Source organism: Parathalassolituus penaei (assembly GCF_026626885.1).
Taxonomy (GTDB): Bacteria; Pseudomonadota; Gammaproteobacteria; order Pseudomonadales; family Oceanobacteraceae; genus Oceanobacter; species Oceanobacter penaei.
Genome location: NZ_JAPNOA010000039.1, coordinates 56,687 through 172,029 on the forward strand (window position 1 = coordinate 56,687; position 115,343 = coordinate 172,029).

Sequence of the window (115,343 nt, forward strand, 5' to 3'; positions counted from 1 at the left end):
TTTCCATATCCCGGAATGCCAGTTTCAGGCGTTCCGCATTAGGCAGATAGATCATACGACCGCCGAAGTGGTTGGCCTGGCGAGCCACCAGGCGGCGGGCCATTGTCAGTGCGGTTTCTTCGGCTTCGCCCATGCGCTTCAGTTCGCTTGCCAACACGTCAACCAGTTCAATCAGGAGTTTTGGCCATGCCAGCCGGACGGCTTCGTCGTCCTGGGGTAGCTGATCCAGACGTGACAACGCCTGATCCAGCATGTCGTGGTCATCTTCAAACAGATCGTGATTATTCATTATCCGTTCACCTTTCCAGCGGAATAAATTGAATGCCTTATGCTTCCAACTGCGGCTGACTCAAGCGGTTCAGAACAGAAACAACGAAGCTCGTTCCAGATTAACGATTCGTGGCCTTGCTGGCTTGTAAAGGGATTTATGAAATCATGGGGAGGGATGGCGCACTGATAGGGTCAGTGCGTGGGGAATGATTTACAGAAGGCTTTGCTGTTTTCTTCCGGCTTCTGTCTCCAGTTGCTGTTTTACGCGGCGGATAATGGCATAAATCCAAACTCGGGTTACGCCATGCTTGCGGGCTAATGCCTGGGCCGTATTACCGGTGGTAAATTCCTGATAAATCGCCATGTCCCGGCGGCTGATGTTCATATGGGTGCCCTTGCCTATATAAACGCTCAGGCCGCCCCACTCCTTTGCCACTGAGTCCGTGCAGGCGTCGGCAATGGCATCGGCCTGTTCCGGGTCACACCCTTGCTGGCGCGCTACCTGCGCCACTATCTGAAACAGATCTGCCAGGAATTCCGGGGCATTCAGCTTGCGGTTTGAATCCATATCCATTCCTACCAATCGTTATCCAGTAGCTGGTCCAACGTTGCACGCCCGGTAACCTGGGCTGCACTGTGGTTACTTGCTGGCAGGCTGTTTGCCACGGGGAGCGTGGCGCTGGCCACTATGGTTTTCAAAACCGCTTTCAAATAGTTGTGGTTCGTCAGCGGTTTTACATCCTGTTGCTGGCGTTTGGCGCGGATGGCTTCGACGGTGTGCTGCAATGCTGGCACCAGAAACTGCACCGACTCCAGTGCCAGGGTTTCCTGTGCCAGTTTCAGTGCCCGGTCGTTGGCCAGGTCACGGCTGTGGCTGCGAAACAGCCCCAGGTAACTGGCCAGAGCGGCCCGTGTGGGCACGTCCTGGCGAAACAGCAACTCGGTCAGTTCTCGCCCGGCGTCGTCCTGAATGATGTGTTCCAGGCTAAGGCGGGTTTTGCAGTTGGGGCAGCGGCCTATTTGCATTGTGTTGCCTCCGGCCGCACTTGCTCGCGTACGCGCTTGTTCCAGGCTTTCAGCTGTTCCAATACGGTGTTGGCCATGCTGGTCTGTTCCAGCCATTCAAGGGCATCAATCTGGCCGTCTTTGGCGGCGGTTTGTTTGCGTACCCAAGCCATTAGCGCGGCTTCGCTGCCATCGCTGATAAAGCCGTCGCGGTGCATCTGTATCCAGATCGCCCGGATCTTGTCGATACGGGTTTTGCTTGTGCGTTGCCGCGATGCGGTTGATTGACGGCGCTCTTCCATGGTTTTGCCTTTGCGTGGCTGCCAGCCTTTGCTGATCAGTTCATTCAGCACGCTGTCGATCTGTTTGATGGTCAGCTCGCGGGCGCTGGGGCTTGCTGCCGGTGCGCCGTGGCGCACCAGCAGGGCCTTATAGGCGTCGTCGTCCATGGCCAGCTCTTTTTTGGCTATGTGCAGCTTTGCCAGGGCTGCACCGCGTTGGGCGGGTGTGTTCATGCGGCCTCCTGAACTGGCTGGCCATTGATACTAACCAGCGTTAGTCCTTGCAGGCGCTTGAACTGCCGCACCAGACTCGCGGCGGTGTTGAAGGTGGGATCAAACCATTCAATGGTTTTATCCAGCTTGCTGAACACCTGGCGAGCACCGCGTTTACCCAGCTCTTTCTCCAGCTGTTTGATCTTGGCGGGGCCATACAGGGCTTTGCTGCGCTTACGCCATACCTTTTCTGTCAGGCTGCTGAAGTGATCTGAGTCTGGCCAGCCGCTGCCAATACGGATACTGCCGTTAATAAACACACACAACGCGGTTCTGTTTTCTGTCATATGCCGCCGTTCAATGGTCAGGCGGTTGCCGTCCAGCTCCAGCGTTACTACTACGTGGGAACTGGCCAGCTGCTGTTGCAGCTGGCTCCATTGTTCTTTGGTGATCATGCCGGTGGTGATCTTTTCGGTGGTGAGCATGTTCACAGATCCTGTGTTGCCAGTTGGTAGGCGTATTCCAGTGCCCGGATCAGGTCGGGGATGCGAACGACATCCACGTCGATCAGATCTTCGTTAACCTCTACCTGGACGGTGTCACAGTCTTCAAAGCCGCTGTAACAGGGGCTGATCAGTAACCAGTGATCTACTGCGATTGCGCCATTTTCGGTGTTCATTGGGGTCATGGTGGCACCTCACACGCTGGCCAGATCAAGAGTGATCTGGCGGTATTGGTCGGTATCCGGGATGCGTTGGTAAACCCGGACGTATACGGTTGAGCCTTCGACTTTGATGCTGTCTTGCAGGGCCTGGCAGGCGGTTTGCCATTCGGCGTCGTCAATCTCCAGTTGCAGCAACCCCAACAGTTCGGCGGTTTTGATCTGGCCATTGCGACCTACCCGGAATGCGCGGTCTACCAGGGCGCGGATATTGACGCTGGCATCGGCGGTCCAGCGATCCAGGCAACGGCCAAACAGCTCCTTTGCGGCTTCCAGCTCTTCGGTGAAGGTGATGCGGTCGGCGTATACGCGTTGGATTTTGTATTGGCCGCTGTAGCTGGTGAGGCTGATGTTGCCCTTCTTGCCGCCCAGTTCCACTTCGTAGCGGTCGGCGGCAATCTGGATCAGGTCTTTGATGTCGGCCAGGGCTTTGCGTTTGAAGGCGCTCAAACGCTCATGAATGGCCTGTGCGTCTTTGGCCAGCTCGGTGACGATCTGGTCACGCAGTTTGTCTTGTTCTTTTACCTGAACCTCGGGCACCAGGCGGCCACGGCTGTCCATCAGGTATCCGGCGGGAATATCCATTGTGTTGCTCATTTGCAGGTCTCCAGGTGTTGCAGGGCGTTTTGGTACTGGGCGGCCAGGGCATTCAATGCCCGGCCTTTTGCGGTATTACGGCCAAAGGCATCGGGGGTGCCGACGTTGTCCAGGACACGCTGCATGGCGTTGGCCATGTTGCTGATCAGGATGCGCTCATGGCTGTTAATGGCCTCACCGGCAACGGCCTCGGCCAGCAGTTTGGGCACGGCGGACACCAGCACGGCACGGGTGGTGCTGCCGTTGTCGAAGCGGTCGAGGTCGGCATTCACTTCGCCTTCGGTCCAGATCCCGGCGCGTTCGAGGTCGTGGGTTACTGAGCCGTCACGGGTGAAGAACACCAGCCCGGCGGTTTCGGCGCGCACGCTGGCGCACACATTGACAATCACGTACTGATTCATCGTTGGCTCCTGTTGGGTTGGGTGGTTGTGTGCATGGCTCAGGTTCATGGTGACTGCCCTCGGTATGCCTGTTGAATCGGGGTTACGCGGCCAGCGGTTGGGTCAGGCTCCAACGGTTGGCCGTGGATTTTTTTCGGGGTGTAGCTCCAATCGGGTTGCTGTCGATGGATTCCGGGGCCAGCCCGGAATGACGTTGATCAGGCAGCGGTGCAAAGACGGTACGAGTGGTGAGAATGACCAGGGCCTGGATCAGCAGCAGGCCCATGGCGGTCATGGCGATGGGTACCAGTGCGGTCAGATCGGCACCGGTTTGCATGCCGGTCAGTTGGGCTTGCAGGCGGTTGCGGTCGGCTTCGGCGGTTTGAATCTGGGTTTCTGTTTGTTCAATCAGTTTTGCCCAGCCGTCGCGCTTCACAGAGTTCTGCTGGTAGGTGGTGCCTTTGGCTTCCAGGCGGGTTATGGCCTGTTGTTGCTGATCAATCTGCTGCTGCACCAAAAGGGTCTGCTGTTGGGTTTGCTGCCAGTCGGCATAAACCGGCTGGCCCAACTGGTACAGCGGTGCTGACAGGGCCAGCACGCTGGCGACCAATGCCAGGGCGTTTTTGCCCAGGCTACGGGCGGCCCATAACCACATTGCGGCACCTTCGATCATCAGGCTCCACAGCAGGCCGGTTTGGCCTGCGTGTTGTGTCCAATAGTCGCTGGCGTGCAGTTGCAGCAGGGTTATGCCACCGACCAGCAGCAGGGCTGCGGGCAGGCGGTTGATCAATGTGCGGGTCATGGGCGCACCTCCCATTCCACAACACAGCGGGCCAGTTGGCCGCGCATCAGATCGATGCGCTGGCCGCGTTCCAGCTTGCGTGCGAAACACCAGGCACTGGCCAGCTTGTGCAGCCCCTTTGTCGGTTGCACACGCAACACCGGGATGGCGTTGTGCAGGTCTACATCCAGCACCGGCACCGCCAGTTTGTTCAGCTCTGTCAGGCAGGTGGCAGCGGCCAGCAGCTTGTTTTCAATCAACTGATTCATTCGTTCCATCACTGTTTCTCCTGTGCGTGTTCACAGTGTTTGCAGGCGCGGTACAGCTGAACCCGCAGCGGGTTATGGGTGGCTCCGGCCTGGCGCTGGTAACGCTGGCAGTTATCCAGCTCCAGCTCGCCCAGGACTGGGCACAGTACGGTGTCGCCCAGGTATTGGCCGCGCACCAGCTTTTCGATCCGGTGCAAATCGCCGGGATACTTGCCTTTCAGTACCTGGCTGATCAGCGCGCCGGACACCTCCAGCTCGCGGGCAACCTGTGCCTGTGAGCGGGCGGCGCATTGGTGGCGCAGTTCGGTGAGCCAGCGGGGTTCAGTGGTGGTTAACAGGATCGCGTCCATCAGTTGGCCTCCTGCTCGTCCGCAGACCAGACGATCTGCTGGGTGTTGGCATCAAACACCTGCTCAATGGTTTGGATGATGGGCGGCAACGGCCCGGTGTAACGGCTTTGCACAAACCGATAGACGGTGAGTGCCTTTGCGTGAACCGGAGGCTGGGCAACAACCAGGTACCCGGCGCGTTCCAGGTAACGGCAAAAGCGCTTGGCTTCAGACTCGCGGACCACCACATCACTTGTGCATGCAGTGAGTGCCAGGTCGCGGTAGTTGAACGTTCCCAGGGTGCGCATGGATCGCCACAGATTTTCCCGCGCACGCCCCAGCTTGCTGGGCTGACCAGTGCTGGTCAGGCGGGGGGCCTCGCGGCCGGTGTTGCGCACCAGCTGAAAGCGGTTGCGAACGTGTCCATGTTTGAGCTTTTCAACCGCGACAGTCTCAACGTATTCGCCCAGCTTCAGCTTGTTCAGATAGGCATGAACACTGTCATCAGGCACGGTTTGACCCGCTCGTTTACTGGCCTGAATGATCAGGTCGGCTTCGGTGAACTCACGCAGTTCACGCACGGTGTCCCAGATCACCTGTTGCACCCGGATCGCTTTGGCGTGTGCAAAGGTGTTCATGAACGCCCCCGTGGTGCTTTGCCGGTGAAGATGGCGTGGCGGTAGTTTTCGAGCGTCACGCGCTCAACACCGTTATCGGCAGCCCAGTTGCGGATGTTCTCAAGGTTAACGCAGATCCTGCGAGTGACACCGTGGGTGTCGTCCAGCACTTTCAGCAGCAGGTCTTCGGTGATGTCGATTCCCCGAGCGTAAATATCGGCCAGCTGCAGCACGTCGCGCATTTGGCAGGGTTCAGCAGCGACCCAGGTAAGGATGCGGTTGTGGATCTTTTCGTAATGAGCCAGCTTGGCGGGCAGCCGTTCTTCGCCAATCAGAAGAATGGACGCTTGTGAGCCTTCGTAGAGATCCATGGCCAGCATGACGTGGCTCTTGCTGTCGGCCAGCCAATCCGCTTCGTCGATGATCAGCGGGCGGCCAGACTGCATCAGCTCTTCACAGGCCTGTTCGTTCATGTCGGCCAGGTTCTTGGCGGGCATGATGCCCATTTCCTTGAGGATGGCTTCGAGGAACTTCTTGCGTGTCCAGGTGCTTTTGCACTGGATATAAAACGCGCGGTGAGCGTTAGCGGCGTAGCTGGCAGCAAAGGATTTGCCATAGCCACTGGGGCCATGCAGAACGCCCAGACCTGGCAGGCTTGGGCTGCGGTCTTGCAGGTGCATCATGGCCTGATTGGTCAGTGCCACATTGTTGATTCCGGCGATGTTCGTCATTGATTCTTACTCCGTGTCTTGCGTGTTTAATTCGCGTTAATCGGCGCTTAGCGAGCGCTCAAAGGCATTTTTTTATGGGTGCGCATTTCGTGAAGATCTTTCCCGGCTACAAAGGCTTTGCTGGTCTTGAAGCGTTTGGCCCAGGCGGCTTCGGCGTCGCTGGCGTTTCCGGCTTTGGCCCGTTGCTCAATGTCCAGCGCCAACAGGTAGCGCTCTTCAAAGTCTTCTGGTGGCTGGAATGCAGGGGCGGCAAATTCAGGGCGGATCACCTGCGCGGCAGGCCGTTTGAGCGGCGGCAGCGCTGGCAGCTCAATAACAGGCTGTTGCTGGGCTTCCAAAGCAGCGCGGGCGGCTTCAATTCCAGCGCTGGTGTGTTGCTCTTGCGGCCGTGGAAAATGGCGGACTTTCTCGGCACGGGATTCGGCAGCACGGTGGTCCAGGATCTGCTGAGCAACATCGCGTTTGGTGACACTCTTCGCTGCCTTCTTCAGTTCACGGCGAGTCTCTTCGATGGCTTCTTTCTGAAGCGCCTTGGCTTTGGTTGCGACTTCTTCACGGCTGATGCCGGTAATGGCCGGATCTTCGGCAGTGCAGATGTATTCACCATTCAGGTCGTACACGTACACGCGGCCCATGTCGGCTTCGTCATAAAACAGGTTGACCTGCTCGCCAGTGTGGGCTGCCAGTTCGGCGTGGATGTAGTTGCCGCCATCCAGCTTGATGCCGGTTTTGGTAATGGTGCGGGTGCCTGCGGGTTCGCTCAGCAGCACATCCAGCAGGCGTTCATCCTGAATGGTGCGGATGGTGCCGGGCCAACTGGCGACACGGGCCGCCGGAGATTCGCCCAGGCTGCTGTGGCGGCGGGCGTGGTATTCGTGTTCAAGCCAGTCGTTACAGAACTGCTGCAATTCGGTGGACGACATACGCACTTCGATCAGTTCGTCTTTTTTGAACAGGCGGTCGCTGAAGCTATTGCGAGCTTCAATGGCTTTACGTTCAGCCACGTTGTGGCCAATAAATCCGGGCAGCAGCTCGGCTATGTCGTGGCTGAAGGTTTTGAATACGCGCTCGATGTGCGGCTTCTTCCAGCCCTGGAACGGCGGGCAGAATTCCTGCTCGACACCCAATGCTCGGAACACGTTTTGGATGTACTTGGATTTGTAGTCGGCACCGTTGTCGGTTTTGGCGGTATCCGGTACGCCCCAGCTCAGCAGGCAACGACGGATCACCTGGGCAACGCCCTTGCTGTTGGAGGTCGGCATCACCACAAACAGGGTACGGCGTGACCAGACATCAATAGCGCCCAGGATCGAATGACGGCCATCGGTGAGCATCAGATCTGCGGGGGTTGAGTCGAATTCCCATAGCTGATTCAGGCCGGCAACGTGCTCAGAGGCGCTGCCCTGGGCGTCCATGTATTTGTTCTTCCAGGCGTCCGGGTTGGTAACGGCGGTGTAGACCTGAATGTTGTCGGCCTTCCACTGACTGACCCAATCGGCCAGACGGCGCTCTGACGGCAGGCTCACGTCTTGTCCGGCAAATTCAGCGCGCAGGGCTTTGGCCAGCGTGGTGATTTTGATGTGCGGATGACCAACGACCATACCGACGATGTAGTCACGCAACGCAGGCTGACTATCGACAATGCCAGAGCCGCGACGACCCTTTCCGGTATCACCGGCCAGTGCATCAATGCCGTGTTCCTTGATTTTCTTTTCCCACAGGTACAGGGATGGGCGGCTGCAGCGTGGTTCTATTGCACGTACCCAGGCTTCAACCGCTATTTCCTGCTTCTTATAGAGGTCGCTGAATTCGGTGTAGGCCTTGCCCTTCGGCAGGCCGCTGGCTTTGTGGAACTGCTCGGCGGCGGCCAATACGGCCAAAATGGCGTCTACCTTGCTTTTCTGGTTGGCAGACAGCTTTTTGTAACGGTTCAGCGCTTGCTCGCGGGTTTGCTGACGCGCCAGCACCTGGGCTTCTTCATCCGCCAGCACCGGGTTGGCCTTCACACGGGCAGCGGCTTTTTTAGCCAGGCTGATGCGCAAGGCGCGCTGGGATTCAGCGGGCAGGCTACTGATGTGGTATTCAAAACCACCACCACGGCCAGAGCGTGGACGCGATTGCCAGCCTTCGGTTGTGGCCTTCTTCAGCAAGCCCGGCACGGTACCCGGCAAACCGGCTACCCCGGCAAGATCCTGAGTGCAAAACCAGTCGGTCATTGGGCACCTGCCTGTTGCCGTGGCTGGCCGTTTACATCGGTTTCTACCTGGTAAAAACCGATCAGGTCTTCGTCATAAGCGATGGCGTTGCCATCAAAACCTGGCATGACCCATTCCGCACTGAACAGGCGACTCACTGCAGGCTTACGCTTGCCCGTCCGTTCACGGCTGACAAACTGCACGCGGGTTTCGTGGTCAGTTCCGGCATCACGGATTAACCATGTGCCGGGCTTCAGGCTGGCTGGGTTAATTGGCGTGTTCATTCTTCGCCTCCAAAAAGCTCTAATTCAGGTTCATCCATGCGTTCGACGCGGGCGTGGTGGCTGGCAACATCGGCCATGTGACGCACCAGTTCGGCCTTGGCTGCGTCGGCGTCTTCGTTGCCCAGGTAAAACGCCGCCAATACAGAGACGGCCTTGCCGAATGAGGCTTGCAGGGCCATCAGGTCGGTGTCTTTGGCAGGCCGGGCTTTAGGCATTGGCACCAGCAGTTGATGATCACTGGCGGCCAGGTATTGGGTGACATAGGAAACGCCGCAGGCGTGCTCAAACGGACGGATCATCAGCGCAGGCATGCGCGCCTCATCAATCCATTTGTAAAGGGTGTAATGGCTGGCGATTCCCATCAGGTCCGCAATGCGCTCGACTGAGAGATTCTTAACGTCCTTGGCATAGTCCACACACAGCTCCATGCCATGTTTGAGTGAGCGGGGATGGACCCCTTTCCAATTTCGTTTAGCCATTGTTGTTACCCGCGTTTGACCACTGCTAATCAAAAATCCGTTATGCCTCTGTGCACCGGTGTCGGTGCAGCCTAAGCTGATTCCATCAATCGGAACCAAAAACGGCGGATGTTATGAGACATTTCGGTATACTTGCGGGCTGGACTGGTAGCGGCTTGGCCAGATATCGGCTGGCTGTTTACCCAGGAACTTTGCGACGATCTTCTCCACCTTCGGGTACGGAGCCTTGAACACGTTGTAAAAGGTGGTTGGGTTTTCATAACCGTTCTGGCGCGCCAATTCGGCGACAGAAATACCGCGCATACGAATCGCGGCGATCACTTCCTGACGGTGCCAGTCCTGCACTGGGTAACTCTGTGAGTTGCTCATTTTTTTGCCCTGTTGTTGACCAGTTTGCGTAAAGCCGTTGGGTGACTGCTTTAGGTAAACATTATCGGTTAGTTAGCCGAATTACAACAGATAAAATCGGTTAAAAGTTCTCTTTTGCGGTTTTCTTGCCGGATGTTTTAGAAAACCTTGTAAAAACAACGAGTTATGGAACATTAAACTCGGCGATTAAAACGAGACAAAAGTTAAAGGTTACGAGCTATGAACTTTGAACTGTTCTCTGATCGTATTTCGCACTTGGTTGACTCGTTTAAAAATACGAGTGCATTCGCCAGAGAAGTCGGAGTTTCTGAAAGTGTTGTACGAAGATGGCGAGATGGAACCTCGGAGCCATCGCGCAAGAACCTGGAAGCAATCGCCAAAGCATCGGGTGTGAACATCGAATGGCTGGTACTGGGCACAGGCTCTATGACTGGCGCAGAAGCCCCTCAGGCCGCCCAGGATGAAGCAGAAAGCATCCACGACGAATACGCCTTTATCCCTGGCTACAACATCCAGGTGAGCGCTGGACATGGCACATTGGCGGGGTCTGAAGAGGTTTCAAGGAAGCTGGCATTTCGCCGCAAGTGGCTGAAATTCAAGGGATTGAATGAGAAAGACCTGGTGGTTGTGTTTGCTAAAGGCGATTCAATGGAGCCAACCATCAGCGACAACAACACCATCATGGTGGATACCAGCGATAAGAGCCCTCAGGATGGCCGCATGTATGTAATCCGCGTCGATGGCCACCTGGTGGTAAAGCGGACGTCGCTCGTTCCAGGACAGGGCGTGCTGCTCATCAGCGACAATAAGGATTACCCTCCGCACTTGGTGAAGTTCGATGGCAGTAATCCCGATCTGGAAGTCGTTGGGCGTGTAGTGTGGGTAGGCAAAGACTACTGATGGCGGCATCTTTTTAGACAGCGGCATTTTGTCTAGCATCATGCAGCCAAAACGAAAACGCCGGGCGAAATAGCCCGGCGCTTGTTCTTGGACAGGTTCGCTTCAATTCAGTTGAAATCGGCTTACAAGCCCCATTAATGCTGGCTTTTCCCAACCAATCCCATCCATTCCCGGTTAATCCCGGTATCTAACCTGATGTGTCTCGTTACACGTTTTTGACGTAGCCCCCCTGGAGTTATGCAAGAGGGCCATCAAACCGGCTTCGTGATTCATCGCCATCCCGATAAGCCAGAGCGGGCACCGAGTTATTCAGAGGGTCCCTAGAGGCGCTCACCTGTGATCGGCCAGCCGGAGGTTCCCGACTCATGTCCCTTGCCAGCCATGTGCGCCTGATGGCGCACTACAACCAGTGGATGAATTGTCGTCTTTATGACGCTTGTCAGTCGCTATCGCACGAGCAGCTGACAGCGGATCAGGGCGCGTTTTTTGGCTCCATTCTTGGCACTCTCAATCACCTGGTGGTGGCTGATACCGTCTGGCTGAAACGTTTCGCTATGGCGGCGGATGCCAGTCCGGTGTTGGCACCCATGCAGAATTGCCCGATGCCCACAGCTCTGAATAGTTTGTTATACCCGGACTTTGACGCGTTGCGGCAGCGACGTGAAGAGCTGGACCAGTTGCTGTTGCAACTGGCAGAGACTCTGGATGATGTGGCTTTGCAACGTGGATTGGCGTACCGGAACTTCGCCGGGCTGCCTTTCGAAAAAAGCTTCTTCAGCTTGCTGATGCATCTGTTCAATCACCAGACCCACCACCGTGGACAGGCTACCACGCTGCTGTCACAAGCCGGGGTGGATATGGGCGTGACGGATCTGGTGGCAATGACGCCGGAATGGCCAGTATAACCGTGGCGGCTATGTAGAATCCGCCCGACTCTCTTCTGTGCACTATCCGGATACTGGCGTGCAGAATCCGGATAGTGCCTGTTGCTTACCGCTGTGTAGCCTTGCGCTATTCCCGAGCAATCATCTCGGTTTTTCTCTGCTGTATAACAATAACAAGCGAGTTTTTCTGATGACTAAACCCGTAATTGTCGTGCCAAAGGGCATGGAGTTTATCCGTGATGAGATTGGCTACGCTCCGGCGGTTCTGGCCAATGGCACGCTGTATATTGCCGGTCAGATCGGCCGCGATGACAGCCGTCAGCTGGTGACCGACAAAGAGGCCCAATTTGTACAGGTGTTCGAGAATATGAAGCGGGTGCTGGCAAAAGCCGGTGGCGACTTTGACAATCTGGTCGAGATGACCAGTTATCATACTGATATGCGCGATCTGCCGTTGTTTATGCAGGTGCGAGACCGCTACATGAAAGGGGTGCTGGTGGCCTGGACCGCGATTGGCGCGGCCCAGTTGTGTGGTGCACCAGGATATTTTCTGGAGGTCAAGGCCGTGGCTCGGATTGACTGATCTGTTCACTTGCAACCGGGGGCTGCCAATGCACCGGGATTTATCATTATCCGCACTGGTAGCAGGCCTGATGGCGGTACTGGTGTCCTATTCAGGGCCAATGGCGATATTTTTTCAAGCAGCCCAGAGTGCAGATGTATCCAGTGAGATGATGGCGTCCTGGTTATGGGCCGTATCCATCGGCGCAGCCATTACCAGCATCGGTTTGAGTACCTGGCTGAAGATTCCGGTAGTAACGGCATGGTCAGCGCCCGGCACGGTTCTGCTGGTGACCCTGTTTCCGGAGTTAAGCCTGAACGAAGCCGTTGGCGCCTATATCACCGCTGCGCTGATTCTGTTGTTGATCGGTATAACCGGATTATTGGATCTGGTAGTACGCCTGATTCCTCGCAATGTTGCTGCTGCGATGATGGCAGGCATCCTGTTCAGCTTTGGTCTCAAAGCATTCCATTCATTGCAAGAAACACCACTGGTCACGGTGCTGATGGTGTTGGGCTGGGTATTGTTCAAACACCTGAGCCGGGGCTATTTTCTGGTAATGATGACGGTACTGGGATTTGTGCTGTCATTGACCTTGATGGATGCCAATCTCAATCAGATGCGGTTGGAATTGGCAACGCCGCAGTGGATCACCCCGGCCTGGAGCTGGAGTTCGACTCTGAGCCTGGCGTTACCGCTGGTAATCGTAAGCCTTACCGGCCAGTTTCTGCCAGGCTTTGCGATTCTGAAAACGGCAGGCTATCAATTTCCGAGCAGACCGATTGTGTGCGTGTTATCGCTGGTATCCGTGCCAATGGCATTTTTTGGCGGCATCACCACCGTGATTGCAGCCATTACTGCATCCATTTGCACCAGTGAAGATGCCCATCCCGATCCGGACAAACGTTATATAGCCGGCGTCGCTAATGGCTTTTTCTATCTGGTCGGAGGCATTTTCGCAGGCTCGATTGTGCTGTTCTTTCACAGCTTTCCCGCCACCATGATCGCGATCATGGCCGGACTTGCCTTGTTGGGAGCCATCAGTACCAGCCTCACAACTGCGCTGGCAGACAAACAGCATCTGGATGCTGCGCTAGTGACGTTTATGACCACCACTTCGGGCCTCACACTATGGGGTATCGGATCAGCTTTTTGGGGTGTGGTCATGGGAACGGCAGTTTATGCCCTTTCAAACTATCTGCACCAGCACAATCCCCATACCCCAAAAACATAGCTCCTCGCAGCCAATCTCAACGGCTGTCAGCAGGATTGACCTGCACTGAAAGCCAATGATGCCTTGTAAAACACAGCTCCCCCGATGTTGTCCAAGGCCGTCCCCTACCCCGAAATTCATCAGCCAAAAGCCTGCATCCAACGGATAGAGTGCTGCAGTAATTGGCTATTGGTGCAGTTCAAGACCCCTTTTAATGGAGAGACCAACGACCTCACTCAGAGCAGAATCATGAATAACAATAAAAGTATTCTCCGTCGTCTGGCCACTGTCGTGGCTATTACATCCATTGGTATCAGCAGCCTTGTACAGTCGGCTGTTCAAGAGCCTGTCAAAGTGGGCATCATGATGCCCTTCAGCGGTGTGTATGCCGCTCTTGGTGATGCAGGTCGCAACGGTCTGAAATTGGCATTGGAGGAACATGCAGCTTTTTTACATGGCCGCACCATTGAATACATCGAACTCGATACCGAAGCACGCCCGGAACGCGCACCAGAGCAAGCCTCATCGTTATTAAGCCAACAAAAAGCCGACTTTGTGATTGGCCCGGTTCACTCCGGAGTTGCCATGGGCATGCTCAAGGTGCTGAGCAACCAGAAGCCGATCATGATTATCCCCAACGCTGGTGCCAACGCGGCCACTGGCCCGCTGTGTGCGCCGAACGTCTTCCGTACCTCGTTCTCGGCCTGGCAGCCGTCCTATCCGATGGGGGATGTGGCGCTGAAATCCGGCTACAAGAAAGTGGTGACCATGAGCTGGAACTACGGTATGGGACAAGAAAGTCTGGATGCATTCCGTGAGTCCTTCACCAAGGGCGGTGGCCAGGTTGTCAAAGAGATTCTGGTGCCGTTCCCGAAAACCGAATTCCAGTCCTACATCACTGACATTGCCGCCATGAAGCCGGATGCCGTGTTTGTGTTCTTCGCTGGCGGCGGTGCCGTCAAGTTCGTCAAGGATTACGATGCCATGGGTCTGAAGGGCAAGATCCCGCTGCTGGGTTCCGGCTTCCTGACCGAAGGCACGCTGGCCGCCCAGGGCGCTGCTGCGGAAGGGATTGTTACTGGTCTGCATTATGCAGATAGCCTCGATAACCCGGCCAATATTGCGTTCCGTCAGTTGTACCAGCAGCAGTTTGGCAAGGAGGCTGATATTTATGGCGTTCAGGGTTACGACGCCGGTCTGCTGATTGCCCAGGCTCTGAATGCCACCAACGGCAACACCGCGGATCAGGGTGCTCTGATCAAGGCCATGGAAAGTGCTGTCATCGACAGCCCGCGCGGCAAGTTCCACTTCTCCCGCTCCCACAATCCGATCCAGAACATCTACCTGCGTACCGTTGAAAACGGTGTCAACAAGGTCACGGGGCTGGCTGCCGAAGCGCTCGAAGATCCGGCGCGCGGCTGCAAACTCTGATCCTTGTTCTGGTCTGCGGCTGTTAATCACAGCCGCGTTTACTTGATTTGATAGCGGACTGGATTTTATGGATCTGGCAATTTTTCTGGTGCAGTTGCTCAACGGCCTGCAATACGGCCTGCTGCTGTTTCTGATCGCCTCCGGCCTGACGCTGGTGTTCGGGGTGATGGGCATTCTCAATCTGGCGCACGGTTCCATGTACATGGTGGGCGCCTATCTGGCCTGGTACTTCTTCCAGGGAACGGAGAGTTTTCTGTTCAGCGCGGTGATCTCGGCAGTGATCGCGCTGATGCTGGGGGTACTGATCGAACGTACCCTGATCTGCCGTATGTACAAACGTAATCACCTGGATCAGGTGCTGCTGACCATCGGCATGATCTTTGTGTTCAACGCCTTGCAAAGCCTGTTGTGGGGGAACGACCCACTGGGTGTTGATGTTCCGGATGCTTTGTCTGGCTCATTGCACCTGACCGGCGTGGTGGAGTATCCGGTTTACCGGATTTTTGTGGCGTTGTTCTGTGTTGCCATTGCAGCGGCACTCTATTTCGTCATCAACCGCACCCGTCTGGGCATGTTAATCCGGGCCGGCGAATCCAACCGTGAAATGGTGGAGTGCCTGGGGGTGGATATCAGCCGCCTCTACACCATCGTGTTTGGTGCGGGGGTGATGCTGGCCACCATCGCCGGTGTTGTCGCGGCGCCGATGGCCTCGATCGTGCCGGGTATGGGGGAACATGTGCTGATCTCCTGCTTTGTGGTGGTGGTGATCGGCGGCATGGGCTCTATCAAGGGAGCGCTGGTGGGGGCATTGCTGGTGGGCGTGGTGGACACCTTTGCATCGGTAGTGGTGCCGGATGTGGCCAGCATGATTGTTTACATCCTGATGGCGGTGATCCTGTTGATCAAGCCACAGGGCCTGTTCTCGAACTGAAGGCGGGGAGCGCGATATGTTTTTGACCAACAAGACCGAAGCCTGGTTTTTCTGGGTGTTTTTCCCGCTGGCACTGCTGGCGCCGCTGTTTCTTGAACAAAATGAGTTCTATGTCAGCAAGATCACTACCGTGGTGATTCTGGCGATCTTTGTGATGTCTCTGGATTACCTGATTGGCCGTTGTGGCATGGTAACGCTGGGTCATTCGATGTTTTATGGCCTCGGTGGTTATCTGTTTGTGATGCTGGCACCGGAATACGAAACCGTTAACTTCTGGGTTTATACCTTTTATATCTGTGTGATTGCGGCAGCCATCGCCCTGATTGTGGGGGTTGTGGTACTGCGTACCAGCGGTATTTATATGATCATGATTACCCTTGCCATTGCCCAGATGTGTTTTTATTTCTTTTCCGACTCCATTCACTGGGGCGGTAATGACGGCCTGTTTATTTATATAAAACCGGAGACCAGTATATTCGGATTGAGTTTTTTCGATCTTGATAACGTTACCCACTTCTATTATTTCTGCTTGCTGTCGCTGTTTAACTGTCTGGTGTTTTTCCGCATGGTATTGCGCTCGCGTTTCGGGCGTGTGATGGATGCCATTCGTGAAAACCCGCAGCGTACCACCGCGCTGGGTTACAACATCTTTCTGTTCCGTCTTGCCAGTTATGCCATGGCATCGGCGCTGGGCGCCTACGCCGGTTATCTGTTTGCCCTGCAGTACGGCTACGTGAATCCGTCAATGCTGTCGTGGCAGCTGTCCGGCACTGCTCTGGTGATGTCGATCCTCGGCGGTATGGGCACGATTTACGGCGCCATTATGGGCACGCTGGTGTATGAAGGTCTGCATTACAGCCTCGAACATCTGACCGAACACTGGTTGTTGCTGATGGGGATTTTCATCATCGCCCTGGTCATGCTGTTCAAGTCCGGTATTGCCGGGTTCCTGGAGTCGTTGCTGGAGAAGCGTTCATGAGCCATGACATCGTTCTCGAAACCGAGGCACTGTGCAAATACTGGGGGGGGATCAAGGCCCTCGACAATATGAACCTGGCGTTCCGGGCCAACAGTCTGCATGGCATTGTTGGCCCCAATGGCGCCGGTAAAAGCACGCTGCTGAACCTCTTGTGTGGCACTTATGAACCCACTTCCGGGCGGATTCTGCACAACGGCGAAGCCATTGATTCCATCAAGCCCTACGAGTTTGCCCGTCGGGGGATTGGCCGGGGTTTTCAGAAAACCAATATCTATCCCTCCGCGACCTGTCTGGAAAACTGCTGCATTGCGGCCCAGCGTCGTATTGGCGGCAACTTCAATATCTTCCGCTGGCGTCATAACGACCAGCTGCTGAAAGAGATTGCCGACGAAGCCCTGCAGCGGGTCGGGCTGGGATCGCGGCGTGATACGGTGGCCGCCAAAATCAGTTATGGCGAACAGCGGCAGCTGGAAATCGCCATGGTACTGGCGACGGCGCCATCGGTATTGCTGCTCGATGAACCCATGGCCGGGATGGGCCATGAAGAGTCACAACTGATTATCGACCTGCTCAAGAACCTCAAATCCGACTACTGCATCGTGCTGGTCGAGCACGATATGGACGCGGTGTTTGAACTCTCCGACCAGCTCACGGTGATGGTGAACGGCCAGCATCTGGTCACGGGCACGGTGGACGAAGTTCGTGATGATGTACGGGTGAAGGAAGCCTATCTGGGCCAGGGCGACGAGGTATTCTGATGAGCACACATCTGCTGGAAGTACGTGGACTGCACACCCTTTATGGGGCCAGTCATATTCTGCATGGCGTTGATCTGTGCATCGAACCGGGGCAGGCGGTGAGCCTGATGGGCCGTAACGGCATGGGCAAAACCACCACCCTGAAATCCCTGCTGGGGGTGGTGACGCCGCGCAGTGGCGAGGTCAGTTTCAAGGGCCAGCGTCTGGATGCGCTGCCAACCTGGCAACGCATGCGTCGAGGTATTGCCTATGTGCCGGAAGGACGCGGCATGTTCCACAACCTGACGGTGCGGGAACATCTGCAAATGGCCAATCGCCCCAACGACCGTGGTGAAACCCAGTGGGATTACGACCGGGTGCTGGCCTTGTTCCCGCGTCTGGGCGAACGTCTTGATAACCTCGGCACCCAGCTTTCCGGTGGAGAGCAGCAGATGCTGGCCATTGGCCGGGCGCTGCTGACCAATCCGGATCTGCTGATTCTCGACGAAGCCACCGAAGGTTTGGCACCGCTGATTCGTAAGGAGATCTGGGACGTGATCCGGCTGATCAAGCAGAGTGGTATCTCGACCCTGATTGTCGATAAAAACATCCAGGTACTGAAAACCCTGTGTGACCAGCACGTGGTGCTGGTCAAGGGACGCGTAGCCTTCAGCGGTAACAGCCAGCAGCTGCTGGAAAATATGTCAGAAGTGGAAAGTTATCTGAGCGTATAAAGCTCAGGCTCTGCTGCAGGCAGCTGCCTGCATCAGAGCCTGGCATATCAATCACGTCCCTCGCGACGTTTGAGCGTGTCTGATGGCAATTCACCAAACACCTTGCGGTAATCGGATGAGAAACGCCCAAGATGCGTAAATGAATATTCCAGTGCCGCCTCAGTTACGTTACGAATAGACGGATTCGACGACAGATCACGATGAATGGCATTCAGCTTGCGCTGTTTGATCAGCAATTTGGGCGTAGTCGCAAAATAGCGGGTGAACAGATAATACAATTTGCGAACGCTGATGCCGGAGACCTGTGCCAGCTCCTCAACGGTCAGATCTTCCTTGATGTTGTGATCAATGTGCCTCAACACACGCTCAAGGGTTTTATCCTTGATGCTCGCTGGCTGGTCAAAGTCCAGCACATTGCTGTGAAAGGTATTCAACAGCTTGCGCAACAACAGATCCCGATAATGTCGGGACAAGCCACCCAGACACATATCACTGTCTTCCGCAGCCTCATGTAACACCGCTTCAATAAACGACAACAACGCTCGTGATTGGCTAACATCCACCACCTGACGATCGAACCTCACACCAGAACGCGGCACCGCCCCCAGATGCTCCATACAGGTCGAGCTCAATACCGGTTCCGGTACCCGGATGATCAGCTTTTCACAATCAGCGGAATAGATCAGATCCATCTTTTCACCAGGGTTCATCATCAACGCCTGACCGCCAAACAACACCACACGACTGTCGTTGAACTGCCATTGGCATTCACCACTCAGCACTACCTGCAGATGATAAACATTTTCCAAATCCGGACAGCTGACTCTCAACCGATTACCATAGGATATTCTGGAAAGTCCAATATCCGAGAATTCACAGAAAGACAGCCTGGATGTTTCCGTGGGAGTTGATAACAACGATATATTATGATTTCCCACATGCCGATTCACATAGGCAGACACTTCATCTGGCGTTGTATTGAAACAAACTCTTGCGTGGTTCAGAAACTCTGACAGCATGATATATCCGTTATTTTTATTGTTTCAAATATAGTAGCTCGAAGTATTCATTTGGTCGATTCAGACATAACAGATTCCGCATGGATTTACGTTCATTTCCGGGAGTTTGATATGTGAAAATGGGCTTTGGCCCATTCCGACGCATTTAACCCCTGCAAGGTCGCTTCCAGATCAGCGCACCTTCTGGTTTTGTGTGATAACCAGACCACAATCCGGACTCCCCCTGTGCCGGCTGCTGTATGAAAGGAACATAACCATGATGATTGCTGATCTGATTGATCTGGAAGATTTCGCTCAGTCTCTGCGCGAACTGGGTGTGGTGATTGCCGCCGATGCTGATGCGGTGCAAGTGCGCGCAGCCCTCGACTCCTGGCTCACAACGGACGAACAAAGTGCCGCCTGGCACCAGCTCAAGGCCCGCCTGCAAACCGAATTTACCGGCCGAATGTTGCCAGATGTCGAGCGTCTGCTGGCAGACTGATGACCTCTGGAGTAAACCCTGCTGTTGACTGATGGATCAGTCACTCTCGCCCCATAAAAACTCATCTATCTCCCGCATCAGGTATGGGTTTGAGCCTATATTACGGGCGACGTCACGGGCTTCTTCTGCGCTGTGGCTATGCAGGGTAAAACTGGTGACTCCGGCCGCAGCGCCGTCGTACATCAAGCGGATACGCAACAGCCAGTTACCGGTGGTATTACTGTTTTCTGGATCAGGTATCAGCTCAACAGCAGCCTGTAGCCGACCTTCCAGCAAGGTGATAAAAAACTCGGCAGCACTCATGGTTGTGGCTCCGTTCTGCCGGTTAATGGGATCAGCAAGGTGTCCATAATGATCTCACAGCAGTAAATTCAGTGTTTGCTGTTGTCGGGCTGCAAAACCCGCTCCACTTGCGACATCCAGGGGCCATGCAGGTTGGTATCGGCCTGATCAGGATATATTTGCAGCAATTCAGCCATGAGTAGTGGTTTTTGGCCGACATGCGACAAATACAACGGCCCTTCTGCATAACTCGGTGCCCGCTCTGACTTATGGGGATGGCGATGAATCACGGAGCCGATTTGATGGCATAACGGGCTAAGTCAAAAACCAGCGACACCCGGTTGCCCCCTCCCGAAAGCCACGAATGGCGTTGACTACAGCACTCGCGCATTGTTGTGCAGAGTTATTCAAAATGTCTTTAACACGCCATCAACGTTGACAAAATGCAGCTGGAATAGCTGAAGACATCACTCACCTCATGCTGGTAATACTGCTGGTTGCCGTTACCCACGCTATCAGAAAGTACCGTTATCGCGCGCAGCCGCCAATTGCTGCAACACCTGTTCGAAAAGATCAAGACGATGCAGATCCGGCCCGGACACAATCGTTTCATCCACGCCAGCACACAGAAACAAACCACCACTGAGCAGAATACCGCCTTCAATCATGAGGTTGTCGTGCAGGCCAAACTCCTCGATCGCCAGGCCGTCACGGTCGCGCACGGAACCGGGAGTAAACGGCTGTTGTGGGTCTCCACATTGTTCCCAGCTGCGTTGCGTGTACAGCCGTGGATCATGGCTGTAACCGGCAATCCGTTTGCCCAATCCGCGCGCCAGACCCAGTTCATAAACGGTTCCCACATCGGCACTGGGACCACGAAAGGGCGTCAGGTTGGCAACCACGATGTCGGCCTCACGAATCAGGGCTTCGTTGGCAGCACTGATGGCAAAGCCCAGACTTTGCGGGCTGCTGCCCTGTACTTCATTGTCGAGAGGATACAAACCGGCAAAGCCGTATTGGTGGCAGAGCGCCCGTTTGGCATCACCAATCGCTACGGCGTCGGGCAGGAATACTTCCGGACCAGCGAGGTATATGGACAGTGGTTTGGTGAGTTGATTCATGGCGCGATCCTGGCGGGTTGAAACGGCAAAAAATTCCTGCGAGTTGCCTATTATGCGCGGCCTGCGGCCATCAGCAACCTTCGTGCTGTGACTGTCATGGCTCCTGTGCTAGCGTTGCCACCGGACTTATCTTCGCCAGCACAGGCTATCTCATGGAAACCAAAACCACAGGACTGAAACGTTTTTATTACGCCTCGCGTTATTCATGGCAGGGGCTGCGCGCCGCCTACCGTAATGAACCGGCGTTCCGCTACGAAATCTGGGCAGTAGCGGCCTTGTTCCCTCTCAGTCTGATCGTTGCTGATACCCTGATGGAATGGGTGATGCTGATCTGTTCCTGCCTGTTTGTATTGGCAATGGAACTGGTGAATACCGCCATTGAAGCGGTGGTGGATCGTGGCGGTACGGAATATAACCCGATGGCTGGTCTGGCCAAGGATCTTGGTTCAGCGGTGGTGAGCGTCGCGCTGTTGATGTGTGCACTGGTGTGGATCGCGGTGCTGTTCAGCTGATAACGGTGAATATCTGGCCCCGGCCAGATGTTCGCAATACACCATTCAAGTGGGTGGCGCGACGGTCACTGCCATGACCGTCGGCCCGAATCCGGCTCACCCTGATGAACCAGACCCGCTGCAGTATAAATCCCCACTACCCGGAAAGGGCATCGATTCCCTTGCGACCACACAAGTTTCAGCCCCTAACGATTGTTCGGGGCTGCCATACTGGCCGATTACTCAAACGGTTTTAACGCCTTGACGTCCATTTCGTAGGCCGACTGCCCCAGCTCGGTGGTGGTATTGCCAGCGCTCAGGGAACCTTCCAGCCATACCGGGTCATACAGCGACTCCAGCTTCACCGGCTTGTTCAGACGCACATGAATAATCTGGTTCGGTGGCGGTGGTGGCACATGGATACAGGCACCAAAAAACGGCACCAGGAACAGCTCGGTGATCCGCTGTTTGTCGTCGTATTCCAGCGGCACCACAAAACCCGGCACCTTCACTGGCTGGTTAAGCACATCGTTGCGGGTCTGGGCAGATTGCAGAGCGGCCTGATAACGCTGCAAATGGGCCATTTCCTTGGCGCTGAGTTTGCCTTTCTGGCTTTCCATCAACGAACTGATGCTGGCGGCATCGGTACCGGAACCTTCCTCGATGGTATCGAGAATCTCCGGTCGATCTTCCAGCGAGGCCAGATCATCCGCAGGCAGCAGATCAACCCAGTCCAGCTCGCGGTAGGCACTTTTGGCTTCAGCCTGGGCCGGTAACAGCCAGCCGCTGCCAATGCCGGTTAACGCCAATAACAACAGGCCAATACGGCCACTCGATTTCATCATCTGACACCTGCAGTATTTACAGATCAATTACGTTATAGTGTAACAAAATCAGAGCACCAGCCACGAGGTAATGATGCTGGCTATCAACATTCAACAACTGCGCTTTGCCTATGGGTCTGCCGCTGTTCCGACACTGGCCATTGCCGATTGGCAGGTGCCCGCCGGCCGCCGTACGTTTTTGCATGGCCGCTCAGGCAGTGGCAAAACGACGTTGCTACGCCTGCTCAGCGGCCAGATGCTGCCACAATCCGGCACACTCGAAGTGCTGGGCCAGAACATGGCCAGTCTGTCCGCCAGTGCCCGCGACCGTTTTCGGGCCGCCAATATAGGCCTGATCGCCCAGCAGTTACATCTGCTGCCGTATTTATCGGTCGCCGACAATATTCGTCTGGCAGCGCATCTGGCTGGCAAACAGACCAGCGATACAGACCAGCAAATTCGCCAGCTGTTGCAACGCCTGGATATGCCCGACCAACTGTTTGAACAAATGGCATCACACCTGAGCCTTGGCCAGCAGCAGCGGGTTGCCATCGCCCGAGCCCTGATCAATCGCCCGGCACTGATTCTGGCGGATGAACCCACCTCGGCGCTCGACGAGGAATCTGCCACCGCCTTTATGCAGCTGTTGCTCGACAGCCTTGATGATCACACCAGCCTGGTGCTGATCAGCCACGACCGCCGTCTGGCCCGTCACTTCGATCAGGATGTGGCCATTTCCGATCTGACCCGTAAGGAGCCATAACATGTTGTGGCGTATTGCTCGCCAGAGTCTCTGGCACCGCCGAACCACCACCAGTCTGGTGATTCTGGCCCTCACGCTGGCGTTTGCGGTGTTGCTCACCGTTGAGCATATCCGTCACGAGGTACGGGCGACCTTTAATGGCACCGTATCCGGGGTCGATCTGATTGTTGGAGCCCGTACCGGCTCGACCAACCTGCTGTTGTATTCCCTGTTTGGCATCGGCAGCCCATCGCGCAATATCAGCCTCGACAGCCTGGAGACCATTCGCCAGCAAAAAGGCGTGGAATGGGTGGTGCCGCTGTCGATGGGCGACTCCCACAAGGGCTACCGGGTACTGGCGACCAACGCCGGTTTTCTTGAGCACTTCCACTATGGCCAGCAACACCCATTGGAAATAAGCAGTGGTCACTGGTTCAGTGCTGAAACTGACGTGGTGCTGGGCGCCGATGTGGCCCGCCAACTGGGTTACCAGACGGGCGACAAGGTGGTGCTGGCGCACGGTCAGGGCCATACCAGTTTCAGCCATCACGATGATCACCCGTTTATTGTCAGTGGCATTCTGAAGCCCACCGGCACTCCTGTGGATCAGACCCTGCTGATTGATCTGGAAGGCATGGAACACATGCACGAACACATGGCTGGCGCTCATCACGATGAAGTCAGTGCCGCCCTGGTGGGGCTGACGCAACGACCACTGGCGTTCAAGGTGCAGCGTTTTATCAACGAATATCCAGATGAAGCCCTGCTGGCGATTCTGCCCGGACTGGAGCTGGGCCTGCTGTGGGAAAACCTCGGCTGGATCGAAAGCAGCCTGAGGGCCATTGCCCTGCTGGTGCTGGCATCGTCGGTACTGGGGATGACTACCCTGCTGTTGCTGTCGACTCGCCAGCGTCAGACCGAACTGGCCACCTTGCGCTCACTGGGTGCCAGCCCGTTTACCCTGTTTATGCTGATTGAAATGGAAGTGTTGCTGATCAGTGGTCTGGCCTTGCTGGCAGCGATTGCTGCCAGTGCCGGAGGGCTGGCGCTGGCTGCCAACTGGTTAAGCGGCGTTACCGGGATTGGTCTGGCCCCCCTGCTGGCCAATGCGCAAATCCTGCCGTTAATGTGCATGATGTTGCTGGTGTGTCTGCTGGTTGCCGCCATACCGGCCTGGCAAGCCAGTCGTACCGGGCTGTTTACGCAATTGCACAGCGACCATATCTGACGGCATCCGGTCGCCCGGCAGATGCCACTGCGGGGGATTTCCTCCGCAGTGGCAGAGCCGGTAAGAAGAGAATGGCTGCGGATCAATCGTTGCCATTGATTCAACAATTCACCCAGCCAGACCGGAACTGCCAACATGGATATTAATAGACGATTTTATCTGCTGATTTGCACAATCACAGAGCACTTGTGAAGCAATAACAGGATCAATAAAACAAATTCTCGCACCAGTTCAATTCCTGATGGCAGATTATGCACCATAAAGAGCCATAAAACAGGCCATCACTTAACCAGTAACGACCTTGTCACCAATACCGACCAGACTCTCAATGTCTTCTTTGCCGACCTGATAAAACGGCATTTGATTTGTATCAATTAATGCCACTCTGACCAATGCCCGCCGCTACGCGGTGACATCCTTTGAATTCCATCACATTTCGGCAAAGACCAACCTGCCAATATAGCTAAAAATAACAGCATCAATTGCGAATTATTATCAAATAAATTCATAATGGTATCTCACTTGCAGTTTTAAACCGCAACTGGCATATGTGATGCAATATAAATCAGGACAATCCTACAAAGAGGCAATCAGCAATGAAGCCTATCGTCTCAACTTCTGTGTCGGAAGGTCAGTATTCTCGCGAACGTTTTGTAGAACAGATTGAACAGGCTCACCGCAGCCGCCACTGCCTGAAACTCCACGCAGGTGGTTCAACGGTATTCCTCGACTTTGTTAATGAACTCTGGATTGACCCCGACCGTATCCTGCCAGGCTTGCTGCAACCTGACCTCCATGGAGGCTTGTTAATGATTGAAGACGTGCCAGCCCAAACTATCCGCGACCAACTGGCCGTACATGGTCGACCACTGGCCGAGTTCTGGTGGGAACTGGTTTACAACTGTTTTGATGCCAACTCAGCCGCCCGTTTTAACCTGTTTTATGGCTGCCGTCGTGATGATGTGGTGCACCTGTCACGCTGGCCCAATTTCAGTCGGGTCACCGTGAATCCGGCCGCACTGCGTATGGCAGCACTTTTTACTGCGCGTCCAACCTCGGTCTTTCTGGCCAGCAAGATTCTCGAAGTCCCGATGCTGGAAGTAGAGCGTTTTTATGCCGCTTCGGTGGCATCCGGTTTTGTTGAACGGGTGAATCGCCAGGCCCAGGCAGAACCACAGGCACCACGAGTTCATCGCCAGCAAGGGCTGATCAAGTCTCTGATGAATCACCTGTCACGGGCTTACAGCGCCCGTTCAGCCTGAGGTCTTGCGACTCTGACGCCGCCGCCGTGGAGCCGCTTTGGTGGTATCCCCAGTGGCCGTTTCACCCTCGGCGACCGCCGTTTTATTCCCCGAACGTTTGAACCCACTACGTCCACCGCCACTCTTGCGTGTTGATCGGCCTTTGAATTTACCAGCGTTTTCACCACCGCCTGCACCCGACGTCGCCGATGCTCCCAATCCGGCAAAACGGCTGATATCCAACCGGCAGGCTTCTGCCACCAGCTGTTGCAGCTGTTGCTGTAACGGTTGCATAAATCCGTCGTAACCCAGCTGCCGCTCACTGATGTCGGCCAGCTGACGTTCCCAGTGGGCGGTCATGTCTGGCACGGTGGTACTGGTCGGCAGCGCGTTGATCAGTGCGGCTCCCAGGGCGGTGGCATGAATCGCCTTGCCCTGGCGCTGTAAAAACCGGCGTTTGAACAATAACTCGATGATACTGGCGCGGGTCGCTTCAGTGCCGAGGCCATCGGTATCACGCAGAATCTTGCGCAGACTGTTGTCCTGTACAAAACGACCAATCCCCGTCATCGCCGCCAGCAAGGTGGCATCGGTGAAATGCGCCGGTGGCTGGGTATGTTTTTCGTCCACCAGTGGTTCACCGCTCCATAACGTCTGCCCTGCTTGCAGCTTCGGCAAGGGCAAACGGCTGTTGTTACTGTCTTCTCCGGAGTCCTGCTCGGCCTGCCGCAAACCACCCGGCATCGCGGCTTTCCAGCCCGCTTCCAGCGGCTGACGCTGACTGGCCACAAACCGACCGCCGGCAATCAATAACTCGATACGACGGTCGCAATAACGGAACGGTGGATAAAACTGCAGCAGATACTGACGCGCCAACATGCCATACAGCTGTTTTTCGGCCAGCCCGAGGCTCGCCAGCGACGCCCGTTTTTCGGTAGGAATAATGGCGTGGTGTGCTTCTACCTTGCTGTTATTCCAGCATTTGCTGCGCAGGCTCAGATCCGCGCCCTGCAGCACACTGCTGAAGTCCGGCAGGTTATGGCCAATGGCGCTGTATACCGCCTGCCGCCGCTCAAAGTGGTCTTCTGGCAGATAACGGCAATCGGAGCGCGGGTACGTAATCAGCTGATGTTTTTCATACAGACTCTGACAGGCGTCCAGAACCTGTTGGGCGCTGAGGCCAAATGCCTTGGCAGCATCGATTTGCAGTGCCGACAGGTTATAAGGCAACGGTGCCGCTTGCTGGCCATTACGGTCGGAGGCTTCGGTTACCTGCGCCGGTTGCTGGCGAATACGGCTGGCGACGTTCTGGGCCAGTTTCGGATTTAACACCCGCCCGTCTTCATCCTGATGAGCCGCACAGGCTTCGCTCGGTTGCCATACGGCATAAAATGCCAGCGGCTGTTCAGCACTCATATGAATGGCGGCGCGCACTTCGTAAAACGGCCGGGTCACAAAGTCGCGGATTTCCTGATCCCGGCGCACCACCAGCCCCAGTACCGGGGTTTGCACCCGCCCCACCGACAACACCTGTTGCACACCGCCCTGACGACCGCGCACGGTCGAGGCACGGGTCAGATTGATGCCGTACAACCAGTCGGCCCGGCTGCGAGCCAGTGCCGAAATCGACAAGGCGGCAAAATCACGGTTGGGCCGCAGCTGTCCTAACGCTCGCTTCACGGCTTCCGGATTCAGGTCGCTGATCAGCAAACGCTGCATGGCCTGGCGTTTGGAGGCTGGCACCTTGAGATAACTGACCACCTCGTCCACCAGCAACTGGCCTTCACGGTCGGGGTCTCCGGCGTGCACCAGTTCACTGGCTTCTTTTACCAGCCCCCGTAATACCGTCAGCTGTTTGCGAGTCTGGGTTTTGGGTTGTAACAGCCATTGCTCCGGCACAATCGGCAGATGATCCAGCCGCCATTGTTTGAACAAGGGGTTGTAGGCATCCGGCTCGGCCTGCTCCAGCAAATGGCCAATACACCAGCTCACCACGTCGCCGTTTCCACAACGAACAAAGCCATCCCCCTTCTGATGGGGTTTGGGCAAAACGTCGGCGATGGCGCGTCCAAGGGACGGCTTTTCAGCAATAAACAGGCGCATAAACCGGTGCAGCTCAACCATTAACTGTTTTTTTATACAGTACAGCAAAAGCCGGGATGACTGAATCCCCTCCGTTCAGTGGTTGTTCACAATCCTGGTTTGGGTAGCGCGAATATCACCAGACACTGTCCAGAATCTGGACAACCCGGCTGAACACTGAACAGCCGTAACGTCCAGTTGCTGAACAGGTCGCAACGCCAGAAGCCGCGTCAAGCCTGCCAAACCGGCGTTTTGATGGCTGGCACAGCACTTGCGATAGTCCCGTTGAGAGGCAGATGTCTCAATCGTCACCGTACGCGGCGCCCGGCGGTGACCTCAGCGAGGATTACACAATGAACAAAAATATCCGGCTACTGGCTCCCGAAATCTGGGAACGTCGATTATTTACCGGCCATTGGCAAACCAGCGGAGCATCGGTAACCCGCATTCAGGCTCCAGCCACCGGTGCCACTCTCGGGGAACTGGCGTTGGCCGCCCCGGAACAGATCCGCAGCTCGGCCGCCGCCGCGCGCAGCCAACAGCCTGCCTGGGCAGCACAGTCCTACGATGAGCGGGCCGCGGTTCTACGCAAGGCCGCCGTACTGGCCGAACAGTTCCAGGATGAAATCGTCGACTGGCTGATTCGTGAAAGTGGTTCCACCCGCCTGAAAGCCAGCTTCGAAGTGGGCATCACCATCAAGGCTCTGCAGGAAAGTGCCGCTCTGCCTTCCCGCAGCATGGGTGAAGTATTGCCGTCTGGCGCTGGTCGCCTGAGTCTGGCCCGCCGCAAACCGTTGGGTGTGGTGGGTGTGATTTCGCCGTTCAACTTTCCTTTGTATCTGGCCATGCGTGCGGTTGCACCGGCGCTGGCACTGGGCAACGCTGTGGTGCTGAAGCCCGACCCACGGACATCGGTGTGTGGTGGTTTCAGTATCGCCCGCCTGTTCGAGCTGGCCGGTTTGCCCGCCGGGGTTCTGCACGTATTACCGGGTGATGGTGCCGCCGGTGCAGCCCTGACCGCCGATCCCGACATCGCCATGATCCAGTTCACCGGCTCCACCGGTGCCGGTCGCAAGGTGGGTGAAGCCGCTGGCCGTCACCTCAAGAAGGTATCGCTGGAACTCGGCGGCAAAAACTCCCTGATTATTCTCGACGATGCCGATCTCGAACTGGCGCTGGCCAACGCCGCATGGGGTAGCTGGTTACACCAGGGGCAAATCTGTATGTCCACTGGCCGTATTCTGGTGCAACGGTCGTTATACGAAACCTTCCTGAGCCGTCTGGCTGAAAAAGCCAAATCCCTGCCGGTGGGTGATCCCGCTACCAGCGATGTGGCACTGGGGCCGCTGATCGACAGCAAACAGCGTGACCATGTGGTGCAGGTGATTACGGCCGCTCGTGAAGCCGGTGCCCGTTTGTTGGCCGGTGGCAGCTGTGATCGCCTGTTCTGCCTGCCCACCGTGCTGGCCGATGTCACCCCGGACAACCCGGCATTCCATGAAGAAATCTTTGGCCCGGTGGCCATTGTGATTCCGTTTGATACCGACGCCGAAGCCATCGAACTGGCCAACAACACCGAATACGGGCTGTCGGCCGCCATTGTGTCGAGCAACGTTGGCCGCGCCATGGCGCTGGGAGAACAGCTGCGCACCGGCCTTCTGCATATCAACGATCAGACCGTCAACGACGAAGTGATCAACCCCTTTGGTGGTGTTGGCGCTTCCGGCAATGGCACCAGCATCGGTGGCCCGGCCAACTGGGAGGAATTTACCCAGTGGCAGTGGCTGACCATCAAGGGCGAAGCCCCGCGTTACCCGCTGTGAGCCAACCGCAACCCGAATCAGGAGAAATGTTATGAGTGCAGTTCAGTATCGCGACATTACCGCCGCCGTCACCCGCAGCAAGGGTGCACCGTTTGTGCTGGAAAAAGCCCGTATTCGTGAGCCTCACGGAGCCGAAGTGCTGGTGCGTATTGTCGCCACCGGCATGTGCCACACCGACATGATTGTCCGTGATCAATATTACCCGGTGCCGCTGCCTGCGGTGTTGGGCCACGAAGGTGCCGGTGTGGTGGAAGCGGTGGGTCCACAGGTGCAGAACCTCAAGGTGGGTGACCATGTGGTGCTCACTTACGGTTACTGCGGCCACTGTGTGTCGTGCGACAGCGGCCACGCTTCCTACTGTGCCGAGTTTTATCCACGTAACTTCAGTGGTGCCGATGCCCACGGCCATCACGCTCTGATGGACAAGGACAACCAGCCGCTGAACGACCACTTCTTCGCCCAGTCATCGTTTGCGACCTACGCCATCAGCCAGGAAAACAACGCCATCCGGGTGCCGAAAGAAGCACCACTGGAACTGCTGGGGCCACTCGGTTGTGGCATCCAGACCGGTGCCGGTGCCGTGATCAATTCGCTGAAAGCCACTCCCGGCAGCAGCTTTGTGGCCTTTGGTGCCGGAGCGGTCGGCCTGTCGGCGGTACTCGCGGCCCGCGTCGCCGGTTGCAGCACCATTGTCGCCGTGGATCTGGTGGAATCGCGTCTGGCGCTGGCGAAAGAACTGGGGGCGACTCACACCGTCAATGGTCGTGATGCCGACGTCATTGCCCAGCTCAAGGCAATCACCGGAGGTGGTGCCAACTTCGCACTGGAGTCCACCGGCAACCGCCATGTGTTGCGCAACGCCATCGATTCCCTTGGCAACCTCGGCACAGTGGGTGTGGTAGGCGCGCCACCACTGGGAACCACCGCCGAGTTCGACATCAACGACCTGCTGCTGGGTGGCAAGAAGATCCAGGGCATTGTGGAAGGTGACAGCGTACCGCAGAAGTTTATTCCGCAGCTGGTCACCCTCTACCTGCAAGGCCGCTTCCCGTTCGACAAGCTGGTGAAGCTGTACGATTTCAAGGACATCAACCAGGCCGCTGCCGACAGCGAAAAAGGTATCACCCTGAAACCTGTGATTCGCATCGGTATGTAATCCCGCCAGTTCGTCCTCGGTGTTTAACCGGCTGCGTCTGATCCCGCGGCTGGTTAACCCGCCCACCGTCAGGAACTGGCCGACGGTGGGCACCTTTTGTTTGTCCTGCGGCAATCCGCCCGAATCACCCTGATGCCGATCAGTGAATCGGCATCAGGGCAGTCCTGCGTTTTATTCCTTCTCGCTGCGATAACCTCATCCCCAGATAGCCGAAATAGATAGCCGAAGTTGCCCAGCTCAGCTGGCTGCTCAATGCCCATCTGGGCGAGCCGGTGTTCACCGCAACGGCCGACCCGGCCGGGGCATGGATGCCCCGCAAGGCCCGTTGGCACAGGGATGTGCCATCGGGCCGGGGTCGAACTGCCGTTGTCGGTGAAAACCGGAGACACGAGCCCAGTCGGGCAAAAGCAGGGGGAGGCCCGCCCGGCCGGGGGACAAGGTCCCCCAAGAGGGCATACAGCGGTGCCAATTAACAAGCCGCGTAGATAGTACAGCCAGTGACTTGGGGCACATTCAGCATTCGATGATCAGGCTACTGAAACAGTCTGTTTAGCCCCCTTCCAACCACCCTCTCTGGAACAGATTGACCTTGCACGGCATCAGACCCTCAACGTCATAATGACGCCCTTGCCTATTTCGGCCCGGTTTCTGACAGAGGGTAAACAAGATGTGGTCAGCGCTGGTTGAGTCACGTAATGCCGCTACCGCCAGTTATCAGCAGCGTTTACGACAGGCGCGCGAGCAGTTTGCCGAGGGTGGCGCATTACCCTCGGGGCTGTTGCCAGACAACGTGCTGCGTTCGTGGCAACGCAGTCGTCACAGTGGTTTACGCCCGTGGCAAAGCCGTCTGGCCAGCCAGCGCGGTTTGTATCCCCTCGCCGAGGCCGAACAGCAGCTGGCCAGTATTACTCGCCCACATCTGGAACGCCTGTGGCCGCTGTTGGGTGGTGTCGGCTGGAGCCTGTTTTGTGTTAACCGTCACGGCATCATTCTGTGTTCGCGCAGCTCTGGCCCCCATGATCCTCTCAGCGCCCTGCAGCCGGGTCTGCGTATTCAGGAACAGGACATCGGCACCACCGCGCCCATGTGTACCCTCGCCGACCAACAACCGCTGGTATTAACCGGCAGCCAGCATTATCTGTCTGAATTCGATGATTTTTTCTGCACCTCGGTGCCGCTGTTTGCTCCCGATGGCGAACTGCTCGGCGTACTCGACCTGACCGGCATTGGCAAACGCCAGCCTGTGCGCACGCTGGCCTTACTTGAACAGGCAGCCTTGCAGATTCAGGCCGAGCTGTTTGCCCGCCTGAACGGCTGCCAGCTGCTGAGTGTGCATACCCACCAGCATGACCACGAAGCCACTGAACCAGTGCCCGCCTTGCTGGCGCTGGATGACCATGGACGGTTGCAGGCCGCCAACTCACCTGCCCGCCAGTTGCTGGCTCTGCCCGATGATTACCAACAGCAACGTCTGAGTGAACTGTTCGACAGCCGTGATTGCCAGCGCTTGCTGGAGTTACAACCGGCGTCTGCGCCGCTGCTGGCGCGTTTGCCGGATGGTTCGGCGTTGTATATCCGCTCGGCCCGTACCAGCAAGCCTGGAGAAGCACGGATTGCTGCACGATCAGCGGCTTTATCCGCTGCGCAGGCTTTGTCAGAAAAACCTCTGGCCGTGGAACGCCAAAACCCTCATCCATTGGGCAACGACCCACACCTGAACCAGCAGTTTGAGCTGGGCTGTCGGGCGTTTGCCGCCGGTGTGCCGATTCTGCTGCAGGGTGAAACCGGCACCGGCAAGGAAGTGTTTGCCCGTGCCCTGCACCAGCACTGGAATGCTCACGCACCGTTTGTGGCCATTAACTGCGCCGCCATTCCGGAGAGCCTGCTGGAAGCGGAACTGTTCGGGTATGCCGATGGCGCCTTCACCGGAGGCCGTAAAGGGGGAGCAGCAGGACGCCTGGAAGCAGCCCATGGTGGCACCTTGCTGCTGGATGAAATCGGCGACATGCCACTGGCCTTCCAGACCCGGCTGTTACGGGTACTGCAGGAACGTTCTATTCGCCGCCTGGGCTCGGATATCAGTCGCCCGCTGGATATCCGTCTGGTCAGCGCCAGCCTGCGACCACTGGCACAAGCGGTAAACCAGCAGCAGTTCCGGGAAGACCTGTATTACCGCCTTAATGGTTTCACCATCACCTTGCCAGCCTTGCGCCAGCGTCAGGACTTCGATGAGCTGTTGTTACGCCTGATGGCTGACTCCGGCTGTGAGCTGACGGCGGACGCGCGCCAGCGACTGCTTCAACAAGACTGGCCCGGCAATATCCGCCAGCTGGAACAGACCCTGAAGCTGGCCACGGCATTGGCCGGGGCTGGCAATCCTGTCGAGCTGGTGCATTTGCCGCAGCTGCAAAACATTGCGCCTCTGTCCCCGGCGGCTGAATCGAATCTGACAGGTGTTCAGGACAACCGCCAGCAAACACCTTGCGAACCCACGCTCGAACAGGCGACCCGCCAGCTGATTGAAGCCACGCTGGCGGCGAATCAGGGCAATATCAGCCGCACTGCGCGCCAGCTCGGTTGTTCGCGTACGACTCTTTATAAAAAACTCGGACTTGCAAGCGCCTGACCAGGCCACGCGGTGGGCGCAGGCCTACACTGGAAACGTGGTAATCGCAGCGGTAGCCTGAACAGTCCGTTGTGATAACCCCCGTCCGATATACCGGGCAACCTGGTTAACATATTCAGAATCATGAACTGAATGTATTCCACAAAGCCCGGCCGTTACCCTGTAGAGGACCTGATATGCACACTCCCAATATTCTGATTGCCGGTGCCTCGCGAGGCATCGGGCTGGGTCTGGTCGAGACCTGGTTAATAAAAGGCGCGAGGGTACGCGCTCTGATTCGTTCACCCAATGCCACCCTGCTACAGCTGCACGATCGTTTCCACACCCAGCTGAGCCTGATTGAAGCGGATATGACCGCCGATGACTGTATCCACAAGGTGTTGGCCGATCTTGGTGATGAACAGCTGGATATGCTGGTGTTAAACGCCGGTCAGTATGGCCCGGCGGCGCAGGATGTTCTGACCACCAGTAGCACCGAAGTCGCCGACCTGTTTATGACCAACGCCATTGCGCCTATGCGGCTGGCGCGAGCACTGCAAGACCGGGTACTGTCCTCCGGGGTGATTGCGTTTATGAGTTCACAGATGGCCAGTGTCGAGCTGGCGCTGGCGCGTGATATGCCGCTGTACGGGGCCAGCAAGGCCGCATTAAACAGCCTGATTCGCAGCTGGAGTCACTCCGCTGATGCGCCCAAAGCCAGTCTGCTGGCGTTACATCCGGGCTGGGTCAAAACCGATATGGGTGGGGAGCAGGCGCCAGTGGAAATCGCCGACAGTGTGAATGGCCTGATTCAGGTAATGGAAAAACAGGCCGGTCGCGGCGGCTGTTATTTCCGCAGTTACGACCAGCAGGTGCTGGCCTGGTAGGCTCGCCTGGTCAGCTGGTTACATACATCGTTACATACATCGTTACATACATCGTTACATACATCGTTACATGCCTCAGACAGTGCCACGCCGGTATTCATCCGGCGTGACGCCCATACGACTGCGGAACATCACAATAAAGGCCGAAGCGCTGCTGTAACCCAGCTCCAGCGCAATCGACTCCACCTTGTCGCCCCTGTCCAGCCGCTCCAGCGCCCGTAATACCCGCAAACGCTGTTTCCATTCCACCAGCGTCATGCCCAGTTTTTGCTGGCAATGACGGGTCAGGGTGCGCTCGTTGCAATGCAGTTGCGCCGCCCATTCTGCCAGCGAACGATTGTCGTCCGGGTGTTGCTGCAAGTGCTGCAACAGCGGTTGTAACAACGGATCATCACTGCCGGGTAAATAACTACCCGCCACCGGCAAATGCCCGAGCTGATCCACCAGCACCTGCAAAAAGCGTTTTTCTTCCGGGCTGTAGGGCGCTTTGGGCGGTGTAATGCGCAGGTGTTCCAGCATCGAACGCAGCAGCGGCGTTAACAACAGCAGCGCCCCTTTGGACGGCAACCCCGGTACGACCTGCGGATGGATATACACCGAACTGTGGCTGGCCTGATGGCGGCCGAGGCCGGTGTGATCGGTATTGGGCGGAATCCATACCGCGTAGCCCACCGGAGCCAGAAAATCATGACCGGCAATCCGCACCTGCATCGAGCCGTTGTAGGCCTGCACCAGCTCGCCCCAGTCATGGCGATGGCTGGAGTAGAAGGAATCAACACCGGGGCTGGCGACCCGGAAATAGATCGACTCCGGTAATTCACGCCCGGTTGAGGCGAACGTCTGAGTGGCGGAGGCTTTGCGGCTTTCTGGCATTTTCGACACCGTTTTCAGCTGTCAGTCGCGCAAGATAAGTTGTCGGTTTCTCAATATATCCTGCAGATCAGACAAATCCATAATTCTCTGCCATGCCACACAACCATGTGTGCGCTGCGTTTTCGTGGAGCAAGAGTTATGTCCCTGCGTCGCCCCCTCGACAAGACCGCCATCGGCCTGATGGTACTGGTCTGTTTTATTTTCAGCAGTCAGCAACTGGCCATGAAAGGTGCCGCCGCTGATCTGCTACCGGCGTTGCAGGTAGGTATCCGCTCGTTGATTGCCATGACCCTGTTCGGGACGTTTGTCTGGCTCAGCGGCCAGTATCGCCAGTTCCGGCCGGGGTTGTGGCTGCCCGGTTGTATGGCCGGGGTGCTGTTCTGTCTGGAATACATCGCCCTTGGTGAAGGCCTGAATTACACCAGTACCGGCCATGCCGTGGTGTTTATGTACACCTCGCCGATTTTTGCCGCCCTCGGCCTGCATTTTCTGGTGCCATCCGAACGCCTGTCAGGCTGGCAATGGGTCGGTGCAGGTCTGGCGTTTGCTGGCATCCTGTTGGCCTTTGTCGATAAAGGCAGCAGCGGCCACAACAGTATTTATGGCGACATGTTGTGCCTGGGTGCTGGCATTGCCTGGGGCGCGACCACCGTGCTGATTCGCAGCAGCGGCCTGGCCAATGCTCCGGCGTTACAAACCCTGCTGTTCCAGCTTGGGGTAACGGTGGTGCTGATGGGTATTGTGATGTCTCCGGCGCTGGAATGGCCCATCAACCTCAGCACAACCCTGCTGCTGAGTCTGGGTTGGCAAACTCTGGTGATCACCATGCTGGGGATGACGCTGTGGTTCTGGCTGATTCGTAATTACCCGGCATCACGCATTGGCGTGTTGTCGTTCCTGACCCCGGTATTCGGGGTGATTCTGGGCGCGGTCTGGCTGAATGAAGAAGTGGAGCCGGGTTTTATCGCCGGATCGTTACTGGTATTGGCGGGAATTCTGCTGGTCAGTGGCCATGAATGGTTACAACAACGGCGGCGGGCGGCCCAACCAACACCGACGAATCTCGCAGGAGAATCAGCGGCGGGCTGAGCCCCGCCACTGTTCCCGCAAGCCAGCATTACCTGAGGCAGCCCCGTGCTGCCGCAGGCAAGTGTCTGGTCTGACTTACTCTTTACACTCGAAGCTGCTGGCCAGTTCGATGTCACCAGTACCCTTGTAGGTTGCCACACTTGGGTACGGGCACAGCGGACGGCTGCGGTCTTCTGCCCAGTCTTCCGGCAGCTCGGTGTTTTCACCACCGGCGTTACCCACACCACGCGCCGTTGCCACAATGGCTTCTGGCTGTTCGCCCTGCTCAACCCAGTTCACCAGTGAGGTCAACATGTCGAACTGGTCGGTAGCCGGACCACCCGAGCAGTGCCCCATGCCCGGAACGGCATAAAAACGGGCGAACTCATCGGTATCACCGGTGGTTTGCTCCAGCGCCTTGAACCAGGCTTCGGTATCGTTGATCGAGAAGATCTGATCCGACACGCCGTGGTACACCATGATCTTGCCACCACGGTTTTTCATGGTGGTCATGTTTTCCGGAGACGGAGGTGCCATAAAGGACATGGCCGACTCGGTGTAAATGCCCGAGGTTTGTTCGGTGCGCTCAGTCAGCTCGTCTATGTCGGAATCAAACACAAACGCCGAACCATCGAAGTTGGCGATGCTGAAATCCTGCAGATCCACCGGTGGTGCGTTGAAAATCATGGCCACCGCACCAGAGTCACGGGTCAGCGGCGCACTGTATTCCCAGCTGGCATTACCAGTGCCATCCAGACCGTGGTCATACGGGAAAGATGAATAAATAGTGGTGCCATCGGAGGTGGTTGGGCCAGCGTAAATCTGGGCGATCACATCTTTCTGAGCCTGGGTCAGGCAGCTGCCGTCACGATCGGCTTCACAGGTTGGAACATCGGTTTGCAGGCTGAAGGCGGTCTGACAGCTGCGGTAATCCTGCACCATACCGTCTTCGGCACCATCCAGAGCATCACATTTCTCAACGATGGCAGCAGTAACCATGGCGCGTTCAGTCTGGGTGAAAGCAGTGCTCAGATCACTGGTGCTGGTGCCCGGTACAGTGGCGTACAGCTTGGCACCGGCAATGTTGGCAACCGCGGCTTTCGGCAGACGGTAACCCGGCGCCCCTACCAGGAAACCATCGTACTGATCAGCATAACGGGTCGCCGCCACCATGGTGTGACGACCACCGTTGGAGCAACCACCAAAGTAGCTGCGATCCGGCGCCTTGCCATACACCTGTTCGATGATCGACTTGGCCATCGGTGTCAGTTTGGCAACGGCCTGATAACCGTAGTCCAGACGGGCTTGAGGATCATAACCAAAGGTCGGCAGGCCAGGGCTGTGGCCAGCGTCAGAACTGATAACGGCGAAGCCCATCAGCAGCGCACCGTTCAGCGGGCCGCCACCCAACGCACCTTGTGCGGTGACGAGGCTGCCATCCAGACCACCGTTGGCCTGATAGTAATAACGGCCATTCCAGTCCTTCGGCAGACGCATTTCGAAACCAACGGCGTAACTTTTGCCATCCACGTCGCTGACGCGGCTGTACATGCTGCCGACCACGCGGCAGTGTTCCGCCACCGGGTTACCACCAACGGTCAGGGTGCCAGCCGCGACGGTTTCTACCGAGGTGATGGTGGTGTTATCAAAACTCAGTGAGCCAGCCAGCGACTCACAGGTTCCGGTATAGGCAACACCGGACGCCGCCGACAGTTGTGGAATTTCAACCTTGGAGGATTTGTCGTCATCAGAACCACAGGCAGTCAACAGGGATGCTGCAACGGCCAATGACAGCAGGGTGGGTTTGCGCATTTGAAACATGGGGTTTGCTCCTCGCATACTCACTCGGTTGGTGAGCACGCTTATTGTTGTTATTTGCAACAGTGAAGTTACAACACAATCAAGAGAGCTAATTAATAACTTTTACAACAAATTCCATTAAAAAACTGACATACAGTCGTTCAGTGTATCAATTTGTGCCAGCCAAAATCCGGTATCCAGTGGCTGGAAGCAGCGGGCTGGGTAAATTCAGGACATTTTTGCCAACGACTGTTCAACAGAGGTTATGAACGGTCAGGACTGCGGCAAACAGGCGTGTGAGTATCGGCATCGGGAAATAGCACCCCGGCTGACATCCGGACAGAACATCCGGGAAAAACATCGGCCGCTGTTGAGCGCCCCAAAACAACAGGCCGGCAAAAGCCGACCTGTTGTGAGAGTACGATTGGTACAACCCAAGTGTTTACGGCGCGGAGTCCGATGCCCGCTTGCGGGCGATCAGCATATCGCGCACCAGTGGCACCCGGTAACGCAGCTGGATCAGCAGCACCGCCAGCACGTGGATCACCACAGCGGCCATTACCGTATTGGCCGACCAGGCGTGCAGATTCTGCACCCAGTCTTCGCCCCAGAAGGCATCCAGTTCCTGCATCCAGCCACTGACCGAAGTCAGTACCAGACCGAACAACAGGAACAGCACCATCAGACCCGCCAGTGGGCTGTGATGGCTGTTATTGCGGTGCGCCTGCTGATACTCGGCAAAGCGCTGGAGGTTATCGCGCAGAGCAGCCTTGTGTGGCCAGAAGTCGGCAAAACGGGCGTTTTGAGGGCCAATAAACCCCCAGACGATACGCGCCAGCAACAGCGCCGCCAGTACGTAACCCACCCATTCGTGGGCATCATCACCGGCTTCCAGTACCCAGAAATTGGCCAGAAACAGCAGTGCCGTGCTCCAGTGGAACAGGCGGATAAAACGATCCCAGATCATCGCTGCTTACCCGCGATCAATCAGTCTTCGATCTCTTTTTTGACGATAGCGCCAGTCTTGGTGTCGAAGTACACCTCGATCTGCACGTATTTGCTCTTGTCGTCGTTCAGACCCCAGCCGTAAATTTCGTAGCAGTTGCCAGAGTTCTGGAATTTCTTGATGGCAAAACCGTATTCGTTAACGATCTTTTTCTGCATTTCCAGCGGGTGCAGACGCTCGGCTTCCGGGTGCTCTTCACACTTGGCGGAGGCCAGTGCCTGGGTAGAAGCCAATGCGGTCAGCAGAACCAGCAGGGATTGTTTGATCATGACGTTCTCCTTGAGTCCAGACGGGCAGTGGTCTGCCCTGATGAAATTCTGGCCCGACGATACCAGCTAACGATAATTACTAGCAATATCATTCACGACACAAAAATTCCCTGCTACCTGTTTATACCGACTTCCCCCTGAACCATCTCTCGCAAACCATCTATCTCAATCAAGCCAACAGACGTAAACCTCCGAACACAAACCTCTGGGCACAAACCGCCCGCATCCGGAATGCGCCCACCGCCGTAATGCGGTTATAATCGCCGGCTATTCCAATTTCCCGACGGTGCCGCGCCCGCCGCCCTTACTCTTTTGGTGATGCATGAACCCGGATCTGAGCAAACTCCAGCCCTACCCATTCGAGAAACTGGCCAAACTGAAGGCCGCTGTCAGCCCGAACCCGGCGCTGGAGCACATTTCTCTCTCGATTGGTGAGCCCAAACATCCGTCTCCGGAGTTTGTGCAAAAGGCGCTGATCGACAATATCCGTGCGCTCGAAGTGTATCCAACCACCAAGGGTATGCCGGAGCTGAGCAACGCCATCGGTAACTGGCTGACCCGTCGTTTCAAGCTCAACCGCATTGATCCGGCCACCGAAGTGATTCCGTGCAACGGTACCCGTGAAGCCATTTTTGCCTTCGCCCAGGCCGCCATTGACCGCAGCCAGCCTAACCCACTGCTGCTGAGCCCGAACCCGTTCTACCAGATCTACGAAGGGGCGGCGTACCTGTCCGGTGCCACCCCGTACTTCCTGCCATGTCTGGCCGACAGCGGCTTCAAGCCGGATTACGACGCCATTCCGGAACAGGTCTGGAAAGACTGCCAGCTGCTGTTTGTGTGCTCTCCGGGCAACCCGACCGGTGCCACTCTGAGCACGGACGAATTCAAGAAGCTGATCGAGCTGTCGGATCGTTACGACTTCATCATCGCCAGCGACGAGTGTTATTCCGAGCTGTATGTGGACGGCAAGGAAGCACCAGCGGGCCTGTTGCAAGCCTGTGCCGAACTGGGCCGTGATGACTACCACAACTGCGTGGTGTTCCACTCGCTGTCCAAGCGTTCCAACCTGCCAGGTCTGCGTTCCGGTTTTGTGGCCGGTGATGCCCGCCTGCTGAAACCGTTCCTGCTGTACCGCACCTACCACGGCTGCGCCATGTCGATTCCGGTGCAACTGGCCAGCATCGCCGCCTGGAATGACGAAGCCCACGTCGAGGAAAACCGTCATTACTACAGCCAGAAGTTCAAGGCTGTGCTGGAAATCCTGCAGCCGGTGATGGACATCGAACAGACCGACGCCAGCTTCTACCTGTGGCCAAAAACCCCGATTGCCGACGACCTGTTTGCCCAGCAGCTGTTTGCCCGTCAGAACGTCACCGTGCTGCCTGGCTCCTACATCAGCCGCACCGTGGATGGCATCAACCCGGGTGAAGGCCGCGTGCGTCTGGCGCTGGTCGCCGAAGTGGAAGAATGTATTGAAGCGGCACGTCGTATCCGTGCCTTTGTTGAAAGCCTGTAAGCGAGGGAACCCGCATGACCCTGATCGCCAATCCGTTTGGTACTGACATCAGCACCGACGACATTCTCGACAGCCTCGGTTTCTTCGACGACTGGGAAGAGCGTTACAAGTACATCATCGACCTCGGCAAACAGCTGCCAGCCATGCCGGATGCCAAAAAGACCGAACAGTACCTGCTGCGCGGTTGCCAGAGCCAGGTGTGGATCGACCACGAAGTGGTGGATGGCAAGGTAGTGATTGAAGCCGATTCCGACGCCCATATCGTGCGTGGTCTGCTGGGTGTGGTGCTGGCGGCCTATAACGGCAAAACTCCGGCCGACATCACCGCGTTTGATATTGATGGCTACTTCGCCGCCATCGACCTCATCAAACACCTGAGCCCAACCCGTGGCAACGGCATCCGCGCCATGGTCAAAAAGATCCAGGACATCGGCGCCGCCTGATACCTGCGCCCCGAAGGCTCAGCCTTCGGGGTTATTCTCCCGCCAGAGCATCCAGCTCATCCTTGAACTGCTTCTGTTAAACCGGCTGATCCGCAACCGGCCCCGCTTATTTCGGCGGCCACTCATCCCATACCGGAATATCCGCTGCCGCCTGCAACCAGGGCACCTGATGTGATACCCAGATATGCTGCTGCGGAGTCTGGCCCGGGTCTTCATCCAGCGTAGCGACCCGCAGCACCAGAGTGTCACGACCATCAATGGTTTTGATCAGCTGCGAACCACAACAACTGCAGAACATCCGCACCCGTCCCGGTGACGACTCATAGCGGCTCAGCAACTCCTCCCCCGCCAGCCAGCGAAAATCGGCCAGCCGCACCGCGGCACCGGTATTAAACGCCGCCGCATGCGCCTTGCGGCACGAGTGACAGGAACACTGCTGAATCGGTGACGCCAGCGCATCCGCCTCGTAACGAACCTGCCCGCACAAACAACTGCCCTTCATGATGAACTCCCCCCAACAACCACTGCCTGACATATGCCTGCAGTCTGGCACAGCCACACTGCTGCCCCAACCGCCTACTCTGCGAAACACTGCAAACCATGATTTCCGCAGGGTGGCCAGCTCCGGACATGGGCGGCATACTGCGCGCGCCTGAACAGTAACAACGGGAAGATGAATGAACGAACACACTTTTGACGTACCTGCCTGGTGGACCGATCTGGTCAGTCAGAACTACGACTGGTTCTGGGAAGTCAGCATTGCTCTCGCCATCACCCTGCTGGCCGGTTTTGTCTGGCGTTTTTTCCGCCACAGTCTGATACGTCTGACCTCTCGCACCAAAAGCCACTGGGACGATGTGGTTGTGGAATCACTGGGTACACCCGGTAACTGGATCATCATTGCTATTGGTGCCACCTGGATTGCCGATATCACCGCCCGCAACTTTGATTCCGAGCTGGTCACCAGCATTCCTGTCGCCCGTCAGTTGTCATTGATCATTCTGGTCGCCTGGGCCATCTGGCGTCTGATTTCGCGGGTCGAGGAACATCACATCAACAAAGGCAGCGACCCGACCACCGTGCAGATGGTGGGCAAAATCGCCAAGATAGTGGTCTGCATCCTGATTGTGATGCCGGTGTTCCAGATGCTGGGCATCACCATTTCCGGTCTGCTGGCGTTTGGTGGGGTTGGTGGTCTGGTGGTGGGTCTGGCCGCCAAGGACTTGCTGGCCAACTTCTTCGGTTCGCTGGTGATCTACATGGACCAGCCGTTCAAGGTCGGTGACTGGGTTCGCTCACCGGATCGCAATATTGAAGGCACGGTTGAAAGCATCGGTTTCCGCGTCACCCGTATCCGCACCTTCGACAAACGTCCGCTGTATGTGCCGAACTCGATTTTCACCAGCATTTCAGTGGAAAACCCGTCGCGGATGCTCAACCGTCGTATCTACGAAACCATCGGTATCCGTTATCAGGATGCCCGCAAGATGAACGCCGTTATCGACGCCGTGCGTACCATGCTGCAGAACCATGCGGACATCGATCAGGAGCAAACCCTGATTGTGAACTTTAATGCCTTCGGTGCGTCCAGCCTCGATTTCTTTGTGTACACCTTCACCAAAACCACCAACTGGGTGGAATACCACCAGGTGAAACAGGATGTGCTGCTGAGGATTATGGAAATCATCCATGAACAGGATGCCGATATCGCCTTCCCGACCCGCATGCTGCACATCGACAACTTGCCGGAACGTGTCATGCGTTCACAGATGCCATCCCCAAACGGCCTGTAACCGGTCGCCGCGTCCCATTCCATCAGGGCCGATGAATACCGGATCTCCAACCGTATTCACGGCCCGGTTCCTTCCGCCGCCAGTAATAACCCTACTTTTATTAAGCATTATTCAAGCCGTTTTCGGACGGCTTTTGTCTGCCAACAGAAACGCTACGTTTTCCACAACTGCTCACTTATCAGCCAATCTGTTGATCCCTGCCAAGAATCCACCCCGCTGCGTTCAATATAGTTTTCCAATCGCTTAGTTTGAAAACATCAATTTAACCTATAGGCGATTTGCGACGAATATAAACCCCGTAGACAAGATTCACATCGCAAGACACCGAACACACACTGGAGAAACACCATGATCAACACTGAAATCAAACCATTCAAAGCGACAGCATTCAAAAGCGGTCAATTCGTAGAAGTGACCGAAGCCGACGTTAAAGGCAAGTGGGCTGTATTCTTCTTCTACCCAGCGGACTTCACCTTCGTATGCCCAACCGAACTGGGCGACCTGGCTGACAAATACGCTGAACTGCAGAAACTGGGCGTAGAAGTGTACTCCGTGTCCACCGACACCCACTTCTGCCACAAAGCCTGGCACGACAGCTCCGAAACCATCGGCAAGATCAACTACTACATGCTGGGCGACCAGACCGGCACCATCACCAACAACTTCGGCGTCATGCGTCCAGGTGTTGGTCTGGCTGACCGCGCCACCTTCCTGATCGACCCACAAGGCATCATCCAGGCCGTAGAAATCACTGCCGAAGGTATCGGCCGTGACGCTGACGACCTGATGCGCAAAGTGAAAGCCGCCCAGTACGTGGCGTCTCACCCGGGTGAAGTATGCCCAGCCAAGTGGAAAGAAGGTGAAGCGACTCTGGCTCCGTCTCTGGATCTGGTTGGCAAAATCTGATCTGACTTCGTCTATGGGCGAGCTGCGGTGTTACGGCCTTCATTCGGCCCGTCGCCTACCAGAACGGTATGTCTCGGGCTCTCATTCAGTCCGTGCCTTGCAGCTCATCCCATAGCCTGTGTCAGTGATAACGGCTGGCTGAGGGATCACTCCATCTCTCAGCCTGTGCCGGTGCCGACGGCGAGCTGACAGATTCTTTATCTCTCACTATGCCGGTGTCGCTCACTCTTTATGGCGTGAGCGGCAAACAATCTGATCTGTGCCAGCGGTGCTTCGGTGGCCAGACCAGTTCAGACAGTGTTTCACCGAACGCTGTCTGACCCCGAATTCAAGACCGATTCCATCAACCATTCATCAATGGATGTTCACCATGTTAGAAGCAAGCCTCAAGCAACAGCTGAACACCTACCTGCAAAACATCGTACGTCCGATTGAGTTGGTGGTGTCTGTTAACGACAGTTCAAAGTCCAAAGAGCTGGAAGAACTGGCGCGTGAAATCTCCGATATGTCCGGCAAGATTTCCCTGAAAATCAAAACCAACGACAGCGGCCGTGTACCGCGTATGGTTGTGGGTGCGGAAGGTGAAGAAGGTCGTGTGACCTTTGCCGGTGTGCCGATGGGCCACGAGTTCACCTCGCTGGTATTGGCCCTGCTACAAGCCGGTGGCCACCCGAGCAAAGCCGCTCCTGAACTGCTGGCGCAGGTAAAAAGCCTGACCAAACCGATGAATTTCGAGGTCTACGTATCGCTGTCGTGCCACAACTGCCCGGACGTGGTACAGGCCATCAACCTGATGGCGGTGCTGAACCCGAACATCAAGGCCACCATGATCGACGGTGGTGTGTTCCCGAAAGAAGTGGAAGAAATCGGCATCATGGCGGTTCCTACCCTGATGCTGAATGGTCAGCCGTTTGGTAACGGCCGAATGACCCTCGAAGAAATCGTCAACAAGGTGGATGACGACGCCGACGCCCGCAAGGCCGCCGAACTGTCCGCCAAAGAAACCTACGACGTACTGGTCGTCGGTGGTGGCCCGGCTGGCTCGGCCGCCGCGATCTACGCCGCCCGTAAAGGCATCCGTACCGGTGTGGTCGCCGACCGCTTTGGTGGTCAGGTGCTCGATACCCTGGGCATCGAGAACTTCATCTCCGTGAAGGAAACTGAAGGCCCTAAACTGGCGATGGCACTGGAAGAACACGTTAAACAGTACAACGTCGACATCATGAACACCCAGAAAGCGGTAGCGGTTCGTGAGGTTAACGGCCTTAAAGAAGTGGAACTGGCCAACGGTGGTGTGCTGAAAGCCAAATCCCTGATTCTGGCCACCGGCGCACGCTGGAGAGAAATGAACGTACCGGGCGAAGCCCAGTACAAAACCAAGGGTGTGGCCTTCTGCCCACACTGCGACGGCCCGCTGTTCAAAGGCAAACCGGTTGCGGTGATTGGTGGTGGTAACTCCGGTATCGAAGCCGCCATCGACCTGGCCGGCATCGTTGAACACGTCACCGTGCTGGAATTCTCCGACACCCTGCGTGCCGACGCGGTACTGGTGAAAAAAGCCGAGTCGCTGCCTAACGTGCGTATCATCAAGGAAGCGCAAACCACCGAAGTAGTCGGTGATGGCAGCAAGGTGACTGGCCTCAAGTACAAGGACCGCACGACTAACGAAATCCACCAGCTCGAACTGGCCGGTATCTTCGTGCAGATTGGTCTGGTACCAAACAGCGAGTTCCTGAAAGACACACTGGAACTGACCAACCGTGGCGAGATTGTGATCGACGCCAAAGGCCAGACCAGCATGGCCGGTGTGTTCGCTGCCGGTGACGTCAGCACCACACCGTACAAACAGATCATTATCTCGATGGGCACCGGCGCCACCGCCGCACTGAGCGCCTTCGATTACCTGATCCGCAACTGATTGGCCGGACGCCTGTTGCGGAAACAGCCGGTGTCGTCACCACCGGCCTGTTCAGGCAGATCAAACCGACCGCCAACCTCAGGGCTACCGCAGCCTCAGGTTGCGCGGCACAGCTGATCCGCGACTGATCGGCAGGACGCCAATCCCCAGGCCCGGCAGGCAACTGCCCGGCCTGTTTTTATTTGGGGCCACTCCAGAATCACGTACATTTTGATAGAGCCAAACGTAATAAAGATTTTCAACGACGCTTGTTTTTTAAACTTCATTTACGGATATTCAAGCTAGTGTTCCACGCGTTGTCATCAAGGAAGTGCCGTCGTGAAGTTTCTCGAACAACTCAAACTCAATATTCGAGCCTCTGCGCCTATCGTTCAAATCATCAGTCACGAAACCCTGCGGATTCGCGCTTGTTGTACTCAAGCCGCTGAGGACCAGAGCAGAGACCTTTACGTCTGGAATATGCCCCAAGGATTAAGGCGATACGACATTGAGGACGATGCCTGGGAGGCTAGGGATGAGGGTGGCCAGCCGCAAGAAGTTCTTGAGTGGTTAGTGGATTTCTATGCCGATGATGAAAATCCTGAATTCATCCTGCTTCTGGAGGATTTCCATCATTTTCTGAATGAACATACATTAATCAGCCGCTTGCGTGCATTTGCGATCGCCGTTGCCAGCCGCGAGATCAATAACGTCACGGTTGTACTCTCCCAGCCAGCTCTTTTACTGCCTCCAGAATTGGAGAAAGAGGTGCAGGTGATGGAAATGCCATTACCGGATACCGATGACCTCAAAACCCTGATGCGGCAGGCGTGCGATCGTTATGGTCTGGACGATAGGGACTATCAGGAATCATCCGCTCTGATCGAGTCTGCACTCGGTCTTTCCACCAGTGAGGCACAACTGGCTTTCTCAAAGGCTGCTTGTCAGTTCAAGCGTCTGACCGAATCTGAAATTCCCTTTATCGTCAAAGAAAAGGAACAGGTGATTCGCAAAAGCGGACATCTTGAATACTTTCATCCGAAAGCCACCCTCGACGATATTGGCGGCCTCGATAACCTCAAATCCTGGCTGAATCGCCGTCGCCAGTCGTTTACCAAAGACGCCCGAGATTTTGGTCTGGAAACTCCCCGAGGCGTGCTGCTGCTCGGTTTGCCGGGCACGGGTAAAAGCCTGGCTGCCAAAGCGGTGGCCAATGCCTGGCAATTACCTTTGTTGCGTTTGGATATGGGTAAAATCTACGGTGGCATTGTCGGGCAGTCGGAGGCGAACATACGTTCGGCGCTGCAAACGGCTGAAGCGCTGGCACCCAGCATTCTGTGGGTCGATGAAATCGAAAAAGGCCTGTCGGGTATGCAAAGCTCTGGCGCCACCGACGGTGGTACAACATCCCGGGTGTTGGGCACCTTTCTGACCTGGATGCAGGAAAAGGAACAGCCGGTGTTTGTAGTGGCAACTGCCAACCATATCGCGCAATTACCACCTGAGTTACTGCGTAAAGGCCGTGTCGATGAAATCTTCTTTGTGGATCTGCCAGTGCAGCAAGATCGGAAAGATATTATCTCGATTCACCTGAAACGCCGAAATCGTCTGGATGATTTCTCTTCTGCGGAACTGGATGAACTGGCTAGTGCCAGCAAAGGCTTTACCGGGGCTGAACTGGAAGAAGCCGTCAAGGAAGCCATGTTTCTGGCTTTTGACGAAGGCCACCAGTTAAACAAGGACGATATCCTCAAGGCCATTAAGGCCACCTCTCCACTCTCTTTGACTATGGCCGAAATGATTCAGGATACCCGTGACTGGGCGAAGGGGCGCGCTGTAGCTGCCAGCTCTGCCCAGCCAGAGGCTCTGGATCTTTCCAACAGTAAAAAGCCACGCCTTAAACAGGAAGGCGAAAACCCCTTCGTTAAAAAATAGCCAGGACAGCGTGTTATGGAAAACCCGTTTTTTACTGCTCTTGAACAACAGGGGTTCAAGGCGGTCACCCTTGCCAGCCAGACCAACAGTGTCCTGATGCCGTTTATGCATTACCTGAACAACAGCATCAAAGCGCTGGAGAACAAGGAAGTCAGCTGTGAATGGAAGCCTGTTGCTAACAAGCGTTATCAGCTCAAGCCCGACAAACGGATCTGGCAACTTCTACCTGTGAGCGAAATTGAAGTGGCGGCTGGCAAGCAAGGCTGGTTTGAGATTCTCTCCGTCGATGGTGAGTTACCTGATGCGGATTTCGACCCGGATGAAAACGATCCGATTCAGCAGGGTAAAGGCAAAGGTCGACGAGAGACGGTTATAACCGATGGTGGATTTAACGCCTCGGATTACCAGCTGTATTTACCCAAGCTTGAACTGGATGATGACCCGATTTCCTGGAGTGGGTATCAGCTGGAACTGCGTCCAATGGCCGTTCAGCTTGATCAGCTAGAGTCCGTTTATATCGATGGTCAACCATGTAAGGTCACGATGCAAACTGGCGTTCGTCTAGTTCTGCAAGGTCATGTGACAGCCAGTAGCAAACTGTCCATTGGTGGCCAGGACACGCCTTTCACCCTGATTAAAGGAATGGATGAGTCCTGGCTTAAGCAATGGCACGCCAAATCTGAGGGTAATGGTTGGCTGCTGTTTTCAGAGTCGCGGCCTCAGGTCGACGGTCGTAAGCTGGACGACATTACCAGTAAGCAACTGGCAAGGCTGAGTTGTGGTCACTTTCAATGTCAGGAACATTCTCTGCAAAGTGATCACTGGGATTTGAAGGTTGAAAGCCTTGCCACAAAGGGGGATCAGAAGGACAAAAGCCAGGTTCTGGTGCTCGAGAGTCGAGGCACAGAACAACTGAAGGATTCTGATGTTCTGACATGCTCCGTTTTTCCTCAGCTGTCCTGGACAGTGGAGTCTGCCAAAGTCGAAGAAAAATGGATTCAGCTGATCGAAAAAGACAGCGGTGACGACACAGGTAAATCCGATCTGGATTACTTCTTTGGCGATAACCAGAACATCAAAATTCTTGATTCCACCCAGCGTAAAAATGACGATGGTTTTCGTGTACTCAAGGTTCGTCAGGATGAGCGCCAGATCTTGCTGGCCAGAAATATCAAAGGCAAGAAAAACTGGAATAGCGAGTATCCATCCCAACAAGGGAAGTCCTGCGAGATCCGCGTGAGCGTGGACACCAGCCAACTGCGTCGTCAAAAGGACGCCATCAACCAACTGATGAGTCGACCTTCTGGAGGCCATTGGCCTCTGATTCAGATGTTGCAGAAGCGTGAGCAAACACGTTGGCCCGATGTACAACTGTTTCAAATCCCGGAGTCCGGCTGGAAAGTACTGACAGACCCGAACTTCGATGGTTGTGATCGTCAACGCGAGTTTGTCACCAAGGCTCTGGCCAGTAACGACTTCACCATTCTGGATGGCCCGCCGGGCACAGGTAAAACCACCACGATTCTTGAACTGATCATGCAGCTGGTGTTGCAAGGCAAACGTGTGCTTTTGTCGGCTTCCACCCATGCCGCAATCAATAACGTGTTGGAACGCATCAAGGAAAATCCAGCGCTGTCCGCGCAAATATTTCCGTTGCGCATCGGTGATGAAAACAATGCCATCGGCGTGGAAGAATTCCAGTTCGACAATCTGCTTGATGGTCTTCAGAAAATCCAAGGGTGTGATCAGCTCAGCAAGCAGCTGATGGTGGACTCTTCCAATCTGGTTTGCGGTACCACCATCGGTATTCTTAGACTATTCAATGATCGCGAGGTGTCACTGGATACCGGTGAGCCGCCGTTTGATGTGATGATCATCGACGAATGCAGTAAAACCACTTTTCAGGAGTTCCTGGTGCCCGCGCGTTTTGCCAAACGCTGGGTATTGGTAGGCGACGTTCGTCAGCTATCACCGTTTACTGATCGTGAACAGATCGTCGCCAACCTCGATAATCTGATGCTGGTTCCACCCAAAGGCAAAACACCGGGTCAGAACCTTTCTGCAGCAGTCCAGCAAGCCTGTTTTATTTTGGAAGAGCTACGAGGCAATCATCAGTCTCCTTATTCACAGCCAATGCTGGTGCCTGTTACCCGTGATGTTGCAAACGCCTTGGTTGATGAAATTCGAACACGCACTTCGCTGCCAAAACTTGCCAAGGGTTTCGATAACCTGTTGGTCGTGATGGCAAATGAGGGACGCAATGCTGATCACCATCAGGTTGGCGTTAAACAAATTCAGCAGAAACCGGATCAACTGTATCGTCACAATCTATGTTTCGTCGAAGAAGGTTGTCTGGGCGAGATTGCTCGATGGATTCCTGACGATATGTTGATACTGCATCCCGATTGGTACCGCACCTCCCAAGCAGCGCGGCATAAGGTTTCGGGAACTGGCTGTAAGTCGTTCAAAGTTAAAACCGCTGATTACACGGATACCGCACAGGTTCATAGGGAGCTACTCGACCGTATCGATAGCACCAAATGGTCGGAAGAGGTGTGCTGGCGGCTGGAGCGTGAATACTGGCTGCGGTTATCCGCCAACCAGCGGCAGAAAACTGGCTATATTGAAGACACATTGGAACGCCTGTTTCCCAAGTCGATATCGGCTGATGGCCGGATTCATGTGCTCAAGAATATCGCTTTCCCGTCGATTCTTGAGGCGCTATCGGGCGATGGCCTGGTCAAACGCAAGAATGACGATCCAACGACCTTGAATCAGGGATTTAATCCTTCTGAAAAATCCCAGCGCTATACGACGCTGACCTACCAGCATCGAATGCACCCCGATATATCCCAATTTCCTCGGCAGCAGTTTTATCCGCCAGGCGTGCTGGCTGACGGAGGCAAAACGACTTCCGACAGGGCATGGAACTATCCACAATATGAATCCCGTAATATCTGGTTGGATGTTCGAGGAACAACGTTAAGGGGGAATAGCAACCGGCAGGAAACCGATGCTCTGATTATCGAGCTGAAAGCGTTTTGTGATTGGGGAGAAGGCAAAAGCAAAAAAGGCGAACCCTTTGATGTAGCAGTTCTGACGTTTTACAAGGGCCAGGAAAAAGCCTTGCGAGAAGCACTGCAGCAATTGCCAGGAAATGCTAACCGTTACGCACGATTTAATTACAAAGGCATATCGATCAAGTTGGCGACAGTGGACTACTTCCAAGGCCAGGAAGCCGATGTGGTATTCCTGTCGATGGTAAATACCCATCGCGACGGCTTTATGGACTCACCCAACCGCCTTAACGTTTCCATTACCCGTGCCCGCTATCAGTTAGTAATTGTTGGACATCATGAATATTTCTCTCAGCGCTCCCGTACGCTGGAACTGAAAAAACTTGCAGAATCCTGCCATGTTTCGACCGCCAGTAGCCAAAAACAGTCGCACCATCATGCAGGTAAGAAAGGGAAGTCTCATCAATGAGTGGCAATCAGAAAAACAGAATGAAGTCGTTAGCGGAACGTAAAGGGAATGCTCAAGGAGAGGCTGCTAATCAATCCAGTCCCGGCGATGGCAAAACAGGCTCGCTAGCCTTAACACTCAGCAGAACCGTTCAGTTGAAACGTTATCCCATCATCGCAAGAGTTACGTTTTTGCGAGAACGCCCTGATCTGGTGTCCTTGTTAAAGGGTATACAAAACAATCCTGCCGATATGCCGCCTCGACTGAAGCAGTATCTCAAACAGGAAACGCTGTGGAATGAATCAGGTATTACAGATAAGGGCCAGCAAGTCATTGATAGCGGCCGGTTCGAAGCCAAAGAGCGCGGTCTTTATCATATCTGGTACACAGAGAACGACCCGCTTTTTGGGATTCGTCCGACATTTATTCAGAGGGATACAGCGTTCTTTGAACCCAATATGCAAAGCTGGAAAAAAGGACCTGACGCGGCTCGATCAAATTTTCGGGTAGATGAGTCGTTACAATTGAGCGTTCTGGAGGAGTCTTTTGTCGATCGCAACAAGACAGAACTGAAAAATATCAGTTTGCAGATCATATCGCTTGAGCCTGAAGTGATTTGCTCGCCCGAAAAATCAGCAGAGATTCAGCTTGAATGGACGCTGGACTTTTCGCAGTCGCTGGTCAGCCTGAAAGGCCAGCTGGATATGCTGAACTTTCAAACACAGGGCGGCCAGAACAAATCCAGCTCACGTCCAGAAGCTCTGGAAGTCTATATTGATGATTTTAGTGATCGTCTGAACGATGTCATGGCGGCTATCGCTGAAAAATTCGACGGCCGCTGGCTACCCGAAGAACAACGTGTAAGTACTCGGTTGGAACAGATTCAGCGTTATCCATCTGCTGTGCAGAAATTCCAGATCGGCAGTTTGAATTGCTCAAGCCTGAAGACCAAGATAGGGGAGTTTCATTCTGTTCTGGCCAAACACATTCCCATTCAACCAGCTAACCAATCTGATGCTGAAGATTGGCAGCACTGCTGGCTGAAAGACTTCTACAGCAGAAAATACCAGTCATCGACAGAGGCTCGTAAACAGCAGTCAGAATGGCTGGATCATATCGCCTTGAATGACTTCGAATTACCACTTAAAGAACAACAGTCCTTGTTGTCTGAGCTATCTCGCGAAAGTCAGCCTAGCGCCTATTGGCATATTGCGGCGATGGCGGATCTGACTCCTTCCAGAAGCCGCAAGCAGCGCATGCCGATCAGTCTGGTAAACGGTGATGTATTGGATCTCGATCAGCTGATCCAACAGTTGTCAGGCAGTGAAGACATAGAGCACATCATCTACTCAGATCGTTACGTTCATACCCCACGTCAGAGCCGCAACCTGAACCATGTTGCTGCTTTTCTTGCTGATGCCGAGGGCTTGTTGCTAACGCTGGATAAACAGCACGGAAAAGAAGCAGAACTCCCAGACAACTGGTCGCGCGAAATCCTGCAAAAGCAAAATGATAACCACGGCCGGTACTGGATTCTGATCGGTACGAAGCATACCTGGTGCTGGGAATGCAGCAGCGGGTTGGACTTTATTCGCGAGACTGATGGCCGATTCAGTGTTGATGGCTCACCGACTTTTACTCCGAAAGAGGTGTCAGAACTGCCTCGATACCTGCAAGACCGGATCAATAACACCGCAGTGGAGGCTCTTTGATGACACGGATCGTACCTCGTCAGGAACAATTTCGAATCGATTACCAGAACGAGCATCTGCCTGCTTTGTTCAGCAAACAGAGGTCCGATGCGAACTTCAGTAGAACTTTACCACAGCATAATTGTGAGATTCTCAAGCGGGTTATCTCCGGGGCGCGCCTCACCCTTCTGATTGCCTGTGAGCAATTGAAAGAAGGATCGCTGATTCAGGCAGTGAAAGAACAAGCAGACAAAGGTACTCGTATTTATCTGCTATTGAACGACAAAAACGCCAACAAGGCGGCAATTGATACTCTCTCTGGGCGTTGCCTGATTCGCACTGGCGTGAGCCAGCAAGGTGCTTTGGTATTGGTGGATCACACCACCACTCAGGCACAAGGACTACTGTTGATGTCGGGTCAACCTCTGGCATCTACAGATCAAGCTGCCTGGGGAATCCAGCTGGAACCTCAGCAAATCGATGACAGCTTCCGCAGCTTCTGCAAACTGTTTTGGGAAAATAGCAATGAGGAATACCTGCAGCAGAACCAGCAGCAAGCCAGCGTGCAACATCCGGATGGCGTCGTCGTTACCAATCATTCCCATCAGCTATGCGGCAACTTGAACGATTGCCTGGGCGATACCCTGAACCAATTACAAGCGGCTACTCATTCCGGCTTTAATGCTTCCGGTGATGGCTGGCGTTTGCTGCTGGGTACTCACTCCAGTGATATAGCAGAGCAGGCTCGTACCGGTGTAGCCCTGACCGAGAATCGGATTCCATCGTTGTTGATATCAAGGGAAGGAAACTGGTTGCTGCCAGATCAATCGGATTTTTCGGCGGCGAATTGGTGCTTAAAGCTATCAGCACAGCAAAGCCATAAAATTAAGCAGGCATACGAACAGGCCTTTGAGGAGGCCGCCTGGCAATATCAAGCCCAAACAGCGATAGGCGAATGCGCTGATCTGCAACCACTTCGATTTGCAGACCAGCCCGGTCTGGAATATGTGATTAAACAAAAACGTAAAATTAAACTTGAGGATATCAGAGCTCGTGATATCGACAGTTTCCTGAATGATAATGCCGAACAGCTGGCGTCCGGGGTGACCGCCTGGCAACGCAGCCAGCTGGCCCACTTTATTGATTATGATGTGGTCGTACACCCACCCTACTGCCCTGAAACTGCTAAGCCCGATGCTTTGTATCAAGACTGGAAAAATTCAGAACAGGATTGGCAGCAACGCCTTGAACTGCTCACTAATGCCCAGTCCAAGATCGACCAGCAGCAAGCCGGAATTGCTGAGAAGCTAAGAGGGTTTATCAAGGGGTTCTTGCTTGGGCAGGGACAGTCGGTGAAATCCCTGAATCTGGAAATCGATGCCCTCAAAACCTGGTCTGTCACTACAGCAACACCAGCGGAGCGAAAGGAACATCGAAAGCAATTAGAGTCCTTGCAGGATAAAATTCGCAAGCGTGGTTCCGATACCGAGCAGAAGCTGGACGAGGCCGAACAGAATCAGCGTTGGGAACAACGTCGTGATGAATTAAAAACTGATCAGTTGAAAGCGAACGACCTGTTGAAACAGAAGTCGTCGGCCCTTGATCAGCTGCAAAACAAAAAGACAGATGCCACCTCTCAGGTTGAGCAAAAATTCAGGGCTAGCTGGAAATTGGCTGCCGAGAAGCTGACAGATCAGCAGCTGAACGAGACCGAAATCAACGACATCCAGCCAGAGCAGTTTCTTGCAGAAGTTTTGCCTGAAATTCCTCAGGCGGCACCAAAAGATGCTGATGAGCCAGAAAAGCAGGCTAGACAGAAGGCTATTCAAGAAGCCAAATCCAGACGTGATGAATTAACAAAACAGGCTCGCCAAGCCTGTATAAAAGCCAGACGGGAAGCACTGCAATCCATGGATGTGGGTCAGGCTAACAACTGGAAAATATCCATCCAAGAGAAACTCTGGAAAAAGCATTACAGCGCTTTTGAACGCTGCCTGGCTGATCATGAGCAAGGCGTGAAAAAAATCGATCGTGATATTCAGGAAGCTCAAAAAGCACTGGCTAACAGCAGAACTGAACAGGAACGAGCAGAAACAGCACTGAATGAACACGGTTCATCGTTTGTGTATCAACCGAAACAAGCATCCGATGCCTTTGCCAAACAGCTCGGCCTGAAAGGTAATCAAGCTATTGAAAACCAATACCAATGGCCGTCAGAAGAATTGCCTGCTGAAGGGACTAAACTGCGTCAACATCAGCAGATCCGTTATCTAGTGGTATTTGATAAGAATCAGATTGATCAGGCCAAACGGGATGCGAAACGTTTGAACGCAAAAATCGTATGCGACAAGGAGCCTGCCAATGCCTGAACAGAAAATTACCCTGACCATTAACGACGATGGCGCCATTACCGCCAAGACCAGTGGCTTCAAGGGCGAAAGCTGTCTGGAAGCGCTGGATGAGCTGCTGAATCTGGAAGGTGTCGTCAGCAACGTCAAAAAGACCGATGAATATCATCAAGAGCAAACCCAACATACGAATCGAGTTCAGTCGCTCAAGGGGAAATCCTGATGAGTGCCGTAATCAAAACCGTTACGCCATTTGTAATTGAAGAAATGCTGATGGAAGCATTGCAGGCTGTTGGAGCTGAGCCGGTGAAAATCACCGTATCGAATCTGCAAACCGTCAGTCATCGCGGAGGTTTGGTGGTAGGAGATATTCTAACCAATCGGTCGGACTACTACGGCCCACAACACTTTCGCCTGGAAGGGGATCGCTGGATTTTGCGTCACGATTCCAGCGAAATGAATGGCCGCATAAGCAATAGGCTTGCAGAAAAGCATTACTCCAGAGTTGGCCGCTTTCTTGAGGAGGTCGGATCTGCGTATGAAGTGGCCTATCAAGGTTATCTTGCGCGGACTGCTGAGCAGGAACGTATTCGCCTGGAGGAAGAACGTAAAGCCCGTGTTGAAGCTACACGCCAACAAGCCATTGCCAAAGCCAGGTCCCAAGGCTATTCGGTTAAGGAAACCACCAACAGTAAAGGCCAGATCCAGCTGGTTCTGACCCGAATGGTGTAACCGTGGCCAAAGACTATGGCGAATACTTCAACGTTGCCCATATCGAGCCGGAGAGCCATATCTATGGCCCCGGCAAACGCTTTGTTGTCTGGTTGCAGGGTTGTTCTCTGGCTTGCGAGGGCTGCTGGAATCAGGATATGTGGTCAGTCAGGGAGAAGAAACTTGTACATCGGCAGCAATTACTGGACGAAATCCATAGAACTCCGGATATCGATGGAGTAACGCTGCTCGGAGGCGAGCCATTACAACAACCCAATAACACCCTTTGGCTACTCACCCATTTACACGCACAAGCGTTGACCAGAATTCTCTACACCGGTTACGAACTGGATGAGCTCGTGGCTATGGGTCTGCTGGATCATATCAACCGGGTTACGGATCTTGTGATTTATGGACGATACCAACGTGAAAATCGGCAGATCAACTTGCAATGGTCAGGCTCCAGTAACCAGGGGTATCACTACCCACCAGCCAGCAGGATTGAGGCTCGCCCAAGCGCCACAACTGAGATTGAAATCATTATATCCGACAACGGTGCTGTTCGATTACTCGGCTATCCGGACGAGGTGATCCGGGATATTGTCGATCAGTTACCAGTCAGTAGTTGACTCGCTACCCGCCAGCAACTCCCGCGCCACAAACCACTTCATCCACACCCCCTATCCTTTCCGCCCTTGACCCATGTCGGGGTTGGTCGCTGCATTCCCGTGCATTGTTAAGCCATACAACAATGGCGAAACAGGGAGCGTCTTATGAACCTCATCAGCCGTGACGATTTTGCAATCAAGGCCAGTAACTTCAATCTGAGTGATGGTCTGGTGCTGACCCGCTTGACCTGTGGGCTGTTTATGCTGCCCCACTCACTCAGCAAGTTTGCCGATTGGGCTCCGGCTCCGGGCACGGTGGCATTTTTTGGCAAGGTCGGTTTTCAGCCACCTGAGCTGTGGGTGTGGATTGCCGGTGGCTCCGAAGCGGTGTTTGCGATTCTGCTGATCCTCGGTATTTGTACCCGCTGGTCGGCGTTGGGTCTGGCATCGGTGATGGCAGTAGCGGCCTATTCGGTATTTGCCCTGAAGGGGTTTGTGTGGCTGGCCAACAACGGTGGTTTTGAATACGCGGTGTTTTTCGGGGTAATGCTGATTGGGCTGGCACTCAATGAATTCAAGCGACGGCCGCTGTTTGGTGCGATGGCCTGAGGCCTCGACTGGTTTGAATCACAGGGCAGCCAATGGCTGCCCTGTGTGTTTGCGGTGGCTGGAATGGCCATTGTGGTGATAATCATGCTCGCTCCCGTCATTGTTTGTTGATCGATCATCGATAGATTTAAACGATAACACATATCATTTACAAATGTTAACGATAACAATATCATCCTGCCCGACATCAACCCAACAGGATGGTAAAACTCGCTATGACGCGCTTTTCAGGCTTCCGCCACGCTGCCCGCAACCCGCTGGCGTTTGCAATCCGTTCCGCCCTGGTATCCATGGTGGCGTTGCCACTGCTGGCTCAGGCCGACGACAACACGCCAATTGAAATTGCTCCGGTAAAAGTGACGGCAGATGCACTGAAGGCAGACCGTCGCAGCGACACCTCGTATCAGGGCGATGCCGCCAAATCCGCTACCGGCCTGACGCTGGAAGCCACAGAAACACCGCAGTCGGTTACGGTATTCACCCGCAAACGGATGGAAGAGCAGAAACTCGACAACATCAACGACGTGCTGAGCCAGACCGCTGGTATCTCCGTGAAGGAATACGACAGCGCCCGCCAGTATTACTATTCCCGTGGTTTTGAAATCACCACCATCATGATTGATGGGGTACCAACCCTGTTTGATCCGGGCTGGGGTACCGGCGAAAACGCCTCCAGCACCGCCATGTACGAACAGGTAGAAGTGATCAAGGGCGCGACCGGCCTGACCTCGGGTGAAGGTAATCCGTCGGCGGCCATCAACATGGTGCGCAAACGTGCCGACAGCAAGGAACTGGAAGGCACCGCCACTCTTGGCACCGGTAATCGCGCCCAGTACAACGGTTCGCTGGATGTCGCTTCGGCTCTCAACGCCGATGGTGATGTGCGCGGCCGTGCAGTGGTCAGCCACCAGCAGGAAGACTCATTCCGTGATGTGGGTGATAGCGCCAGCTCCATGGTTTATCTGACCACCGAAATGGATCTGTCGGCCCGTACCCGTCTGACGCTGGGAGGCAATTACCAGCTCAACGAAAACAACTCGCCGACCTGGGGTGGTATTCCGGCCTGGTACAGCGATGGCAGCCGCTCCCACTATAGCCGCTCAACCACGACCTCCGCCGACTGGGCCTACTGGGATAACCGCCACGCCAATCTGTTTGCCGAACTCAGCCACCAGCTGGATAACGGCTGGCAACTGGATGCCCGGGTAAATCAGGGGAACTCCAGCAGCGACTCCCGGTTGCTGTACGTGTCTGGCAACGCCGATGAAGAAACCGGCCTGGGTCTGAGCGCCTGTAACTGTGGCAAGTTTGATACCGATACCAGTTACCGCATGATGGACATCAGCGCCCGTGGTGATTACTCGCTGTTTGGCCGTCAGCATCAGGCCAGCATTACCCTGTCACGTGGCCAGCGGGAATTTATCGCCCACTCAGCCAACGCCACCAGTGTGGCCGACATTGGCAACTTCAACGAATGGGATGGCACCGGTTACGCCGAACATATCTGGGGCGATACCTTCCTGTACGAACACTTTATTGATACCCAGACCGCTCTGTCCGGCTCCACGCGCCTGAGTCTGGCCGATGATCTGCACGCCATTGTGGGTGCCCGAATCACCAACCAGGAAATCGACCGCAAGGCCGCAGCCTATAACGAAGCCCAGACCATTACCCACGATGGCATAGTAACGCCGTATCTGGGCTTGCTGTACGACCTCAACGACACCTACACCCTGTACGCCAGTTACACCGATATTTTCAGTGCCCAGAACGAACGTAGTGCCAGCGGTGATGTGCTCGACCCGATTGTGGGCAAGAGTTACGAAACCGGAATCAAGGCCGGTTTTATGGATGATCGCCTGATTGCATCTGCCGCCGTGTTCCGCATCGAACAGGATAATCTCGCCCAGGCCGATGGCACCAATACCGTGGAGGGCTCAGCCGATCAGGCCTATGTTGAAGCCGATGGTGCCACGTCCCGTGGTTATGAACTGGAACTGACCGGCACCGTTCAGAAAGGCTGGGAAGTTCAGACCGGCTGGACCTCGTGGGAAGCCGAAGATGCTGATGGCACCAAGGTCAACACTGAACAGCCACGCAAAATGCTGAAGCTGTACAGCAGTTACCAGCTGCCGGGTCGCTTCAGTGCCATCACTCTGGGTGGTGGTGCCAACTGGGAAAGCCGCGCCTATGCCGAAGCCACCAACCCGGTGAGCGGTGCTGCCGAACAGGTGTCACAGGAGGCTTACACCCTCTACAACATGATGGCCAGCTACCGCTTTAACGAGCAGTTCAAGACCCAGCTGAACATCGACAACCTCACCGACGAAACCTACTACACCAACATCGGCACCTTCGGCCAGGTCCTGTACGGCACTCCGCGTACAGTCTCGCTGAGCGCCCAGTACGACTTCTGATCCTATGAACCGTCTCTGGTACCTCACTCGTGACAGTATCAGTCCGCTGCTGGCTGCCCTGATGGGCAGCTACCTGTTGGCCTGGGGTGTAACCACCCTGGGCATCAGCGCACTGGTTGCCTCTGGAGTCAGTTTTCACAGTGCCGAAACCGGCCTGTTGTTACTGGCGTTTCCGGTCTGTCTGGCCGGTTTTTTATGGGCTTTTGCCAGCCGCCACCGTTATCGCCTGAGCCTGATGCTGGCCGCGGTTGGCAGTCTGATGACGGCTGCCGGTTGGCAGCTGCAAGCACTGATCCTGCCCTGAAGGAGCCATTATGGAGTTTGCATCCCCTCGTCACGCCATGACCTGGCTTCACACCTGGCTGGGCCTGATCTTCGGCTTTGTGCTGATGGTCTGTTTTTTCTTTGGTGCCCTGTCGGTATTCGACCGCGAGATTGATCGCTGGGCGATACCGGAAACCCGCTTTGATCCGCAGCCGATGCCGTCGTTTGATCAGGTGTTATTACCCGCTTACCAGCGAATGCAGCCCGACCAGGCCGAATATGACCGCATGATGCCGCTGTATCACGACCCGGCTGCCGGTCCAATGACCCCGCGTAACGAATTGCCTGTTGATGAATACTGGGCCTACACCACCCACCGTGATCCGGTATTACAGATCGGTGTTGGCTTTCGGGTCCCGCATCCACTGGAAAGCGTTGGTCATAACCATATTCACGCCAACACCACCATCGACCCGCGTACGGGCGACGAAGTCCCCAACAGTGCCCTGAAAATCGGCAGCGACTGGTTTTACCCGCTACACTACAGCCTCAATCTGGAATGGAACTCGGTGGGCTATTACATCGTTGGTCTGGCCGCGTTTTTTATGCTGGTCGCACTGGTGTCCGGAATCTGGATGCACCGCAAACTGTTCCGCGAGCTGTTTACCTTCCGTCCATGGAAAAGCCGCCTGCGCAGTATTCTCGACCTCCACAACCTGACCGGCGTGGTAGCCCTGCCCTTCCACTTCTTTTTTGCCCTTACCGGCCTGATCATTTTTGCCAGCACATTTTATATGCCGGTGAGTGACACCCTGCTCAAACCCCTGCATGAACAACAGGAAGCACTGGAAGCCAGTCAGAACGGCTTGCCACACGAACGTTCCGGTATTCCGGCACCACTGGCCTCCGTTGATGCCATGGTGCTGGAAGCCAAACGCCTGTGGGCCGAACGCGGCATGGCGGGGGAAGTCGGCTTTCTGATGGTCAGCCATGTGGGGGACGCCAACAGCTTTGTCAGCATCTACCGCGCAGGCAGTGATCGTGTGGCGCTGGTCGGCGAAGCCATTCATTTCCGTGGCAGTGATGGCAGCCTGCTGCTGCAGGAGCTGGATCACCCGGCGGTGGAATCGGCCAACGAGTTCCTCACCGGCCTGCACCTGCAACACTTCGAACACTGGAGCCTGCGCTGGCTCTATCTGTTTGGTGGTTTGCTGGGCTGTGCCTGTATTGCCACCGGTTTCCTGTTTTTTATCGAGAAACGCAAGTTCCAGCACGCCCGTGAAGGCCAGTTTGGCAGCCGACTGGTGGAAGCCTGTGCACTGGCCTGTGTAACCGGCCTGCTGCTGGCAACCCTCGCCATGCTGGTCGCCAACCGCCTGTTACCCGAAGGGGATCAGCGTGCCGACTGGCAGAAGTGGATTTTCTGTGGCGCCTGGCTGGCCAGCCTGCTGCACGGGTTTGTACGAGCCAACACTCATAACGCCGCCCGCGCCAGTGCCGCCTGGTATGAACAGGTCTGGCTGATCAGCATTCTGGCGGCACTGGCAGTGCTGACCAACGCCATCACCACCGGTGATCACCTGCTGCGTACCCTGTTGCTGGAGCCTTACATGGCAGTCGCCGGGGTTGATCTGGTTTTGCTGGTCTGTGCTTTGGGTGCCACCCTGACCGCCCGTTATCTGCAACGGCGGCATGAACAGGCCTGCCAGCGCGTGCTGCCATCGCAGCCCGCGTCTGCACTGCTGGATGGAGGCGCAGCATGAATACCGCATTCTGGTTAATCACGGCCTGCCTGCTGATGCTGGTGGGCATGATCTGGCTGGCCCTGGCCAAACCGGTGCACTGGAAACAGGTGTTGGGAGCCCAAGCCAACTACGGCCGCCACCCGGTCAAAGCTCTGCAGCGGGCCGGTGCGATCAGCCTGCTGCTGTCGGCACTGGCGTGCCTGGCTGCCGACCATCCAAGTATGGCGGTGCTGGTGTGGATCATGTTGCTGGCGCTGTCGACCTTTATCACCGCCATGATCCTCAGCTGGCGTCCGCACTGGTTACAACCACTGATCACCGTACGCCGGTTAACGCAGTCATAAACACAAACATAAATACCCTCAGCGCTGCCGAACTGTCCACCGAACTATCCACCGGACTGTCCGGCAGCGTGCCAACTCTGCCGTTACGTCCGCCGCAGCGGAACCCATCCGGCGAAATGACAAATCCTGCCCGATCTTTACGAAGGCCCGGTGGAGTCCAATCGTGAAGGCAGGCAGATTAGAGTCATTCTCATTTACGGTGAGCCACCTTGAATTCTTCGTCTGTGATCCCACCCCGATTACAGCGGCGCAGCCTTGCGTCGTTGTTATGCCTGTTGCTGGCCGGTTGTGCCACCCAGAGTGAATTGCCCGACCTGCCGCAACTGCGCGACAGCCAGTGGCCACAAGCGCATCCGCAAGCCAGCATTCAGAGCAACAGCGATATCAGCGTGCTGCAGCCCGACACTCTGGCCTGGTGGCAGCGTCCGGACCCTCAGCATCTGGCACCGCTGATCAAGGCGACTCTGGCCTATAACGCTGATATCAGCACCGCCCGTATCAGTTACCAGCAAGCGCGTTTAACCGCCGACAGCAGCAATGCCAGCCGCTGGCCACAGGTCAGTGCCCAGGCCTCGGCCGGGCGCAGCAGCACACCGTTTGCCGATAACGGCAGTGCCGCTAACTCATTGGGGTTGGGCTTGTCTGCCAGCTGGGAGCTGGACCTCTGGGGTGAACTGGATGCCGCCGAACGAGCGGCGGTCGCCCAATGGCAAGGGGCTGGCGCCACCCTGCAATACCAGCAACTGAGTTTGCTGGCCGATCTGATCAGCGCCTGGAGTTCACTCATTAACAGCGTCGAACGCTGGCGACTGGCGGTGGATAACCGCGACATCAGCAAGGCCACCTGGCAGCAGATGGTGTGGCAGCGTCAGGCCGGTCTGATTACCGATCTTGATGTCGCCAACGCCCGCACCAGCTGGTTACAGGCCGAAGCCGCCATTCCGCAATGGCGCGACCAGTATCAGCAGGCTCTGCAGGACATCCGCATCATCTGTGGTGACTGTGAAGCAGCCGCCCGTTTGCCGGGCCAGCCCGACCAGCTGCCGGTGCCGGACGCCAATCTGTTCGACCAGCAACTCGGCAGTGTGCTGCCGACCTCGTTACAGGTGCCCGCCAGCCAGCTGCAACAACGCCCGGATGTGCAGGCCGCCGAATGGAACCTGCGCGCCAGTGTTGCCAGCCTCGATTCCAGCAAGGCCTCGCGCTGGCCGTCGATCAGCCTCAGTGGCAGCCTCAGCAGCAGCTCCAGCAACGCCGCCAGCCTGTTCGACCCGGAACAGATCGTGGCGCAGATCGCCGCCAGTATTGGTTACACCCTGTTTGATGGCGGCCAGATTCGTAACCGCATCAGCAGTGCCGAGCTGGACGTGCAACAGGCGCTGGTGAACTACCGCAGCGCGCTCATGAGTGCCCGTCAGGAAGTCGAAAACGCCCTCAGTGCACTCGACAGCCAGCAACAACAGCTGCAAGCCCTGTTACAAGCCGAAGACTCCGCTGCTCAGGCCTGGCAACTGGCGCAGCAGCAGCAGCAGGCCGGCCTGCTCAGTGGCTCTGATGCCCTCACCGTACAAGCCAGCTGGCTCAGCGCCCGTGCCACCCGTGTGGCAGGCAACGCCGATCTGCGCAGCAGTCTGATTACCCTTTATCGTGCTCTGGCCCTGGATGTGGATAACCTCGCCCCATCCGCGACCAGCAGCGCCGCTACGACCCGACAGGAGTGAGCGCTCTCGTGGCTAACCATCCCGATTCCCGCAAGTCATCCAACCCTGCAGCCACCAACGTGATGCAGGAACTCGGCCTTAACCAGCCGCGCCAGAGCCGCTGGATCTGGCTGGTGCTGGTGGTGTTGTTGCTGATTGCCGCCGCCCTCTGGTGGTGGCTGGCCGGTAGCAAAAGCAGCACCCGCACCGAATACAAAACCGATGCCGCCAGCCGCAGCAATCTGGTGGTCACCGTCGCCGCCAACGGCAATATTGAACCTCGTGATCAGGTTGAAGTGAGTTCGGAGTTATCCGGCATCGTTGATGAGGTGCTGGTCGACTTTAACGACAAGGTCAGCAAGGGCCAGCTGCTGGCACGTCTGAATACCCGCACTCTGCAGGCCGAAGTAGTCACCCGCCAGAACAATCTGGTATCGGCGCGCGCCAGTGTTGAGCAGTCGGCGGCCAGCCTCGAAGAAGCACAACTGACCTTTAACGATTACCAGACCGTCTACAAACTCAGTAACGGCACCCATCCATCCCGCCAGACCTACGACAGCGCCCGTATTGCCGTGACCAAGGCCAAGGCCGATCTGGCCTCCGCCAAGGCCAGTGTGGCGGTCGCCGAAGCCGAGCTGGAATCCGCCCGTTACGATCTCAGCAAGGCCAGTATTGTGTCGCCGATTGATGGTGTGGTGCTGGCGCGCGACATTGAACCGGGTCAGACCGTGGCGTCATCCCTGTCAGCCCCGACCCTGTTTATCATCGCCCGCGACCTGCGCGACATGGAATTGCATGTGGATATCGACGAAGCCGATATTGGTCTGATCAAACAGGGCCAGACCGCCTCGTTCAGTGTGGATGCCTGGCCGGACAAAACCTTCAGCGCCAGCATTGAGCAGATTCGTCTGGCCTCAACCGAAGAGTCCGACTCCAGCGTGGTGTCGTATGAAACCGTACTGGCGGTAAAAAACGATGATCTGTTGCTGCTGCCGCAGATGACCGCCATTACCGACATCACCGTTCAGCAAGCCGATAACGCCCTCACCATCGCTACCGCCGCCCTGCGTTTTGAGCCCGATATGGCCATGCTGGAAGCCAATCGTCCACCGCGTCCGGATGGTGCACCGGAAAACAGCGATGGCGGCCCACAAGGACAACCGCCCGCCGATATGAACGGCAACAAGTCTGCTGGCAACTCTGCTGGTAAAGACTCCAACAGCGAATCCGGTGGCCTGCTGTCATCCCTGACCGGTGGCAACCGCGGCATGCGTATGGGCCCTCCTCCGGGTGCCGGTGGCCCAGGCGGTGGTGGTTCCGGCAAGGGTGATAACAAGGGCAGCGGCGACAGTGGTTCCGGTGGCAGCGGTATGGCCGGTTCTCTCACCGGTGGCCACGCCATGATCTGGGTATTACGCGACAACCAGGACGGCAAAGGCGCCCAGCCGCGTCCGGTGCCGATCGAAACCGGTATCAGTGATGGCCTGCGCACCGAGGTGAAATCCGGTGAGCTGCAGGAAGGTGATCGGGTGATTACCGATGCGGTTGAGGTTTCCCAGTGAGTAACAACCTCTGTCCTCGCGCCGATGCGCTGGTCTGTTTTCAACAGGTCACCAAGGTTTATGGTCAGGGTGGTGCCAGCTTCCAGGCGTTGCGGGGCATCGACTTTGCCATCCAGCCCGGTGAATTTGTGTCGCTGATGGGCCCCAGTGGTTCCGGCAAGTCGACGGTGATGAACATCGTCGGCTGTCTGGATGAACTCAGCGGTGGCGAATACTGGTTCCGTGGCGCCCCGGTTTCCAGCCTCGACCGTAATCAGCGTGCCTTGTTACGCCGACTGCATCTGGGCTTTGTGTTTCAGGGCTTTAACCTGCTGGCGCGTACCAGTGCTCTCGAAAACGTCGAATTGCCACTGCTCTACCGTGGCCTGCCGAAAACCGAACGTCGCCGAATGGCGATGGCGGCACTGGAACAGGTAGGTCTGGAGCGTTGGGCCAAACACCAGCCATCGGAGCTGTCCGGTGGTCAGCAACAGCGGGTCGCCATTGCCCGCGCACTGGCAACCCAGCCATCCTTGCTGCTGGCCGACGAACCCACCGGTAACCTCGATAGCGAACGCAGTCGCGACATCATGGAACTCATGGTGCGCCTCAACCGCGAGCAGAACCTCACTATCCTGATGGTCACCCACGAACCGGACATGGCGGCCTACAGCGGTCGCACCATTCACTGTGTGGATGGTCGGGTCGCCTCTGACCAGAAAAATCCGCCTCATCCGGCCCACACCCACGCCCACACACCAGAAGCGGGCCAGACAGGAGCTACCTCATGCTGATGCTGATGAACGCCCTGCGGCTGGCGTTGCAGGAAATCCGCCGCAACCTGTTACGGTCATTCCTCACCACCCTCGGCATCATTATTGGTGTGGCGGCGGTGATCACCATGGTGACCCTCGGTAACGGCGCCACCCAACAGGTGACCAACCGTATTTCGGCACTGGGCTCCAACCTGATGATGGTCAACCGTGGCCAGGGCATGGGCCCCGGCCGCGACCGCGTCGAAGCACCGGGTTTCCGCCAGAGTGATATCGACGCCATCCGCCTCGAAGTGGCCGGTATCAAGGCGCTGGCACCGGTATCTCAAACCAGCGTGACGCTGATTTCCGGCAACACCAGCTGGAGTTCCAGTGTCCGTGGCACCACCAATGATTATCTGGTGGCCTCCAACTGGGATTTGCAGTCGGGTCGCCTGTTTACCAACGACGAGGAAACCAACGGCGGTGCCGTCTGCATTGTCGGTGACACCATTGTCGAAGAACTGTTTGCCAACCAGAGCCCGCTCAACCGCCGTATCCGGGTTGGCCGTTACGCCTGCACCGTGGTTGGGGTACTCAAAGCCAAAGGCCAGACCAGTTTTGGTAACGACCAGGACGATCTGGTGTTAATGCCCTTCCCGACCTATCAGACCCGTCTGGCCGGTCGTGATGCTCTCAGCGGCGATGTGCAACAGATTTACCTGTCGCTGATGGACGGTGTCGACAGCAGTCACGTCGAAGAACGCCTGACCCGTCTGCTGCGGCTGCGCCGCAATATCACCGGCAGCGAAAGCGATAACTTCCACATCATGGACACCACCGAACTGGCCGCCACCCTCACCAGCACCACCGAAACCCTCACCGGCCTGCTGGGTGCGGTCGCCGGGGTCAGTCTGCTGGTCGGTGGTATCGGCATCATGAACATCATGCTGGTATCGGTAACCGAACGAACCCGCGAGATTGGTATCCGTCTGGCCATTGGCGCGCTGGAACACGAGGTGCTGTGGCAGTTTCTGGTGGAAGCCGTGGTGCTGTCGTCGTTTGGTGGCATCCTCGGCATTCTGCTGGCGCTGCTGCTGTCGTGGATCATGGCCTTGCTGATGAAGGTGCCGCTGGTACTCGACCCCGGCATTATTGTGCTGGCGTTTGTATTCTCGGCCCTGGTCGGTGTGGTATTCGGATTCTTCCCGGCGCGCCGCGCCGCCCAGCTCAACCCGATTGAAGCCCTGCGTCACGAATAAGTGGCGCGCTTGCCATTCGGGTCGTTCGGAGAGGCGCAGCAAGAATCCAGAGCCTGAACCGGCGCAGAAACAACAATGCCGATCAGGGTTAGCTGATCGGCATTGAGGTATTACCTTCGGTGAATGCGGTACTGAATCGCGATGAATCAGGCCAGCAGGCGTTGACGTACCGCTTCAAACAGGCAGATACCGGTGGCAACCGATACGTTTACCGAACTCACTTCACCGGCCATCGGGATGTTGATCAGATGGTCACAGTTTTCACGCGTCAGACGACGCATACCATCACCTTCCGCTCCCATCACCAGTGCCAGCGGGCCTTTGAGGTCTTGCTGGTACACCGACACCTTGGCTTCACCGGCGGTGCCGATGATCCAGATACCGCGTTCCTGCAGTTCTTTCATGGTACGGGCGAGGTTGGTGACCTGCACGTAAGGCACCACTTCGGCGGCACCACAGGCAACCTTGGCAGCGGTGGCGTTCATCGGTGCGGATTTGTCTTTTGGTGCAATCACCAGATGCACACCGGCGGCATCCGCAGTACGGATACAAGCGCCGAGGTTATGCGGGTCGGTGACACCGTCCAGAATCAGGATAAACGGGTTACCCTCAATCGCATCCAGCAGTTCGGTCAGATGACGCTCGCTGTAACCTTGCAAAGGCTTGCGGAAAGCAATCACACCCTGGTGATTGCCTTCAACTTTCTGGTTCAGAAGGCCTTTGTCGGCTTCACGAATGGTCAGGCCCTGGGCTTCGGCACGCGCCAGCACCTTCTGCATACGCTGGTCGATTCGACCAGACTGAACCCAGACTTCCACCACCTGATCGGGGCTTCGTTCCAGCAAGGTTGTGACGGCGTGCAGGCCGTATACGGCTTCAAGTTTCATGTATCGTTCAGTTCTTGATCAGCTTTTCTTTTTGCTGGCTTTTTTCTTGCCAGCTGCTTTTGGGGCTGCCTTGGCGGCGTTCAGCTTCTGGCGCTTGCTCGGCTTTTTCTTCTTGCCGTCGGCCTTTTTGCTGTCGGCTTTTTTGCCATCCGGCTTTTTGAAGGATGGCTTTTTGCCAGCCTTGCCGTCAGCACTGCTGTCGTCAGCGGCCTTGCGCTTTTTGCCGTACAGGCCAGTACCCTTGCGATCCGGGTCGGCTGGCAGAATTGGCACCAGATCCGGTTTCAGGGTCTGTTCTTCACCGGTCTGGCCAGCAACTCGCTTGCGTGGCAGACGCGCTGGTACAGGCGGCTGTTCCAGCTTGCTGCGTTTCAGGCCCGGTGCGGTGGCCATCTCGAAGTCGATCTTGCGTTCGTCGAGGTTCACACCCATCACCTGCACCCACAGACTGTCGCCGAGGCGGAAGCTGCGACGGGTGCGTTCACCGGTCAGACGGTGTTTGACCGGGTCAAAGTGGTAGAAGTCGTTGCTGAGGGTACTGATGTGCACCAGACCTTCGACATACACCTCTTTCAACTCCACAAACAGACCAAAACCGGTCACGGCAGAAACCACACCTTCAAACACTTCACCAACGCGATCCTGAATGTATTCACACTTCAGGAAGTCGACCACATCACGGGTCGCTTCGTCGGCACGACGTTCGGTCATGGAGCAGTGTTCGCCCATCGCCACCATGGCACCGGTGTCGTACGGGTAAATGCTGTTTTTGGCCATTGGCTGGGCGCCGTCGGCACGTTTGGCATGGCGACATTCACGCTCACTGCGGATCACGCTGCGAATGGCACGGTGTACCAGCAGGTCGGGGTAACGGCGGATCGGAGAGGTGAAGTGGGTGTACGCCTCGTACGCCAGACCAAAGTGGCCCTGGTTTTCCGGTTGGTACACCGCCTGGCTCAGGGAGCGCAGCAGTACGGTCTGGATCAGGTGCGAGTCCGGACGATCACTGATGCTGTTGAGCAGCTCCTGGTAGTCTTTCGGGGTTGGCTGGCCGCTACCGTTACGGATCGCGAGGCCCATTTCACCCAGAAAAGCACGCAGGTTTTCGAGTTTTTCCATGCTCGGGCCAGCGTGTACACGGTACACACATGGCACTTCGTATTTCTGCAGGAAAGCGGCGGCACAGACGTTGGCGGCCAGCATGCATTCTTCGATCAGCATGTGGGCGTCATTACGTTCGGTCGGGACGATTTCCTGAATCTTGCGTTCGGAGTCGAACTGGATACGGGTTTCCACCGAGTCGAAGTCCATCGCCCCACGCTCTTCACGCTTGGAGCGCAGCAGCTGGAACAGGGAATAGAGTTCTTCAAGGTGAGGCACCAGCGCGCTGTAATGGGCACGCCAGGTGTCGCCTTCTTCGGTGCGCGGCTGTTGCAGCATCAGCCAGACCTTGTTGTAGGTCAGACGTGCATGCGAGTGGATCACGGCTTCCATAAACTGGTAACCGGAGATCTTGCCGGCTTTGGAGATGGTCATTTCACAGACCATGACCAGACGATCGACGTTCGGGTTGAGGGAGCACAGGCCGTTGGAGAGTTTCTCCGGCAGCATAGGCACCACAAAGCCCGGGAAGTACACCGAGTTACCACGCTGGTGCGCTTCTTTATCGAGACCGGAGTTCACCTGCACATAGTGTGATACGTCGGCGATAGCGACGTACAAACGCCAGCCGCCGGTGTTCTTGTTCACTTCACAGTAAACGGCATCGTCGAAGTCACGGGCGTCTTCACCATCGATGGTGACAAACGGCAGATGACGCAGGTCGATGCGGTTTTGCTTGTCAGCGTCGCGCACTTCATCCGGCAGCTTCTTGGCTTCAACGTTTACCGCGGCTGGCCATTCGTGCGGAATGTCGTGGCTGCGAATCGCCACTTCAATTTCCATACCCGGTGCCAGGTGGTCACCCAGCACTTCAATCACATGACCCAGCGGCAGACCGCCCGGCTTGGGTTGTTCGGTAATCTGCACCACCACAAACTGGCCGTGTTCGGCTCCGTTACGGGCGGCTGGCGGAATCAGGATTTCCTGGCTGACCCGTTTGTTGTCCGGCTGCACCACGCCCATACCGGACTGGTCGAAATAACGGCCAACAATGCGCTGGGTGTTACGCTCCAGCACTTCAACGATCTTGCCTTCCGGACGGCCCTTGCGATCAAGACCAATCACCTGCACGGCCACGCGGTCGCCATGGAAAACCTTGGCCATCTGACGGTTCGACAGATAGATATCGTCGCCTTCACACAGCACAAAGCCGTAACCATCACGATGCCCTTGTACCACACCGGTAATCAGGTCGACCTGTTTCATCGGTGCAAACTGGTTACGGCGATTACTGATCAGCTGACCATCACGGGACATGGCAATCAGACGCCGACGCAGGGCTTCAACACGCTCCGGATCGGTTTCGGCGAGAGCTTCACAGACATCTTCGTGGCTGAGCGGCCGACCGGCACCGGTCAACAGCAACAGCAGCGCTTCGCGGCTGGCTACCGGGTTGTCGTATTTCGCCGCTTCTTGCGCGGCATTGGGATCATGAAAGGCGGGGGCAGTTTTGCTGGTGGAATCCGTCAAATTCGGCTCCTGATGTGACAACCGCCGGGGCAAACATCCCAACGGTCGGAATTTACTGAAATTACGCGGGCAGTATAACGCGATCGGCTGGTTAAAAACCTTACACCTTACGGATATTGATCAGAATTGATTCACGACTGGCACCGGCTTGCTGCAATTGTTGCAGATAATCAGCCCAGAGGCCGTCCTGATTCAGGCACAGATGGCGCAAATAGTCCCAGTCGTAGAGGCCAGAATCGTGGCCATCATCAAATACCAGCTTGAGGGCATAGTTACCGGCAGGCTCGATTCGCAACAGGCCAACGTCTTTTTTGCCGGTTTGCAGCACGCCATTACCGGTGCCGTGGCCACGCACTTCCGCTGACGGGGAATACACCCGCAGCAACTCAAAACTCAAGCTGTACTCGTCGCTGCCGTAAACAAGGGTAATACAGCGACTGTTTTTTCTGACCTTGATGGTGTCCGGCTTCATGCAACGCTACTCAACTTATCTGAAACAACAGCGCTGAGAATATAACCTAAACTCAAAACTGACCATGAGTGCTGATCCACGGATCAGACCCACGCCATCAGTCCAGCGAGAGTCATATTATATGCATTCGTTACGTGCAATCAGTATTCGCAACCGCCTTTGGGTACTTATGGCGACCACCATCCTGTGTGTGATCGTCATCGTTCTGCAGGGGCTTAGCCAGACCTACTCCGGGATTTACAACGCCAAGAAAGAATTCGTCAAAGAACTGGTAGAAGATACCTACAGTCTGGTCGAACACTATTACCAGATGGAACAGAACGGCATGCCCCGCGAGGAGGCGCAACGTCTGGCCAAGGAAGCCATCAAGGCACTGCGTTACGACTCCGGCAAAGGCTACTTCTTTGTCACCAGCCCCGACGTCAAAATGGTCGCCCACCCGCTCAAGCCAGAGCTGGAAGGTAAAGACTTGCGTAACGAAACCGATGCCAAGGGCAAGCACCACTTTGTGGTCATGGCTGACATCACCAAAGCCAACCCGGAAGGTGGTTTTGTTGAATACTTCTGGCAACACAAGGACTACAAGGAACCCAAAGAGAAGGTCAGCTACGTGCGGCTGTTCCCACAATGGGGCTGGATCATCGGCACCGGGGTTCACATGATGGATGTGGATGCCGCTTACTGGGTATCCGGTGGAAAAATGCTGCTGACCTCGGCGGTAGTGATTGCACTACTGTTCGCCATCATGACCATGATTTCCAGCAGCATCCGTACACCGCTGCAGATCGTGAACAAAGCCATGAGCAACATTGCTCGTGGTGAAGGCGACCTCACCCAGCGTTTGCCCGCCCGTGGTGACGACGAAATCACCAGCATCGCCCATGCCTTCAACAGTTTTGTCGAAACCATCCAGAAAGTGGTCGCCGAAACCAAAAGTACCTCCCAGCTATTGTCACGCCTCAGTGGTGATATCTCTGAAGTGAGCGCCACCACCCGCCGTATGACCGAGCAGCAGCTGCAACAGACCGACCTCGCCGCCACCGGCTCCCATGAAATGAGCCTGACCATTCAGGAAGTAGCCGGCAACGCCGAACGTGCCGCCGCCGCCGCTCGTGACGCCGACGACAACGCCCGCAAGGGTCTGTCGACCATGCACGAGACCCAACAACGGATTTCCTCGCTGGCCACCAACATCCAGCAATCCTGTGATGTGATCCGCGGCCTGCGTGCCGAAACCGAATCCATCGGCTCGGTACTCGATGTGATTCGTGGCATCGCCGAGCAGACCAACCTGCTGGCACTGAACGCCGCCATCGAAGCCGCCCGTGCCGGTGAACAGGGCCGAGGCTTTGCCGTCGTTGCCGACGAGGTTCGCACCCTCGCCTCACGCACCCAGGAATCCACAGAAGAGATCAACAAGATGATCTCGCGCCTGCAGGAACAAGCCGCCCAGGCCGTAGTATCCATGGAGCAAAGCGCCCGCAATTCCGAAGCGACCTCCAGCATGTCACAACAGGCCAGCGACACCATCGCCACCATCTCCGCCGCCGTCAGCACCATTTCCGAAATGAACATGGGCATCGCCAGCGCCGTCGAAGAACAAAGCGCCGCCGCCAACGAAATCAACGGCAACATCGTCCGCATCGCCGACGCCTCCGGCACCATCGCCGACAACGCCGCCAGCGCCGCCAACGCCAGCAGCAGCCTCGCCGACAGCACCCGCAAACTCGGCAGCCTCATCGAACGCTTCCGGGTGTAAAGCAACGGGGTTTTATCCACAGCCAAACACAAAACGCGGGCAAAACCCGCGTTTTTTTATGGGCGCGAAATATGTCAGACGTCAGACGTCGGGCGTCGGGCGTCGGGCGTCGGGCGTCGGGCGTCGGGCGTCGGGCGTCGGGTGTCGGGTGTCGGGTGTCGGGTGTCGGGTGTCGGGTGTCGGGCGCAACAGCATCGCGAATAAATTCGCTCCCACAACACACAATCCCGACTTCACCCAGCGCAGCTGGCCACCGTTAATTGCCCATCTGGGCGAGCCGGGATTCACCGCAACGGCCGACCCGGCCGGGGCATGGATGCCCCGCCAGGCCCGTTGGCACAGGGACGTGCCATCGGGCCGGGGTCGAAACGCCGTTGTCGGTGAAAACCGGAAAAACGAGCCCAGTCGGGCAAAAGCAGGGGGAGGCCCGCCCGGCCGGGGGACAAGGTCCCCCAGGAGGGCAAACGGCCAAGCAAATTAACAAACCGAGTAGCCGTCGGACGACCAGTATCAATCAACACCTATTCCACCCAGCGCAGCTGGCTACAAAATGCCCATCTGGGCGAGCCGGGATTCACCGCAACGGCCGACCCGGCCGGGGCATGGATGCCCCGCCAGGCCCGTTGGCACAGGGACGTGCCATCGGGCCGGGGTCGAAACGCCGTTGTCGGTGAAAACCGGAAAAACGAGCCCAGTCGGGCAAAAGCAGGGGGAGGCCCGCCCGGCCGGGGGACAAGGTCCCCCAGGAGGGCAAACGGCCAAGCAAATTAACAAACCGAGTAGCCGCAAAGCGTCGGACGTCGGACGTCGGACGTCGGACGTCGGAAGAACAGCATCCAGACCCAAACCACCAGCACAACATCCCCATCTCGCAGGCATAAAAAAACGCGGGGATCTCCCGCGTTTTTTCGTTGGGTGGTTCACCACTTTTGGCAGCTAACCGGTCTGCCCGTCAAACGGGCGGATTCTGTGTTCTGAACCCCTGCCTCGCCGGCCATCAATGGCCAGACGAACAAGCGTTATCAGAGAATAAACTGGCTCAGGTCCTGATCTTTCACCAGCGCACCCAGCTGGGCTTCGACGTAAACCGCGTCGATCACCACCGCTTCAGAACGCTCGGAGGCATCAAACGATACGGTTTCCAGCAGGCGTTCCATAATGGTGTGCAGACGACGGGCACCGATATTTTCGGTGCTTTCGTTAACCTCGTAGGCGATTTCAGCCAGACGGGCAATGGCGTCGTCAGTAAAGCTGATATCCAGACCTTCGGTCTTCATCAGCGCCTTGTACTGTTCGGTCAGGGACGCATTTGGCTCGGTCAGAATGCGACGGAAGTCTTCCGGGGTCAGCGCCTGCAGTTCCACACGGATTGGCAGACGACCCTGCAGTTCCGGAATCAGGTCAGACGGCTTGGCCAGGTGGAAAGCACCGGAGGCAATAAACAGGATGTGGTCTGTTTTTAACATGCCGTATTTGGTGCTGACGGTGCAGCCTTCGATCAGTGGCAGCAGGTCGCGCTGTACCCCCTCGCGGGAGACATCACCACCCGTACCGCTGTCGTGACGCTTGGCAACCTTGTCGATCTCGTCGATAAACACGATACCGTTCTGTTCTACCAGCTCAACCGCCTGGGCCTTCAGTTCTTCGATGTTGACCATACGAGCGGCTTCTTCATCACGCAGCTGCTTCATGGCATCGCGGATTTTCAGCTTGCGGGTGGTCTTTTTGTCGCCACCGAGGCTGGAGAACATGCTCTGCAGCTGGCTGGTCATTTCTTCCATGCCCGGAGGGGCCATGATTTCCACACCGACCTGGGTCTGAGCCAGGGCGATTTCGATTTCCTTGTCGTCCAGTTCACCTTCGCGCAGTTTCTTGCGGAAAATCTGGCGCGTAGAGGAATCTTCTTTCTTCGGTTCGGTAGTGGTGTCCCAGCTGGTTGGGCGTGGAGGAGGCAGCAGAGCATCGAGAACACGCTCTTCAGCGGCTTCTTCGGCGCGGTGCGATACCTTGACCATTTCCTGCTCGCGCAGCATTTTGACACCGGTTTCCACCAGATCACGGATGATGGACTCAACATCTTTACCAACGTAACCCACTTCGGTGAACTTGGTGGCTTCAACCTTGATAAACGGCGCGTTGGCGAGTTTGGCCAGACGACGGGCGATTTCGGTTTTACCCACGCCGGTCGGGCCAATCATCAGAATGTTTTTCGGAGTGACTTCCTCACGCAGCTCGGCTGGCAGCTGCATACGGCGCCAGCGGTTACGCAGGGCAATGGCCACCGAGCGCTTGGCGTTGTGCTGGCCGATGATGTGACGATCCAGCTCATGGACGATTTCACGTGGGGTCATCTGGCTCATGCGTTGTCTCCGGCGTTAAGCACTTCAATGGTCATGTTGTGGTTGGTAAACACACAGATGTCACCGGCGATGGTGAGGCTCTTTTCAGCAATATCACGGGCGCTCAGCTCGGTGTTGTGCAGCAGGGCACGAGCCGCGGCCAGTGCATAATGGCCACCAGAACCAACACCAATCAGATCTTCTTCCGGCTGCACCACGTCACCGTTACCGGTGATGATAAAAGACGCGGTGTGGTCAGCCACGGCCAGAATCGCTTCGAGTCGACGCAGGGCGCGGTCGGAACGCCACTCTTTGGCCAGCTCAACTGCCGCACGGGTCAGTTGACCCTGATGCTTCTGCAGCTGGGCTTCGAATTTTTCAAACAGGGTAAAAGCATCGGCAGTGCTGCCGGCGAATCCTGCCAGCACGCGGTTGTTGTACAGACGACGGACCTTGCGGGCATTGCCCTTCATCACGGTGTTACCCAGTGACACCTGGCCATCTCCGGCGATCACAACCTGATCACCCCGTCGTACCGATACGATTGTAGTCATGTAAGAACCCTGTACTGTTTCCTGAATTCCTGAAAATGGGGACTGCTGTGGCTAATATCAAGGGGCACATTCAGTATCACGACTTGCACCGGATGTCGGGCCTGACGATACTGCCAGACCGGCAACCTTTGCCCTGTTTTTTACGCTTACATCAGGCCCGATAGATGATTACCAAAAACTCCGTTGTAGAACTCCATTACCGTCTGAACCACGCCTCTGGCGAGCCAATCGAATCCACCTTCGACGGTGGCGAACCAGTGCTGTACCTGCACGGCAATGAGCAGATGATTCCGGGTTTTGAATCCCGCATGGAAGGCCATGTTGCTGGTGACGAATTCGAATTCACCCTGACCGCCGAAGAAGCCTACGGCCTGCGTCAGGACAACGCGGTGGTACGTGTACCCGTGAAACACCTGCAGGGTGCCAAGCGCTGGAAGCCAGGCATGCTGGCGGTGGTAAACACCAACCAGGGCAACCGTCAGGTTACCGTTCTGAAAGTTGGCAAGTTTATGGCCGACGTCGATAGCAACCACCCACTGGCTGGCAAAGACCTGACCTTCGCCGTCAAGGTTGTCAGCGTACGCGAAGCAACCGCGGAAGAAGTGTCTCACGGCCACGCCCACGCTGGCGGCAGCTGCGGTCACTGAGTTTCAGTACGCCCCAAACGGCTGCCATATGGCAGCCGTTTTTGTTTTCAGAGCGTCAGAATCTGACGAGCCCCCTCCTGACGCATGGAAATAGCCTTCGCCATTGGTTATTCTCGGCCCACGACCCTAAGGCCTGACGGTCCTTTACAAGCGGATCTGGTTCACCGAGGAGAACAAGGAAAATGAGAAAGCATCTGATCACTGCCACCCTGCTGTCGCTGCTGGCGGCGTGTTCGTCTTCTCCCGATAAGGAAGCGAAATACGAAAAAGAATGTGTCTTCGCCGATGGTTCTGGCGATGAAGCACCGCTGTGGGTGTGTGGTGCCCCACTGGACGGTGTGGAACTGAGCGCGGTTGGTTACTCCGACAAGTCCAACGCTGGCCCGAACTTCATGAAACAGATGGCCGCCACCGCTGCCCGGGTTGAACTGGCGCAGATGATGAAGATCCAGGTTCAGAACATGATCAAACAATACGCCGAAACCACCGGCGTGTCGGATTCTGAAACCGTCGACAAGGTGAACTCGGTTACCACCAAACAAATCACCAACGAAAGCCTGAGCGGCACCCGCATTTACCGCCAGATGCTGACACCAACCGGTGGTATGGTAGTCGCTGTGGGTATTGATCCGGCCACCGCCGAGGCACTGGTCAAACAGGCCCTGCGTACTTCGATGAATAACGAACAGGCGTTGTGGCAGAAATTCCAGTCGAAGAAATCCTTCGACGAACTGGCGGAAGAAATCGCCCGTTCCAAAGAATAATCGTTCCGGGCACCCCGCCCAATTCTACAAAAGCCGGTTTCGACCGGCTTTTGTGCATTCAGGAGGCTCCCCATGCGAATGCTGCCACTTGTACTGGGCATTCTGGTTTCCAGCAGCAGTTTTGCCGATAGCGACTATGACCGCTGGCTCAAACAGACCCGTACCGAATACAGCCAGTATCGGGAAGCCACCGACCGCGAGTTTGGGGATTTTCTGAAAGAAAGCTGGCAAGCCGTCGGGATGGAAGTCCCGCGCGAGCTGGATCGCACCCCGAAACCACGCAGCGTACCGGATGCACCGATCAGCGCCAGCGAGCCGATTACCAGCACTCCCACTGTTGTGATCGCCCCGCTGCCACAGGCCACCGAGCCGGTACTGGATACGATTCCCGATGAACCACAAGAGACCGTGCTGGCCGAAACCGCCCTGGTAAGGGTCGACTTTTTTGGTCATGCCCTGAATTTTGCCGTACCGACCAATCTCAACGATGGTTACCATGGCTCCCCCACTGGCAAGGGAATTGCTGCCTGGTGGAATAAACGCGCCGAAGTACCCTACAAGGATCTTGCCAACCAGATTAAAACCGAAGCCCGCCAGTTGCAGTTAAACGATTGGGGAACGGTATTGCTGATACAGCATCTGGCAACCGCCATTCACAACGACTACAACAGTCAGGCTCTGCTCAGCTGGTATCTGGCCGTACGTTGTGGCTTTGATGCTCGTGTCGCCTACAACCAGAATATCTATCTGCTGCTGGCTTCGGAACAACCGCTTTATGGCATTACGTATCTGACAGTGAACAAACGCGCGTACTACGCTCTGGGTTACGCTGCAGATGGCCGTTACGACCCACCACGCGGCCGACTTTTCACTTACGAACGCCAGCACGAAAATGGCAAACAGGCACTCGACTTCAGCAATTCAGAACGTTTTGTGGCCGCAGGCAGAACAGAAATGCGCAATCTCGATTTCAGCTTCAACGGCTCCTCTCACTCGATCCAGCTGCGTATTCACCAGCAAGCGGCAGCCTACCTGAATCTGTACCCACAACTCGATCTGTCTTATTACATTGAGGCAGGCTTACCGATGGATCTTGGCCGTGATCTGCTGAACCAACTCAAGCCGCTGGTCGCAGGCAAATCCGAGCTGGAAGCCGTGAACCTGCTGTTACGTTTCACCCAGACCGCCTTTGCCTATGAAACCGATGAACAACAGTTCGGCCGAGAGAACTACCTGTTCCCGCTGGAGACCCTGTATTTCCGGGCTTCCGACTGCGAGGATCGCACCATTCTGTTCAGCTGGCTGGTGAAAAATCTGTTGCAACTGGACGTCGCATTGGTGACATGGCCCGGCCATGTGGCCGCCGCCGTGGCATTCCACGGCAATGTCGACGGTCAAGGCTGGACAGTTGGCGGTAAACGTTATGTCATTGCCGACCCGACCTATATCAACGCCAATGCCGGTTACAGCATGCCACAGTTCGCCACCGCGAAACCCGCTGTCCAACCTATTTGACGACCTTGCCCGGAGAGAAGCGAACCATGGCTCTTGTCAAAACCATCGTGCCGGTAACGGCCTTTATGCAGAACTGCACCATCCTCATGTGTGAGGAAACCCGTGCCGCTGCCATTGTTGATCCCGGTGGTGATGTTGCCCGTATCCGTGCCGCCCTCGACAAACTGGGTGCCCGTCCGCAGAAAATCCTGCTGACCCACGCCCACATCGACCACGCCGGTGGCACCGCCGAACTGGCACGCCAGCTCAGTATTCCGGTGGAAGGCCCACATCCGGACGACCAGTTCTGGATTGATGCCCTGCCGGAGCAATCACGTATGTTCGGTTTTCCACAGGTTGAATCCTTCACGCCGGACCGCTGGCTGGCCGATGGTGACCAGATTACCGTTGGCAACGTCAGCATGAACGTTATCCACTGCCCGGGTCACACCCCTGGTCACGTGGTATTCCACCAGCCGGAACAGAAACTGGCCATGGTCGGCGACGTATTGTTTAACGGTTCGATAGGCCGTACCGACTTCCCACGTGGCAACCATGCCGACCTCGTACACTCGATTCGTGAAAAGCTGTTCCCGCTTGGTGATGACGTGGTGTTTGTACCTGGCCACGGCCCGGAATCCACCTTTGGCCATGAACGCCGGAGCAACCCTTTTGTGGCGGATCGCCGCGGCTGAGTCATGACGGAAGCATTAATGACGATTAACAAGACCACCGCATGGATGCTGGCGGCACGCCCGCGCACATTGCCGGCCGCGCTGGCGCCGATTCTGCTCAGTCAGAGTCTGGCACTCAGCCATGAGAACTTCTCTGTCACCCTCGCCCTGCTGATTCTGGTGTGTGCGCTGTCGCTGCAGATTGCGGTGAATATCGCCAATGACCTGTTCGACTTCCAGAACGGCATCGACGATCCCGACCGCCTTGGCCCGCCGCGTGCAGCCCAATCCGGCTGGTTAACCGTATCGGAACTGAAAACCGGCCTGCTGCTGGCATTGCTGGTATCCCTGATCAGCGGCATTGGCCTAATCGCCTGCGGCGGCTGGATCTTTGCGGTACTGGGGGTGCTGAGTATCGGTGCCGCGCTGGCCTACAGCGCTGGCCCGCTGCCACTGGCGTCCAATGCGCTGGGAGAAATCACGGTCTTCCTGTTTTTTGGCCTGCTGGCGGTGCTGGGCAGTTATTACCTGCAAACCACCAAACTGAGCTGGTCGGCCTGGATCGCCGCCATTCAGATGGGCAGCCTCACCGCCGCCATTATGCTGGTCAACAACCTGCGTGATATTCCCACCGACAGCCGTGCTGGCAAACGCACTCTGGCGGTGAAACTCGGAACCGATAACAGCCGCCATCTGTATTACGGCCTGCTGTTGCTACCGTTTGGACTGTTGCTGCTCGACAGCAGCACCCACACCAGTCTGGCCTGGATGGCGTTGTTACCAACGATTGTGATGATTCGCATCCTGTCGGACCGTCATGGCCGGGTACTGAACCGTCAGCTGGCACAGACCGCACTGCTGTGTCTGGTGTTTTCGGTATTACGCTCGCTGGATATATGGATCAGCCTGCTGTAAGTCGTTGGCCACCGGCGTAATCACGGCGGTGGCCAGAACCGGTTTTCAGCCCTGAGCTGGCGCTCATGCCCGGTTGCCAACGCGGAATAGCGGAATAACAGGCATAAAAAAACCCGCCGGAGCGGGTTTTTTTCAGCGCAGAGGCCGGAGCAACAATTACTTGCTGCTGAAACCACCGAAACGCTTCTTGAAGCGATCGATACGGCCGCCAGTGTCTACCACTTTCTGCTTACCAGTGTAGAACGGGTGGCAAGCTGAGCACACGTCCAGGTACATGGTGCCTGGCTTGGTAGAACGGGTGTTGATCACGTTGCCGCATGAGCAGGTTGCGGTCAGCACTTCGTAATTTGGGTGAATGTCTTTTTGCATGACAAACCTCGGTTGCTTCACGCCGCCACCGCCGGAAACCGTCGGCACCGCGTTACTGATTTAAGTAAAAGTCACCATCCGGGCTCACCTGAACAAGGCTTGCACAGACAATAAGGACGCGCATAATACCAGACACCTGACCTTCAGCAAGTTTTTTCATGTCCTTTTTTGTGGTGAAAGTGGCCGTGCCGGTGCCGTTACGGCGCCTGTTTGACTACCTTCCGGCGCCTTCCGACCAGCAGAGTAATTACCTGCCTGGCCAACGTGTGCGCGTCAATTTTGCCAACCAGCTGCTGACCGGAATTGTGGTCGGCACCGCCACCAGCACCGATGTGCCCGAAGGCAAATTACGCCCTCTGCTGGAACGCCTCGACACCGCACCACTGCTCGATCAGGAACTGCTGGCGTTTGGCCAGTGGCTGGCACGTTATTACCACCACAACGTTGGCGAGTTTTACGACCTGATGATCCCGGCGCTGTTGCGGCGCGGTAGCAACCTCGATGAAGCCTGCGAACGTCACTGGACCCGAATTCCTCCGGCAGATGAGCCACAAACCCTGCGTGGCAGTCGCCAGCTGGCCCTGTGGCAGCGCTTTTGTGAACAACCAGGCTGGCCACACCATGAACTCACCGCCGCCGGTTTTACCCTCGCCCAGATCAAGGCACTGGCCGAACGTGAACTGATCCGGGAAGAAGCCTCTATTCCGCTGCCACCGGCAGGCTCTGGCGACCAATCACCGCTGCCGTTAAACGACCAGCAGCAGCAGGCACTCGACCGCATTCGCAGTGGACTGGACCGTTTTGCTGTGTGGCTGCTGGAAGGGATTACCGGCTCCGGCAAAACCGAGGTGTATCTGCAACTGATGGCCGATGTGCTGGCCAAGGGTCAGCAGGTGATGGTGCTGGTGCCGGAAATCGGCCTGACCCCCCAGACCGTCCAGCGTTTCCGCCGTCGTTTTGCCGAACCCGTGGTGGTAATGCACTCCGGTCTTAATGACCGTGAACGCTTGCAAGCCTGGGAACTGTGTCGCCAGGGTCAGGCCCGTATCCTGATTGGCACCCGCTCGGCGATTTTTACCCCGCTACCAGAGCTGGGGCTGATTATTCTCGATGAAGAACACGACGCCTCGTTCAAACAGCAGGATGGCGTGCGGTACTCCGCCCGCGATGCGGCGCTGGTGCGCGCCAGCAAACGCCAGATTCCGGTAGTACTGGGCTCGGCAACACCGTCGCTGGAGACTCTGCACAATGCCCTGACAGGGCGTTACCAGCATTTGCGTCTGACCCGCCGCGCCGGTCTGTCACGACCACCGGGCATGAAGTTGCACAGCATCCTGCACCAGCCGCTCAGCGCCGGTCTGGCCCAGCCTGTGATTGCCGCCATCCAGAAACATCTGGAACAGCAGCAACAGGTGCTGGTGTTCCTTAACCGCCGGGGTTTTGCGCCGCTGTTTGCCTGCCCGGACTGCGGCTGGATGGCCGAATGCCGCCGTTGTGATGCCCGCCTGACTCTGCACCAGAACCCGCCGCACCTGCATTGCCACCACTGCGACTACCAGCAGGGGATTCCCGGCTTCTGCCCGCATTGCCACAGTGACCGGGTCCAGGCGCTGGGTCAGGGCACCGAGCGTTTGCAGGAAAGCCTGCTGCGCCTGTTCCCGGATGTACCGTTAACCCGCATCGACCGCGATACCGCCCGCACCCGCAACGCCTTTGATGAATTACTGGCCGAGATCCACCAGCCCGGTGCCCGCCTGCTGGTCGGCACCCAGATGCTGGCCAAGGGCCATCACTTTCCGGCGGTGACACTGGTGGTGGTGCTGGATGCCGACGCCGGTCTGTTCAGTGCCGATTTCCGTGGCATGGAACACACCGCCCAGCTGATCCTGCAGGTGGCAGGCCGTGCCGGTCGCGAAGAAACCCCCGGTGAAGTCTGGATTCAGACCTTCTACGCCGATCACCCGCAGCTCAATATGCTGATCAACGACGGTTATCACGCGCTGGCCCTGTCGATTCTGCAGGAGCGCCAGCGCCAGACCCTGCCGCCATTCAGCCATATGGTGATGTTACGCGCCGAAGCGGCCGACCGGCCGATGGCGGAACAGCTGCTGCAGCAGGCACGTCAGTTCCTGCAAAACCCGCAACAGCCGTGGAATCGCCAGCACGACAACCCGTTACTGGGCAGCCCGCTGGTCTTGCTGGGGCCGGTTCCGGCCATTATGGAACGCCGCGCCGGACGCTTCCGCCAGCAGCTACAGCTCTACAGCCCCGACCGCGCACGCCTGCATTCAGCACTCGACCCACTGGTGGATTATCTGCACAGCCTCAAGGGAATGAACCGGGTGCGCTGGCACCTCGACGTTGATCCAGTGGACTGTATTTGAAGAGACCCGCTGACGGGCCCTGAATCAAAACAGACAGAAAGAAAACGAACAGAAAGAAAACGAACAGAAAGAAAACAGACAGGGAAAATCCGAACATGACGCCTGAACCACAGCGGTTCAGGCGCTAACAACCGCACAGATCAGGCCCGCGCCAACCGCCACCGCGCCAGCGACGGCACCGTCAGGCCCGCCATCAGAGCAATAATCACCATCAGCAGGGTCAGCTGATGCATCAGCTCCGGCAGAAACGCCACCCGCTCCAGCCCGTAACCCAGCACCGCCAGACTCAGGGTCACGGCAAAATACTCAGCGATCAGCCGCACCCGCTGCAGCGCCTCACCACTGCCCTGCACCAGCCAGCGCAGCAGCAACAATGACGACATCAGAAACAGACCGATTACCACCACATCCAGCCACATCATCATCCCAACACTTCCCTTGAATCGTTTGCTGTTTCCGGGGTTCACAGCCCCGGCCCATACCCTATCGGGACAGCCTTGCTCGGGGTACGGCAGGATTATTGGCCGAACCTCGCTTACCTGCCAGTCAGACCTTTCGATCAGATCACAATTCCAGCAACAAAGAACAGATTGGCCAATTGGGCCAGAGCCACGGCATGACACAGACTGCCCTCTGGCTGGCACACAACGCCAAGAGTCAGCCTCAGACGCAGTAGTTAAATCGACCCGATCCCGACACAACAGAATCGAGGTTAACGATGTCGAGCGCAGAATTTGATTACGTGATTGCCGGTGCAGGCTCCGCTGGCTGTGTGGTAGCAACCCGACTGGTACAGGCTGGCCACAGCGTGCTGCTGCTGGAAGCCGGTGAAAAAGACGACAGCCTGTTTCACAAGATTCCCGCCACCGTGGTGAAAGTGTTCCAGCAGAAATCCTGGCCTTACATGACCCTGCCCCAAGCCGAATGTAACAACCGTTCGATGCTGATTGCCCAGGGCAAGGTGCTGGGCGGCGGCAGCTCGGTGAACGGCATGATCTACATTCGTGGTCAGCGTCAGGACTACGACGACTGGGCCCGCGACTGGGGCTGCGACGGCTGGGCCTATGAAGACGTACTGCCCTTCTTCCGCCGCTGCGAAGCCAACGAAAGCCTCGGCGATCGTTATCACGGCGAAACCGGCCCGGTGCACATCGGCGAAAACCGTTACCGCCATCCATTAACCCAGGCCTGTATTCGTGCCTGTGAACAGATGGGCCTGCCCTACACCAACGACTTCAACGGTGCGTCCCAGCAAGGCACCGGTTTTTACCAGACCAACATCAAAAACGGCGAACGCCAGAGCACCTCCCAGACCTATCTGAAAAGCCTGACGGGGAATCCCAAACTGACCGTCATCACCCACGCGCTGGTGCACAAGGTCTGTCTGGATAACAGCGCCAGCAAGGCCACCGGCGTGCAGTATTCAGTGAAAGGCGGCGCGGTGGTGGAAGCCAAAGCCCGCAAGGAAGTGATTGTCAGCGCCGGGGCGTTTGGCAGCCCGAAAATCCTGCTGTTGTCCGGTATTGGCCCGAGCCAGCACCTCAAGGACAAAGGTATCCAGCCGCTGCATGACCTGCCGGTGGGCAAAAACTTCCACGACCACCAGCACATGTCGATTAACGCAACGACCAAGGACAACATCTCGATCTACGAGGAAGACAAGGGCTTCAGCGCCGTCAAACACATGCTGCAATGGCTGTGGACCCGCTCCGGCCTGATGACCTCCAACATTCTCGAAGGCGGTGCCTTTATTGCGACCGACGGCAGCGACCGCCCGGATGTGCAGTTCCACTTCCTGCCGTTGCTCGACAACTTCGACAACACACCCGGCGAAAAACCGGAAGCCGAAGCGCATGGTGTATCCATCAAGGTTGGCCACCTGCGTTCCAAATCCCGTGGTGAAGTGCGTCTGCTGAGCAGCAACCCGGCTGATCTGGTCGAGATCGACGCGCAAATCCTGTCGCACCCGGACGACCTCAAAAATCAGGTACGTGCGGTCAAAACCGCCCTCACCGCCATGGAACAACCGGCCCTCAAACGCCTCATCAAACGGGTGATCGAGCCGGACAACATCAGCATCAACGACGACAAAGCGCTGGAAACCTTTGTGCGCCAGAACATCAAGACCGTCTACCACCCCGGTGGCACCTGCAAACTCGGCCAGAACCCACAGGACTCGGTGGTCGACCTGCAACTGCGGGTACACGGTGTGCCCAACCTGCGGGTGATCGATATGTCGATCTGTCCACAGGTGCCGAGCGGCAACACCAACGCCGTCGCCATGATGATTGGTGAACGGGGTGCCGACCTGATTCTTCACCCTGAAAACTTCCAACGCCAGCCGTCCACCACCCGGGAGACCCTGTATGTCTGAGATCAGCCTGTTACCCGCGACCCTCGAATTCCTGCAGCGACCACATGGCCAGTTTATCGACGGCAATCCTTGCACCGGCAGCGGTAATACCATCGCCGTGATCAACCCGGCCACCGAAGCCGTGATTGCCAGTGTCAGTACCGCCAGCACTGACCAGATCAACGCGGCCGTCAACGCCGCACACCAGTGTTTTACCTCGGTGTGGGCCGACTTTAACCCCTACGCCCGTGGTTTGATCCTCAACCGCCTGGCCGACCTGATCGAAGCCCATGGTGAAGAACTGGCGCAGCTGGAAACTCTGGAAAGCGGTAAAAACATCGTGCTGTCGCGGATTTTCGCCGTACAGCAGTCGGCTCTGTGCCTGCGTTATTTTGCGGGCTGGACCACCAAGATCAGTGGTGAAACCCTGCCCTGTAACTTCCCGTCGATGCAGGGCGAACAGTACAGCGCCTATACCCGGCGCGAACCGGTGGGGGTGGTTGCCGCGATTGTGCCGTGGAATTTCTCGGTGATGATCGCCTGCTGGAAACTGGCGGCGGCACTGGCCTGTGGTTGTACGGTGGTGCTGAAACCCAGCGAGTTCACCCCGCTGGCGCTGTTGCGTCTGATGGAGCTGGCCCGTGAAGCCGGTTTGCCCGCCGGTGCCCTGAATCTGGTTAACGGTGCCGGTGAGGTTGGCAAAGCCCTGATTGAACATCCGTTAGTGAACAAGGTGTCGTTTACCGGCTCGGTCGCCAGCGGTGAAAAGGTCAATGTTGCCGCCGCCAGCCGTATGATCCGCTGCACCCTCGAACTGGGTGGCAAAAATACCGCCGCCCTGCTCAAGGATGCCGACATCAACCGCGCGGTGGGAGGCCTGCTGCAAACCGGTTATATCCACCAGGGTCAGGTGTGTGCAGCACCGGAACGGGTGCTGGTACACCGTTCCCGAATCGACGAACTCACCGACAAGCTGGGCGCAGCCCTGACCGCTGCGCCGATGGGCTCACCGCTGGATGAACGTATGCCGTTTGGCCCCCTGTCGAACCGTCCACACTTCGACAAGGTACGGCATTACCTCGATATTGCCTCCCGCGAAAGCCGCATTCTCTGCGGAGGCCAGAGCCTCGACCGCCCGGGGTATTACATCACCCCGGCCATGGTGCAGGCCCGCCACATTGAAGAAACCCTGATGCAGGAAGAAACCTTCGGCCCGGTGATCAGCTTTATGGCCTACGACGACGAAGAGGAACTGCTGGGCCTGATCAACCACAGCCCGTACGGACTTGGCACCAGTCTCTGGACCAACAACCTCGCCGCCGCCATGCGCATGATTCCCAAGGTCGAAAGCGGCACCGTGTGGGTCAACATGCACACCATGGTTGACCCATCCGTACCGTTTGGCGGGGTGAAAAAGTCCGGCCTTGGCCGCGAGTTTGGCTCCGCCGCCATTGAGGAATACACCGAATTAAAATCCGTATTCCTCTGTTACTGACAGCCGGTGCGAGTACAAGCTGCAGCTGATACACACCACTGCAGACCCGGCAGGTTGGCCGCGCCACCTGCCCAACCGCTCCTCACAGGATTCGTCCCGTCTGCTGATTACGGATGAGTCCTTTGGCCGTCCTTTGTGGCGGCATTTTTTGTGGTGATCAACGGCCAATACGGTCTGGAACAATCCTTGCTTTTTATTTGAATATTCAACTAAAAATCACCCATTCCAGATACCAGATCCGGGGCCACTGACCATGTCCAAGATACCCGCTACCCAGCATTGGGACGAAGCCGTTCAGGAGATTTGTGGCAACTTCCACACCGAGGTGCATCGTGACATTCCCTTTGTTGGCCGTATCCAGCTGACCAACCACGATGGCCTGGAAGTCGCCCATATCGAAACCAATGCACGGCGGGTACAGCACCATCTGCAGGCTGCCGAAGACAGTCAGAACTGCTTTCTGATCCTGCAAACCAGCGGTGTGATGGGCTTTTCGTCGCTGAAGGGCCAGCAGATGAGTCTGCGCCCTGGCGAGATTGCCCTGATCGATTCGGCGCGGCCGTTTGATATGCACCCGCAGGGGCTGGTACAGCAGGTGTCGGTGCATTTGCCACGCCGCTTGCTGGGCCACCACCAGCACCAGCAACAGTTTGAAAAGCTGCCGCAACAGGGCATCAGCAGCCAGATGCTGGGGTATATGCTGCAGCAACTGCGCTTCCACAAAACCGGTTACCAGAATACCCGGCAGGAAGGTGAAGCGTTACAAAATGCCCTCATCACCCTGTTACAACCGGCATTACACAGCACCCGCCTGCCCAGCCCGGAGATCGGGCCTGCGTCGTTGCGTCTGCAGGCCGAGCAACATATTCGCCGTCGGCTGGCGGATGAGCATTTGTCACCCGACCAGATCGCCCGCGCCATGGGGATATCACGCAGCACACTCTATCGCCTGTTTGCCGATGAAGAATCCGGCATCGCCCGTTATATCCTCTGTCGCCGACTGGAGCAGTGTGCGGCGGAATTACAGGCCCCGGCGCAGCCCGGCCGTTCCATTACCGATATTGCCTTTCGCTGGGGTTTTTCCGATGTGTCGCAGTTTTCGCGAGCGTTCCGGCGCGAATATGGCCTGTCGCCCAAGGCATGGCGCGAACAGCATCAGCCGCCGTTATCGGCCCCATAATTGCGCGATGGCTGCCCGCAGCACCCCATCAGGGCGCATTTAATCTTTGCTTTCACAGCAACGATTGCTTAGGAAATTTATAATTGTGGTAAACCTTGGTGGTTCCTATGATCAATCGCAGACAACAGCACACAACAACACACCGTGAGAACCCGCCATGTCTGCAACCACTACCATTGATGCCGGACGGCCGTCAGAGGCCGCGAGCCCGACGCTGATCTCCGATCGCAAGCTCTACAAACTGGTTATTGCCTCCTCCATCGGTAACGCGCTGGAATGGTTCGACCTGATTGTGTACGCCTTTTTTGCCGCCACTATTTCCAAGCTGTTTTTTCCGTCGGAAAACGAAACCGTCTCGCTGATGATGACCCTCGGCGCATTTGCGCTGTCGTACCTGATTCGTCCGCTGGGGGCGCTGGTGCTGGGCTCCTATGCCGACCGCAAAGGCCGCAAGGCGGCGATGCTGGTGTCCTTGTGGTTGATGATGGCCGGTACTGCCATGATTGCCGTTATGCCAACCTGGGAAACCGCTGGCCTGCTGGCACCGCTGGGGATTTTTGCCGCGCGCTTGTTGCAGGGCTTTTCTGCCGGTGGTGAATTCGGTTCCGCCACCGCGCTGCTGGTGGAGCGGGCTCCGGATAAAAAAGGCCTGATCTCCAGCTTTATGTTTGCCAGTCAGGGGGTCAGTGGCCTGCTGGGTTCAGGGTTTGGCCTGTTGCTGACCACCACCCTCACCACCCAGCAGCTGGAAGACTGGGGCTGGCGTATTCCGTTCCTGTTTGGTCTGCTGATCGGCCCGATTGGCTTGTACATCCGCAAACACATTGAGGAGTCGGCCGAATTCAACCACCACGCAACCCCCGAAAGCACACCCATTGCCGAGTTATTCCGTCATCACAAGGGCAGCATCCTGCTGGCGATTGGTGCGCTGATGCTGTCGACCTCGGTCAGTTACACCATCATCTACATGCCAACCTATGCAGTAAAACAGCTGGGTCTGCAGGCATCCACCGGGTTTGCGGGCACCCTTCTGAGTGGCCTGATCCTGACCCTGTTAACCCCGTTTGTCGGGCACTTTTCCGACCGTCTGGGCCGCACCCGCATCATGATCTGGGCCGCTTCGATTTTTGTGATCACGATTTTGCCGGTGTTCTATTTCCTCGGTCTTTACCCGGCGCTGGGCACCCTGTTTGTGATGCTGACCTGGCTGAGCCTGCTGAAGGCGCTGTACTTTGGCGGCCTGCCAGCACTGATGTCGGACCTGTTTGAAACCCGCGTCCGTGCCAGCGGCCTGGCCCTGAGTTACAACATTGGCACCACCCTGTTTGGCAGCGCCGGTCCACTGCTGATTACCTGGATGTTGTCGGCCACCGGCTCCGGCCTCGCCCCGGCGTATTACCTGGGCTTTACCAGTGTGGTGAGTCTGGTCACGCTGTTCCTGATTCGTAAACATCGCAAGATTGGTTAACCGGCCGGTCACGCTGGAAAACCGGTAAAGCCGCCTGCGGGCGGCCTTTGCCGTTTGAGCAAACAGCCTGACGATCAGGCCAGAAGCCCTGTGACTGCGGATGGGTTCCCGCAGACACGGGGCTTTTTTGTTCAGGCAGCCGCGCTGAGCGCGCCAATGAGGCTGTCGAGGAAACACTGCAACATGGCGGGCAACTTGCGTCCCGCCATTACCTGCACCTGCAGGCTGCGCTGCTGCAATGGCCGGTCCGACATCGGCACCAGCACCAGACCATCCGGTGCGGCACGGCCGCGCACGGTGATTTCCGCACACAGGGCCACCACGTCATCGGAACAGCGGGTAACCGTGTAGATGGTGCCCAGCGAATCACTGCTGAAGGTGGGCAACAGGGTCAGGCCATGCAGGTGGCAGGCCGTATCAAACAGGTAATGCAGGGTGGTATCCGGTGATGACAACGCCAGTGGATACCCTTGCAGGTCTCGCACCGACAGTTGCGCCTGAGTAGCCAGCGGATGATGGGCAGGCATCAGTGCACAAATCGGCGCATCAAGGCTATAGGCCACTTCCACTCCCACCAGCGGTGACAGGCTGAAAGTCAGGGCGAGGTCGGCCTTGCCTTCTTTCACCAGCAATGACGCCTGGGTGGCATCCACCACTTGCAGCGCAAAACGGGCTCCCGGCTGCTCACGCCGGAACGCCGCCATAATCGACGGCAAACAGTGCCAGGCCATGCCTTCGGTACAGGCAATACGGATGTTGTACTGCTGCAGGGTATTCAGGCCGCGCATTTCCGCCACCACGTTGCTGATCTCCAGGCGGTTGCGTTCGGCATAGGCCAGCAGGATTTCCCCCGGTCCGGTAAGCGCCATGCCACGCGGTTTGCGTTCAAACAGGCGAATACCCAGGCTGTCTTCGAGATTGCTGATCTGCCGACTCACCGCCGACACCGCAACGTGCAGGTCTTCGGCCGCCGCCGACAATGACCCGGTGGTGGCGACGCTGTGGAAAAAACGCAAATTCAGATCATTCAGTGCCATATGGGCTCCCGACTTGCTGCCGACCGTGTTGACCCACACGACCGGCACAACCGCTGAAGCAGCCGGATGGCTGCCGCTATGGGCCATATTGTGGCCGATTTAATTTCTTTTTATTAGAAAGATTTCTTGAAAACTTAGCAATTGTGGCAATTCATACCTGACTCTATTCTGGACTCACACGAATTGAAGCGGAGTTACCCATGCCTGAAGCCATTTCCCCCCTGCGTCATCGCGCCTTGCAGCAGGCCCGTCTGTATCTGGGCTCGGGTGCACTGGAACAGGTACTGGCGCGCCGTACCCGTTACCGCACCGTCAGCCAGGGGGCGGAATATCGCGATGAACTGCTGGCCTATCTGCATGAAGAAATCACCCCGGCGCTGTTACAGCTGGGGTTTGAATGCCGCCTGCTGGATAACCCCAAAGCCGGTTGCCCACCGCTGCTGATCGGCCATCGCTGTGAAGACCCGGCGCTGCCCACTCTGCTGATGTACGGTCACGGTGATGTCATGCCCGGTATGGATAACGGTTGGGATGAAGGGCTGTCGCCCTGGCACCTGACCGTCCGCGATGGCCGCTGGTATGGCCGTGGCAGTGCCGATAACAAGGGCCAGCACAGCATCAATCTGGCCGCGCTGGAAGCGGTGCTGCGGGTGCGCGAAGGCCGCCTCGGTTACAACCTCAAGATCCTGTTTGAAATGAGTGAGGAAGTGGGTTCACCGGGTCTGGAAGAAACCTGCCGCGAACATGCCACCGAGCTGGCCGCCGACCTGTTTCTGGCCTCCGATGGCCCCCGCATCCGCCACGACCTGCCAACCCTGTTTCTGGGCTCTCGCGGGGTCATGCAGTTCCGACTGACCGTCAACCCCGGCAACGGTGCCCGCCATTCCGGTAACTGGGGTGGCATTCTCACCAACCCGGCCACTGTGCTGGCCCATGCCCTGACCACACTGGTCAGCACCAATGGCCGTCTGCTGGCCGATTTCCTGCGCGCTCCGGCCATTCCGGACGCAATCCGTGCGCTGATCCGCGATTTGCCGGTAGGCGGCGAAAGCCACGACCCGCAACTGAACCCGCACTGGGGCGATGACGGCCTCAGTTATGCCGAAAAGCTCTACGGCAGTAATACCCTCGAAGTGGTGGGCTTCAGCGCCGGTCAGACCGACCGCGCCGTCGGGGCCATTCCGGCTCGTGCCGAGGCCATTTGCCAGCTGCGCTTTGTGGATGGCACCGCATGGCAAGCCATTCTGCCGCGCCTGCGGGAATGGCTCGACCAGCGGGGTTTTGCCGAGGTACAGATCCAGAGTGAAGGTGGTTATCCGGCCACCCGCCTCGACCCGCAACATCCATGGGCACAGTTCGCCCGCGACTCGGTAAGCCGCAGTCTCGGGCGGCCAGTACAACTGCTGCCGAATCTCGGTGGCACCATTCCCAACCACTGTTTTGCCGATGTGCTGGGCCTGCCCACCGTGTGGCTGCCACATTCGTATCCGTCCTGCGACCAGCACGCCCCCAACGAACACCTGCTGGAAAGTATTATTGCCGATGGTCTGGAAGCGGCTGCCGGTCTGTTCTGGGATCTCGGTGATCACTTCCAGCAACTGTGCCGTGGTCCGGCAGGCAGCGTTACGGCGGAGGCCCGTGTATGAATCCGTTCAGCGCTCTGGAATGTTTGCCACAAGACCCGATTCTGGGCCTGGGCGCCTTGTATCAGGCCGATCCACGTCCACAACGGATGGATCTCGGCATTGGTATCTACAAAGACAGCAGCGGTTTTACCCCCATTCTGCAAGCCGTCCGTGAGGCCGAACGCTGGCTGTTAAAACACCGTACCAGCAAATCCTACCTGAGCAGCGATTGTGTGCCGGGTCTGGATAACGGCCTGCGCCAGCTGGCACTGGGTGACCATCTGGCGGCCGAGCTTGGCAACCTGACCGGTGTGATCCAGAGCCCCGGCGGCACCGGTGCATTGCGACTGGCGGCACAGCTGCTGGCGCGTTTGTCACCGCGCAAGGTGCTGGTCGGTTTGCCGACCTGGCCCATTCATGTGCCGATTCTGGAGCGCGCCGGGCTGTCGTTGCAGTTCTGGCAGCAACAAGGCGCTGATCAGGGGTTTGATCTGGCCGCCCTGTTGCTCGCCCTCGACTCGTTGCAGCCCGGTGATGTGGTGCTGTTACACGCCTGCTGCCACAACCCCACCGGCGCGGATCCACAAGCGCATGAATGGCCACTGATTGCCCGCGCGCTGGCGGAACGGCAGCTGATTCCGCTGCTGGATATGGCCTATCAGGGCTTTGGCGACAGCCTCGATAAAGACGCTGACGGTTTACGCCAGCTGTTCAGCCAGTGTCCGACCGCACTGGCAGCACTGTCGTGCTCGAAAAACTTTGGTCTCTATCGGGATCGGATTGGTGCCTTGCTGGTACGCACCCCCACGGCACGCGACTGTCAGGCCGCCAGCTCCCACCTCAGTGATATCGGCCGCTGTTTGTGGTCGATGCCACCCGCCCACGGCGGAGAAGTGGTCAGCCATATCCTCGCCAGCACCGAACTGCGAGCGTTGTGGGTAACGGAAGTGGATAACATGCGGATGCGCATCAGCCAGTTACGCAGTGGTCTGGTGGCGGCGTTACAAGAGGCTCAGGCTGGTGAACGCTTCCATTCCCTCGGCCGCCAGCGCGGTATGTTCAGCTGGTTGGGGCTGAATCCTGAAGAAGTTCTGTTTTTACGCCAGCACGGTGGCATTTATACCGCTGGCGGTGGTCGTATCAATGTGTCGGGGTTACGCCCGTCGCAACTGGCAAACATGGCCAGCCTGTTGGCCAACGTCTCACGCTGATCCTGTGATCAGCCGGTTCAGCGATTGTGGGCTCCACGGCGACTAACACGCGTGCAATAGCGCCGTCGCCGTGCTGCGGCCCGGAGGTACTTACGGATTGATTATTCTGACCTATCTGGTTCTGGGGGCATTGGCGGGAGTTCTCGCCGGTCTGTTTGGTATTGGCGGAGGACTGGTGATTGTACCGGTGCTGGTCTGGAGCCTTGGCGCTCAGGGGGTAACCCCGGACGTGATCATGCATCTGGCGGTCGGCACCTCGCTGGCTTCGATTCTGTTTACCTCGATCAACTCGGTACGCACCCATCATCTGAAAGGTTCGGTGGTGTGGCCGGTGGTGATGCGGATGGGCGCAGGCATTCTGGTCGGCAGCAGCCTCGGAGCCATCACCGCAGCGGCCATTCCCGGTGAACACCTGCAGACCATTATTGGTGTATTTGCAGTGCTGATGGCTGCGCAAATGGCCACTGGCTGGCAACCTGGCGGCCAACCTGCCGAGGCCCCGCAAGTGGTGAGCAACCCACGCCGCGACACCCTGGTACTGGGTACCGGTGGTGCGGTGATTGGCTGGGCATCTGCGATTTTTGGTATTGGCGGGGGTTCGCTGGTAGTGCCGTGGCTAAGCTGGCGCGGTATGCCGGTACGGCAGGCAGTGGGGATTGCCGCTGCCTGTGGGCTGCCGATTGCAGTATCCGGCACCCTGACTTTTATGTGGGCAGGTCAGCAGGTCGAGGGTTTGCCCGAATACAGTCTGGGTTATGTCTATCTGCCTGCTTTGCTGGGGATTGTCCTTACCAGCGTCTGGTTTGCTCGTCTGGGGGCCTTGCTGGCCCATCGCCTGCCCGCAACGGTATTAAAACGGTCTTTTGCACTGTTGCTGGCGGCGGTGGGCCTGCATTTTTTGCTGGCCTGACACGAGACTATTCAAACACCCGCTGGCGCTGTAACGATTCCTGAGCCGCCACCACCGGCCGCAGTGGCTGTAACCACTGCGGCCCAAGGTCGTGAATATCAGCGCAACCCATCAGGTTCAGGCAGCGTCCGGTTTCTTCGGCCAGAATATCCAGCACCCGTTCCACCCCTGGCTGGCCACCGGCCGCGGCGCCATACAGAGTGGCGCGCGCCAGCCAGACGCCGTCTGCGCCCAGTGCCAGTGCTTTTACTACGTCAGAACCACGGCGAATGCCGCTGTCGATGAACAGGCCGATGCGGCCCTGCACCTGCGGGGCGATCTGTGCCAGCGCCTCGATACTGCTGAGAGCACCATCCAGCTGCCGACCACCGTGGTTACTGACGACAATGGCGTCCAGCCCCAGCTGTACCGCACGTTCGGCATCCTGCGGGTGTAACACCCCTTTGAGCACCAGCTTGCCCGGCCACTGGTCACGAATCCGCGCCAGCTTGTCCCAGTCGAGCAAGGTATCCAGCTGCTCGGCAATAAACTGCATGGCACCCAGCGCGCTGCGTTCGCCCGCGGGCAAATACGGATCAAGATTGCCCATGGTTGGCAAACCACGCGGCAGCATGACCCGTCGTAACCAGTTGGGATGGCGCAGTACATCAAGCTTGTTGGCGAAGGTCAGTTCACGTGGACGGGCGAAGTTACGGCGGTCCCATTCACGATTGCCCACCACCAGCGCATCACTGGTGACCACCAGCACCCGACAGTCGGCGTCGCGGGCACGGCGCAACAGGTCCTGCTGCAGGCTGGCATCTTTCAGTGCGTACAGCTGGAACCAGAAATCCAGCGCCGGTGCCGCCGCCCGGATCTGTTCCATCGAGGCATTGGCAACGGTGCTGAGTACAAACGGAATCCCCCGCGCTTCGGCGGCCCGTGCCAGGGCAATATCGGCCTGCGGCCACAACATGCCGTTAAAACCACTGGGGCCAATCGCCATCGGCAGACGGCTGGCCTGCCCCAATAAACGGCAGCTCAGGCGGGGTGGATGGTTGGCAATCAGGGTGTGGGCATGCAGACGCCAGTTGTGGAAATCATCGCGGTTGGCGGCCAGGGTACGTTCATCTTCCGCACCACCGGCCAGATATTCCCAGGCAAAGCCGGGCAAACGGTATTGGGCCAGTGCTGCCATTTCGGCCACCGACTGCACCCGGTTGAGATCAGAACCACGATAAAAGCGACGCATGGAGCCTACTCCCTGTAATCCGTCTGCACGCTGCAGGCGGATAAAATAAAAAACCCTCCCAGCTCCTGCGCGGACTGGAAGGGAAACGATGAAGGAGATCATCTGAAAACGTTTCGGGATTCTCTGGAAACCCGTTGCCGGTTCTGGCGTCAGCCTGCGGCAATACGCCCAAACAGGCTTTCAAACAGGGCCGGTACCTGACGCTTCACATCCTCAAAGGCGGCGGCGTCAAAGCGTGAGGGACCGGCCTGGCGTACACAATCATCATCAAACCGGAACAGGCGCCCCGTGGCCTTGTTGATCAACAAGCCCTTCACCTCTTCACGGATGTCACAACCTGACATGGCGACCGAACCATCGGTTGTGTTGCTGAGACTGGTAACACCAGGCCGGTCGAACCCATGGCGTACTCCCGGATACCCCACCATCTGGATGGCGGCACCGGCAGCACTGGTGCGTTTGACATAATCATTGCAGCTGCTGAAGGCGTTCTGCTCATCGGCCTCGCCGTGGAAAATCCACACCGGGCTGCCAATCAGCTGTTCGTCATCGCGATAACGCACGCTGCAGTTCGGGTAAAACGCAACAAATCCGGCAAATTTTGCGTTAGCCGGGCCATAGAGTTTCTGCATACGCTCCAGCGAGGCATACAGGGCACCCTGGCCCGCTTTCGAAAAGCCCATCAGGGCAATGCGACTGGCATCCACCCCCGGATGCACGGCCAGCATATCCAGAGCGGCATAGGCGTCGCGGATCACCGCCAGCTGGCGCATATGCCCCTGCTCGCTGTCCTTGCCGTCGATACGACCACTGGTGCTGTCCACCACAAAGGTGCCGATCCCGCGCTGGTTCAACAGAGTGATCCAGTCATCCACGTAATCACCGTAACCCCCGGCGCCGTACAACAGCACCACCACCGGGTTGTTACGCTCAGCCGGTAACTTCAATACACCGGCAATACCGGTCGCCTCGCCACCCTTGCCACGCAGTAACTGCTGGTCAGACATTGCAACCGTACTGAATGGCAGGATTTCCGTTCGGGTCAGGGCCTGAGCCTCTGCCACCGAGAGCAGACAGGCCAGGCTGAGCAGCCAGCGCCAGCCGGCCGATTTCACAGACATGTGCATGTAATGCTCCTGTGGTCAGGCCGCATGGGCGGCCCGACCCGTCAGATCAGAAGTTAACGGTGTAGGTAGTGGTGAAGCGGTATTCGTTGTAGTCCGCAGCGAAGCTCTTGCCGACCCGGATGTTACGCAGGTCGAAGGTCAGGCCCTTGAGGGAGCCTTCCTGCAGGGTGTAGGTCAGGTAGAGGTTCTTTTCAGACTCGGAGGCATTGGTTTCAGTGCCGACGTCAACGTCAGTACCCTTGATGTAACGGGCCAGTACCTTGAAGCCTGGCAGGCTGTCCTTGAAGTCGTAGGCGTAGGTCAGGCCGATAGAACGCTCGTCAGGACGCACAAACGCAACGGAAGACCAGTTCACCAGGTACGGCTGCGGAACATAACCGTTCAGGGTCGGGAAAATGCTGTCGCCGTTCATCTTCTGGTAGCTCAGCGCCACCATGTGACCACCGGTCATCAGCGCGGATTTCACGCCAAAGGCACGGTTGTCGATGTCGCCATAGAACGCATCACCGTCTTCTTCGTTCTTGAAGTAACGCACGTCGGTGGCAGAACCGACGTTACCCAGCTTGGTTTTGTAGGTGAAACCCAGGTACTGCTGCTTGTAGATGTCGTTGAGGATACCGATGAAGTAGCTGCCCTGCAGACCCGGAGTGAAGTCGTAAGTGGCACCGGCAAAGTCCAGACCGTCGCTGCGCAGGGAACCGTTGGTGCCCCACAGATAGAAGTCTTCCTTGTCGGATGACTGACGGGTAACAGCCTGCCAGAAACGACCAGCGGTCAGGTTCAGCTTGTCGACTTCCCTGGACTCAATCACCGCACCTTCGTAAATGGTGTCCAGCTGACGGCTGGTATCGTCAAAGGCAATCGGCAGGTGTGGACGGAAATCACCCACTTTCAGTTCGGTCTTGGAGTATTTGAACTTGGCAGTCACACCGGCGCGGCTGTAGGTATCCGCTGTGTCCTGGTCGGCTGTGTTGTATGGCAGGGAACCATCGTTACCTTCACCATCCAGCTTGGCAGCAAACTGGCCGGACGCATCCAGGCCCACAGCGATCGGGGTGCTGGTGTAACCGGAGGTGTATTGTAGGTCAAAACCCTGGGACCAGCTGCCAACAGCGTCGGTGCTGCCGGAATAGGTGCGATCCAGGTAAAAGTTACGCAGGTCCAGCTTCAGGCTGCTGTCGGCCACAAAATCGGCATGGGCGGCCATTGGCAACAGGGTGGTCAGTGCGGAGACCAGAATGCCGGTTTTACGTGCGTGATTTTTCATCATCGGGTTTTCCTTCTTGGGTGCGGTGAGTACCAGTTTTTTGGTTGCTTATGGCCCGGACTCCTGGCAGGAGCCCTGCTGTGGGCCTTTGTATCCCGCAGGTCAGGTCGTCTCTCCCACAACCTGGCTGCTCTCTCTGGCGTGGCAGTCCGCTTGCCACACAACTCTCTTCACCGACCACTGGCTGGGTGGTCGGTTGTGCTCAGCCCGCCATGGCCCGACGGATTCCGCTGCCAGCGCTGGCGAGGCGATGGCAAATGCGGTGTCGGGGCCGCGGCTGGTTTTTCCATACCGTGCGTTAAACGCACGGGTCGTCCGGATGCTTTTTCACTTCACGTCACTTCGCGTCACGTCACCCGACCAGGCGGTCAGGCGAATGCGGTTGTTATCGCGCAGCGCCTGCTCAGTTCACCGTGCTGGTACCTAACTGGTGATAGGCACGGTTGAAATACACCAGACCGGCCTGGGCACCACTGGTACGAATGGCTTCGATACGGCAGTAAAAAACCGTGTGGGAACCAATGTCGTGGCACTCATGGATACGGCAGTCGAAATTCACCACGGCTTCAGTCAGGGCCGGTGCACCGGTTGCCAGGGTGACCCATTCGTGGCTGGCAAAACGCTGGTCGCTGGTGAGGTTGCGGTTGGCAAAATCGCCGGACAATTGCTCGTGGCCGGCCGCCAGCACGTTCACACACACCACACCGTTTTTGACGAAATGCTGGTGGGCATAGGAGTTACGGTTCATACACACCAGCAGCGTTGGTGGCTCGTCGGTCACACTGCTGACGGCGGTGGCGGTAAAACCGAAACGACCGGCTTCGCCATCGGTGGTGATGATGGAAACAGCACCGCCCAGCAGCGCCATACCATTACGAAATTCCTGAATATCAACCATGGGGTAATCCTCGGGTCGCGGGCTCAGATATCGAGCACCAGGCGTGGTGTACGGGAACGGGAACAACAGAGCAGGATCTGGTCGTTGTCTTCTTTTTCGTCGTCGGTCAGGAACTGGTCGCGGTGCTCGGGTTCACCTTCCAGCACGTCACACAGGCAGGTGCCACAGATGCCCTGTTCACACGACATACGGACCTTGATGCCCACTTCAGCGAGGGCTTCAACGATGGTCTGGTCGGCGCCAACCTGAACGGTTTTACCGCTGCGTTTGGCAACCACTTCAAAGGCTTCACCACCGGTTTCCACTTCCACCTGGAAGAATTCCTTGTGGATGCGGTTGTCGCTGAAGCCCTTGCTGGCGGCGGTGTTCATCACCCATTCCATAAAACCGGACGGGCCACAGGTGTACATGTGAGTGGAGCCATCAGCGCCTTCGAACACCTGATCGAGATTCACACCCTTGCCATCGTGTTCATCGTCAAAGTGGAAGTGCACATGCTCGGCAAAGACGCTGGCCTTGAGGTCATCCACAAAGGCGCAGGTCGCGCGGGAACGGCCGCAGTACCAGAGATCAAATGCTTTGCCAGCGGCCTGCAGGGCGTAGGCCATGGCGATCATCGGGGTGATACCGATACCACCACCAATCAGCACCGAACGACCAGCATCGGCGTCCAGCGGGAACAGGTTGCGCGGCGCGCTGATGGTGAGTTCGGTGCCTTCATGCAGGCTTTCGTGAACGGCAATTGAACCGCCACGGGATTTCGGATCTTTCAGAATGCCAACGCGGTAAGCGCTGACATCGGCCGGATTGCTGCACAGGGAGTACTGGCGAATCATGCCCTCGCCCAGATGCAGATCGATGTGGGCACCGGCTTCAAATACTGGCAACGCCTGGCCATTCGGGTCGACCAGTTCGAGCACTACCACACCTTCGGCTTGCAAATCGCGGCGGCGCACAACAACGGTTAACAGTTCTTCGGACATAACTTGCTCCTCCCGGTCGGTCTCCGGGCATTTTTTCTGCGTGAATCTTCTTGAGTCTGGTGACGGGTGTCAGGGGTCTGGAGCTATGGGTCGGCCAGCATCAGGATGCTCCCGACGCCCGACTCCGGACGCCCGACGCGGCTTGCCGCTAGCGCATAAACAACCCGCCGTTGACATCCCATGTAGTACCGGTGGTAAAGCGCGCTTGCGGGCTGGCCAGTTGCACCACCATGTCGCCGATAAAGTTGGCGTCGCCGAGCTCGCCGACCGGGATCGCAGCCAGCAAACCTGGCAGGCGTTCGGCGGGTACGAGGGCTTTTACCATCGGCGAGTCAATCGGGCCGGGGGCGACGGCATTCACCGTGACACCCTTGCTGGCGAGTTCCTTGGCGAACACCTTGGTGAGGGTCAGGATGCCGCCCTTGGAAGCTGCGTAGTGGGCACCGGTGCTGGTGCCACCGTTCTGACCGGCCAGAGAGGCCATGTTGATAATGCGGCCGTAACCCTGTTCGGCCATGTAGCTGCCCATCACCTGACAACCGGCAAAGGTGCCGCCGAGGTTGATGTTCACTACTTCGTTGAATTCGTCGAGGCCAATGGCCATCACCGGCGTGGCACGGGTTACCGCGGCGTTGTTGACCAGAACCTGGAGGCTGCCGAACCGTTCGGTGACGGCGGCCAGTGCCTGTTCAAAATCAGCCCTTGAAGCAACGTTCAGGGCCACCGCCATGACGGTTTCGCCACTCGGGTCCAGCTCACGGGCCGCCAGGGCAGCGGCTTCGACATTGATGTCGCTGACCGCTACCCGGTAACCGGCGGCGTGCAGACGGCTGGCAATATGAAAACCCAGCCCCTGGGCTGCACCGGTCACCAGCGCGACCTGTGCTTGTGTTTGAGTGGTGATGTCAGTCATGGCGGTACTCCTCGAATCAGGCGATCAAACGGTTATCAGAAAATGAAGCTGACAGTGCGCAGGAAGCCGTCGGCGTGCAGCAGCTTCACAACTTTCTGTTCAATCTTGAAACCGCCATCCACAGGCTTCAGGTGAAACTCGACGTTGGCCGGGTAAGTCACCAGTTTGCCGTGACGCAGTTCGTTCAGGGTCTGGGCGCAACGGGCAATCACCAGTTGGTCGCCGCCTTCCAGAATGCGTACGCGAGACATCATACGAACGGTCGAACCAACCGAGTTGGCGGATACCGATTCACCGTTTTCCAGACGGGCGATACGCATACGGCGCATATCGGCATCGTCCAGAGCCAGGTTCAGGGTGTTCAGGTAATCGGTCTCGTTGAGATCGGTTGGCACAATGTACAGGCCGCTGTCGGTCCACAGGTTCAGCCACTCCTGGTAGCTTTTGTGGTCGAGCAGATCGGCTTCGTAACTCAGGAATTCAGTGACCTGGGCCAGCAGCTGGGTATTGGATTTCATGTGGTTTGTCTCCCTGGATTACTCGGAACGGCCAGCAGCCATCACTTTCTTGTACTGGCGATAAGCGCCGCGCATACCGGTTTCGGAACACACTGCACCCTGTGGATTGCCATCAACGGAGGTGCGCAGTTTGCCCTGACCACGGTTCACCAGAATCCAGCCGTCGTTACCGGCCATGGCACCTTTCTGAACACGTTCCCAGGCTTCACCGTCGTCCGGAGTACCAAAGCCCATCGGGCCCTGGAAGTGTTCGTGCAGACGCATACGTTTCTGGTTAAACGCCACCGGTGCACCTTCACCGCCCAGTGCTACGTGCTGGATTTCGGTCTCACCAACGGATACCGGGCGCAGCACACGGAAGAACGCCATGGAGCAGGACACGTTCGGGAACAGGTTGAGGTTGAAGCCGGTACCGTGGGCTGCACGCACCAGTTTCTTCACTTCGTCTTCAGACTTGCCTTCGTTACGCAGCGCCTGGGCCAGCTCGTTAAAACGCTCAGGGATTGGCTGGTCGAGGTCAGCTTCGAGATCCACCAGTTCCGGGATCATCACCATCACGCTGTGACCGTTGCCGAGGTCTTCCACAAAACCTTCACCGTCGAGGAAGTCGAAGATGTCGGCGGTGGCTTCGTCCAGCGAGCTCACGAATGACTTGTGCACAATCGGGAAGTGGTAAGCGTCAGTGGTGTTTTCCAGCTGGATCTTCCAGTTGCCCGGGAAGTTGAAGCGGTGTTCGCCCAGCACTTTCACCGGATAACCGCCGCCCTGTTTCATAAACAGGTCGATCCACTTCCTGGCGCCACCGAGGAATTCTTCCAGCGGCATGATGTTCGGGTTGAAGGTGGCGAAAACCATGCCCTGGTAGGATTCCCAACGCAGGGATTCCAGTGGCATTTCTTCCTTGTTGAACACACCTTCGTATTCTTCCGGTTTTGGCAACGCACGCAGGGAGCCATCCAGACCGTACCCCCAGCCGTGGTATGGGCAGGTGAACGCCTTGGTTTTGCCCTTGCGGCCTTCACAGACGGTGGCACCACGGTGACGGCAGCGGTTCTGCAGCACGTGCACGTTCATCTTGCGGTCACGGCTCATGATCACTGGCTGGCGACCGATAAACGCGGTCTTGAAGCTGCCCGCTTCCGGCACTTCACTTTCGTGGCCGATAAACACCCAGTTGTTGTTGAACACCTGGTCCAGTTCGGCTTCGAAGATTTCCGGATCAGAGTACAGAGCCTTGTTAACGCGGCCTTCTTCCACCATGGCAGCAGCGCGCTGGCAGGTGCTATCAGAGGTAATCAGTTCACTCATTTTGGTTCTCTCATGTCGGTTGTGGTGAACCCCCACTAACGGGTGTTCGCCAAAATTCATGGTTGCAATTTAACGGGCCGGTACCGGCAGACTGTCGTCGCTGTTCCAGTGGCTCACGGGCCGACTGAAGCGGTTTTCGGTGCAGAAGTGGCTGATCCGCCAAATACCGTTCTGCTGCTCGAAATCCACACTCAGGCGCGCACTGTTGAGATGTGAACCACCACGGCTGAAGCTCGACACCTGCAGCATGTTCCAGCTGCCATGGGCCTTGCCGCCTTCCACCACAATCACTTCCGAGGTCAGGTAGTGGACGTTGAGAGCGAAGTGCGCAGGTTCCACGCAGTACTTCGCCAGCATCGCCACAATTGCCTCGCGGCCTTCGTAACCACCAAAGGTGGCGGCGTAACGGGCGCCTTTGCCCTGCCAGCGCGCGCCTTCGGTGAACAGGTTGCCCAGTTCATCCAGCGGGGTGCTGGCATCCAGGTGGTCACACAGGTCCATGTAGCGATTGATACAGACGCGGATGGCCTGTTCGCTTTCGAGGGCCTGCAGGCGTGATCGCAGTTGTTCGAGTTCAGTCATTGCCGTTTCCTGCTTACTGACGCTGGATGATCAGTTCACGACCAACACGCGCTTCCACCTTGGCGTAACGCCACAGCTTGTACGGGGTGTCGCCGACGGCCGTGGTACGGAACAGGTTGCAAGCGGCATGGACGGTTTCGATGTTTGGTACGTCAGCCAGCAGGTAGGTAGTCCACGGGAAACCGTCGGACGGGCCAACCATGCTCTGGTCGTCGTCCATGTTGCCCAGCACACTCACACCTTCGAGGTCGTGAATACCGTTCCACATGGCGCTGAACGCAGCCCAGACCTGCAGTTGTTCATCACGTGGCGCATCAAAGAAGTTCTGGTTGATGCCCATACAGAACAGGACGCGCAGGGGTTTCTTGTCAGTCATGCTGTTGTCTCCGTTATTCACAACGATTAGAGGTAACCCGGCAGCGGGTCATGGCCGAAGAACATCGCACCAGCATTCATGAGGGTGACGCGGCCCATAAAGGCGTGCTGGGTCACCATGCGCGAGTCGCGCAGAATGCGGTTCAGCGGGTGACGGGCGTAGGCGCCGGTCATACCGGTTACTTCGTAGGTCATGCGTACCGCTTCGGCACATTCGTGAGCCAGGTGAGTGGTGGCCAGACGGATCAGGTTGGTCTGTTCCTTGGTTGGCTTGCCACCCGCCTTGATGGCGTTCCAGGCCTCTTCCGTTGCCTGGTAGAAGAACGCGCGGGAGGCGCGCAGCTTGGCTTCGGCCTGGGCAATTTCGATACGCACGTATTCACGCTCACCCAGATTCGGGGCACCGGTTACGGAGCTGCGACCTGCGGCTTCCGCCTGCACAACATCCAGTGCTTCACGGGCCAGACCAGCGGAGGTAATCGCCAGTACCTGGGCAGCAAACGCCAGTGACGGGTAACGGAAGAAATCGGATTCCAGGTTCGGCTTGCCACCGCGGACGAAGGTCCACTCTTCTGGAACAAACTGGTCTTCCACCACCAGATCGTGAGAACCGGTGCCGACCATACCGATCACATCCCAGTCTTTTTCGATCTTGACCTTGTCGGCCGGGAACACCGCCATACGTGGCAGCGGCTCGTTTTCTTCCTTGATGCCAACGCCGATCAGCGCCGCACCCATACAGCCACTACCCCATTTCCAGCGCCCGGAAACCCGGTAACCGCCGTCAACCTTGATGGCTTTTTGGGGTGGGAAAATACCGCCCGCGAACACCACATCCGGGCCAGAGGACCAGACTTTGTCGATGGTCTCGACCGGCAGTGCGGCCAGGTAGGCCGGGTTCATACCAAAGCTGGCAACCCAGCCGGCAGAGCCGTCGGCCGCAGCCATGGTTTCCACCATTTGCAGAAATTCCATCGGCGAACGTTCATCACCACCCATGGCTTTTGGCACCATGGCGCGGTAAACGCCGATCTGTTTGAAACGCTCAACGATGTCGTGGGAGATGTACTGCTGTTTTTCAAACTCCTGACGACGTTGGCGCACATCGGCGAGCAGGGCGTCAAAGGTTTCCCCGCCCCAGAGGGATTTATCAATCTGGTAACCAGGCATTTCGCGGTAATCTCCTGTTAGTGTTCGGTAGTGACTGCGGCGCAGCGGCTGGCAATGGCACTGGCCACCGCACACAACCACTCGTCGGCGCCCCTGGATGCCACCAGTTGCAACCCCACTGGTAATCCGGCGGACGTCAGCAATGGCAGGCTGATGGCCGGATGACCACTGAGGTTGAACGGGCGTACCAGCCGGGTCATTCCCAGCAGGGCACGGGTATCCAGCGCATCCGCCAGCCGGGGTGGAACCTCCGGCAGGGTTGGCAACGCCAGAATCGGGGTTTTGGCCAGCGCAGCATCCACTTCCGCTGCAAAGGCCAGACGCACGGCTTCCGCCGCCGCCAGTTCGTCATCGGTGGTGGTACTGGCCATCAGCAAACGCTGGGCAACGTCTTCCCCCACCAGCCCACTGGCCACCAGGTGGCCGCAGGCATTCCAGGTTTCGCGGTTGATGATGGTCATACCAGCGCGATACGCCGCGGCCATCCCCGGCAGCTCAACCGGCTCCAGCAACACACCGGAGCGCAGCAACGCGCTATCCACCGCATCCAGCACATCGTTGGCGGCTTCTACAGCCACGACGCCGATGTGCAGGCCAGCCAGCAGGTTGTTTTCGCTAACTGGTTGAAAATCTTCACAAATAGCTTTCATTACAGCGGTCAGGGTGGCCATGTCGCGGGCCAGCGGGCCAACACAATCAAGGCTGCTGACAGCGGGCATCACACCCTCACGACTGACCCGGCCAAAGGTCGGTTTGAAGCCGTACACACCACAGCAAGCGGCCGGTGTACGGATCGAGCCACCGGTGTCGGTACCCAGTGCGGCATCACACACAGCGGCGGCAACGGCCGCTGCGGAACCACTGGAAGAACCACCCGGTACAAACTCCGGAAATTTCGGGTTGATCACGGTGCCGGTGCGCAGGTTGATTCCGGTAGTACCAAACGCCAGCTCGTGGAGATTGGTTTTGCCAGTAATCTGCCATCCGTTAGAGAGGAGCTTCTGCACCACATCAGCATGGGCGACAGCGGCTTCAGCGGAAGCCAGTGCCAGGCTGCCTGCACGGGTCGGGTAACCAGCGATATCGAGGGTGTCCTTGATCATCACGGTCGGGCCACCGGCTGTTCCCAGCTGCAGTTGTTCAACCACCATCGCCATGTTTGCTGTCCTCTCTGTCATCACCGGTTATCTATCCGGTAGCGACCGTTATCGTTTCGTCAGCGGCTCCCCGCTGCGTTTTTTAAAAATCGTAAATTTCACTTTCCAAGTCAATTATTTTTTGAAACTTTTTTGCGCCCATTTTTAAGGCGCGTTTTTGGTTTTTGCACAGCTTTTGTGCATTTTTAACCATCGTTAAAAACACATACGCTCACCATTAAAATCACCATAACTAGTTGTTTCTAATAGCATTTATTTGATTTACGCACCATAAATATCATTTTTGGAAACAACCAATGGCAAAATTGCAGCGTGTCGAGAGTCCCGTTTTAACACTTTACAATTCAACCAATTTGCAAATATTTTTACGTCACTTTTTGAGTAAAAAACTCAGCAGAAAAACAATAAAAAACGGAGTAACCATGACCCACGATGACCATCACAAATCCACGTCCGGCGCGGCTTTGCAGGGACTTTCCAGAACCGGGAAGAAACCCCTGCCCAATTCCGTCACGCGCCAATTCAGAAACGACAAAACGATTTTTCAGGGGCCGCCTCAGGCTGGTGCAGCCATCGGGCTGGCACGCTAACTGCTATCGGCTTTGAGACGAGGCCCGTTTCCGAGCCGGACTATCTGACAGCTGTACAGCCCATAACGGGGCGTACAAACCAATCGGCACACCGTTGTACCTGTCGTCCTCGGTTGCCACGCTCACACAGGAGAACCACATGCCGTCGAAGAAGATGCTTTCTGCACTGATCCTGGCGTCCGCCATGGCTGCACCTCTGGCCAGCGCTGACATCAAGGTGGGAGTTGTTACGTCCAGCACAGGGCCAATCGCCCTCGTGGGTATTCCCCAGAAGAACACTGTAGCTCTGCTGCCAGACCGCATGGGTGGAGAGAAGGTCACCTACATTTCCCTCGACGACGGCAGTGATCCAACTGCTACCGTCAAGGCGTTCAAGAAGCTGATCGATGAAGAACACGTCGACGCCATCATTGGCCCAAGTGGTTCCGGTAACGCCATGGGCGTGATCCAGTTTGCTGCCGAATCAGGCACACCCATGCTGGCGCCGGTAGGCACCGCCGCTGTGGTGCTGCCAATGACGGAAGAGAAGAAGTGGGTATTCAAGACTACCCAGAACGACGACCTGATCGCCGCTGCTCTGGTCGACCAGATGAAAGCAACCGGTATCAAGACCATCGGCCTGATCGGCACCGCTGACCCTTACGGTGAAAACTGGTCCAAGGTAATGACTGAACTGACCGCCAAGGCCGGTATCAGCATTGTTGCCAACGAACACTTCCAGCGTCAGGACACCTCTATCACCGGTCAGAGCTTGAAAGTGCTGATGGCCAGCCCGGATGCCGTGCTGATTGCCGCACCAGGCAGCTCCTCGGTCATGCCGCAGACCACCCTGAAAGAACAGGGTTATCAGGGCAAGATTTACCAGACTCACGGTGCCGCTCTGGACCCGTTCCTGCGTCTGGGTGGCAAAGCGGTTGAAGGCACCATTCTGGCCGCCAGCCTGATGCTGGTTCTGGATGAAGTACCGGACAGCCCATCCAAAACCATCGCCACCCAATACGTAAACGACTACAGCAAGATCTTCGGTTCTGCCCCGGCCACCTTCGGCGGCAACGTCTATGACGCCGGTCTGCTGCTGAAAAACGCCGTTCCGACTGCACTGGAAAAAGGCAAGCCTGGTACTCCGGAATTCCGCGCCGCGCTGCGTGAAGCACTGGAAAACACCCACGAACTGGCGGCAACCCAGGGCGTTTACAACCTGACCCCGGCTGACCACAGCGGCTTTGACGAACGTGGTCGTGAACTGATCACCGTTAAGGGCGGCAAGTGGGCCCTGCTCGATTAAGCCAGACGCAATACCCGCAACACCGCCAGACCCGAAGTAACCCGGCCCGGGGGAATTCCCCCGGAGCCAACAGACTACATATATAGAAAGACGAACCAGCCCGACCAACAGAAGTTGTGGCGGATTCGTCGGAAATTTAGGACTCAGACGTAATGAATCTCCAAATTGCCCTCCTGCTCGGCCAGGACGGCATCACCAACGGGGCCATCTATGCCCTGCTGGCGTTGTCGATACTGCTGGTGTTTACCGTCACCCGCATCCTGCTGATTCCGCTGGGCGAGTTTGTCACATTTGGTGCGCTGACCATGGCCACCATCCAGTCTGGCAAACCCGTCCTGTTCGTTTGGCTGCTGCTGGCACTGACACTGGTGGATGCAGCGCTCGATATTCGCCAGCAGGTTGGTCAACGTTTTGATATGGCCCGCCTGCGGATGACCGCCATCAAGATTGGTTATGCCGTACTGATGGTGGTGATCGCGAACACCGTACCCCTGGCTGACATCCCGATGGCGTTCCAGGCCTTGCTGACCCTGTGTCTGCTGGTGCCGCTGGGGCCACTGATGTACCGCCTGTTCTTCCAGCCATTGGCCGATGCCCATTCGCTGGTACTGCTGATTGTGTCGATTGCCGTGCACGTGGCGATGGTCGGTGTTGGCCTGCTGCTGTTCGGACCGGAAGGTGCCCGCACCCTGCCGTTCTCCGACACCGGTTTGCACCTTGGCCCGGTGATGCTGAAAAGCCAGACCATCTGGGTGATCCTGGTATCGGTGCTGTTGATCGTGACCCTGTTTGTTACCTTCGAACGCACACTCTATGGCAAGGCACTGCGTGCGACTGCCGTCAACCGTGTGGGTGCTCGTCTGCTGGGTATCTCGCCGGTGTTTGCCGGTAAAGCGACCTTTGCACTGGCCGCCCTGATCGGTGTGTCGTCCGGCATCCTGATCGCACCCATCACCACGCTGTACTTCGACTCCGGTTTTATCATCAGCCTCAAAGGGTTTGTCGGCGCCATTATCGGTGGCCTGATCAGTTACCCGGTGGCCGCCGTTGGTGCCGTTGCCGTTGGCCTGATCGAAGCCTTTTCCATGTTCTGGGCCAGTACCTACAAGGAAATCATCGTGTTTACCCTGATTATCCCGTTCCTGCTCTGGCGCTCCATGACCAGCCACCACGTGGAGGATGACGAATGAAATCCCGTTACCTGCCTGTTATTGCCCTGTTATTGCTGGTACTGGCACCGCTGGTGTTGCCAACTTTCCAGATCACGTTGCTGAACTACATTGGCCTCTACACCCTGGTGGTGCTGGGTCTGGTGTTGCTGACCGGCGTCGGTGGCATGACCAGTTTTGGTCAGGCCGCGTTTGTAGGGCTGGGTGCTTATACCAGCGCCTATCTGACCACTACCGCACAACTGCCGGAATGGCTGCAGTGGGCCGCCGGTTCACCCTGGCTGGCGCTGCTGATTGGTCTGGTACTGACCGCCGTGGTGGCACTGTTGCTGGGTGCCATGACCCTGCGTCTGTCTGGCCACTACCTGCCACTGGGCACCATTGCCTGGGGTATCTCTCTTTATTATGTGTTCGGCACCCTGACCAGTCTGGGTGGCCATACCGGCGTCAGTGGCCTGCCATCGGTTGAGCTGTTTGGTATCGTGCTCGATAAGGGCGAAAAAATGTTCTATCTGATCTGGGCAATTCTGGTGGTGGCCATTGTGATCACCCGCAACCTGCTCAACAGCCGTGAAGGCCGTGCCATTCGTGCCCTCAAGGGTGGCCAGCTGATGGCCGAAGCCATGGGTGTGAACACCTTCCGCTCGAAACTGGTGATCTTCCTGATCTCTGCCCTGTTTGCCTCACTGTCCGGCTGGCTCTACGCCCATACCCAACGTTTTGTTAACCCGACTCCATTTGGCCTGTCGATGGGTATCGACTACCTGTTTATGGCGCTGATTGGTGGTGTGGCGACTGTCTGGGGCGCGCTGCTGGGTGCCGGTATCCTCACTATGCTGAAACAGTGGCTGCAAGACCTGCTGCCGATCCTGTTTGGCAGTGATGGCCAGTACGAAACCATCGTGTTTGGTCTGCTGATTGTACTGATGATGCAAAAAGCACCGGGTGGCCTGTTCCCGATGCTGAGCAGTCTGGTGCCTGCCCGTTTCCGTCAACGTAAGGAAATCAGCATCAACAGCAACGCCGAGAGCCTGCCACGCCGTGAACTGCCGAAGTCTGGCCAGCTGATTCTGGAAGCCTGCGAAGTGACCCGCCGTTTTGGTGGTCTGGTGGCCAACAACAACATGAGCCTGCAGGTACATGCCGGTGAAATTGTGGCGCTGATCGGCCCGAACGGTGCCGGCAAAAGCACCATGTTCAACCAGCTGTCGGCGGTGGATACCCCATCCGATGGTGAAGTGAAATTCCTCGGTCAGAGCCTGAAAGGCAAAACCTCTCGCGAGGTCGCCAGCATGGGCATGAGCCGTACCTTCCAGCACGTCAAACTGCTGCCAACCATGTCGGTTCTGGAAAACGTCGCCATTGGTGCCCACCTGCGTGGCAACAAGGGGGTTCTGAGTTCGGCCCTGCACATGGAACGCGAAGAAGAACAGCGTCTGTTAAAAGAAGCCGCTTACCAGCTGGAACGTGTTGGTCTGGGTGAATACCTGCATGAAGAAGCCGGTAGCCTGGCCCTTGGTCAACAGCGGATTCTGGAAATTGCCCGCGCCCTGTGTTCCGACCCATGCCTGCTGCTGCTCGACGAACCGGCCGCTGGTCTGCGTTATCTGGAAAAGCAGGCGCTGGGTGACCTGCTGCGCAAACTGCGCTCTGAAGGGATGGCCATTCTGCTGGTCGAACACGACATGGACTTTGTGATGGGCCTGGTGGATCGCATTGTGGTAATGGAATTCGGTGAAAAAATTGCCGAAGGCCTGCCGGTCGAAATCCAGACCAACCCGCGTGTACTCGAAGCTTATCTGGGAGGTGCCGAATGAATATGTCCAACACAGCCAGCATTCATGAGGAGCCTGTTGCCATGACAGCCAGCGCCGCCCCCCTGCTCGATGTCAAAGGTCTGCGCGTGGCCTACGGCAAGGTTGAAGCCCTGACCGGCGTTGACCTGCAAGTCCGAGAAGGCCAGATCGTGACCGTAATTGGCCCTAACGGTGCGGGTAAAACCACCCTGCTGTCGGCCATCATGGGGCTGTTGCCATCCCGTGGTGACATCCACTTTGACGACATTCATTACATCAGCCCGGAGGTCGAGATTCTGGTCGGTCGCGGCCTTGGTCTGGTGCCGGAAAAACGCGAGCTGTTTTCTACCATGACCGTAGAAGACAACCTGCTGCTGGGAGCTTTCCAGCGTTATCGCCGTGGTGATGATTCCTTTGAAATCACCCTGGCGGAAATCTACAGCCTGTTCCCACGCCTGTGGGAACGTCGCCACCAGCAGGCCGGAACCCTGTCCGGTGGCGAGCGCCAGATGCTGGCTATTGGTCGCGCCATGATGGGGAAACCCAAACTGCTGATGCTGGATGAACCCAGCCTTGGTCTGGCGCCCCTGATCACCCGTGAGATTTTCCGCATCTTCGCGGATCTGCGCCGTCAAGGCGTAGCGATCCTGCTGGTTGAACAGAATGCCCGCGCGGCGCTGAAGGTTGCCGACTATGCCTATGTGCTGGAAGGCGGCCAGTTTGCGATGCACGGACCGGCGGCCGATCTGGCCAACGACTCCCGTGTGATTGATGCCTACCTGGGTCTGGCCAGCAAGCATCAGGAGCTGCTCAGCAGCTGAGTATTTGTGGAATTTTGCCTATGAAGATCAACCAAATCTGTATTGCCGGTGCCGGTGCCATTGGTGGCACGCTGGCTGCCCGTCTGGCCACCAGCGGCCAGCGAGTCAACGTTCTGGCCCGTGGCCGCACGCTGGCAGCCCTGCGTGAAGAGGGGATTACCCTCGATGACCTCGAAGGTCGTCACCACGCCATGGTCAACGCCTCCGACAAGGCAGAAGAACTGGGACCACAGGACCTGATTCTGGTCTGCACCAAAGCGCCAGCACTGGCGACCATGTTGCGCCAGATCCAGCCGCTGCTGCACGAGCAGACCATTGTGATCCCGGTGGTGAACGGTATGCCCTGGTGGTACTTCCAGGGTATCGAAGGGCGTTTTGCCGGTGAACGTATTGTCGCCGCCGACCCGGATGGTGAACTGGCACGCCTGCTGCCCGCCCACCATCTGATTGGTGCCGTGGTGTTTATCACCGCCAGCCGCGAAGGCCCGGCACATGTTCGCTCTGGCAACCCGCATCTGATGATCATGGGCGAAATCAACCACCAGCTCAGTGAGCGCCTGGAAGCGGTGCGCGAGCTGATTGCCAACGCCGGTATCGAAGCGCGCGCCACCGACAATATTCGTGACCAGCTGTGGACCAAGATTATTGCCAACCTGACCTCCAACCCGCTGTCGGTGGTCACCGGAGCAACACTCGAACAGCTGTACAGTCACCCCGATCTGAGCCCACTGGTGCGGCAGATGCTGGATGAAATCCTGCAGACCGCCGCCGCCTACGGCGCCCGTATCCGTTTTGATCCACAGACCATTATGGAAATGGGCACCGGCATGGGGGCCGTACGTACCTCCATGCTGCAAGACTACGACAATCACCAACCGCTGGAACTGGCGACCATTGGTGATGCCGTGGTCGAACTGGCCAGCCGCGCCGGTTTCGCAATGCCAATAACACGCCATGTACTGGCACTGGCCCGTTTCCTGGCCAGCCAGCGTGCCACCAACAACACTCTGAACAACCATTGAACTGAACACGGAGAGACTCATGAACCAAATGACCAGCCGCGCCGATACCGTCATCAGCCGCCCGGATCACATCAGCGAGGATGAATGGGCACTGCGAGTAAAACTGGCCCACTGTTATCACCTGGTGGACTACTTTGGTTGGACCGAAACCATCTTCAACCACATTTCAGCCCGTCTGATGGATCAGGCCGACTGCTACCTGGTGAACCCGTTTGGCCTCAACTACACCGAAATCACCCCGGCCAACCTGATCAAGGTCGATGTCAACGGCAAGAAGCTGTGTGACTCCCCATACGACGGCAACCCAGCCGGTTTTGCCCTGCACGGTGCCATTCACGCCGCCCGTGAAGACGTGCACTGTGTGATTCACACCCACACCAACGCTGTTTCCGCCGTGGCCGCCAAACCGAACGGTTTTGCCATGAACAACTTCTACGCTGCCCAGCTGTATGGCCGTGTTGGTTACCACGCGTTTGAAGGCATCACCCTGTTCCAGGAAGAAAAAGGCCGCATGCTGGAAAGCCTCGGCGACAAACACATTCTGGTACTGCGTAACCACGGTATCGCCGTGGGTGAAATGGATGTGGAACGTACCTTCTTCCTGCTGTGGACCGTGCAGCGCGCTGCCGAGATCCAGGTAGCCGCCGGTTCCATCGGTGGTGAAGACGTGATTCTGGAAGATGCCATTGGTGAGAAATGCGCCGGGCTGACCCAGATGCTGATCAAGGACAGCGGTTTTGCGGTGAAATTCTTCGACGCCATGGTGCGCAAGATGGAAGCCGACCGCGGCCCATGCTGGTAAGCCAGCACCGGATCAACACAGCGCCTGATCAGCGCGGTGTCTGATGCCGATTGAAGTAGTTTGATGATGCAGAAATACTCCCCGATTTCTGCCCAGAGCAGGCCGGACTCCCCCCGGCCTGCGGCCCGTTTCCCCCCCGCTGTGCACGCCTTTGAACGCGTTGACGTTTGATGTAAAGGTTTTGTACAGTTATTGCTCATTACAGGGCCATGCCGACCGATGACTAAAAGTACCCGCACCACCCGCGCCCAGCGCTACAACCCGGCCAGTGACGAATACCACAAGGAAGACTTTCCCTTTTACTGGCTAGCCATGGTGAATGGCCGCTACAGCCGGGCGATGGAAAAGACCCTCAAGAAAGTGAATCTGGACGTTCCCCGCTGGCGAATCCTGATCATCCTCAAGGATGAAGGCCCTTCCAGTATTTCGGCCATTGCCACCCACGCCATTGCCAAACTGCCCACCGTCACCAAAACCGTCTATCGCATGAAAGCCGATGGTCTGGTCGACACCTGTGTGCGCAGCGACGATGGCCGCGTTACCGATGTCAGCATTACCGAAGCCGGTCTTGCCACCATCCGTAATATCCACGACACCACCGAAGAGTTATTCCGCCAGAGCTTCAAGGGTCTCACCCCCGTGCAACTGACCCGCCTGAACAAACTGCTGGAAACCATTTATCACAACCTGCCGGAACACTGACGGGCGTCGGGCGTCGGGCGTCGGGCGTCGGGCGTCGGGCGAACAGCATTCATCAACACAGCAAATAATCGCCACGCCATCGCGGCCAACGGCGCGCTCCTGCATAAAAACGCAGTTTCACCCAGCGCAGCTGGCTGCTCAATGCCCATCTGGGCGAGCCGGAATTCAGCGCAACGGCCGACCCGGCCGGGGCATGGATGCCCCGCCAGACCCGTTGGCACAGGGACGTGCCATCGGGTCGGGGTCGAACCGCCGTTGTCGGTGAAAACCGGGTAAACGAGCCCAGCAGGGCAAAAGCAGGGGGAGGCCCGCCCGGCCGGGGGACAAGGTCCCCCAAGAGGGCAAGCAGCCTGGCAAATTAACAAGCTGAGTAACCGCGAAGCGTCGGACGTCGGACGAACAGCATCCATCCAGACCCAAACCACCAGCACACCATTCCCACGCGGAGCGTGGGAACGAGGAGAGATCCGAGACCCATACTGCGCCTCAATGCACCGTATGAGTATGAATCAGATTCTGCTGACGCTGACCGTTATGACCCGGAGCCAATGGCCGTTCGGCCAGATTGGAACGTACAAATTCGTCACTGACATCCTGACTGCTGCCATCCATCAACTGCTGGTACATGGCCGTTACCCGATCCATTCCAGCCTGAACGGCATCCGTCACCAGCAACACTTCATTGGGCGTGCAACGGCCACTGCAATGCTGCTGACAATGCGGGCGGCCACGCTGCCATTCGTGATCCAGCATCTCCAGCTCTTCATTCAGTGCCGCTGAATTAAAACGGGAATTACGCAGCGCCTGCAAGGAGGCTTCAAACAGATCAATGGCATCCAGCAGTTCGTGCCGGACCGTTTCGGTCGACAATCCCCACGACATGGCCATGCAATTTTTGGCGATGCGTTGCAGCAGCATACGCTGACGCCCGGCCACATTGACCAGAGTGGCCTCACGCTGGCCACTCTGACTGACCACGGCTTCTACCAGCTCGTCACAGACATACAGAAGATCGTTGCATTCACGCATCAGCGCCTGGATTCGATCACGTTGTGGCACTTCACACACCTGACCGCGAAAACGCGACCATGCCTGCTCAACCCGGCTGACCAGATACTGGTTACCCGGCGTTAACGCCCAACGTTTTAATAACAGCAGACGCTCATCAAAGAGGTCCACACTGAGCAGTAACTGTCTGTTGGCTTCATCCGGATTGTGCCCGGCACCCAGCATTAGCCAGTTCTTCATGGTGCGCTGGCTCAGCATCCGCAAGCTGCCAGCCAGATTGATTAGCCGTGCGGGCGTAAAGTCGTTTGTACGTGGACGGCCCGGATTCAAGAACCAGACAGCCGTTCCGGCCAGCAGTACAAACACAAGAATACCCAGTGACAACATCCTGCAAGTCTCCACATCCATACGGGTCGGGTTGCTTCAGAAACCCTGTTCCCTGAACATCTGGTACAGCGACGATAGTCTGATGCCAGAACCAACAATTCAATCCGCAATTGTCCGACAAGTTGACAGCTCTTCTGAAAACCCCCGCAGAGACGAATACCTGGCGCACTATGCGCCAACCATACACCGCCAGAGGCGCAAATCGGTGTCTATACTTCAGGCACATT

110 protein-coding genes (1 of these 110 cut by a window edge) are annotated in these 115,343 nt (G+C 56.9%); 62 read left to right on the top strand and 48 right to left on the bottom strand.

Annotated elements, in window-relative coordinates; all coding sequences use genetic code 11:
* From OUO13_RS13195 to OUO13_RS13275, 17 genes are all read right to left on the bottom strand, one after another.
* Positions 1-289, bottom strand: the 5' portion of a protein-coding gene (locus OUO13_RS13195; protein ID WP_283174362.1) for a Mor transcription activator family protein. It extends 134 nt beyond the left edge of the window; only the first 289 of its 423 coding nucleotides appear in the window; it begins with the start codon at positions 287-289; its stop codon lies off the left edge, out of view.
* A 192-nt stretch (positions 290-481) separates the two neighbouring features.
* Entirely contained in the window at positions 482-838 is a 357-nt protein-coding gene (locus tag OUO13_RS13200) for a Mor transcription activator family protein (RefSeq protein ID WP_283174363.1), read from the bottom strand.
* A gap of 8 nt (positions 839-846) precedes the next feature.
* Positions 847-1,296, bottom strand: a complete 450-nt coding sequence (locus tag OUO13_RS13205; RefSeq protein WP_283174364.1) for a hypothetical protein — start codon at positions 1,294-1,296, stop codon at positions 847-849.
* Positions 1,287-1,790, bottom strand: a complete 504-nt coding sequence (locus OUO13_RS13210) for a regulatory protein GemA (protein ID WP_283174365.1) — start codon at positions 1,788-1,790, stop codon at positions 1,287-1,289. The genes OUO13_RS13205 and OUO13_RS13210 overlap by 10 nt, the downstream gene beginning before the upstream one ends.
* Positions 1,787-2,254: a hypothetical protein gene (locus OUO13_RS13215; protein ID WP_283174366.1), complete on the bottom strand. Its 468-nt coding sequence runs from the start codon at positions 2,252-2,254 to the stop codon at positions 1,787-1,789. The genes OUO13_RS13210 and OUO13_RS13215 overlap by 4 nt, the downstream gene beginning before the upstream one ends.
* Before the next feature lie 2 nt (positions 2,255-2,256).
* Positions 2,257-2,457 carry a hypothetical protein gene (locus OUO13_RS13220; RefSeq protein WP_283174367.1) on the bottom strand — a complete coding sequence of 67 codons (201 nt, stop codon included), beginning with the start codon at positions 2,455-2,457 and terminating at the stop codon, positions 2,257-2,259.
* A 9-nt stretch (positions 2,458-2,466) separates the two neighbouring features.
* Positions 2,467-3,087, bottom strand: a complete 621-nt coding sequence (locus OUO13_RS13225) for a DUF3164 family protein (RefSeq protein WP_283174368.1) — start codon at positions 3,085-3,087, stop codon at positions 2,467-2,469.
* Complete coding sequence (locus tag OUO13_RS13230) at positions 3,084-3,488, bottom strand: hypothetical protein (RefSeq protein WP_283174369.1); 405 nt, start codon at positions 3,486-3,488, stop codon at positions 3,084-3,086. Before OUO13_RS13230 ends, OUO13_RS13225 begins: the two co-directional genes overlap by 4 nt.
* Before the next feature lie 82 nt (positions 3,489-3,570).
* Positions 3,571-4,269 (bottom strand): hypothetical protein, encoded by a 699-nt coding sequence (locus OUO13_RS13235; RefSeq protein ID WP_283174370.1) that lies wholly within the window; start codon positions 4,267-4,269, stop codon positions 3,571-3,573.
* Complete coding sequence (locus tag OUO13_RS13240; protein WP_283174371.1) at positions 4,266-4,526, bottom strand: hypothetical protein; 261 nt, start codon at positions 4,524-4,526, stop codon at positions 4,266-4,268. The genes OUO13_RS13235 and OUO13_RS13240 overlap by 4 nt, the downstream gene beginning before the upstream one ends.
* The gene (locus OUO13_RS13245) at positions 4,526-4,867 is read right to left on the bottom strand and encodes a helix-turn-helix domain-containing protein (RefSeq protein ID WP_283174372.1); all 342 of its coding nucleotides are present in this window, start codon (positions 4,865-4,867) and stop codon (positions 4,526-4,528) included. The genes OUO13_RS13240 and OUO13_RS13245 overlap by 1 nt, the downstream gene beginning before the upstream one ends.
* On the bottom strand, positions 4,867-5,484 hold the full coding sequence (locus tag OUO13_RS13250; RefSeq protein ID WP_283174373.1) for a hypothetical protein: 618 nt from the start codon (positions 5,482-5,484) through the stop codon (positions 4,867-4,869). Before OUO13_RS13250 ends, OUO13_RS13245 begins: the two co-directional genes overlap by 1 nt.
* On the bottom strand, positions 5,481-6,194 hold the full coding sequence (locus tag OUO13_RS13255) for an AAA family ATPase (protein WP_283174374.1): 714 nt from the start codon (positions 6,192-6,194) through the stop codon (positions 5,481-5,483). The genes OUO13_RS13250 and OUO13_RS13255 overlap by 4 nt, the downstream gene beginning before the upstream one ends.
* Before the next feature lie 47 nt (positions 6,195-6,241).
* On the bottom strand, positions 6,242-8,410 hold the full coding sequence (locus tag OUO13_RS13260; protein WP_283174375.1) for a Mu transposase C-terminal domain-containing protein: 2,169 nt from the start codon (positions 8,408-8,410) through the stop codon (positions 6,242-6,244).
* Positions 8,407-8,673: a hypothetical protein gene (locus OUO13_RS13265; protein WP_283174376.1), complete on the bottom strand. Its 267-nt coding sequence runs from the start codon at positions 8,671-8,673 to the stop codon at positions 8,407-8,409. The genes OUO13_RS13260 and OUO13_RS13265 overlap by 4 nt, the downstream gene beginning before the upstream one ends.
* Positions 8,670-9,152, bottom strand: coding sequence for a hypothetical protein (locus OUO13_RS13270; protein WP_283174377.1), 483 nt, complete (start codon positions 9,150-9,152; stop codon positions 8,670-8,672). Before OUO13_RS13270 ends, OUO13_RS13265 begins: the two co-directional genes overlap by 4 nt.
* 111 nt (positions 9,153-9,263) lie before the next feature.
* The gene (locus OUO13_RS13275) at positions 9,264-9,521 is read right to left on the bottom strand and encodes a helix-turn-helix domain-containing protein (protein ID WP_283174378.1); all 258 of its coding nucleotides are present in this window, start codon (positions 9,519-9,521) and stop codon (positions 9,264-9,266) included.
* A gap of 219 nt (positions 9,522-9,740) precedes the next feature.
* Here OUO13_RS13275 and OUO13_RS13280 point away from each other — a divergent pair, with 219 nt between their 5' ends.
* From OUO13_RS13280 to OUO13_RS13320, 9 genes are all read left to right on the top strand, one after another.
* Entirely contained in the window at positions 9,741-10,421 is a 681-nt protein-coding gene (locus OUO13_RS13280; protein ID WP_283174379.1) for a LexA family transcriptional regulator, read from the top strand.
* Positions 10,422-10,786: 365 nt separating this feature from the next.
* Entirely contained in the window at positions 10,787-11,326 is a 540-nt protein-coding gene (locus tag OUO13_RS13285) for a DinB family protein (protein WP_283174380.1), read from the top strand.
* Positions 11,327-11,495: 169 nt separating this feature from the next.
* Positions 11,496-11,888 (top strand): RidA family protein, encoded by a 393-nt coding sequence (locus tag OUO13_RS13290; RefSeq protein ID WP_283174381.1) that lies wholly within the window; start codon positions 11,496-11,498, stop codon positions 11,886-11,888.
* A 28-nt stretch (positions 11,889-11,916) separates the two neighbouring features.
* Positions 11,917-13,101, top strand: coding sequence for a benzoate/H(+) symporter BenE family transporter (locus OUO13_RS13295; protein WP_283174382.1), 1,185 nt, complete (start codon positions 11,917-11,919; stop codon positions 13,099-13,101).
* A gap of 228 nt (positions 13,102-13,329) precedes the next feature.
* A complete protein-coding gene (locus tag OUO13_RS13300) occupies positions 13,330-14,511 on the top strand; it encodes an ABC transporter substrate-binding protein (protein WP_283174383.1) in 1,182 nt (393 codons plus the stop codon).
* 67 nt (positions 14,512-14,578) lie between these two features.
* Positions 14,579-15,442, top strand: coding sequence for a branched-chain amino acid ABC transporter permease (locus OUO13_RS13305; protein ID WP_283174384.1), 864 nt, complete (start codon positions 14,579-14,581; stop codon positions 15,440-15,442).
* A 16-nt stretch (positions 15,443-15,458) separates the two neighbouring features.
* Positions 15,459-16,421, top strand: a complete 963-nt coding sequence (locus OUO13_RS13310; RefSeq protein ID WP_283174385.1) for a branched-chain amino acid ABC transporter permease — start codon at positions 15,459-15,461, stop codon at positions 16,419-16,421.
* Complete coding sequence (locus OUO13_RS13315) at positions 16,418-17,179, top strand: ABC transporter ATP-binding protein (RefSeq protein ID WP_283174386.1); 762 nt, start codon at positions 16,418-16,420, stop codon at positions 17,177-17,179. Before OUO13_RS13310 ends, OUO13_RS13315 begins: the two co-directional genes overlap by 4 nt.
* Positions 17,179-17,892, top strand: a complete 714-nt coding sequence (locus OUO13_RS13320) for an ABC transporter ATP-binding protein (RefSeq protein ID WP_283174387.1) — start codon at positions 17,179-17,181, stop codon at positions 17,890-17,892. Before OUO13_RS13315 ends, OUO13_RS13320 begins: the two co-directional genes overlap by 1 nt.
* Before the next feature lie 47 nt (positions 17,893-17,939).
* Here OUO13_RS13320 and OUO13_RS13325 read toward each other — a convergent pair whose 3' ends face one another.
* A complete protein-coding gene (locus tag OUO13_RS13325; RefSeq protein WP_283174388.1) occupies positions 17,940-18,911 on the bottom strand; it encodes an AraC family transcriptional regulator in 972 nt (323 codons plus the stop codon).
* A gap of 256 nt (positions 18,912-19,167) precedes the next feature.
* Between OUO13_RS13325 and OUO13_RS13330 the strand changes: the two genes are divergently transcribed.
* Entirely contained in the window at positions 19,168-19,392 is a 225-nt protein-coding gene (locus OUO13_RS13330) for a hypothetical protein (RefSeq protein WP_283174389.1), read from the top strand.
* A 36-nt stretch (positions 19,393-19,428) separates the two neighbouring features.
* Here OUO13_RS13330 and OUO13_RS13335 read toward each other — a convergent pair whose 3' ends face one another.
* Positions 19,429-19,695 carry a hypothetical protein gene (locus tag OUO13_RS13335; RefSeq protein ID WP_283174390.1) on the bottom strand — a complete coding sequence of 89 codons (267 nt, stop codon included), beginning with the start codon at positions 19,693-19,695 and terminating at the stop codon, positions 19,429-19,431.
* Between the two features lie 494 nt (positions 19,696-20,189).
* Positions 20,190-20,795: a nucleoside 2-deoxyribosyltransferase gene (locus OUO13_RS13340; RefSeq protein WP_283174391.1), complete on the bottom strand. Its 606-nt coding sequence runs from the start codon at positions 20,793-20,795 to the stop codon at positions 20,190-20,192.
* Between the two features lie 152 nt (positions 20,796-20,947).
* Here OUO13_RS13340 and OUO13_RS13345 point away from each other — a divergent pair, with 152 nt between their 5' ends.
* A complete protein-coding gene (locus OUO13_RS13345) occupies positions 20,948-21,307 on the top strand; it encodes a diacylglycerol kinase (RefSeq protein ID WP_283174392.1) in 360 nt (119 codons plus the stop codon).
* A 218-nt stretch (positions 21,308-21,525) separates the two neighbouring features.
* Here the strand turns inward: OUO13_RS13345 and OUO13_RS13350 are convergent, their stop codons facing one another.
* The gene (locus OUO13_RS13350; protein ID WP_283174393.1) at positions 21,526-22,131 is read right to left on the bottom strand and encodes a DUF3299 domain-containing protein; all 606 of its coding nucleotides are present in this window, start codon (positions 22,129-22,131) and stop codon (positions 21,526-21,528) included.
* A 73-nt stretch (positions 22,132-22,204) separates the two neighbouring features.
* Between OUO13_RS13350 and OUO13_RS13355 the strand changes: the two genes are divergently transcribed.
* The 3 genes from OUO13_RS13355 (at position 22,205) to OUO13_RS13365 (ending at position 25,342) form a co-directional block, all read left to right on the top strand.
* Positions 22,205-22,873: an ABC transporter ATP-binding protein gene (locus tag OUO13_RS13355; protein ID WP_283174394.1), complete on the top strand. Its 669-nt coding sequence runs from the start codon at positions 22,205-22,207 to the stop codon at positions 22,871-22,873.
* Between the two features lies 1 nt (position 22,874).
* On the top strand, positions 22,875-24,080 hold the full coding sequence (locus OUO13_RS13360; RefSeq protein ID WP_283174395.1) for an ABC transporter permease: 1,206 nt from the start codon (positions 22,875-22,877) through the stop codon (positions 24,078-24,080).
* 596 nt (positions 24,081-24,676) lie between these two features.
* On the top strand, positions 24,677-25,342 hold the full coding sequence (locus OUO13_RS13365; RefSeq protein ID WP_283174396.1) for a hypothetical protein: 666 nt from the start codon (positions 24,677-24,679) through the stop codon (positions 25,340-25,342).
* Here OUO13_RS13365 and OUO13_RS13370 read toward each other — a convergent pair.
* A complete protein-coding gene (locus OUO13_RS13370; protein WP_283174397.1) occupies positions 25,334-27,445 on the bottom strand; it encodes a DNA topoisomerase III in 2,112 nt (703 codons plus the stop codon). The genes OUO13_RS13365 and OUO13_RS13370 overlap by 9 nt on opposite strands.
* A 311-nt stretch (positions 27,446-27,756) precedes the next feature.
* Here OUO13_RS13370 and OUO13_RS13375 point away from each other — a divergent pair, with 311 nt between their 5' ends.
* The 4 genes from OUO13_RS13375 (at position 27,757) to OUO13_RS13390 (ending at position 33,874) form a co-directional block, all read left to right on the top strand.
* Entirely contained in the window at positions 27,757-29,226 is a 1,470-nt protein-coding gene (locus OUO13_RS13375; protein ID WP_283174398.1) for a benzaldehyde dehydrogenase, read from the top strand.
* 31 nt (positions 29,227-29,257) lie between these two features.
* Complete coding sequence (locus OUO13_RS13380) at positions 29,258-30,382, top strand: NAD(P)-dependent alcohol dehydrogenase (protein ID WP_283174399.1); 1,125 nt, start codon at positions 29,258-29,260, stop codon at positions 30,380-30,382.
* Between the two features lie 667 nt (positions 30,383-31,049).
* Positions 31,050-33,008 (top strand): sigma-54-dependent Fis family transcriptional regulator, encoded by a 1,959-nt coding sequence (locus tag OUO13_RS13385; RefSeq protein WP_283174400.1) that lies wholly within the window; start codon positions 31,050-31,052, stop codon positions 33,006-33,008.
* Between the two features lie 176 nt (positions 33,009-33,184).
* Positions 33,185-33,874 carry an SDR family oxidoreductase gene (locus tag OUO13_RS13390; protein ID WP_283174401.1) on the top strand — a complete coding sequence of 230 codons (690 nt, stop codon included), beginning with the start codon at positions 33,185-33,187 and terminating at the stop codon, positions 33,872-33,874.
* Between the two features lie 75 nt (positions 33,875-33,949).
* Here the strand turns inward: OUO13_RS13390 and OUO13_RS13395 are convergent, their stop codons facing one another.
* Positions 33,950-34,747: an AraC family transcriptional regulator gene (locus tag OUO13_RS13395; protein ID WP_283174402.1), complete on the bottom strand. Its 798-nt coding sequence runs from the start codon at positions 34,745-34,747 to the stop codon at positions 33,950-33,952.
* Positions 34,748-34,885: 138 nt separating this feature from the next.
* Between OUO13_RS13395 and OUO13_RS13400 the strand changes: the two genes are divergently transcribed.
* Positions 34,886-35,836: a DMT family transporter gene (locus OUO13_RS13400; protein ID WP_283174403.1), complete on the top strand. Its 951-nt coding sequence runs from the start codon at positions 34,886-34,888 to the stop codon at positions 35,834-35,836.
* Between the two features lie 75 nt (positions 35,837-35,911).
* On the opposite strand, the gene OUO13_RS13405 is transcribed toward OUO13_RS13400, so the two are convergent.
* From OUO13_RS13405 to OUO13_RS13415, 3 genes are all read right to left on the bottom strand, one after another.
* Positions 35,912-37,636, bottom strand: a complete 1,725-nt coding sequence (locus OUO13_RS13405) for a tannase/feruloyl esterase family alpha/beta hydrolase (protein WP_283174404.1) — start codon at positions 37,634-37,636, stop codon at positions 35,912-35,914.
* Between the two features lie 421 nt (positions 37,637-38,057).
* On the bottom strand, positions 38,058-38,582 hold the full coding sequence (locus OUO13_RS13410) for a cytochrome b/b6 domain-containing protein (RefSeq protein ID WP_283174405.1): 525 nt from the start codon (positions 38,580-38,582) through the stop codon (positions 38,058-38,060).
* Positions 38,583-38,602: 20 nt separating this feature from the next.
* On the bottom strand, positions 38,603-38,890 hold the full coding sequence (locus OUO13_RS13415; protein ID WP_283174406.1) for a PepSY domain-containing protein: 288 nt from the start codon (positions 38,888-38,890) through the stop codon (positions 38,603-38,605).
* Between the two features lie 322 nt (positions 38,891-39,212).
* Between OUO13_RS13415 and dapC the strand changes: the two genes are divergently transcribed.
* Together dapC and OUO13_RS13425 are read left to right on the top strand one after the other, a co-directional pair.
* Positions 39,213-40,406 carry a succinyldiaminopimelate transaminase gene (gene dapC, locus OUO13_RS13420; RefSeq protein ID WP_283174407.1) on the top strand — a complete coding sequence of 398 codons (1,194 nt, stop codon included), beginning with the start codon at positions 39,213-39,215 and terminating at the stop codon, positions 40,404-40,406.
* A gap of 14 nt (positions 40,407-40,420) precedes the next feature.
* Entirely contained in the window at positions 40,421-40,849 is a 429-nt protein-coding gene (locus OUO13_RS13425) for a SufE family protein (protein ID WP_283174408.1), read from the top strand.
* A gap of 106 nt (positions 40,850-40,955) precedes the next feature.
* Here OUO13_RS13425 and OUO13_RS13430 read toward each other — a convergent pair whose 3' ends face one another.
* On the bottom strand, positions 40,956-41,351 hold the full coding sequence (locus tag OUO13_RS13430) for a GFA family protein (RefSeq protein ID WP_283174409.1): 396 nt from the start codon (positions 41,349-41,351) through the stop codon (positions 40,956-40,958).
* 175 nt (positions 41,352-41,526) lie between these two features.
* On the opposite strand from OUO13_RS13430, the gene OUO13_RS13435 reads away from it, so the two are divergent.
* From OUO13_RS13435 to OUO13_RS13525, 19 genes are all read left to right on the top strand, one after another.
* Positions 41,527-42,642, top strand: coding sequence for a mechanosensitive ion channel family protein (locus OUO13_RS13435; protein WP_283174410.1), 1,116 nt, complete (start codon positions 41,527-41,529; stop codon positions 42,640-42,642).
* A gap of 348 nt (positions 42,643-42,990) precedes the next feature.
* On the top strand, positions 42,991-43,548 hold the full coding sequence (ahpC, locus tag OUO13_RS13440; RefSeq protein WP_283174411.1) for an alkyl hydroperoxide reductase subunit C: 558 nt from the start codon (positions 42,991-42,993) through the stop codon (positions 43,546-43,548).
* Between the two features lie 370 nt (positions 43,549-43,918).
* A complete protein-coding gene (ahpF, locus tag OUO13_RS13445; protein ID WP_283174412.1) occupies positions 43,919-45,466 on the top strand; it encodes an alkyl hydroperoxide reductase subunit F in 1,548 nt (515 codons plus the stop codon).
* A 318-nt stretch (positions 45,467-45,784) separates the two neighbouring features.
* Positions 45,785-47,380 carry an AAA family ATPase gene (locus tag OUO13_RS13450; RefSeq protein WP_283174413.1) on the top strand — a complete coding sequence of 532 codons (1,596 nt, stop codon included), beginning with the start codon at positions 45,785-45,787 and terminating at the stop codon, positions 47,378-47,380.
* 15 nt (positions 47,381-47,395) lie between these two features.
* On the top strand, positions 47,396-50,866 hold the full coding sequence (locus OUO13_RS13455) for an AAA domain-containing protein (RefSeq protein ID WP_283174414.1): 3,471 nt from the start codon (positions 47,396-47,398) through the stop codon (positions 50,864-50,866).
* Positions 50,863-52,557, top strand: a complete 1,695-nt coding sequence (locus OUO13_RS13460; protein ID WP_283174415.1) for a hypothetical protein — start codon at positions 50,863-50,865, stop codon at positions 52,555-52,557. The genes OUO13_RS13455 and OUO13_RS13460 overlap by 4 nt, the downstream gene beginning before the upstream one ends.
* On the top strand, positions 52,557-54,905 hold the full coding sequence (locus OUO13_RS13465; RefSeq protein ID WP_283174416.1) for a hypothetical protein: 2,349 nt from the start codon (positions 52,557-52,559) through the stop codon (positions 54,903-54,905). The genes OUO13_RS13460 and OUO13_RS13465 overlap by 1 nt, the downstream gene beginning before the upstream one ends.
* On the top strand, positions 54,898-55,107 hold the full coding sequence (locus OUO13_RS13470; RefSeq protein WP_283174417.1) for a DUF2997 domain-containing protein: 210 nt from the start codon (positions 54,898-54,900) through the stop codon (positions 55,105-55,107). Before OUO13_RS13465 ends, OUO13_RS13470 begins: the two co-directional genes overlap by 8 nt.
* Positions 55,107-55,616 carry a hypothetical protein gene (locus tag OUO13_RS13475; protein ID WP_283174418.1) on the top strand — a complete coding sequence of 170 codons (510 nt, stop codon included), beginning with the start codon at positions 55,107-55,109 and terminating at the stop codon, positions 55,614-55,616. Before OUO13_RS13470 ends, OUO13_RS13475 begins: the two co-directional genes overlap by 1 nt.
* 2 nt (positions 55,617-55,618) lie before the next feature.
* On the top strand, positions 55,619-56,224 hold the full coding sequence (locus OUO13_RS13480) for a 4Fe-4S single cluster domain-containing protein (protein ID WP_283174419.1): 606 nt from the start codon (positions 55,619-55,621) through the stop codon (positions 56,222-56,224).
* Between the two features lie 144 nt (positions 56,225-56,368).
* A complete protein-coding gene (locus tag OUO13_RS13485; RefSeq protein ID WP_283174420.1) occupies positions 56,369-56,812 on the top strand; it encodes a DoxX family protein in 444 nt (147 codons plus the stop codon).
* A gap of 215 nt (positions 56,813-57,027) precedes the next feature.
* The gene (locus OUO13_RS13490; RefSeq protein WP_283174421.1) at positions 57,028-59,229 is read left to right on the top strand and encodes a TonB-dependent siderophore receptor; all 2,202 of its coding nucleotides are present in this window, start codon (positions 57,028-57,030) and stop codon (positions 59,227-59,229) included.
* Positions 59,230-59,233: 4 nt separating this feature from the next.
* A complete protein-coding gene (locus tag OUO13_RS13495; protein WP_283174422.1) occupies positions 59,234-59,533 on the top strand; it encodes an iron uptake protein in 300 nt (99 codons plus the stop codon).
* Positions 59,534-59,543: 10 nt separating this feature from the next.
* On the top strand, positions 59,544-61,256 hold the full coding sequence (locus OUO13_RS13500) for a PepSY-associated TM helix domain-containing protein (protein WP_283174423.1): 1,713 nt from the start codon (positions 59,544-59,546) through the stop codon (positions 61,254-61,256).
* Positions 61,253-61,582 carry a DUF3325 domain-containing protein gene (locus tag OUO13_RS13505; protein WP_283174424.1) on the top strand — a complete coding sequence of 110 codons (330 nt, stop codon included), beginning with the start codon at positions 61,253-61,255 and terminating at the stop codon, positions 61,580-61,582. The genes OUO13_RS13500 and OUO13_RS13505 overlap by 4 nt, the downstream gene beginning before the upstream one ends.
* 209 nt (positions 61,583-61,791) lie before the next feature.
* On the top strand, positions 61,792-63,303 hold the full coding sequence (locus OUO13_RS13510) for an efflux transporter outer membrane subunit (RefSeq protein ID WP_283174425.1): 1,512 nt from the start codon (positions 61,792-61,794) through the stop codon (positions 63,301-63,303).
* Between the two features lie 8 nt (positions 63,304-63,311).
* The gene (locus OUO13_RS13515; RefSeq protein ID WP_283174426.1) at positions 63,312-64,844 is read left to right on the top strand and encodes an efflux RND transporter periplasmic adaptor subunit; all 1,533 of its coding nucleotides are present in this window, start codon (positions 63,312-63,314) and stop codon (positions 64,842-64,844) included.
* A complete protein-coding gene (locus OUO13_RS13520; RefSeq protein ID WP_283174427.1) occupies positions 64,841-65,617 on the top strand; it encodes an ABC transporter ATP-binding protein in 777 nt (258 codons plus the stop codon). Before OUO13_RS13515 ends, OUO13_RS13520 begins: the two co-directional genes overlap by 4 nt.
* Complete coding sequence (locus tag OUO13_RS13525; RefSeq protein WP_283174428.1) at positions 65,611-66,837, top strand: ABC transporter permease; 1,227 nt, start codon at positions 65,611-65,613, stop codon at positions 66,835-66,837. The genes OUO13_RS13520 and OUO13_RS13525 overlap by 7 nt, the downstream gene beginning before the upstream one ends.
* A gap of 146 nt (positions 66,838-66,983) precedes the next feature.
* Here the strand turns inward: OUO13_RS13525 and rlmB are convergent, their stop codons facing one another.
* From rlmB to OUO13_RS13540, 3 genes are all read right to left on the bottom strand, one after another.
* Positions 66,984-67,724: a 23S rRNA (guanosine(2251)-2'-O)-methyltransferase RlmB gene (gene rlmB, locus OUO13_RS13530; RefSeq protein ID WP_283174429.1), complete on the bottom strand. Its 741-nt coding sequence runs from the start codon at positions 67,722-67,724 to the stop codon at positions 66,984-66,986.
* 18 nt (positions 67,725-67,742) lie between these two features.
* Positions 67,743-70,355: a ribonuclease R gene (gene rnr, locus OUO13_RS13535; RefSeq protein ID WP_283174430.1), complete on the bottom strand. Its 2,613-nt coding sequence runs from the start codon at positions 70,353-70,355 to the stop codon at positions 67,743-67,745.
* A 100-nt stretch (positions 70,356-70,455) separates the two neighbouring features.
* A complete protein-coding gene (locus tag OUO13_RS13540) occupies positions 70,456-70,827 on the bottom strand; it encodes a gamma-butyrobetaine hydroxylase family protein (protein ID WP_283174431.1) in 372 nt (123 codons plus the stop codon).
* A gap of 121 nt (positions 70,828-70,948) precedes the next feature.
* On the opposite strand from OUO13_RS13540, the gene OUO13_RS13545 reads away from it, so the two are divergent.
* Entirely contained in the window at positions 70,949-72,586 is a 1,638-nt protein-coding gene (locus OUO13_RS13545) for a methyl-accepting chemotaxis protein (protein WP_283174432.1), read from the top strand.
* A 1,022-nt stretch (positions 72,587-73,608) separates the two neighbouring features.
* On the opposite strand, the gene hslU is transcribed toward OUO13_RS13545, so the two are convergent.
* On the bottom strand, positions 73,609-74,946 hold the full coding sequence (gene hslU, locus OUO13_RS13550) for an ATP-dependent protease ATPase subunit HslU (RefSeq protein ID WP_283174433.1): 1,338 nt from the start codon (positions 74,944-74,946) through the stop codon (positions 73,609-73,611).
* On the bottom strand, positions 74,943-75,479 hold the full coding sequence (hslV, locus tag OUO13_RS13555) for an ATP-dependent protease subunit HslV (protein WP_283174434.1): 537 nt from the start codon (positions 75,477-75,479) through the stop codon (positions 74,943-74,945). Before hslV ends, hslU begins: the two co-directional genes overlap by 4 nt.
* Before the next feature lie 164 nt (positions 75,480-75,643).
* On the opposite strand from hslV, the gene OUO13_RS13560 reads away from it, so the two are divergent.
* The 5 genes from OUO13_RS13560 (at position 75,644) to OUO13_RS13580 (ending at position 79,973) form a co-directional block, all read left to right on the top strand.
* Positions 75,644-76,126, top strand: coding sequence for an FKBP-type peptidyl-prolyl cis-trans isomerase (locus OUO13_RS13560; protein WP_283174435.1), 483 nt, complete (start codon positions 75,644-75,646; stop codon positions 76,124-76,126).
* 182 nt (positions 76,127-76,308) lie between these two features.
* Entirely contained in the window at positions 76,309-76,890 is a 582-nt protein-coding gene (locus OUO13_RS13565) for an LPP20 family lipoprotein (RefSeq protein ID WP_283174436.1), read from the top strand.
* 72 nt (positions 76,891-76,962) lie between these two features.
* Positions 76,963-78,405, top strand: a complete 1,443-nt coding sequence (locus OUO13_RS13570) for a hypothetical protein (protein ID WP_283174437.1) — start codon at positions 76,963-76,965, stop codon at positions 78,403-78,405.
* Between the two features lie 26 nt (positions 78,406-78,431).
* On the top strand, positions 78,432-79,079 hold the full coding sequence (locus tag OUO13_RS13575; RefSeq protein ID WP_283174438.1) for an MBL fold metallo-hydrolase: 648 nt from the start codon (positions 78,432-78,434) through the stop codon (positions 79,077-79,079).
* Positions 79,080-79,097: 18 nt separating this feature from the next.
* A complete protein-coding gene (locus OUO13_RS13580; RefSeq protein WP_283174439.1) occupies positions 79,098-79,973 on the top strand; it encodes a 1,4-dihydroxy-2-naphthoate polyprenyltransferase in 876 nt (291 codons plus the stop codon).
* A gap of 156 nt (positions 79,974-80,129) precedes the next feature.
* Here OUO13_RS13580 and rpmE read toward each other — a convergent pair whose 3' ends face one another.
* The gene (rpmE, locus tag OUO13_RS13585; RefSeq protein WP_283174440.1) at positions 80,130-80,342 is read right to left on the bottom strand and encodes a 50S ribosomal protein L31; all 213 of its coding nucleotides are present in this window, start codon (positions 80,340-80,342) and stop codon (positions 80,130-80,132) included.
* A gap of 158 nt (positions 80,343-80,500) precedes the next feature.
* On the opposite strand from rpmE, the gene OUO13_RS13590 reads away from it, so the two are divergent.
* Positions 80,501-82,726: a primosomal protein N' gene (locus OUO13_RS13590; protein WP_283174441.1), complete on the top strand. Its 2,226-nt coding sequence runs from the start codon at positions 80,501-80,503 to the stop codon at positions 82,724-82,726.
* 140 nt (positions 82,727-82,866) lie between these two features.
* Here the strand turns inward: OUO13_RS13590 and OUO13_RS13595 are convergent, their stop codons facing one another.
* The gene (locus OUO13_RS13595) at positions 82,867-83,151 is read right to left on the bottom strand and encodes a hypothetical protein (protein WP_283174442.1); all 285 of its coding nucleotides are present in this window, start codon (positions 83,149-83,151) and stop codon (positions 82,867-82,869) included.
* A gap of 293 nt (positions 83,152-83,444) precedes the next feature.
* On the opposite strand from OUO13_RS13595, the gene OUO13_RS13600 reads away from it, so the two are divergent.
* The 4 genes from OUO13_RS13600 (at position 83,445) to OUO13_RS13615 (ending at position 89,222) form a co-directional block, all read left to right on the top strand.
* Positions 83,445-85,100: a GMC family oxidoreductase gene (locus OUO13_RS13600; RefSeq protein WP_283174443.1), complete on the top strand. Its 1,656-nt coding sequence runs from the start codon at positions 83,445-83,447 to the stop codon at positions 85,098-85,100.
* The gene (locus tag OUO13_RS13605; RefSeq protein WP_283174444.1) at positions 85,093-86,574 is read left to right on the top strand and encodes an aldehyde dehydrogenase family protein; all 1,482 of its coding nucleotides are present in this window, start codon (positions 85,093-85,095) and stop codon (positions 86,572-86,574) included. Before OUO13_RS13600 ends, OUO13_RS13605 begins: the two co-directional genes overlap by 8 nt.
* Positions 86,575-86,827: 253 nt before the next feature.
* Positions 86,828-87,754 carry a transcriptional regulator FeaR gene (gene feaR / locus OUO13_RS13610; protein WP_283174445.1) on the top strand — a complete coding sequence of 309 codons (927 nt, stop codon included), beginning with the start codon at positions 86,828-86,830 and terminating at the stop codon, positions 87,752-87,754.
* A 157-nt stretch (positions 87,755-87,911) separates the two neighbouring features.
* The gene (locus OUO13_RS13615) at positions 87,912-89,222 is read left to right on the top strand and encodes an MFS transporter (protein WP_283174446.1); all 1,311 of its coding nucleotides are present in this window, start codon (positions 87,912-87,914) and stop codon (positions 89,220-89,222) included.
* A 131-nt stretch (positions 89,223-89,353) separates the two neighbouring features.
* On the opposite strand, the gene OUO13_RS13620 is transcribed toward OUO13_RS13615, so the two are convergent.
* Positions 89,354-90,259 (bottom strand): LysR family transcriptional regulator, encoded by a 906-nt coding sequence (locus tag OUO13_RS13620; protein WP_283174447.1) that lies wholly within the window; start codon positions 90,257-90,259, stop codon positions 89,354-89,356.
* Positions 90,260-90,459: 200 nt separating this feature from the next.
* Between OUO13_RS13620 and OUO13_RS13625 the strand changes: the two genes are divergently transcribed.
* From OUO13_RS13625 to OUO13_RS13635, 3 genes are all read left to right on the top strand, one after another.
* The gene (locus OUO13_RS13625; protein ID WP_283174448.1) at positions 90,460-91,905 is read left to right on the top strand and encodes a M20 family metallopeptidase; all 1,446 of its coding nucleotides are present in this window, start codon (positions 90,460-90,462) and stop codon (positions 91,903-91,905) included.
* Complete coding sequence (locus OUO13_RS13630) at positions 91,902-93,095, top strand: aromatic amino acid transaminase (protein ID WP_283174449.1); 1,194 nt, start codon at positions 91,902-91,904, stop codon at positions 93,093-93,095. Before OUO13_RS13625 ends, OUO13_RS13630 begins: the two co-directional genes overlap by 4 nt.
* A gap of 97 nt (positions 93,096-93,192) precedes the next feature.
* Entirely contained in the window at positions 93,193-94,005 is an 813-nt protein-coding gene (locus OUO13_RS13635; RefSeq protein ID WP_283174450.1) for a sulfite exporter TauE/SafE family protein, read from the top strand.
* Positions 94,006-94,012: 7 nt separating this feature from the next.
* Here the strand turns inward: OUO13_RS13635 and OUO13_RS13640 are convergent, their stop codons facing one another.
* The 12 genes from OUO13_RS13640 to OUO13_RS13695 form a co-directional block, all read right to left on the bottom strand.
* On the bottom strand, positions 94,013-95,236 hold the full coding sequence (locus tag OUO13_RS13640) for an alpha-hydroxy acid oxidase (protein WP_283174451.1): 1,224 nt from the start codon (positions 95,234-95,236) through the stop codon (positions 94,013-94,015).
* 149 nt (positions 95,237-95,385) lie between these two features.
* Complete coding sequence (locus OUO13_RS13645) at positions 95,386-96,363, bottom strand: dienelactone hydrolase family protein (protein WP_283174452.1); 978 nt, start codon at positions 96,361-96,363, stop codon at positions 95,386-95,388.
* A 46-nt stretch (positions 96,364-96,409) separates the two neighbouring features.
* Positions 96,410-97,633: an OprD family outer membrane porin gene (locus OUO13_RS13650; RefSeq protein WP_283174453.1), complete on the bottom strand. Its 1,224-nt coding sequence runs from the start codon at positions 97,631-97,633 to the stop codon at positions 96,410-96,412.
* A gap of 400 nt (positions 97,634-98,033) precedes the next feature.
* Entirely contained in the window at positions 98,034-98,528 is a 495-nt protein-coding gene (locus OUO13_RS13655; protein WP_283174454.1) for a flavin reductase, read from the bottom strand.
* A gap of 23 nt (positions 98,529-98,551) precedes the next feature.
* Positions 98,552-99,511 (bottom strand): PDR/VanB family oxidoreductase, encoded by a 960-nt coding sequence (locus tag OUO13_RS13660; RefSeq protein ID WP_283174455.1) that lies wholly within the window; start codon positions 99,509-99,511, stop codon positions 98,552-98,554.
* Between the two features lie 148 nt (positions 99,512-99,659).
* Positions 99,660-100,424: an SDR family NAD(P)-dependent oxidoreductase gene (locus OUO13_RS13665; protein WP_283174456.1), complete on the bottom strand. Its 765-nt coding sequence runs from the start codon at positions 100,422-100,424 to the stop codon at positions 99,660-99,662.
* A gap of 35 nt (positions 100,425-100,459) precedes the next feature.
* Positions 100,460-100,942, bottom strand: coding sequence for an aromatic-ring-hydroxylating dioxygenase subunit beta (locus OUO13_RS13670; protein WP_283174457.1), 483 nt, complete (start codon positions 100,940-100,942; stop codon positions 100,460-100,462).
* Positions 100,943-100,960: 18 nt separating this feature from the next.
* Positions 100,961-102,250, bottom strand: coding sequence for an aromatic ring-hydroxylating oxygenase subunit alpha (locus OUO13_RS13675; protein WP_283174458.1), 1,290 nt, complete (start codon positions 102,248-102,250; stop codon positions 100,961-100,963).
* Between the two features lie 69 nt (positions 102,251-102,319).
* The gene (locus OUO13_RS13680; RefSeq protein WP_283174459.1) at positions 102,320-102,832 is read right to left on the bottom strand and encodes a nuclear transport factor 2 family protein; all 513 of its coding nucleotides are present in this window, start codon (positions 102,830-102,832) and stop codon (positions 102,320-102,322) included.
* A 13-nt stretch (positions 102,833-102,845) separates the two neighbouring features.
* Entirely contained in the window at positions 102,846-103,208 is a 363-nt protein-coding gene (locus tag OUO13_RS13685; RefSeq protein WP_283174460.1) for an IacB protein, read from the bottom strand.
* A 26-nt stretch (positions 103,209-103,234) separates the two neighbouring features.
* Positions 103,235-104,377: an acyl-CoA dehydrogenase family protein gene (locus OUO13_RS13690; RefSeq protein ID WP_283174461.1), complete on the bottom strand. Its 1,143-nt coding sequence runs from the start codon at positions 104,375-104,377 to the stop codon at positions 103,235-103,237.
* Positions 104,378-104,394: 17 nt separating this feature from the next.
* A complete protein-coding gene (locus tag OUO13_RS13695) occupies positions 104,395-105,534 on the bottom strand; it encodes an amidase (protein WP_283174462.1) in 1,140 nt (379 codons plus the stop codon).
* A 296-nt stretch (positions 105,535-105,830) separates the two neighbouring features.
* On the opposite strand from OUO13_RS13695, the gene OUO13_RS13700 reads away from it, so the two are divergent.
* From OUO13_RS13700 to OUO13_RS13735, 8 genes are all read left to right on the top strand, one after another.
* The gene (locus tag OUO13_RS13700; RefSeq protein ID WP_283174463.1) at positions 105,831-106,124 is read left to right on the top strand and encodes a hypothetical protein; all 294 of its coding nucleotides are present in this window, start codon (positions 105,831-105,833) and stop codon (positions 106,122-106,124) included.
* A gap of 139 nt (positions 106,125-106,263) precedes the next feature.
* Positions 106,264-107,409 (top strand): ABC transporter substrate-binding protein, encoded by a 1,146-nt coding sequence (locus OUO13_RS13705; RefSeq protein ID WP_283174464.1) that lies wholly within the window; start codon positions 106,264-106,266, stop codon positions 107,407-107,409.
* Positions 107,410-107,561: 152 nt separating this feature from the next.
* Positions 107,562-108,599 (top strand): branched-chain amino acid ABC transporter permease, encoded by a 1,038-nt coding sequence (locus OUO13_RS13710; protein WP_283174465.1) that lies wholly within the window; start codon positions 107,562-107,564, stop codon positions 108,597-108,599.
* Complete coding sequence (locus tag OUO13_RS13715; RefSeq protein ID WP_283174466.1) at positions 108,596-110,395, top strand: branched-chain amino acid ABC transporter ATP-binding protein/permease; 1,800 nt, start codon at positions 108,596-108,598, stop codon at positions 110,393-110,395. Before OUO13_RS13710 ends, OUO13_RS13715 begins: the two co-directional genes overlap by 4 nt.
* A complete protein-coding gene (locus OUO13_RS13720) occupies positions 110,392-111,195 on the top strand; it encodes an ABC transporter ATP-binding protein (protein WP_283174467.1) in 804 nt (267 codons plus the stop codon). The genes OUO13_RS13715 and OUO13_RS13720 overlap by 4 nt, the downstream gene beginning before the upstream one ends.
* A gap of 20 nt (positions 111,196-111,215) precedes the next feature.
* The gene (locus tag OUO13_RS13725; RefSeq protein WP_283174468.1) at positions 111,216-112,217 is read left to right on the top strand and encodes a ketopantoate reductase family protein; all 1,002 of its coding nucleotides are present in this window, start codon (positions 111,216-111,218) and stop codon (positions 112,215-112,217) included.
* A gap of 19 nt (positions 112,218-112,236) precedes the next feature.
* Entirely contained in the window at positions 112,237-113,019 is a 783-nt protein-coding gene (locus OUO13_RS13730) for a class II aldolase/adducin family protein (RefSeq protein ID WP_283174469.1), read from the top strand.
* Between the two features lie 219 nt (positions 113,020-113,238).
* Complete coding sequence (locus tag OUO13_RS13735) at positions 113,239-113,721, top strand: MarR family winged helix-turn-helix transcriptional regulator (protein ID WP_283174470.1); 483 nt, start codon at positions 113,239-113,241, stop codon at positions 113,719-113,721.
* Positions 113,722-114,207: 486 nt separating this feature from the next.
* Here OUO13_RS13735 and OUO13_RS13740 read toward each other — a convergent pair whose 3' ends face one another.
* Complete coding sequence (locus tag OUO13_RS13740; protein WP_283174471.1) at positions 114,208-115,116, bottom strand: type IV pili methyl-accepting chemotaxis transducer N-terminal domain-containing protein; 909 nt, start codon at positions 115,114-115,116, stop codon at positions 114,208-114,210.
* Between the last annotated feature and the right edge of the window lie 227 nt (positions 115,117-115,343).

Bases quoted from the DNA above. Each gene is read 5' to 3' on its own strand.
- OUO13_RS13200 (WP_283174363.1), bottom strand. From the start codon at position 838: ATGGATTCAAACCGCAAGCTGAATGCCCCGGAATTCCTGGCAGATCTG.
- OUO13_RS13205 (WP_283174364.1), bottom strand. From the start codon at position 1,296: ATGCAAATAGGCCGCTGCCCCAACTGCAAAACCCGCCTTAGCCTGGAA.
- OUO13_RS13210 (WP_283174365.1), bottom strand. From the start codon at position 1,790: ATGAACACACCCGCCCAACGCGGTGCAGCCCTGGCAAAGCTGCACATA.
- OUO13_RS13215 (WP_283174366.1), bottom strand. From the start codon at position 2,254: ATGCTCACCACCGAAAAGATCACCACCGGCATGATCACCAAAGAACAA.
- OUO13_RS13220 (WP_283174367.1), bottom strand. From the start codon at position 2,457: ATGACCCCAATGAACACCGAAAATGGCGCAATCGCAGTAGATCACTGG.
- OUO13_RS13225 (WP_283174368.1), bottom strand. From the start codon at position 3,087: ATGAGCAACACAATGGATATTCCCGCCGGATACCTGATGGACAGCCGT.
- OUO13_RS13230 (WP_283174369.1), bottom strand. From the start codon at position 3,488: ATGAATCAGTACGTGATTGTCAATGTGTGCGCCAGCGTGCGCGCCGAA.
- OUO13_RS13235 (WP_283174370.1), bottom strand. From the start codon at position 4,269: ATGACCCGCACATTGATCAACCGCCTGCCCGCAGCCCTGCTGCTGGTC.
- OUO13_RS13240 (WP_283174371.1), bottom strand. From the start codon at position 4,526: ATGGAACGAATGAATCAGTTGATTGAAAACAAGCTGCTGGCCGCTGCC.
- OUO13_RS13245 (WP_283174372.1), bottom strand. From the start codon at position 4,867: ATGGACGCGATCCTGTTAACCACCACTGAACCCCGCTGGCTCACCGAA.
- OUO13_RS13250 (WP_283174373.1), bottom strand. From the start codon at position 5,484: ATGAACACCTTTGCACACGCCAAAGCGATCCGGGTGCAACAGGTGATC.
- OUO13_RS13255 (WP_283174374.1), bottom strand. From the start codon at position 6,194: ATGACGAACATCGCCGGAATCAACAATGTGGCACTGACCAATCAGGCC.
- OUO13_RS13260 (WP_283174375.1), bottom strand. From the start codon at position 8,410: ATGACCGACTGGTTTTGCACTCAGGATCTTGCCGGGGTAGCCGGTTTG.
- OUO13_RS13265 (WP_283174376.1), bottom strand. From the start codon at position 8,673: ATGAACACGCCAATTAACCCAGCCAGCCTGAAGCCCGGCACATGGTTA.
- OUO13_RS13270 (WP_283174377.1), bottom strand. From the start codon at position 9,152: ATGGCTAAACGAAATTGGAAAGGGGTCCATCCCCGCTCACTCAAACAT.
- OUO13_RS13275 (WP_283174378.1), bottom strand. From the start codon at position 9,521: ATGAGCAACTCACAGAGTTACCCAGTGCAGGACTGGCACCGTCAGGAA.
- OUO13_RS13280 (WP_283174379.1), top strand. From the start codon at position 9,741: ATGAACTTTGAACTGTTCTCTGATCGTATTTCGCACTTGGTTGACTCG.
- OUO13_RS13285 (WP_283174380.1), top strand. From the start codon at position 10,787: ATGTCCCTTGCCAGCCATGTGCGCCTGATGGCGCACTACAACCAGTGG.
- OUO13_RS13290 (WP_283174381.1), top strand. From the start codon at position 11,496: ATGACTAAACCCGTAATTGTCGTGCCAAAGGGCATGGAGTTTATCCGT.
- OUO13_RS13295 (WP_283174382.1), top strand. From the start codon at position 11,917: ATGCACCGGGATTTATCATTATCCGCACTGGTAGCAGGCCTGATGGCG.
- OUO13_RS13300 (WP_283174383.1), top strand. From the start codon at position 13,330: ATGAATAACAATAAAAGTATTCTCCGTCGTCTGGCCACTGTCGTGGCT.
- OUO13_RS13305 (WP_283174384.1), top strand. From the start codon at position 14,579: ATGGATCTGGCAATTTTTCTGGTGCAGTTGCTCAACGGCCTGCAATAC.
- OUO13_RS13310 (WP_283174385.1), top strand. From the start codon at position 15,459: ATGTTTTTGACCAACAAGACCGAAGCCTGGTTTTTCTGGGTGTTTTTC.
- OUO13_RS13315 (WP_283174386.1), top strand. From the start codon at position 16,418: ATGAGCCATGACATCGTTCTCGAAACCGAGGCACTGTGCAAATACTGG.
- OUO13_RS13320 (WP_283174387.1), top strand. From the start codon at position 17,179: ATGAGCACACATCTGCTGGAAGTACGTGGACTGCACACCCTTTATGGG.
- OUO13_RS13325 (WP_283174388.1), bottom strand. From the start codon at position 18,911: ATGCTGTCAGAGTTTCTGAACCACGCAAGAGTTTGTTTCAATACAACG.
- OUO13_RS13330 (WP_283174389.1), top strand. From the start codon at position 19,168: ATGATGATTGCTGATCTGATTGATCTGGAAGATTTCGCTCAGTCTCTG.
- OUO13_RS13335 (WP_283174390.1), bottom strand. From the start codon at position 19,695: ATGAGTGCTGCCGAGTTTTTTATCACCTTGCTGGAAGGTCGGCTACAG.
- OUO13_RS13340 (WP_283174391.1), bottom strand. From the start codon at position 20,795: ATGAATCAACTCACCAAACCACTGTCCATATACCTCGCTGGTCCGGAA.
- OUO13_RS13345 (WP_283174392.1), top strand. From the start codon at position 20,948: ATGGAAACCAAAACCACAGGACTGAAACGTTTTTATTACGCCTCGCGT.
- OUO13_RS13350 (WP_283174393.1), bottom strand. From the start codon at position 22,131: ATGATGAAATCGAGTGGCCGTATTGGCCTGTTGTTATTGGCGTTAACC.
- OUO13_RS13355 (WP_283174394.1), top strand. From the start codon at position 22,205: ATGCTGGCTATCAACATTCAACAACTGCGCTTTGCCTATGGGTCTGCC.
- OUO13_RS13360 (WP_283174395.1), top strand. From the start codon at position 22,875: ATGTTGTGGCGTATTGCTCGCCAGAGTCTCTGGCACCGCCGAACCACC.
- OUO13_RS13365 (WP_283174396.1), top strand. From the start codon at position 24,677: ATGAAGCCTATCGTCTCAACTTCTGTGTCGGAAGGTCAGTATTCTCGC.
- OUO13_RS13370 (WP_283174397.1), bottom strand. From the start codon at position 27,445: ATGGTTGAGCTGCACCGGTTTATGCGCCTGTTTATTGCTGAAAAGCCG.
- OUO13_RS13375 (WP_283174398.1), top strand. From the start codon at position 27,757: ATGAACAAAAATATCCGGCTACTGGCTCCCGAAATCTGGGAACGTCGA.
- OUO13_RS13380 (WP_283174399.1), top strand. From the start codon at position 29,258: ATGAGTGCAGTTCAGTATCGCGACATTACCGCCGCCGTCACCCGCAGC.
- OUO13_RS13385 (WP_283174400.1), top strand. From the start codon at position 31,050: ATGTGGTCAGCGCTGGTTGAGTCACGTAATGCCGCTACCGCCAGTTAT.
- OUO13_RS13390 (WP_283174401.1), top strand. From the start codon at position 33,185: ATGCACACTCCCAATATTCTGATTGCCGGTGCCTCGCGAGGCATCGGG.
- OUO13_RS13395 (WP_283174402.1), bottom strand. From the start codon at position 34,747: ATGCCAGAAAGCCGCAAAGCCTCCGCCACTCAGACGTTCGCCTCAACC.
- OUO13_RS13400 (WP_283174403.1), top strand. From the start codon at position 34,886: ATGTCCCTGCGTCGCCCCCTCGACAAGACCGCCATCGGCCTGATGGTA.
- OUO13_RS13405 (WP_283174404.1), bottom strand. From the start codon at position 37,636: ATGTTTCAAATGCGCAAACCCACCCTGCTGTCATTGGCCGTTGCAGCA.
- OUO13_RS13410 (WP_283174405.1), bottom strand. From the start codon at position 38,582: ATGATCTGGGATCGTTTTATCCGCCTGTTCCACTGGAGCACGGCACTG.
- OUO13_RS13415 (WP_283174406.1), bottom strand. From the start codon at position 38,890: ATGATCAAACAATCCCTGCTGGTTCTGCTGACCGCATTGGCTTCTACC.
- dapC (WP_283174407.1), top strand. From the start codon at position 39,213: ATGAACCCGGATCTGAGCAAACTCCAGCCCTACCCATTCGAGAAACTG.
- OUO13_RS13425 (WP_283174408.1), top strand. From the start codon at position 40,421: ATGACCCTGATCGCCAATCCGTTTGGTACTGACATCAGCACCGACGAC.
- OUO13_RS13430 (WP_283174409.1), bottom strand. From the start codon at position 41,351: ATGAAGGGCAGTTGTTTGTGCGGGCAGGTTCGTTACGAGGCGGATGCG.
- OUO13_RS13435 (WP_283174410.1), top strand. From the start codon at position 41,527: ATGAACGAACACACTTTTGACGTACCTGCCTGGTGGACCGATCTGGTC.
- ahpC (WP_283174411.1), top strand. From the start codon at position 42,991: ATGATCAACACTGAAATCAAACCATTCAAAGCGACAGCATTCAAAAGC.
- ahpF (WP_283174412.1), top strand. From the start codon at position 43,919: ATGTTAGAAGCAAGCCTCAAGCAACAGCTGAACACCTACCTGCAAAAC.
- OUO13_RS13455 (WP_283174414.1), top strand. From the start codon at position 47,396: ATGGAAAACCCGTTTTTTACTGCTCTTGAACAACAGGGGTTCAAGGCG.
- OUO13_RS13460 (WP_283174415.1), top strand. From the start codon at position 50,863: ATGAGTGGCAATCAGAAAAACAGAATGAAGTCGTTAGCGGAACGTAAA.
- OUO13_RS13465 (WP_283174416.1), top strand. From the start codon at position 52,557: ATGACACGGATCGTACCTCGTCAGGAACAATTTCGAATCGATTACCAG.
- OUO13_RS13470 (WP_283174417.1), top strand. From the start codon at position 54,898: ATGCCTGAACAGAAAATTACCCTGACCATTAACGACGATGGCGCCATT.
- OUO13_RS13475 (WP_283174418.1), top strand. From the start codon at position 55,107: ATGAGTGCCGTAATCAAAACCGTTACGCCATTTGTAATTGAAGAAATG.
- OUO13_RS13485 (WP_283174420.1), top strand. From the start codon at position 56,369: ATGAACCTCATCAGCCGTGACGATTTTGCAATCAAGGCCAGTAACTTC.
- OUO13_RS13490 (WP_283174421.1), top strand. From the start codon at position 57,028: ATGACGCGCTTTTCAGGCTTCCGCCACGCTGCCCGCAACCCGCTGGCG.
- OUO13_RS13495 (WP_283174422.1), top strand. From the start codon at position 59,234: ATGAACCGTCTCTGGTACCTCACTCGTGACAGTATCAGTCCGCTGCTG.
- OUO13_RS13500 (WP_283174423.1), top strand. From the start codon at position 59,544: ATGGAGTTTGCATCCCCTCGTCACGCCATGACCTGGCTTCACACCTGG.
- OUO13_RS13505 (WP_283174424.1), top strand. From the start codon at position 61,253: ATGAATACCGCATTCTGGTTAATCACGGCCTGCCTGCTGATGCTGGTG.
- OUO13_RS13525 (WP_283174428.1), top strand. From the start codon at position 65,611: ATGCTGATGCTGATGAACGCCCTGCGGCTGGCGTTGCAGGAAATCCGC.
- rlmB (WP_283174429.1), bottom strand. From the start codon at position 67,724: ATGAAACTTGAAGCCGTATACGGCCTGCACGCCGTCACAACCTTGCTG.
- OUO13_RS13540 (WP_283174431.1), bottom strand. From the start codon at position 70,827: ATGAAGCCGGACACCATCAAGGTCAGAAAAAACAGTCGCTGTATTACC.
- OUO13_RS13545 (WP_283174432.1), top strand. From the start codon at position 70,949: ATGCATTCGTTACGTGCAATCAGTATTCGCAACCGCCTTTGGGTACTT.
- hslU (WP_283174433.1), bottom strand. From the start codon at position 74,946: ATGAGCCAGATGACCCCACGTGAAATCGTCCATGAGCTGGATCGTCAC.
- hslV (WP_283174434.1), bottom strand. From the start codon at position 75,479: ATGACTACAATCGTATCGGTACGACGGGGTGATCAGGTTGTGATCGCC.
- OUO13_RS13560 (WP_283174435.1), top strand. From the start codon at position 75,644: ATGATTACCAAAAACTCCGTTGTAGAACTCCATTACCGTCTGAACCAC.
- OUO13_RS13565 (WP_283174436.1), top strand. From the start codon at position 76,309: ATGAGAAAGCATCTGATCACTGCCACCCTGCTGTCGCTGCTGGCGGCG.
- OUO13_RS13570 (WP_283174437.1), top strand. From the start codon at position 76,963: ATGCGAATGCTGCCACTTGTACTGGGCATTCTGGTTTCCAGCAGCAGT.
- OUO13_RS13575 (WP_283174438.1), top strand. From the start codon at position 78,432: ATGGCTCTTGTCAAAACCATCGTGCCGGTAACGGCCTTTATGCAGAAC.
- OUO13_RS13580 (WP_283174439.1), top strand. From the start codon at position 79,098: ATGACGATTAACAAGACCACCGCATGGATGCTGGCGGCACGCCCGCGC.
- rpmE (WP_283174440.1), bottom strand. From the start codon at position 80,342: ATGCAAAAAGACATTCACCCAAATTACGAAGTGCTGACCGCAACCTGC.
- OUO13_RS13590 (WP_283174441.1), top strand. From the start codon at position 80,501: ATGTCCTTTTTTGTGGTGAAAGTGGCCGTGCCGGTGCCGTTACGGCGC.
- OUO13_RS13595 (WP_283174442.1), bottom strand. From the start codon at position 83,151: ATGATGATGTGGCTGGATGTGGTGGTAATCGGTCTGTTTCTGATGTCG.
- OUO13_RS13600 (WP_283174443.1), top strand. From the start codon at position 83,445: ATGTCGAGCGCAGAATTTGATTACGTGATTGCCGGTGCAGGCTCCGCT.
- OUO13_RS13605 (WP_283174444.1), top strand. From the start codon at position 85,093: ATGTCTGAGATCAGCCTGTTACCCGCGACCCTCGAATTCCTGCAGCGA.
- feaR (WP_283174445.1), top strand. From the start codon at position 86,828: ATGTCCAAGATACCCGCTACCCAGCATTGGGACGAAGCCGTTCAGGAG.
- OUO13_RS13615 (WP_283174446.1), top strand. From the start codon at position 87,912: ATGTCTGCAACCACTACCATTGATGCCGGACGGCCGTCAGAGGCCGCG.
- OUO13_RS13620 (WP_283174447.1), bottom strand. From the start codon at position 90,259: ATGGCACTGAATGATCTGAATTTGCGTTTTTTCCACAGCGTCGCCACC.
- OUO13_RS13625 (WP_283174448.1), top strand. From the start codon at position 90,460: ATGCCTGAAGCCATTTCCCCCCTGCGTCATCGCGCCTTGCAGCAGGCC.
- OUO13_RS13630 (WP_283174449.1), top strand. From the start codon at position 91,902: ATGAATCCGTTCAGCGCTCTGGAATGTTTGCCACAAGACCCGATTCTG.
- OUO13_RS13640 (WP_283174451.1), bottom strand. From the start codon at position 95,236: ATGCGTCGCTTTTATCGTGGTTCTGATCTCAACCGGGTGCAGTCGGTG.
- OUO13_RS13645 (WP_283174452.1), bottom strand. From the start codon at position 96,363: ATGCACATGTCTGTGAAATCGGCCGGCTGGCGCTGGCTGCTCAGCCTG.
- OUO13_RS13650 (WP_283174453.1), bottom strand. From the start codon at position 97,633: ATGATGAAAAATCACGCACGTAAAACCGGCATTCTGGTCTCCGCACTG.
- OUO13_RS13655 (WP_283174454.1), bottom strand. From the start codon at position 98,528: ATGGTTGATATTCAGGAATTTCGTAATGGTATGGCGCTGCTGGGCGGT.
- OUO13_RS13660 (WP_283174455.1), bottom strand. From the start codon at position 99,511: ATGTCCGAAGAACTGTTAACCGTTGTTGTGCGCCGCCGCGATTTGCAA.
- OUO13_RS13665 (WP_283174456.1), bottom strand. From the start codon at position 100,424: ATGACTGACATCACCACTCAAACACAAGCACAGGTCGCGCTGGTGACC.
- OUO13_RS13670 (WP_283174457.1), bottom strand. From the start codon at position 100,942: ATGAAATCCAATACCCAGCTGCTGGCCCAGGTCACTGAATTCCTGAGT.
- OUO13_RS13675 (WP_283174458.1), bottom strand. From the start codon at position 102,250: ATGAGTGAACTGATTACCTCTGATAGCACCTGCCAGCGCGCTGCTGCC.
- OUO13_RS13680 (WP_283174459.1), bottom strand. From the start codon at position 102,832: ATGACTGAACTCGAACAACTGCGATCACGCCTGCAGGCCCTCGAAAGC.
- OUO13_RS13685 (WP_283174460.1), bottom strand. From the start codon at position 103,208: ATGACTGACAAGAAACCCCTGCGCGTCCTGTTCTGTATGGGCATCAAC.
- OUO13_RS13690 (WP_283174461.1), bottom strand. From the start codon at position 104,377: ATGCCTGGTTACCAGATTGATAAATCCCTCTGGGGCGGGGAAACCTTT.
- OUO13_RS13695 (WP_283174462.1), bottom strand. From the start codon at position 105,534: ATGGCGATGGTGGTTGAACAACTGCAGCTGGGAACAGCCGGTGGCCCG.
- OUO13_RS13700 (WP_283174463.1), top strand. From the start codon at position 105,831: ATGGCAAAATTGCAGCGTGTCGAGAGTCCCGTTTTAACACTTTACAAT.
- OUO13_RS13705 (WP_283174464.1), top strand. From the start codon at position 106,264: ATGCCGTCGAAGAAGATGCTTTCTGCACTGATCCTGGCGTCCGCCATG.
- OUO13_RS13710 (WP_283174465.1), top strand. From the start codon at position 107,562: ATGAATCTCCAAATTGCCCTCCTGCTCGGCCAGGACGGCATCACCAAC.
- OUO13_RS13715 (WP_283174466.1), top strand. From the start codon at position 108,596: ATGAAATCCCGTTACCTGCCTGTTATTGCCCTGTTATTGCTGGTACTG.
- OUO13_RS13720 (WP_283174467.1), top strand. From the start codon at position 110,392: ATGAATATGTCCAACACAGCCAGCATTCATGAGGAGCCTGTTGCCATG.
- OUO13_RS13725 (WP_283174468.1), top strand. From the start codon at position 111,216: ATGAAGATCAACCAAATCTGTATTGCCGGTGCCGGTGCCATTGGTGGC.
- OUO13_RS13730 (WP_283174469.1), top strand. From the start codon at position 112,237: ATGAACCAAATGACCAGCCGCGCCGATACCGTCATCAGCCGCCCGGAT.
- OUO13_RS13735 (WP_283174470.1), top strand. From the start codon at position 113,239: ATGACTAAAAGTACCCGCACCACCCGCGCCCAGCGCTACAACCCGGCC.
- OUO13_RS13740 (WP_283174471.1), bottom strand. From the start codon at position 115,116: ATGTTGTCACTGGGTATTCTTGTGTTTGTACTGCTGGCCGGAACGGCT.